This window comes from Dyella lutea (assembly GCF_024158035.1).
Classification (GTDB): domain Bacteria; phylum Pseudomonadota; class Gammaproteobacteria; order Xanthomonadales; family Rhodanobacteraceae; genus Dyella_A; species Dyella_A lutea.
The window spans coordinates 1-111,893 of sequence record NZ_JAMZEK010000003.1 but is presented as its reverse complement, the minus strand read 5'-3'; the positions used below and the strand labels follow the sequence as shown (position 1 = coordinate 111,893).

General features: G+C 68.1%; 106 protein-coding genes and 7 tRNA genes (1 of these 113 running past the window's edge). 68 read left to right on the top strand and 45 right to left on the bottom strand.

Annotation, left to right across the window (positions count from 1 at the left end; all coding sequences use genetic code 11):
* From NC595_RS12680 to NC595_RS12660, 5 genes are all read right to left on the bottom strand, one after another.
* Positions 1-502 carry the 5' portion of a succinate dehydrogenase iron-sulfur subunit gene (locus NC595_RS12680; protein WP_017461215.1) on the bottom strand. Its footprint begins 281 nt before the window's first position, so only the first 502 of its 783 coding nucleotides appear in the window; the start codon lies at positions 500-502; its stop codon lies off the left edge, out of view.
* Between the two features lie 98 nt (positions 503-600).
* On the bottom strand, positions 601-2,388 hold the full coding sequence (gene sdhA / locus NC595_RS12675; protein WP_253567008.1) for a succinate dehydrogenase flavoprotein subunit: 1,788 nt from the start codon (positions 2,386-2,388) through the stop codon (positions 601-603).
* Position 2,389: 1 nt separating this feature from the next.
* Complete coding sequence (gene sdhD, locus NC595_RS12670; protein WP_253567006.1) at positions 2,390-2,779, bottom strand: succinate dehydrogenase, hydrophobic membrane anchor protein; 390 nt, start codon at positions 2,777-2,779, stop codon at positions 2,390-2,392.
* Positions 2,776-3,171 (bottom strand): succinate dehydrogenase, cytochrome b556 subunit, encoded by a 396-nt coding sequence (gene sdhC / locus NC595_RS12665; RefSeq protein ID WP_253567004.1) that lies wholly within the window; start codon positions 3,169-3,171, stop codon positions 2,776-2,778. Before sdhC ends, sdhD begins: the two co-directional genes overlap by 4 nt.
* A gap of 70 nt (positions 3,172-3,241) precedes the next feature.
* Entirely contained in the window at positions 3,242-3,409 is a 168-nt protein-coding gene (locus tag NC595_RS12660) for a DUF1674 domain-containing protein (RefSeq protein ID WP_253567002.1), read from the bottom strand.
* Between the two features lie 103 nt (positions 3,410-3,512).
* Between NC595_RS12660 and ygfZ the strand changes: the two genes are divergently transcribed.
* Positions 3,513-4,325, top strand: coding sequence for a CAF17-like 4Fe-4S cluster assembly/insertion protein YgfZ (gene ygfZ / locus NC595_RS12655; RefSeq protein WP_253567001.1), 813 nt, complete (start codon positions 3,513-3,515; stop codon positions 4,323-4,325).
* Between the two features lie 438 nt (positions 4,326-4,763).
* The gene (locus NC595_RS12650) at positions 4,764-5,198 is read left to right on the top strand and encodes a cell wall hydrolase (protein ID WP_017461220.1); all 435 of its coding nucleotides are present in this window, start codon (positions 4,764-4,766) and stop codon (positions 5,196-5,198) included.
* Between the two features lie 77 nt (positions 5,199-5,275).
* Here the strand turns inward: NC595_RS12650 and NC595_RS12645 are convergent, their stop codons facing one another.
* Together NC595_RS12645 and NC595_RS12640 are read right to left on the bottom strand one after the other, a co-directional pair.
* Entirely contained in the window at positions 5,276-5,755 is a 480-nt protein-coding gene (locus tag NC595_RS12645; protein ID WP_253566999.1) for an outer membrane lipoprotein, read from the bottom strand.
* A gap of 29 nt (positions 5,756-5,784) precedes the next feature.
* Entirely contained in the window at positions 5,785-6,354 is a 570-nt protein-coding gene (locus NC595_RS12640) for a glycine zipper 2TM domain-containing protein (RefSeq protein ID WP_253566997.1), read from the bottom strand.
* A gap of 180 nt (positions 6,355-6,534) precedes the next feature.
* Here NC595_RS12640 and NC595_RS12635 point away from each other — a divergent pair, with 180 nt between their 5' ends.
* From NC595_RS12635 to NC595_RS12535, 21 genes are all read left to right on the top strand, one after another.
* The gene (locus NC595_RS12635; protein WP_253566995.1) at positions 6,535-7,314 is read left to right on the top strand and encodes a TatD family hydrolase; all 780 of its coding nucleotides are present in this window, start codon (positions 6,535-6,537) and stop codon (positions 7,312-7,314) included.
* An 83-nt stretch (positions 7,315-7,397) separates the two neighbouring features.
* Entirely contained in the window at positions 7,398-7,922 is a 525-nt protein-coding gene (locus NC595_RS12630) for a MarR family winged helix-turn-helix transcriptional regulator (RefSeq protein WP_253566994.1), read from the top strand.
* A gap of 26 nt (positions 7,923-7,948) precedes the next feature.
* A complete protein-coding gene (locus tag NC595_RS12625) occupies positions 7,949-9,430 on the top strand; it encodes an efflux transporter outer membrane subunit (protein WP_253566993.1) in 1,482 nt (493 codons plus the stop codon).
* A complete protein-coding gene (locus NC595_RS12620) occupies positions 9,427-10,632 on the top strand; it encodes an HlyD/EmrA/EmrK family protein (protein WP_253566992.1) in 1,206 nt (401 codons plus the stop codon). The genes NC595_RS12625 and NC595_RS12620 overlap by 4 nt, the downstream gene beginning before the upstream one ends.
* Positions 10,633-10,640: 8 nt before the next feature.
* The gene (locus NC595_RS12615; RefSeq protein ID WP_253566991.1) at positions 10,641-12,194 is read left to right on the top strand and encodes a DHA2 family efflux MFS transporter permease subunit; all 1,554 of its coding nucleotides are present in this window, start codon (positions 10,641-10,643) and stop codon (positions 12,192-12,194) included.
* Positions 12,195-12,283: 89 nt separating this feature from the next.
* Positions 12,284-12,793, top strand: coding sequence for a polyhydroxyalkanoate synthesis repressor PhaR (gene phaR / locus NC595_RS12610; protein ID WP_017461228.1), 510 nt, complete (start codon positions 12,284-12,286; stop codon positions 12,791-12,793).
* A gap of 100 nt (positions 12,794-12,893) precedes the next feature.
* Entirely contained in the window at positions 12,894-13,640 is a 747-nt protein-coding gene (phbB, locus tag NC595_RS12605) for an acetoacetyl-CoA reductase (protein ID WP_253566989.1), read from the top strand.
* A 60-nt stretch (positions 13,641-13,700) separates the two neighbouring features.
* Positions 13,701-15,080, top strand: coding sequence for an FAD-dependent oxidoreductase (locus tag NC595_RS12600; RefSeq protein WP_253566988.1), 1,380 nt, complete (start codon positions 13,701-13,703; stop codon positions 15,078-15,080).
* Positions 15,073-15,510: a DUF3293 domain-containing protein gene (locus NC595_RS12595; RefSeq protein WP_253566986.1), complete on the top strand. Its 438-nt coding sequence runs from the start codon at positions 15,073-15,075 to the stop codon at positions 15,508-15,510. The genes NC595_RS12600 and NC595_RS12595 overlap by 8 nt, the downstream gene beginning before the upstream one ends.
* Before the next feature lie 42 nt (positions 15,511-15,552).
* Entirely contained in the window at positions 15,553-16,182 is a 630-nt protein-coding gene (ccmA, locus tag NC595_RS12590; protein WP_253566985.1) for a cytochrome c biogenesis heme-transporting ATPase CcmA, read from the top strand.
* On the top strand, positions 16,179-16,865 hold the full coding sequence (gene ccmB / locus NC595_RS12585; protein ID WP_253566983.1) for a heme exporter protein CcmB: 687 nt from the start codon (positions 16,179-16,181) through the stop codon (positions 16,863-16,865). The genes ccmA and ccmB overlap by 4 nt, the downstream gene beginning before the upstream one ends.
* A 4-nt stretch (positions 16,866-16,869) precedes the next feature.
* Entirely contained in the window at positions 16,870-17,628 is a 759-nt protein-coding gene (locus NC595_RS12580; RefSeq protein ID WP_253566981.1) for a heme ABC transporter permease, read from the top strand.
* Positions 17,625-17,819 carry a heme exporter protein CcmD gene (ccmD, locus tag NC595_RS12575; protein ID WP_253566980.1) on the top strand — a complete coding sequence of 65 codons (195 nt, stop codon included), beginning with the start codon at positions 17,625-17,627 and terminating at the stop codon, positions 17,817-17,819. Before NC595_RS12580 ends, ccmD begins: the two co-directional genes overlap by 4 nt.
* An 18-nt stretch (positions 17,820-17,837) precedes the next feature.
* Positions 17,838-18,314 (top strand): cytochrome c maturation protein CcmE, encoded by a 477-nt coding sequence (gene ccmE, locus NC595_RS12570; protein WP_253566979.1) that lies wholly within the window; start codon positions 17,838-17,840, stop codon positions 18,312-18,314.
* A 34-nt stretch (positions 18,315-18,348) separates the two neighbouring features.
* Positions 18,349-20,349, top strand: coding sequence for a heme lyase CcmF/NrfE family subunit (locus tag NC595_RS12565; RefSeq protein WP_253566978.1), 2,001 nt, complete (start codon positions 18,349-18,351; stop codon positions 20,347-20,349).
* On the top strand, positions 20,346-20,888 hold the full coding sequence (locus NC595_RS12560) for a DsbE family thiol:disulfide interchange protein (RefSeq protein WP_253566977.1): 543 nt from the start codon (positions 20,346-20,348) through the stop codon (positions 20,886-20,888). Before NC595_RS12565 ends, NC595_RS12560 begins: the two co-directional genes overlap by 4 nt.
* The gene (locus NC595_RS12555; RefSeq protein WP_253566975.1) at positions 20,885-21,325 is read left to right on the top strand and encodes a cytochrome c-type biogenesis protein; all 441 of its coding nucleotides are present in this window, start codon (positions 20,885-20,887) and stop codon (positions 21,323-21,325) included. The genes NC595_RS12560 and NC595_RS12555 overlap by 4 nt, the downstream gene beginning before the upstream one ends.
* Positions 21,322-22,377 (top strand): tetratricopeptide repeat protein, encoded by a 1,056-nt coding sequence (locus tag NC595_RS12550; protein WP_253566973.1) that lies wholly within the window; start codon positions 21,322-21,324, stop codon positions 22,375-22,377. The genes NC595_RS12555 and NC595_RS12550 overlap by 4 nt, the downstream gene beginning before the upstream one ends.
* On the top strand, positions 22,374-23,495 hold the full coding sequence (gene metX / locus NC595_RS12545; protein WP_253566971.1) for a homoserine O-acetyltransferase MetX: 1,122 nt from the start codon (positions 22,374-22,376) through the stop codon (positions 23,493-23,495). The genes NC595_RS12550 and metX overlap by 4 nt, the downstream gene beginning before the upstream one ends.
* Before the next feature lie 70 nt (positions 23,496-23,565).
* Positions 23,566-24,147, top strand: a complete 582-nt coding sequence (locus NC595_RS12540; protein WP_253566969.1) for a cysteine dioxygenase family protein — start codon at positions 23,566-23,568, stop codon at positions 24,145-24,147.
* Positions 24,148-24,175: 28 nt separating this feature from the next.
* Positions 24,176-24,261: transfer RNA gene (locus tag NC595_RS12535), tRNA-Leu, on the top strand.
* A gap of 62 nt (positions 24,262-24,323) precedes the next feature.
* Here the strand turns inward: NC595_RS12535 and NC595_RS12530 are convergent.
* Together NC595_RS12530 and NC595_RS12525 are read right to left on the bottom strand one after the other, a co-directional pair.
* The gene (locus NC595_RS12530) at positions 24,324-24,560 is read right to left on the bottom strand and encodes a hypothetical protein (RefSeq protein WP_063670518.1); all 237 of its coding nucleotides are present in this window, start codon (positions 24,558-24,560) and stop codon (positions 24,324-24,326) included.
* 192 nt (positions 24,561-24,752) lie between these two features.
* Entirely contained in the window at positions 24,753-26,696 is a 1,944-nt protein-coding gene (locus NC595_RS12525) for a formylglycine-generating enzyme family protein (protein WP_253566967.1), read from the bottom strand.
* 118 nt (positions 26,697-26,814) lie between these two features.
* Between NC595_RS12525 and NC595_RS12520 the strand changes: the two genes are divergently transcribed.
* Complete coding sequence (locus NC595_RS12520) at positions 26,815-27,933, top strand: ribonuclease D (protein WP_253566960.1); 1,119 nt, start codon at positions 26,815-26,817, stop codon at positions 27,931-27,933.
* A 17-nt stretch (positions 27,934-27,950) separates the two neighbouring features.
* Here the strand turns inward: NC595_RS12520 and NC595_RS12515 are convergent, their stop codons facing one another.
* Positions 27,951-29,573 (bottom strand): MASE1 domain-containing protein, encoded by a 1,623-nt coding sequence (locus tag NC595_RS12515; RefSeq protein WP_253566958.1) that lies wholly within the window; start codon positions 29,571-29,573, stop codon positions 27,951-27,953.
* 325 nt (positions 29,574-29,898) lie between these two features.
* Between NC595_RS12515 and NC595_RS12510 the strand changes: the two genes are divergently transcribed.
* Positions 29,899-29,974, top strand: a tRNA-Ala gene (locus tag NC595_RS12510).
* Positions 29,975-30,046: 72 nt separating this feature from the next.
* Here NC595_RS12510 and NC595_RS12505 read toward each other — a convergent pair.
* From NC595_RS12505 to NC595_RS12490, 4 genes are read right to left on the bottom strand one after another with little or no spacing between them, the layout of a single operon-like run.
* Complete coding sequence (locus NC595_RS12505) at positions 30,047-30,946, bottom strand: alpha/beta hydrolase (RefSeq protein ID WP_253566957.1); 900 nt, start codon at positions 30,944-30,946, stop codon at positions 30,047-30,049.
* Positions 30,946-31,761, bottom strand: coding sequence for a sterol desaturase family protein (locus NC595_RS12500; RefSeq protein ID WP_253568312.1), 816 nt, complete (start codon positions 31,759-31,761; stop codon positions 30,946-30,948). Before NC595_RS12500 ends, NC595_RS12505 begins: the two co-directional genes overlap by 1 nt.
* The gene (locus NC595_RS12495) at positions 31,761-32,207 is read right to left on the bottom strand and encodes an EF-hand domain-containing protein (RefSeq protein WP_253566956.1); all 447 of its coding nucleotides are present in this window, start codon (positions 32,205-32,207) and stop codon (positions 31,761-31,763) included. Before NC595_RS12495 ends, NC595_RS12500 begins: the two co-directional genes overlap by 1 nt.
* A gap of 26 nt (positions 32,208-32,233) precedes the next feature.
* Positions 32,234-32,848 (bottom strand): hypothetical protein, encoded by a 615-nt coding sequence (locus tag NC595_RS12490; protein ID WP_253566955.1) that lies wholly within the window; start codon positions 32,846-32,848, stop codon positions 32,234-32,236.
* A gap of 203 nt (positions 32,849-33,051) precedes the next feature.
* Between NC595_RS12490 and ompR the strand changes: the two genes are divergently transcribed.
* The 4 genes from ompR to NC595_RS12470 all read left to right on the top strand — a co-directional run bounded on the left by ompR (position 33,052) and on the right by NC595_RS12470 (position 37,249).
* Positions 33,052-33,768, top strand: coding sequence for an osmolarity response regulator transcription factor OmpR (gene ompR / locus NC595_RS12485; RefSeq protein ID WP_253566954.1), 717 nt, complete (start codon positions 33,052-33,054; stop codon positions 33,766-33,768).
* Entirely contained in the window at positions 33,765-35,066 is a 1,302-nt protein-coding gene (locus NC595_RS12480) for an ATP-binding protein (protein WP_253566944.1), read from the top strand. Before ompR ends, NC595_RS12480 begins: the two co-directional genes overlap by 4 nt.
* A complete protein-coding gene (locus NC595_RS12475; RefSeq protein WP_253566942.1) occupies positions 35,063-35,977 on the top strand; it encodes an extracellular catalytic domain type 1 short-chain-length polyhydroxyalkanoate depolymerase in 915 nt (304 codons plus the stop codon). Before NC595_RS12480 ends, NC595_RS12475 begins: the two co-directional genes overlap by 4 nt.
* Before the next feature lie 189 nt (positions 35,978-36,166).
* Positions 36,167-37,249: an acyltransferase family protein gene (locus NC595_RS12470; RefSeq protein ID WP_253566940.1), complete on the top strand. Its 1,083-nt coding sequence runs from the start codon at positions 36,167-36,169 to the stop codon at positions 37,247-37,249.
* Between the two features lie 401 nt (positions 37,250-37,650).
* On the opposite strand, the gene NC595_RS12465 is transcribed toward NC595_RS12470, so the two are convergent.
* A tRNA-Arg gene (locus NC595_RS12465) sits at positions 37,651-37,727 on the bottom strand.
* Positions 37,728-37,864: 137 nt separating this feature from the next.
* Between NC595_RS12465 and amaB the strand changes: the two genes are divergently transcribed.
* From amaB to NC595_RS12400, 13 genes are all read left to right on the top strand, one after another.
* Positions 37,865-39,400, top strand: a complete 1,536-nt coding sequence (gene amaB / locus NC595_RS12460; protein ID WP_253566938.1) for an L-piperidine-6-carboxylate dehydrogenase — start codon at positions 37,865-37,867, stop codon at positions 39,398-39,400.
* A 95-nt stretch (positions 39,401-39,495) separates the two neighbouring features.
* A complete protein-coding gene (locus tag NC595_RS12455) occupies positions 39,496-39,792 on the top strand; it encodes a DUF4190 domain-containing protein (RefSeq protein ID WP_253566936.1) in 297 nt (98 codons plus the stop codon).
* A complete protein-coding gene (locus tag NC595_RS12450) occupies positions 39,789-40,565 on the top strand; it encodes an SDR family NAD(P)-dependent oxidoreductase (RefSeq protein ID WP_253566934.1) in 777 nt (258 codons plus the stop codon). The genes NC595_RS12455 and NC595_RS12450 overlap by 4 nt, the downstream gene beginning before the upstream one ends.
* 5 nt (positions 40,566-40,570) lie before the next feature.
* The gene (locus NC595_RS12445) at positions 40,571-41,338 is read left to right on the top strand and encodes a class I SAM-dependent methyltransferase (protein ID WP_253566932.1); all 768 of its coding nucleotides are present in this window, start codon (positions 40,571-40,573) and stop codon (positions 41,336-41,338) included.
* Positions 41,339-41,342: 4 nt separating this feature from the next.
* The gene (locus NC595_RS12440) at positions 41,343-42,380 is read left to right on the top strand and encodes a quinone-dependent dihydroorotate dehydrogenase (protein ID WP_253566930.1); all 1,038 of its coding nucleotides are present in this window, start codon (positions 41,343-41,345) and stop codon (positions 42,378-42,380) included.
* A gap of 10 nt (positions 42,381-42,390) precedes the next feature.
* On the top strand, positions 42,391-43,416 hold the full coding sequence (gene murB / locus NC595_RS12435) for a UDP-N-acetylmuramate dehydrogenase (RefSeq protein WP_253568310.1): 1,026 nt from the start codon (positions 42,391-42,393) through the stop codon (positions 43,414-43,416).
* 241 nt (positions 43,417-43,657) lie between these two features.
* Positions 43,658-43,750, top strand: coding sequence for a K(+)-transporting ATPase subunit F (gene kdpF, locus NC595_RS12430; RefSeq protein ID WP_253566928.1), 93 nt, complete (start codon positions 43,658-43,660; stop codon positions 43,748-43,750).
* The gene (gene kdpA / locus NC595_RS12425; protein ID WP_253566926.1) at positions 43,747-45,546 is read left to right on the top strand and encodes a potassium-transporting ATPase subunit KdpA; all 1,800 of its coding nucleotides are present in this window, start codon (positions 43,747-43,749) and stop codon (positions 45,544-45,546) included. Before kdpF ends, kdpA begins: the two co-directional genes overlap by 4 nt.
* A gap of 3 nt (positions 45,547-45,549) precedes the next feature.
* Entirely contained in the window at positions 45,550-47,622 is a 2,073-nt protein-coding gene (kdpB, locus tag NC595_RS12420; protein WP_253566924.1) for a potassium-transporting ATPase subunit KdpB, read from the top strand.
* Between the two features lie 37 nt (positions 47,623-47,659).
* The gene (locus NC595_RS12415; RefSeq protein ID WP_253566922.1) at positions 47,660-47,857 is read left to right on the top strand and encodes a hypothetical protein; all 198 of its coding nucleotides are present in this window, start codon (positions 47,660-47,662) and stop codon (positions 47,855-47,857) included.
* 59 nt (positions 47,858-47,916) lie between these two features.
* Positions 47,917-48,720 carry a TorF family putative porin gene (locus tag NC595_RS12410; protein ID WP_253566920.1) on the top strand — a complete coding sequence of 268 codons (804 nt, stop codon included), beginning with the start codon at positions 47,917-47,919 and terminating at the stop codon, positions 48,718-48,720.
* Positions 48,721-48,733: 13 nt separating this feature from the next.
* Positions 48,734-49,309, top strand: coding sequence for a potassium-transporting ATPase subunit KdpC (gene kdpC / locus NC595_RS12405; RefSeq protein ID WP_253566918.1), 576 nt, complete (start codon positions 48,734-48,736; stop codon positions 49,307-49,309).
* 10 nt (positions 49,310-49,319) lie between these two features.
* Positions 49,320-51,989 (top strand): sensor histidine kinase, encoded by a 2,670-nt coding sequence (locus NC595_RS12400; protein WP_253566916.1) that lies wholly within the window; start codon positions 49,320-49,322, stop codon positions 51,987-51,989.
* Here NC595_RS12400 and NC595_RS12395 read toward each other — a convergent pair whose 3' ends face one another.
* Both NC595_RS12395 and NC595_RS12390 read right to left on the bottom strand, forming a co-directional pair.
* Positions 51,990-52,745, bottom strand: a complete 756-nt coding sequence (locus NC595_RS12395; protein WP_253566914.1) for a Bax inhibitor-1/YccA family protein — start codon at positions 52,743-52,745, stop codon at positions 51,990-51,992.
* A gap of 50 nt (positions 52,746-52,795) precedes the next feature.
* Positions 52,796-54,061, bottom strand: coding sequence for an MFS transporter (locus NC595_RS12390; protein ID WP_256489096.1), 1,266 nt, complete (start codon positions 54,059-54,061; stop codon positions 52,796-52,798).
* Between the two features lie 116 nt (positions 54,062-54,177).
* Between NC595_RS12390 and NC595_RS12385 the strand changes: the two genes are divergently transcribed.
* Positions 54,178-55,023 (top strand): helix-turn-helix domain-containing protein, encoded by an 846-nt coding sequence (locus tag NC595_RS12385; RefSeq protein WP_253566913.1) that lies wholly within the window; start codon positions 54,178-54,180, stop codon positions 55,021-55,023.
* Positions 55,024-55,039: 16 nt separating this feature from the next.
* Positions 55,040-57,205: a polyphosphate kinase 1 gene (ppk1, locus tag NC595_RS12380; protein WP_253566911.1), complete on the top strand. Its 2,166-nt coding sequence runs from the start codon at positions 55,040-55,042 to the stop codon at positions 57,203-57,205.
* Between the two features lie 7 nt (positions 57,206-57,212).
* Here the strand turns inward: ppk1 and NC595_RS12375 are convergent, their stop codons facing one another.
* Positions 57,213-57,770, bottom strand: coding sequence for an NADPH-dependent FMN reductase (locus NC595_RS12375; RefSeq protein WP_253566909.1), 558 nt, complete (start codon positions 57,768-57,770; stop codon positions 57,213-57,215).
* 305 nt (positions 57,771-58,075) lie between these two features.
* On the opposite strand from NC595_RS12375, the gene NC595_RS12370 reads away from it, so the two are divergent.
* Positions 58,076-59,755: a sensor domain-containing diguanylate cyclase gene (locus NC595_RS12370; protein ID WP_253566907.1), complete on the top strand. Its 1,680-nt coding sequence runs from the start codon at positions 58,076-58,078 to the stop codon at positions 59,753-59,755.
* 24 nt (positions 59,756-59,779) lie between these two features.
* Here the strand turns inward: NC595_RS12370 and NC595_RS12365 are convergent, their stop codons facing one another.
* The 4 genes from NC595_RS12365 to NC595_RS12350 form a co-directional block, all read right to left on the bottom strand.
* Complete coding sequence (locus tag NC595_RS12365) at positions 59,780-62,047, bottom strand: thiamine pyrophosphate-dependent enzyme (RefSeq protein WP_253566905.1); 2,268 nt, start codon at positions 62,045-62,047, stop codon at positions 59,780-59,782.
* Positions 62,048-62,090: 43 nt separating this feature from the next.
* A complete protein-coding gene (locus tag NC595_RS12360; RefSeq protein WP_343214906.1) occupies positions 62,091-62,615 on the bottom strand; it encodes a hypothetical protein in 525 nt (174 codons plus the stop codon).
* Complete coding sequence (locus NC595_RS12355; RefSeq protein WP_253566903.1) at positions 62,594-63,136, bottom strand: GNAT family N-acetyltransferase; 543 nt, start codon at positions 63,134-63,136, stop codon at positions 62,594-62,596. The genes NC595_RS12360 and NC595_RS12355 overlap by 22 nt, the downstream gene beginning before the upstream one ends.
* Positions 63,137-63,284: 148 nt before the next feature.
* Complete coding sequence (locus NC595_RS12350) at positions 63,285-64,454, bottom strand: acyl-CoA dehydrogenase family protein (protein WP_253566901.1); 1,170 nt, start codon at positions 64,452-64,454, stop codon at positions 63,285-63,287.
* A gap of 165 nt (positions 64,455-64,619) precedes the next feature.
* Between NC595_RS12350 and lexA the strand changes: the two genes are divergently transcribed.
* From lexA to NC595_RS12330, 4 genes are read left to right on the top strand one after another with little or no spacing between them, the layout of a single operon-like run.
* Positions 64,620-65,234, top strand: a complete 615-nt coding sequence (gene lexA, locus NC595_RS12345; RefSeq protein ID WP_253566899.1) for a transcriptional repressor LexA — start codon at positions 64,620-64,622, stop codon at positions 65,232-65,234.
* A 3-nt stretch (positions 65,235-65,237) separates the two neighbouring features.
* Complete coding sequence (gene imuA / locus NC595_RS12340; RefSeq protein WP_253566897.1) at positions 65,238-65,861, top strand: translesion DNA synthesis-associated protein ImuA; 624 nt, start codon at positions 65,238-65,240, stop codon at positions 65,859-65,861.
* Between the two features lie 9 nt (positions 65,862-65,870).
* Entirely contained in the window at positions 65,871-67,304 is a 1,434-nt protein-coding gene (locus NC595_RS12335; RefSeq protein WP_253566895.1) for a Y-family DNA polymerase, read from the top strand.
* Positions 67,292-70,516, top strand: a complete 3,225-nt coding sequence (locus NC595_RS12330) for an error-prone DNA polymerase (protein ID WP_425493128.1) — start codon at positions 67,292-67,294, stop codon at positions 70,514-70,516. Before NC595_RS12335 ends, NC595_RS12330 begins: the two co-directional genes overlap by 13 nt.
* A 41-nt stretch (positions 70,517-70,557) precedes the next feature.
* On the opposite strand, the gene NC595_RS12325 is transcribed toward NC595_RS12330, so the two are convergent.
* The 12 genes from NC595_RS12325 to NC595_RS12270 all read right to left on the bottom strand — a co-directional run bounded on the left by NC595_RS12325 (position 70,558) and on the right by NC595_RS12270 (position 79,604).
* Positions 70,558-70,641 (bottom strand) — tRNA-Leu (locus NC595_RS12325).
* Positions 70,642-70,781: 140 nt separating this feature from the next.
* A tRNA-Cys gene (locus tag NC595_RS12320) sits at positions 70,782-70,855 on the bottom strand.
* A 48-nt stretch (positions 70,856-70,903) separates the two neighbouring features.
* Positions 70,904-70,979: transfer RNA gene (locus NC595_RS12315), tRNA-Gly, on the bottom strand.
* A gap of 151 nt (positions 70,980-71,130) precedes the next feature.
* Positions 71,131-71,206: transfer RNA gene (locus NC595_RS12310), tRNA-Gly, on the bottom strand.
* 51 nt (positions 71,207-71,257) lie between these two features.
* A complete protein-coding gene (locus NC595_RS12305) occupies positions 71,258-71,899 on the bottom strand; it encodes a CDP-alcohol phosphatidyltransferase family protein (protein WP_017462398.1) in 642 nt (213 codons plus the stop codon).
* Positions 71,900-71,975: 76 nt separating this feature from the next.
* The gene (gene uvrC / locus NC595_RS12300) at positions 71,976-73,802 is read right to left on the bottom strand and encodes an excinuclease ABC subunit UvrC (protein ID WP_253566891.1); all 1,827 of its coding nucleotides are present in this window, start codon (positions 73,800-73,802) and stop codon (positions 71,976-71,978) included.
* Positions 73,803-73,856: 54 nt separating this feature from the next.
* Positions 73,857-74,327 (bottom strand): low molecular weight protein-tyrosine-phosphatase, encoded by a 471-nt coding sequence (locus NC595_RS12295; RefSeq protein ID WP_253566889.1) that lies wholly within the window; start codon positions 74,325-74,327, stop codon positions 73,857-73,859.
* Positions 74,324-75,094 (bottom strand): 3-deoxy-manno-octulosonate cytidylyltransferase, encoded by a 771-nt coding sequence (gene kdsB, locus NC595_RS12290; RefSeq protein WP_253566887.1) that lies wholly within the window; start codon positions 75,092-75,094, stop codon positions 74,324-74,326. The genes NC595_RS12295 and kdsB overlap by 4 nt, the downstream gene beginning before the upstream one ends.
* A 109-nt stretch (positions 75,095-75,203) precedes the next feature.
* Positions 75,204-76,520 (bottom strand): 3-phosphoshikimate 1-carboxyvinyltransferase, encoded by a 1,317-nt coding sequence (gene aroA, locus NC595_RS12285; RefSeq protein ID WP_253566885.1) that lies wholly within the window; start codon positions 76,518-76,520, stop codon positions 75,204-75,206.
* Positions 76,517-77,605: a prephenate dehydratase gene (gene pheA, locus NC595_RS12280; protein WP_253566883.1), complete on the bottom strand. Its 1,089-nt coding sequence runs from the start codon at positions 77,603-77,605 to the stop codon at positions 76,517-76,519. Before pheA ends, aroA begins: the two co-directional genes overlap by 4 nt.
* Before the next feature lie 78 nt (positions 77,606-77,683).
* Entirely contained in the window at positions 77,684-78,769 is a 1,086-nt protein-coding gene (gene serC / locus NC595_RS12275) for a 3-phosphoserine/phosphohydroxythreonine transaminase (protein ID WP_253566881.1), read from the bottom strand.
* Between the two features lie 67 nt (positions 78,770-78,836).
* Complete coding sequence (locus tag NC595_RS12270) at positions 78,837-79,604, bottom strand: FHA domain-containing protein (protein WP_253566879.1); 768 nt, start codon at positions 79,602-79,604, stop codon at positions 78,837-78,839.
* 111 nt (positions 79,605-79,715) lie between these two features.
* On the opposite strand from NC595_RS12270, the gene NC595_RS12265 reads away from it, so the two are divergent.
* Positions 79,716-79,991 (top strand): polyhydroxyalkanoic acid system family protein, encoded by a 276-nt coding sequence (locus NC595_RS12265; RefSeq protein WP_253568305.1) that lies wholly within the window; start codon positions 79,716-79,718, stop codon positions 79,989-79,991.
* An 82-nt stretch (positions 79,992-80,073) separates the two neighbouring features.
* On the top strand, positions 80,074-80,292 hold the full coding sequence (gene infA / locus NC595_RS12260; protein WP_014402653.1) for a translation initiation factor IF-1: 219 nt from the start codon (positions 80,074-80,076) through the stop codon (positions 80,290-80,292).
* A gap of 117 nt (positions 80,293-80,409) precedes the next feature.
* Here infA and clpA read toward each other — a convergent pair whose 3' ends face one another.
* Positions 80,410-82,680, bottom strand: a complete 2,271-nt coding sequence (gene clpA, locus NC595_RS12255) for an ATP-dependent Clp protease ATP-binding subunit ClpA (RefSeq protein ID WP_253566877.1) — start codon at positions 82,678-82,680, stop codon at positions 80,410-80,412.
* 67 nt (positions 82,681-82,747) lie between these two features.
* Complete coding sequence (clpS, locus tag NC595_RS12250) at positions 82,748-83,074, bottom strand: ATP-dependent Clp protease adapter ClpS (RefSeq protein WP_253568303.1); 327 nt, start codon at positions 83,072-83,074, stop codon at positions 82,748-82,750.
* A 123-nt stretch (positions 83,075-83,197) separates the two neighbouring features.
* Between clpS and NC595_RS12245 the strand changes: the two genes are divergently transcribed.
* From NC595_RS12245 to hflD, 3 genes are read left to right on the top strand one after another with little or no spacing between them, the layout of a single operon-like run.
* A complete protein-coding gene (locus NC595_RS12245) occupies positions 83,198-83,683 on the top strand; it encodes an NUDIX hydrolase (RefSeq protein ID WP_253566875.1) in 486 nt (161 codons plus the stop codon).
* Entirely contained in the window at positions 83,680-84,792 is a 1,113-nt protein-coding gene (mnmA, locus tag NC595_RS12240) for a tRNA 2-thiouridine(34) synthase MnmA (protein ID WP_343214905.1), read from the top strand. The genes NC595_RS12245 and mnmA overlap by 4 nt, the downstream gene beginning before the upstream one ends.
* 24 nt (positions 84,793-84,816) lie before the next feature.
* Positions 84,817-85,440, top strand: a complete 624-nt coding sequence (gene hflD / locus NC595_RS12235) for a high frequency lysogenization protein HflD (protein WP_253566873.1) — start codon at positions 84,817-84,819, stop codon at positions 85,438-85,440.
* 16 nt (positions 85,441-85,456) lie between these two features.
* Here the strand turns inward: hflD and NC595_RS12230 are convergent, their stop codons facing one another.
* Positions 85,457-86,362 carry a LysR family transcriptional regulator gene (locus tag NC595_RS12230; protein WP_253566871.1) on the bottom strand — a complete coding sequence of 302 codons (906 nt, stop codon included), beginning with the start codon at positions 86,360-86,362 and terminating at the stop codon, positions 85,457-85,459.
* 117 nt (positions 86,363-86,479) lie between these two features.
* Entirely contained in the window at positions 86,480-89,071 is a 2,592-nt protein-coding gene (acnB, locus tag NC595_RS12225; RefSeq protein ID WP_253566869.1) for a bifunctional aconitate hydratase 2/2-methylisocitrate dehydratase, read from the bottom strand.
* Positions 89,072-89,509: 438 nt separating this feature from the next.
* Between acnB and acnA the strand changes: the two genes are divergently transcribed.
* Positions 89,510-92,260, top strand: coding sequence for an aconitate hydratase AcnA (gene acnA, locus NC595_RS12220; RefSeq protein ID WP_253566867.1), 2,751 nt, complete (start codon positions 89,510-89,512; stop codon positions 92,258-92,260).
* Positions 92,261-92,328: 68 nt separating this feature from the next.
* Here acnA and NC595_RS12215 read toward each other — a convergent pair whose 3' ends face one another.
* Positions 92,329-92,829 carry a nuclear transport factor 2 family protein gene (locus NC595_RS12215; RefSeq protein ID WP_253566865.1) on the bottom strand — a complete coding sequence of 167 codons (501 nt, stop codon included), beginning with the start codon at positions 92,827-92,829 and terminating at the stop codon, positions 92,329-92,331.
* 66 nt (positions 92,830-92,895) lie between these two features.
* Between NC595_RS12215 and NC595_RS12210 the strand changes: the two genes are divergently transcribed.
* Positions 92,896-94,584, top strand: coding sequence for an AMP-binding protein (locus NC595_RS12210; RefSeq protein ID WP_253566863.1), 1,689 nt, complete (start codon positions 92,896-92,898; stop codon positions 94,582-94,584).
* Positions 94,585-94,663: 79 nt separating this feature from the next.
* On the opposite strand, the gene NC595_RS12205 is transcribed toward NC595_RS12210, so the two are convergent.
* On the bottom strand, positions 94,664-95,029 hold the full coding sequence (locus NC595_RS12205) for a PilZ domain-containing protein (RefSeq protein WP_017463169.1): 366 nt from the start codon (positions 95,027-95,029) through the stop codon (positions 94,664-94,666).
* A gap of 733 nt (positions 95,030-95,762) precedes the next feature.
* On the opposite strand from NC595_RS12205, the gene NC595_RS12200 reads away from it, so the two are divergent.
* Genes NC595_RS12200 through NC595_RS12190 form a run of 3 tightly spaced genes read left to right on the top strand, consistent with a single transcriptional unit; the run spans position 95,763 to position 99,087 of the window.
* Entirely contained in the window at positions 95,763-96,689 is a 927-nt protein-coding gene (locus NC595_RS12200; protein ID WP_253566861.1) for a segregation and condensation protein A, read from the top strand.
* Complete coding sequence (gene scpB / locus NC595_RS12195) at positions 96,682-97,677, top strand: SMC-Scp complex subunit ScpB (RefSeq protein WP_253566859.1); 996 nt, start codon at positions 96,682-96,684, stop codon at positions 97,675-97,677. Before NC595_RS12200 ends, scpB begins: the two co-directional genes overlap by 8 nt.
* 12 nt (positions 97,678-97,689) lie before the next feature.
* Complete coding sequence (locus NC595_RS12190; RefSeq protein ID WP_253566857.1) at positions 97,690-99,087, top strand: pseudouridine synthase; 1,398 nt, start codon at positions 97,690-97,692, stop codon at positions 99,085-99,087.
* A gap of 89 nt (positions 99,088-99,176) precedes the next feature.
* Here NC595_RS12190 and NC595_RS12185 read toward each other — a convergent pair whose 3' ends face one another.
* From NC595_RS12185 to NC595_RS12170, 4 genes are all read right to left on the bottom strand, one after another.
* Complete coding sequence (locus NC595_RS12185) at positions 99,177-100,196, bottom strand: peptidoglycan-binding domain-containing protein (protein WP_253566855.1); 1,020 nt, start codon at positions 100,194-100,196, stop codon at positions 99,177-99,179.
* Positions 100,197-100,665: 469 nt separating this feature from the next.
* Positions 100,666-101,475, bottom strand: coding sequence for an amidohydrolase (locus NC595_RS12180; protein ID WP_425493123.1), 810 nt, complete (start codon positions 101,473-101,475; stop codon positions 100,666-100,668).
* Complete coding sequence (locus NC595_RS12175) at positions 101,472-102,617, bottom strand: pyridoxal phosphate-dependent aminotransferase (protein WP_253566853.1); 1,146 nt, start codon at positions 102,615-102,617, stop codon at positions 101,472-101,474. The genes NC595_RS12180 and NC595_RS12175 overlap by 4 nt, the downstream gene beginning before the upstream one ends.
* Positions 102,618-102,667: 50 nt before the next feature.
* Complete coding sequence (locus tag NC595_RS12170; protein ID WP_253566852.1) at positions 102,668-103,639, bottom strand: LysR substrate-binding domain-containing protein; 972 nt, start codon at positions 103,637-103,639, stop codon at positions 102,668-102,670.
* Between the two features lie 120 nt (positions 103,640-103,759).
* Here NC595_RS12170 and NC595_RS12165 point away from each other — a divergent pair, with 120 nt between their 5' ends.
* From NC595_RS12165 to NC595_RS12125, 9 genes are all read left to right on the top strand, one after another.
* On the top strand, positions 103,760-104,344 hold the full coding sequence (locus tag NC595_RS12165) for an FMN-dependent NADH-azoreductase (protein ID WP_253566850.1): 585 nt from the start codon (positions 103,760-103,762) through the stop codon (positions 104,342-104,344).
* 702 nt (positions 104,345-105,046) lie between these two features.
* Positions 105,047-105,373: a hypothetical protein gene (locus tag NC595_RS12160; RefSeq protein ID WP_253566849.1), complete on the top strand. Its 327-nt coding sequence runs from the start codon at positions 105,047-105,049 to the stop codon at positions 105,371-105,373.
* A gap of 4 nt (positions 105,374-105,377) precedes the next feature.
* Positions 105,378-105,752, top strand: a complete 375-nt coding sequence (locus NC595_RS12155) for a GntR family transcriptional regulator (protein WP_253566848.1) — start codon at positions 105,378-105,380, stop codon at positions 105,750-105,752.
* Positions 105,749-106,606: an ABC transporter ATP-binding protein gene (locus tag NC595_RS12150; protein ID WP_253566847.1), complete on the top strand. Its 858-nt coding sequence runs from the start codon at positions 105,749-105,751 to the stop codon at positions 106,604-106,606. Before NC595_RS12155 ends, NC595_RS12150 begins: the two co-directional genes overlap by 4 nt.
* Entirely contained in the window at positions 106,603-107,568 is a 966-nt protein-coding gene (locus tag NC595_RS12145) for a hypothetical protein (protein ID WP_253566846.1), read from the top strand. The genes NC595_RS12150 and NC595_RS12145 overlap by 4 nt, the downstream gene beginning before the upstream one ends.
* Positions 107,569-107,643: 75 nt before the next feature.
* Positions 107,644-108,207, top strand: coding sequence for a DUF2884 family protein (locus tag NC595_RS12140; protein ID WP_253566843.1), 564 nt, complete (start codon positions 107,644-107,646; stop codon positions 108,205-108,207).
* A 58-nt stretch (positions 108,208-108,265) separates the two neighbouring features.
* Positions 108,266-108,970: a YggN family protein gene (locus NC595_RS12135; protein WP_253566841.1), complete on the top strand. Its 705-nt coding sequence runs from the start codon at positions 108,266-108,268 to the stop codon at positions 108,968-108,970.
* Positions 108,971-109,031: 61 nt separating this feature from the next.
* Positions 109,032-109,418, top strand: coding sequence for a PDZ domain-containing protein (locus tag NC595_RS12130; protein WP_253566839.1), 387 nt, complete (start codon positions 109,032-109,034; stop codon positions 109,416-109,418).
* A gap of 427 nt (positions 109,419-109,845) precedes the next feature.
* Positions 109,846-110,277 (top strand): DUF6326 family protein, encoded by a 432-nt coding sequence (locus NC595_RS12125; protein WP_253566837.1) that lies wholly within the window; start codon positions 109,846-109,848, stop codon positions 110,275-110,277.
* Between the two features lie 33 nt (positions 110,278-110,310).
* Here NC595_RS12125 and NC595_RS12120 read toward each other — a convergent pair whose 3' ends face one another.
* Positions 110,311-111,693: a class II fumarate hydratase gene (locus NC595_RS12120; protein ID WP_253566835.1), complete on the bottom strand. Its 1,383-nt coding sequence runs from the start codon at positions 111,691-111,693 to the stop codon at positions 110,311-110,313.
* Positions 111,694-111,893: the final 200 nt, after the last annotated feature.

Sequence of the window (111,893 nt, the reverse complement as noted above, 5' to 3'; positions counted from 1 at the left end):
ACAGGCCGTCGAGGTGCTTGCGGTCTTCCGGCGACTGCAGGCGCTCGCGGTCGGGCGCCGGGCTCTGCGTCCGCAGCCAGGGCTTGATCGAGGCGAACTGCGCATAGAAGTGGGTGAGGTCCGGGACCAGATCCTTGACCACCGGCATGTGTGGCAGCGGGTAGATCTTGACGTCGCCCGAGGCGCACTCCTCGATGGCACGGGTGCAGGCCAGCGTGTTGGTGCCGTCGATGTTCATTGCGCACGAGCCACAGATGCCCTCGCGGCACGAGCGGCGCAGCGTCAGCGTCGGATCGATCTCGTTCTTGATCTTCAGCAGCGCGTCCAGAACCATCGGACCGCACGCGGCCAGGTCGACCTCGTAGGTGTCGATGCGCGGGTTCTGACCGTCATCCGGCGACCAGCGATAGATGCGGAACGTGCGCGGCTTTTTCGCGCCCTGGGCGGGGAAATGCTTGCCCGGCTGGATCTTCGAATTCTTCGGGAGGGTGAACTCTGCCATGTGCGGAACCCTTCAATCTCGTTAGGAGGGCCTGACGGCCCCGACCACCTGCGATGCGCGGGCGGTACCGGCGATACGGATCGCCGGTACCTGCCGAATCAGTAGACGCGCTTCTTCGGCGGCACCACCTCGACCTCGTCGGTCATCGTGTACATGTGCACCGGGCGGAACTCGAAGCTGCTCTTGCCGGCTTCGTCCACCTTGACCAGGGTATGCTTCATCCACTGCTCGTCGTTGCGGTCCGGGAAATCCTCGCGGGCATGCGCGCCGCGACTCTCCGGCCGCTGCTCGGCCGAGTGCATGGTCGCCACCGCCTGCGCCAGCAGGTTGGACAGCTCCAGCGTCTCGATCAGGTCGGAGTTCCAGACCAGCGAGCGGTCGGAAACCCTGACGTCCCTGAACGAGTCGTAGACCTCGGAGATCTTGCGCTTGCCTTCCTTGAGGGTGTCGCCAGTGCGGAACACCGCCGCGTCGCTCTGCATGGTGCGCTGCATTTCCGCGCGGATCTTTGCCGTCGGCGTGCCGCCGTTGGCGTTGCGCAGGCCGTCGAAGCGGGTCAGCGCCTTGTCCAGCGCGCTGGCCGGCAGATCCTTGTGCGCCGCGCCCGGCTTGACCACTTCGGCGCAGCGGTTGGCCACCGCGCGGCCGAACACGACCAGGTCGAGCAGCGAGTTGGAGCCCAGGCGGTTGGCGCCGTGCACCGACACGCAGGCTGCTTCGCCGATGGCGAACAGGCCCGGCACCACCGAATCCGGGTTGCCGTCCTTCAGCTGCACCACTTCGCCGTGGTAGTTGGTCGGAATGCCGCCCATGTTGTAGTGCACGGTCGGCAGTACCGGGATCGGCTCCTTGGTCACGTCCACGCCGGCGAAGATGCGCGCCGACTCGGCGATGCCCGGCAACCGCTCGTGGATCACCTCGGCACCGAGGTGCATCAGGTTCAGGTGGATGTGATCCTTGTGCTCGCCGACGCCGCGACCCTCGCGGATCTCGATCGTCATCGCACGGCTGACCACGTCGCGCGAGGCCAGGTCCTTCGCGTTCGGGGCATAGCGCTCCATGAAGCGCTCGCCCTCGGAGTTGGTGAGGTAACCACCCTCGCCGCGCACGCCCTCGGTGATCAGGCAGCCCGCGCCGTAGATGCCGGTCGGATGGAACTGCACGAACTCCATGTCCTGCAGCGGCAGGCCGGCACGCAGCACCATGCCGCCGCCGTCGCCCGTACAGGTGTGCGCCGAAGTGGCGCTGAAGTAGGCGCGACCGTAGCCGCCGGTCGCCAGCACCACCGCCTGGCCACGGAAGAGGTGCAGCGTTCCCTCGTTCATGTCCAGCGCCAGCACGCCGCGACACACACCTTCCTCGTCGAAGATCAGGTCGATCGCGAAGTACTCGATGAAGAACGAGGCATCGTGCGCCAGCGCCTGCTGGTACAGCGTGTGCAGGATCGCGTGACCGGTGCGGTCGGCCGCGGCGCAGGTGCGCTGGGCGGTGCCCTTGCCGTAGTGCGTGGTCATGCCGCCGAACGGACGCTGGTAGATCTTGCCCTCGGCCGTGCGCGAGAACGGCACGCCGTAGTGCTCCAGCTCGATGATCGCCGGGATCGCCTCGCGGCACATGTACTCGATCGCGTCCTGGTCGCCGAGCCAGTCCGAGCCCTTGATGGTGTCGTAGAAGTGGAAGCGCCAGTCGTCCTCGCCCATGTTGCCGAGCGCGGCGGAAATGCCGCCCTGCGCGGCCACCGTATGCGAGCGGGTCGGGAACACCTTGGTGATGCACGCGGCCTTCAGGCCCTTCTCGGCCAGGCCGAAGGTGGCACGCAGGCCGGCACCGCCGGCGCCCACCACGATCACGTCGTACTTGTGCTGTTGGATCTTGTAGCTTTCCACGTCAGGCTCCCAGGGCGATGCGCAGCACAGCCAGCACGCTTGCCAGCGCGCCCAGCACCGCGAGGAATTTCACCAGCACCAGCAGGGAAACTTCCTTCCAGCGGGTGTGCACGTAATCTTCGATCACCACCTGCAGGCCGAGCACGGCGTGCCAGAACATGGCGATCACGAAAGCGATCAGCAGGACCGCGTTCCACGGGCGGGCCACCACCGCGTGCGCAGTCGCGTAATCGGCGTGCACCAGACGCAGCACCGTCGCCAGGAACCACAGGCCGAGTACGACGAGCGCGGTAGCGGTCACGCGCTGGGTCCACCAGTGTCCGACACCGGACTGGGCCGAGCCCAGGCCACGGGCACGCTTGATCGGATGGCGCAGATCCTTGGCGCTCATGCCGCACCTCCGGAGGTCAGCACGAAGGCCCAGAACAGCAGGGTGATCACGAAGCTGCCGATGATCGACAGCCAGCTCGAGCGGACGAACTGCGCGATGGCATAGCCCGCGCCAGCGTCCTGCACGAGATGACGGATACCGTTGCACAGATGGTAAGCGAACGCCCAGGTCCAGCCGAACATGACCACCATGCCGAGCGGACTGCCGACGCAGCTGGCGAACTGCGCGAATGCCTCGCTGCCGCCAGCCAGGGCCAGCAGCCCCCAGAGGACGATCAGGCTGCCGATGGCAAGCACGATGCCGGTCGCGCGATGCAGGATCGAGGTCAACATCTGCACCTGCCACTTGTAGATCTGCAGGTGCGGTGAGAGCGGTCGTGATGTGTCTGCCATGTTGGCTATCCTGGTGTGGAATCGCTTTAGCCCATGCCGGCCGACTCCGAGCGTCCGCCAGCGCGAAGCGTCAGAAGTCGATGCAGCGCCCATTCTTTTCCCAGTCGCCGTAGCGCGTGGGGTCGGGCGCAGGACGCTCCTCTGCCGAGTCTGGCCGATCGTTTCCGAACGGCAAAACGGCCCCCGCCGCGGGAGCGGCCGGCTGCTTCGATTCGGGAGGGGAGCGTGTGTCGGACATGGTTCTTGTTAGCTGAACAAGCGTAATACTTGTGCCCTGCCGGTACAACCTGAGGAGACCGTGCCCCTTGCCTGAAACGCCTTCGTCCCCAGTAACGAAAACCATGTCCGCAACCGCCCCCACCCTGCCCGCCGAAACCCTCGTCATCGAGGGCCCCGATGCCGCGCAGTTCATGCATGGCCAGTTCACTTCGCGGGTACTCGCGCTGCCCGTGGGATCGTGGCAGTTCAGTACCTGGCTGGATGCGACGGGGCGTGTACGCGCGCTGTTCCATCTTGCACGGCTCGCCGACCAACGCTGGCTGCTGCTGCTGCGTGGAGGACGGGCCGGGGACCTGAAGGACGAACTGTCGCGCTTCGTTTTCCGCGCCCGGGTCGGACTGCTGGCGCAGCCAGCCGGCGTGTTGACCGCAGGACCGGCGATGGCGCTTCACGCGGCTGAAGAAGCCGAAGGAGTCCCGCATCTCGGCTGCGGCGAACACTCGATCGTCGTCGCAGCCGAGGCTCGCGGCGACGATCCGCGTGCGTTGCAGATCCGCGAGGGCTGGCCATGGCTGCACGCCGGAGCGATCGGCCAGTACAACGCCGCGTCGCTCGGCCTTCATCACCTCGGCGCCGTCGCGCTCGACAAGGGGTGCTATCCGGGCCAAGAGATCGTGGCGAGATTGCACTATCGAGGAGGAAACAAGCGCAGGCTCTGCCGCGTCATCCTGTCGCAGGCGGTCGCGCCGGACACGCGGCTGAAACGTGCGGGAGACGGCGCAGAGCTGCATCTGCTCGATGCCGTGGGTGGAGACTCGGGCGTGACGGGACTCGCCGTTGCACACGAGGACTGGCTGGTCGCTTCGCAGGACAGTCATGATGCACTGCTTACGTGCGGCGCACGCGCACGGATCGTCGAATCATGGGGCGAATAGCCGCATGTTGCCATGCCGCAAAAGTGAGTGCCGCGTGAATTCCATGACCATGGCACTTGCCATCCCCGGAGGCCGCCACTAGGCTCCGCGAAAATTTTTGGCCGGCCACTCCTACCGCAGTGGCTCGAGCACGCGACGAACCGGAGGAGTCCGGATCGGCGCGACCCGGCAGAAATGCCGGAGAGAATTGCCGCCATACGAGGCGGAGATGTCGCAGAGGCCCTGGACCATTCGATGGTGGCTGGCTGCGACTCTGGTCAGATCTGGCATAGACGTCGAACTGACTCGCCACAATCCCGTGGCAAGGACATCCGCGATCCCAAAGTTTCGATCCGGTGTCATCAATCCAGGTGGAACGGCCTGCCCGCCCGTCCACCGCAATGGCGCCTGAGAACCGGTTTCCTTCCGGCCATGCGTACAGCACGTTGGAGGCAGACTATGAAACTTTCCGTATTGCTGTGGATGGCCTCGTTGCTGCCCCAGCCGGTGGCCGACCAGACCTGTCTGGCGACGACCGTCTACCTGGAAGCCCGCAGCGAACCGACGATGGGGCAGCTGGCGGTTGCCGAAGTGGCGCTACGGCGTCGCGACCGCGGCCAGTGGGGCGATACCGTGTGCAAGGTCGTGACCGCACCGCACCAGTTCGCCACCACCACCACACCTGGCTCGTTCGACATCACCAACCCGGTCGCCTTCGCCAAAGCCTGGAAAATCGCCGGCGAGTCGATGACGAACTGGGAGCTGCCGCTCGCCGAACGCCATCTGGTCGTTCCGCATGCGGACCATTTCGCTACCGTGGCGATCACTCCAGCCTGGTCGATCAACCGCACCGGCCGCACGATCGGCGAGCATCGTTTCTACGCCGTGAACTGACGAGCCTGTATCGCGAAAAAAGAAAAGCCCTCCTGTCGGAGGGCTTTTCTTTTTGGACGTCCAAATAGCAAAGTGGACTAGCGTGGATAGACGTGATCGCCCTGCACCTGGACGTAATCGCCCTCGCGCACCTGGGGGTCCTCGCGCTGGGTCACGGTAACGTAACGGCCGCCATCCAGTCGTACGGTCACGCGCCAGGCCACGTCGGTCGCACCGTTGGCCGTGGCCACCTTGTTGCCGACCACGCCGCCTGCCACCGCACCGGCGACGGTAGCGGCCTTGCGGCCATCACCCTTGCCCACCGTATTGCCGAGAAGACCGCCGGCGACGGCACCGATCACGGCGCCAAGCGTTCCGTTGCTCTTGCGCTCGACATAAACCTGCTGCACCTCCTTGACCACGCCGCAGTTGTCGCATCGCGCGGGCCGGCTGTCGTAGACCGGCGCGGGCCGGCTATACCCGCCGTTGTTGTAGGGCGTTGTCTCGCAACCCGCGAGTGCAACACTCGCCAGAGCTGCGGCGATCAGCAGTGGGATCCTGCGTGAAGTAGGCGACATAGGCTCCTCCTCGACTGGATGGTGGAAAATCAGCGCGCGTCGGAAACCGCCGTCACGCCCTCCTGGACCTGCACGCGGTCGCCGGGATCGTGGTCCATACGCACGGTGCGCGTGACCCCGTTGTATTCGTAACGGACGTCATAGCCGACGATCTTGGTGGTGCTGTCGTTCACCGTGGTGCACCGACGCTGGACCGAGGACGTGGTGTTCGCGTGCTGGCGGCTCTCTTCGATCTTCTTGCCCGCGTAGCCACCGCCGATCGCACCGGCCACCGTCGCGAGCGTCTTGCCCTTGCCGCCACCCACCTGGTGACCGAGTACGCCACCGACCACGGCGCCGATCGCGGTGCCTGCGATCTGGTGCTGGTCCTTCGGTGGCGTGGTGGTGTTGACCACCTCGTCGTGGCAGACCTCCTTCGGGGTGTTGGAGGTCTTCCGAACCGGATCGACACTCACAACCTTGGCGTACTTCGGACCGTTGGCTGCGGCGCCTGCCGCAACACCGGCATCCGCACTCGCATCGCGATTGCAAGCCGATACACTGGCCGCCAGCGCAGTCGCCACACACACGTGAAGCACGTTGACCATCAACCGTTTCATCAGATCTCTCCTTTTTGGATTCCCCGCGAGAAAACGCGATCTGCGCCCCTCGCGTTTCGCCTGTTCATTGAAACCCTGCACAACTGAATACGACCTAGCTCCGCCCCATCATTTTTCCTTCACGTGACCGAAGGCACGGAACGGAGTCGCATACCCCATCGGAAGTGGCCGCCATCCATCATGACACCTCTCGTCGACAGCCACGTACACCTCGATGACGCCCGATTCGACGTGGATCGCAATCGGGTGCTGGAGCGCGCGCGAGATGCCGGCCTCGGGGCGATGATCGTGCCGGCCATTGCCGCGCTTGATTGGCCGGCCCTCGCAGACCTCGCGGCGAGGCACGGAGACGTCTTTCCCGCATACGGCATGCATCCGATGTTCCTGCCGCGGCACCGCCTCACCGATTGCGACCTGCTCGACCAGTGGCTCGATACGCACCGGGCGGTAGCGGTTGGTGAAATCGGCCTGGACTACTTCGTCGAAGGCCTCGACCGGGACCGGCAGCAAGTCCTGTTCGGCAGGCAACTGTCGGTCGCGGCGAATCACCGCCTACCCGTAATCGTCCACGCCCGCCGAGCCGTCGATGCCGTGATCGCCGCAATCCGTCGCCATCCGGGGACAAGGGGTGTCGTTCACAGCTTTTCCGGAAGCGTCGAACAGGCCGGGCAGCTATTCAAGTTGGGTTTTCTGGTCGGCATCGGTGGGCCTGTGACATATCCCAGGGCGCAGCGGCTCAGGCGTGTCGTCGCCGAACTCCCCGTGGAGCAGTTGCTGCTGGAAAGCGACGCGCCAGACCAGCCCGGCATCGTGCACCGCGGACAGCGCAACGAGCCGTCGTCGATTACCGAAACCCTCGCGGAACTTGCCTCCCTCCGGGGTGAGCACGTCGAACAGCTCGCCGCAGCCACCACCGAAAACGCCCGGCGGCTCTTCGACCTCGACATCCCCGCCCGCTGAGACCCGCGCGCTGGCGGATGCTTGCCGGCAGATACGGATGGCTGCTACCTTTTTAATTCATCAGTGAAATATGAGCCAGTGAAATGGCGAGCCTCGGCAACTGTGTATGCATGATGGACGAGGGCGTCGATCGCCTTAGCGAAGCCCTGCCCGGACTTCCGGCCGACAAGGCCAAGCTCAGCCGGCTCATGTTGATGGTGGGCAGCCGCATGCAGGAAGAACTGGAGCACACGCTCAAACCGTACCGGCTCAACCACAGCGAATTCCTCACGCTGATGATCCTGTACAGCAGTCCCGACGGGAGCTCGACGCCGGGAGAGCTTTGCGACTACACATCCCAGGGCGCGACCAACATGACCCGCATCGGCAATGCGCTGGTCGGACGCGGCCTGGTCGTGCGTGCGGCAAGCGAACAGGATCGTCGACGCGTGCGCATTGGCATCACGCCCAGCGGGCGTCGCTTTGTCCAGAAGATGCTGCCAACCCTGTTTCCCCGCCTCAGCGCGATGTTCGAGGGCTTCGGCGAGAACGACCGCCGCCAGCTCGGAAGGCTGCTGCGCAAGCTGGCGGACAACCTCGACCGGCTGGACGAGGAGATGGACCGTTGAAGGCCCTGCCCGATAAGGATGCCCAGATGAAACACGTCTACCGCGCCATGCGCCCGCTGGCCGTGTCGGCACTAGCGCTCGCACTGGCGGCATGCGCGTTGCCCCCCCGTCGCCTCGACCCGCCCAAGCTCGGCGACAACGTTCCGCTGGCAGGCCTGGACGTCCCCGCCCGCGCGGGTTGGCCTGCGGCCGAGTGGTGGAAGACCTACCACGACGACCAGTTGAACAGGCTTATTGCGATGGCCATGGACCAGGCCCCCGACCTTGCGATCGCTCAGAGCCGCGTGGGCAGCGCTGAACAGTCGATACGGGCGGCTGCGGCGCAGGCCGGACTGAGCATCAACGGCAACGCCCAGATCACCCGGCAAAGACTGAGCGAGCATGGGCTCATCCCGGCTCGCTTCCTGGGATTCACCTGGTACAACCAGGCCGATCTTGGGGTTCAACTGCAATACGACTTCGATTGGTGGGGCAAGACCCGGGCCGCGGTCGAATCCGCGGTCGACCAGGCGCACGCCGCCCAGGCGCAGCGCAGCGCCGCCGCACTCGCCTTGCAGTACGCGGTGGCCGATACCTATTTCGGCTGGCAGGCCGATCAGACCCGACTCGCACTCGCACGGCGGCAGTTGGCGGTCCAGGAGCACCTGACCAGGATCGCCCAACTGCGCGTCGGCCAGGGCGTCGACCTGCCGGACGAAGCCTCGCGCGCGCAGGCCCAGCTCGCCGCGGCGCGGGAGATGAAGATCGCCATCGATCGTTCTGGACAGATCCGACTCGCCGCCCTGGCCTCGCTGGTCGGTGTCGCCCCGGCCGACCTGCCCAAGCTGCAGCCGAGACCTCTGCCGAATGTGTCGCGCGGCCTGCCAGCGAATGCCGGCCTGGACCTCATCGCGCGCCGTCCGGATATCGCGGCCAGCCGCTGGCAGGTCGAGGCCGCGTTGCGCCAGACCGACGTCGCGCGAGCCCAGTTCCTGCCCGACCTGAGCCTAGCCGCCCTGGCCGGGCTGTCCAGCATCGATCTCGGCAAGCTCTTCTCTGCCAGCAGTCGCACCTTCGCCGTGACCCCGGCCCTGCATCTGCCGCTCTTCAACAGCGGCCTGCTGCAGGCAAATTACGGGCTGAGCAAGGCGCAACTGGATGGCGCCATCGCGCAATACCGCAGCGTAGTGCTGCAGGCCGCCCGCGACGTGTCGACCCAGGCGCTCACTGCCGAGATGCTGGCCGACCGCCGCGAGCAGCAGCAAGCGCAGATCGCGGCCGACCGGCAGATCCTCCGCGCCGCGGAAGCCCGCGCGCACCAGGGCGTACGCGATGCCCGCGAGTCGCTGGCGGCGGAGGCCCAACTGCTGCAGCAACAGGACGCAGCAGCCCAGTTGCAGGCCCAGGCCGTTAGCACCGACCTCGCCCTGATCAAAACCCTGGGTGGCGGCTATCGCATGCCCGAAGCGCCTGCTTCGACCACCTCCACGAATTCTGCCAACGCCTCTTCCGGAGCCCACTCACGATGAGCGCCAACGACTCCCAAACGGCCGACACTCCCAGAGAAGCCAACGAAAGCGGCATGGCCGCAAAGGACCCGGCCAAGCGCAGGCGGGCGCTCGCCATCGTCGCAGCGGTGTTCATCCTGGCCGCGCTTGGCTGGTTCCTGCTGTGGCTGCTGGTGCTGTCCAGGCGTGAGAAAACCGACAACGCCTACGTCGGCGGCAACCAGGTGGCGATCTCCGCCCAGGTGCCCGGTACCGTGGTAGCGATCATGGCCGACGATACGCAGAAGGTCGACGCCGGGCAGGTATTGGTGAAACTGGACAGCACCGACGCCGACGTCCGCCTGCAGCAGGCCCGCGCCGCGCTGGCACAGGCTGTCCGGGGGGTACGCCAGCAGACGGAGAGCGTCAGCGGTGCGGATGCCCAGGTGGCGGCGAGAAAGCTTGAGCTGGAAAAGGCCCGGGCCGACCTCAAACGCCGCCTGCCGCTGATCGCGGCCAGGGCCGAGTCCCCCGAAATCATCCAGCATCTGCGCGACGGCGTGGCACAGGCGCAGGCCGCGCTCGATGCCGCCCACGCCCAGGCCGCCGCCGCCCGCGCCGCCGTCGAGGGTACGGACGTGGCGCACAACCCCGCGGTCATGCAGGCGCGAGCCAATTTCCGTGCCGCCTGGATCGCCCGGCAGCGCAACGCGATCTATGCGCCTGTGTCCGGCTACGTGGCTCAGCGCAGCGTCCAGTTGGGCAACAGCGTGCAGCCCGGCCAGCAGCTGATGACCGTCGTGCCGCTGCACAACCTATGGATCGACGCCAACTTCAAGGAGGGCCAGCTGCGGCATATCCGCATCGGCCAGCCGGTGAAGATCGAAGCGGACATCTACGGCGGCAGCGTCGAATACCACGGCAAGGTCGAGGGCATCGGCGCGGGCACCGGCAGCGTGTTCTCGCTGCTGCCTGCCCAGAACGCGACCGGCAACTGGATCAAGGTCGTGCAGCGCGTACCGGTACGGATCAGCCTGGACAACGCCGAACTCGACAAGCATCCGCTGCGCATTGGTCTTTCCACCGATGTGACCGTGGACATCAGCGACGATCACGGCAAGGTGCTGGCCCAGGCGCCGGTATCCCAACCGGTGGCAAGCACCGATGTGTACGACCGGATGGGGGCGCAGGCCGATGCCGAGGCCGACCGCATCATCCAGGCCAATCTCCCCGTCCACCGCTGAGTCGAGCCATGGCCGCTACGTCCGACGCCGCCGCGCCGCTAAAGCCACTGCACGGCGGCGCACTGGTACTTCTCACCGCCGCCGTCGCGTTGAGCACCTTCATGGAGGTGCTGGACATGACCATCGTGAACGTCGCGGTACCGCACATCGCGGGCAGTCTCGGCGTGAGCCCCAGCGAAGGCACCTGGACGATCAGCTCGTACGCCCTGGCCAGCGCGATTATGCAGCCGCTGACCGGATGGCTCGCAAAACGCTTCGGCGAAGTACGCACCTTCGTCGCCTCGGTGCTGCTGTTCGTCGTTTTCTCGATGATGTGCGGTTTGGCGACTTCCATGCCGATGCTGGTGATCGCCCGCCTGATGCAGGGTGCAGGCTCCGGCCCGATGGTGGCGTTGTCGATGACACTGCTGTTGTCGAGCTATCCGAAGGAACGGCAGGGCATCGCGCTGGCGCTGTGGGCCATGACTGTGGTGGTGGCGCCCATCTTCGGACCGATCCTCGGCGGATACCTCACCGACAACTTCTCCTGGCCGTGGATCTTCTACATCAACCTGCCGGTGGGTCTGGCGGCCGCGATAATCACCTGGGCGCTGCTGCACAGGCGGGAGACGAAGACCTTCAGCATGCCGATCGATGTGATCGGCCTTGTGTTGCTGGTGGTCGGCGTCGGAGCGTTGCAGTTCATGCTCGACAACGGCAACGACCACGACTGGTTCTCCTCGCCGATGATCACCACGCTCGGCATCATCGCGCTGGTGTGCCTGACCTTCCTGGTCGTCTGGGAACTGCATGCCAAACACCCGGTGGTGGACCTGTCGCTGTTCCGCCAGCGCAATTTCACGGTCGGAGTCACCGGGCTGTCGCTCGGCATGATGGCCTTCTTCGGCATCAACGTGGTCTTCCCGCTATGGCTGCAGACCACGCTGGGCTATACCGCCACCTGGGCCGGGCTGGCCACCGCGCCGGTCGGCATCCTGGCGTTCCTGGTCGCCCCGATCCTCGGGCGCAACCTGCATCGGCTGGATTTGCGTGCCGTGGTGACCTTCGCCTTCGTGATGTTCGCCACCACCTCGTACTGGTTTTCCACCTTCGACAGCGGGGCGTCGTTCTCCGAACTGGTGCTACCCCGGTTCGTGATGGGCATCGCCATCCCCTGCTTCTTCATCCCGCTGAACCAGGTCTACCTGTCCGGGCTGCCCGCCTCCGAGATCGCCAGTGCCTCCGGGCTGGCCAATTTCTGCCGCACGCTGGGCTCGAGCGTGTCGACCGCGGTCAGCGTGACGCTTTGGCAGCATCGCGGGGAGTTCCATCACGCCACGCTGACCGAATCGATCACGCCTGACCATCCGGCTGCAACGCATTTCCTGGGGCAGCTTTCCCATGCCGGTTTCGCACACAACGAGGGGCTCGGACTGGTGGACCGGATCCTCACGCGCGAGGCGCTGACCCTGGCGGTGAATGACGTGTTCCTCGCCTGCGCGGTGTTGTTCGTGCTGCTGATCCCGGTGCTGTGGCTGGCCAGGCCGCCATTCGGGAGCGCTGGCGGTGCCGTAGGCCATTGATCGGCCAGCCCATTAGCAGATTTCTGCTCCACTCCGAAGTGCAGCAAGGTGACTGGTGCGGCGCAATACCTTCTGTTAGCGTTCGCCGCATGGCACAAACAATCCGCATCATCAAGAAGTATCCGAACCGTCGGCTCTACGACACGGAGATCTCCAGCTACATCACGCTGGAAGAGATCCGTCAGCTGGTGCTGGACGGCGAAACCTTTGAAGTGCGCGACGCCAAGTCGGGTGAAGACCTCACCCGTTCGGTGCTGCTGCAGATCATCTCCGAGCACGAGGAGAAGGGGCAGCCCATGCTTTCTCCGCAGCTGCTGAGCCAGATCATCCGGTTCTACGGAGATTCGCTGCAGGGCTTCATGGGCCCTTATCTGGAGCGCAGCCTGCAGGTCTTCCTGGACCAGCAGCAGCAATTCCGCAACCAGCTCAACAACCTGATGGGCCAGACGCCCTGGTCGATGCTCAACGAGCTGACCGAGCGCAACATGGACGCTTGGAAGTCCATGCAGCGAGGCTTCCTCGACGCCGCCTCCCAGTCGCGCCCCGCCGCCAGCCCCGCTGGCACCAGCGGCACAGGCCGCGGCGGCAAGAAGTCCTGACCCATCCCGCCCGGGGCAGCCTCAAGCTGCCCCGTTCGCTTTCAGCCTTTGGCCGCTGCAGCACAGCACGTGTTGCCGTGCGGCAATATGAGTAGCACGCATGAACAAGCGACTGGCCGTCGTCACCGGCGGCATCGGTGGCCTCGGCACCGAGATCTGCCGCCACCTCGCCCGTGACGGACGTCAGGTCATCGCCATCGACCTCCCGACTCGGCAGGAGCGCATCGAAGCCTTCCGCGGAGAGGTAGCCAGCTTCGATGGCGCGATCGACTTCACGCCCGCCGACGTCAGCGATTTCGACAACTGCCGCGCACTGATCGAAGGCATCGAAGCGGAGCACGGCCCCGTCGATGTCCTGGTCAATGCCGCCGGCATCACCCGCGACACCAGTCTGCGCAAGATGACGCCGGAGCAATGGCACCAGCTGATGCGGGTGAACCTCGACGGCGTCTTCAATACCTGCCGCCAGGTCGTCGAGGGCATGTGCGAGCGCGGCTTCGGTCGCATCGTCAACCTCAGCTCGGTCAACGGCCAGACCGGGCAATTCGGCCAGACCAACTACTCCGCCGCCAAGGCCGGCGTGCATGGCTTCACCATGGCGCTTGCCCGCGAGACCGCGCGCAAGGGGGTGACGGTGAACACTGTCTCCCCCGGCTACTGCGATACACCGATGGTGGCCGCGGTGGCGCCGTCGGTGCGCGAGCAGATCATTGCCGGAATTCCGGTGGGCCGCCTCGGCTCGCCGGCCGACATCGCACGCGCCGTGGCATTCCTGGCAGCCGACGACGCCGGTTACATCACCGGTGCCAACCTGCCGGTGAACGGCGGATACTTCATGAGCTTCTGACCGACGCATACGCGACCAGGCGGTCGCGTACCCGTCGATCCCGCACCACCGGAACCGGCCTTGCCCCTGCCCAACATCACCCTCGCCGGCGGCGGTCCGGTCGGCGCCCTGCTCGCGCACCTGCTCGCCCTGCGCGGCTTCGCGGTGGACGTGTTCGAAAAGCGACCGGACCCCCGCACCGCCGGCTACGAAGCCGGACGCTCGATCAACCTGGCGCTGGCCGAACGCGGCCTGCATGCCCTGCGCACCGCCGGCCTGTCCGAACGCGTGCTGTCGCTAGCGGTGATGATGCGCGGCCGGATGGTGCATGCCGGCTCGGCATCCCCGGTATTGCAGCGTTATGGCGTCGATGATCGCGAGGTGATCTGGTCGGTCTCGCGGGGTGAACTGAACAAGCTCATGCTCGACGCGGCCGAAGCAGCCGGCGTGCGCTTCCACTTCGGCCAGATGGTCGAGCGCGTCGACTTCGATGCCCGACGGCTGTACCTGCGCGACGCCGCTGGCGTACAGCGAGAACATCGCTTTGAGCTGATGCTGGGCGCCGATGGTGCCGGCTCGGCCGTGCGAGCGGCGATGCACCACGTGGATCCGCTCGGCGAACGGGTCGAGGCGCTGGGCCACGCCTACAAGGAGCTGGAGATCCCGCCCCGCCCCGGGAGCGGTCAGGCACGCTTCGCCATCGAGCCGCATGCCCTGCACATCTGGCCGCGAGGCGGTTACATGTGCATCGCGCTACCGAATCCGGAAGGCAGCTTCACGGTCACCTTGTTCCTGCCGGGTGTGGGCCCCTACCCCAGCTTCGCCACCCTGCCGGACGCGGAGCACGCGGCAGATTTCTTCGATACCCAGTTCCCGGACCTGCTGCCGTTGATGCCGCGCTTCGCGGAAGATTTCCAGGCGCATCCGGCACCGAGCCTGTACACGCTCTATCTCGATCGCTGGCACCTGGACGGTCGCGCCGTGCTGCTTGGTGACGCCGCGCACGCCATGGTGCCGTTCCACGGCCAGGGCATGAACTGCGGGCTGGAGGATGCGGTGGAACTGGCTGCACTGCTCGCGGGCGATCCGGCTGACCCGGCCGGCGTGTTCACGGAATTCCAGCGCCGGCGCAAGCCGAACGCCGATGCGATCGCCGCGATGGCGCTGGAGAACTACGTGGAGATGCGCGACTCGGTCGCCGACCCGCGTTACCTGGCCAAGCGGGCGCTCGGCCTGCGACTGGCCGAGGCCGTGCCGTCGCACTTCATGGCGCGCTACCGCATGGTCACCTTCACCCGCCTGCCCTATGCCTTCGCGTACCAGCGCGGCAAGGCGCAGGATGCCCTGCTCGACGAACTGCTCGCCACGACCGGCGGCGACCCGCAGGCGGTGGCGCTGGACGAAGCTGTCGCCCTGTTCCGCAACCGGCTGGAGCCACTACCCGACCTGCCGCATGGATGAGCGCCTGCTCGTTACCTACCGGCGTACCGACTACCGGGTGCGCCTTCCGGGCGGCAGTACGGCCAGTCTGCGCGTCGACGCACCGGTGCCGGCCGGACTGCATGCACTGGTCGGCACCTCGCCATGGGGCTTCATCACCGCGTGGCACCCCGGCTCGCGTCGCGCACCGCGGGACGCCAACCGCCAGGCACAGCGGCGGCTGCTCGCCGAGCTGCTCGCGGATCCGACCACCCGGACGATCCTCGCCGCCGTCGGCGTGGGCGCGGATGGCTGGCGCGAACCCAGCCTGTTCGCGATCGGCACGCCACACGCCGTGCTGGAGCGGCTGGCCGCGGCGTTCGGCCAACGAGCGTTTCTCGCCGGCAGCGGGCAAGGCTTGGCGCGGCTGATCTGGACGCCGCAGCTGACCTGGGTCAACGGCGACAGCTGACCACATGGACAAGCCCCGCGGGCATTGCGGACAATCCCGGGGATGACCGTCGCAACCCCGCCCCTGCTCGCGGCCTCCGCCCTGAGCTTCTACCGCCAGGACGAGCCCGTGTTCGGCCCGCTGCAGTTCGAGCTGCATCCCGGCCAGCTCGCGCTGGTGGAAGGGGACAACGGCAGCGGCAAGACCACGCTGCTGCGCGTGCTCGCCGGCCTGCTGCACGTGGGCGAGGGCGAGTTGTTCTGGCGCGGCGAGCCGCTGCGGCGCGATCACTGTGCTGCCGAGATCGTCTTTCTCGGCCACCAGCTCGGGCTCAAGGGCGACCTCAGTCCGCGCGAGAACCTGCACATCGCCGCCGGTCTTCATGGCGCACGCGATGGCATGGATCCGGCCCGCGCGCTGCTCGACGTCGGACTGGCCGGCTACGAGGACGAGCCGGTGCGGCGGCTATCCGCCGGGCAGAAGAAGCGGGCGGCGCTGGCACGCCTGCTGATGATCCCGGCCGCGCTGTGGCTATTGGACGAGCCTTACGCCAATCTCGACCGCCACGGCATCGCGCTGGTCAACCGCCTGCTCGAGGGCCACGTCGCCGCGGGCGGTGCCGCGCTGGTCACCAGCCATGGCGCCGTAAGTTTCCACGGCGGCGAGCCTCAGCGCATCCGGATGCATGCATGAACCAGGCTCCGCTCGGACGCGCCTGCGCCGCCGTCCTCCGACGTGATCTCACCCTCGCCTGGCGCCGCCGCGGCGACATCGCCATGCCGGTGCTCTATGCGCTGATCGTCACCACCCTGTTTCCCTTCGCACTTGGCCCGGAAAACGCGCTGCTGCAGCGGATCGCCGGCGGCGCCGTGCTGGTCACCGTGCTGCTGGCGATGCTGCTGGCGCTGGACGGCATGTTCCGTAGCGACATCGAGGACGGTTCGCTGGAGCAACTGGTGCTGGCGCCGCAACCTCTTGCGCTGATGCTGGGCATGAAGATCCTCGCCCACTGGCTCACTACCGCGCTGCCGCTGATCGTGATCGCGCCGATGCTGGCCAGCATGCTGCAGTTACCGGCGGCCGTGATGCCGGTCATGCTGCTGGCGTTGGCCTTGGCCACCCCGATGCTGAGCCTGCTCGGCGCGGTCCTGGTGGCGCTGACGGCCGGCACGCGACGCTCTGGTATGCTGCTCGCCCTGATGTTGTTGCCGCTGTGCGTACCCGTGGTGATCTTCGCCGCTGGTGCGTTGGCCGCAGCCCAACAGGGCCTGCCGTGGATTGCCCCGATCGCATGGCTGGGCGCCGCCCTGGCGCTGGCCCTGGTGCTGGCCCCACTGGCCTGCGCCGCAGCCCTCCGCATTGCCTTGGACGCCTGACCCCATGTCCAGCTGGATTCCGCTCTGGTTGCACAAGCTCGGCTCGCCGCCGACCTTCTACCGCTTCGCCGGCAAGCTGCGTCCCTGGATGCTCGCCCTGGCCATCGTGCTGGGACTCGTCGCGCTTTACGGTGGCCTGGTGCTTGCCCCGCCGGATTACCAGCAGGGTGACGACTACCGCATCATCTTCGTGCATGTACCCAGCGCCTGGATGGGGCTGTTCATCTACGGCGTGATGGCCGTCTCGGCGTTCATCGCACTGGTCTGGCGGATCAAGCTGGCCGAGGTAGTGGCGATGGAATCCGCGCCGATCGGCGCAGCATTCACCCTCATCACCCTGATCACCGGCTCGCTGTGGGGTGTGCGCATGTGGGGGACGTGGTGGACCTGGGACGCCCGGCTCACCTCCGAGCTGGTGCTGTTGTTCCTGTACCTCGGCGTGATCGGCCTCTATCACGCCTTCGAAGACCGCCGCCAGGGCGCGCGTGCCGCCGCCTTCCTTGCCCTGATCGGCATCATCAATGTGCCGATCGTGCATTTCTCGGTGAACTGGTGGAACACGCTGCACCAAGGCGCGACCATCCGCCTGTTCGGCCCATCCACCATGAGTGGCTCGATGATCTGGCCGCTGCTGACGATGATGGTCGCGACCAAGTGCTACTACGTGTTCAGCCTGTGCTCGCGCGTGCGCGCCGACCTGCTGGCGCTGGAAAGCGGCAAGGACTGGGTCCGCCAGATCGCCGCGGGGGAAACCGCCCGATGACCCAGTTCCTCGCCATGGGCGGTTACGCCGTCTATGTGTGGCCGGCGTACGCGATCTTCCTCGTCGTGCTGCTTGCCGATGCACTGGCGCCGGTATTGCGCCGACGCCGCGTGCTGCGCGAACTGCGCGGCCGCCTCGCGCGACAGGCGGCGCGCCAGCAGCGCCACGCCGACACCGCCACCGACGCCTGATCGCCACGGAATCCCCGCATGAACCCCACCCGCAAGCGCCGGCTCATCATCGTCGTCATGGTCCTGATCGCCGCGGCGATCGCCGGCGGCCTGACCGTGTTCGCCCTGCAGCAGAACATGAACTACCTGTTCACTCCCAGCCAGGTGCAGGAAGGCCAGGCCCGCGGCTACAAGACCTTCCGCCTCGGTGGCATGGTCAAGGAGGGCTCGATCCAACGTTCGAGCGACTCGCTGAAGGTGACCTTCACCGTGGTCGATGCCGACGGTGCCATGCCGGTGGAATACACCGGCATCCTCCCCGACCTGTTCCGCGACAACCAGTCGGTGATCACCACCGGCCACATGGAAAACGGTCACTTCGTGGCGACCGAGGTCCTGGCCAAGCACGACGAAACCTACATGCCGAAGGAACTCAAGGACGCCATGGCCAAGGCGCACAAGGGTCGCAAGGTCGTCGAGACCGGCGACGAACCCGCTGCCGCGACCCAACCCTGAGCGACCCAACGCGCCCGCCACGACGGAACCCGCCATGACTCCTGAACTCGGCCAGCTCGCCCTCATCCTCGCCCTGCTGCTGGCGCTGGCGCAAAGCATCCTCCCGCTGATCGGCGCCTGGCGCGGCAACCGCGCGCTGATTGCCATCGCGCGTCCGGCCGCCGCCGGCCAGGCGGCGTTCGTGATCGTCGCCTTCGCGCTGCTGGTCTGGGCGTTCCTGCACTTCGACTTCTCTGTCGCCTACGTGGCGGACAACTCCAACCTGGCGCTGCCCTGGTACTACCGCATCGCCGCGGTGTGGGGCGCGCACGAGGGCTCGATGCTGCTATGGGTGCTGATCCTCAACCTGTGGACGCTCGCCGTCGCCGCCTTCAGCCGCAACCTGCCGGATGATTTCGTGGCGCGCGTGCTGGGCGTGCTCGGACTGGTCTCGGTAGGCTTCCTCACCTTCATCCTGTTTACCTCCAACCCGTTCGCCCGCCTGCTACCGATGCCCGCCGACGGCGGTGACCTGAACCCGGTGCTGCAGGACCCGGGCATGACCTTTCACCCGCCCGTGATCTACATGGGCTACGTCGGCTTCTCGGTGGCGTTCGCCTTCTCCATCGCCGCCCTGCTCGGCGGCGGGATGGAACAGGCATGGGTGCGCTGGGCGCGCTCTTGGACCAACGTGGCCTGGGCCTTCCTCACCGCCGGCATCGTGGCCGGCAGCTGGTGGGCCTACGCCGAGCTGGGCTGGGGCGGCTGGTGGTTCTGGGATCCGGTGGAGAACGCCAGCTTCATGCCCTGGCTGGTCGGCACCGCGCTGATCCACGCGCAAGCGGTCACGGAAAAGCGCGGTTCACTGCGCGCCTGGACCATCCTGCTGTCGATCTTCGCGTTCTCGCTGTCGCTGCTCGGCACCTTCCTGGTGCGCTCGGGCGTGCTGACCTCGGTGCATGCCTTCGCTTCCGATCCGCGCCGCGGCCTGTTCATCCTGGCCTTCCTGGCAGTGGTCGTGGGCGGCTCGCTGCTGCTGTACGCCCTGCGCGCGCCGAAGGTTGCAGGCGGCAAGTCGTTCGCTGTGGTCTCGCGCGAGACGGCGGTGCTGGTCGGCAACCTGATGTTCACCGTGGCCGCGGCGATGGTGCTGCTGGGCACGCTGTTCCCGTTGATCGGCGATGCGTTCAATCTGGGCAGGATCTCGGTGGGCCCACCCTACTTCGGCTTCCTGTTCCCGCTGCTGATGGCGCCGGTGGTGCTGCTGCTGCCGTTCGGACCGTTTCTGCGCTGGGGCCGCGGCGAACCGGGGGTGATCGGCTCGATCGCGCTGCGCGCCGGCATCGCCGCGCTGGCCTGCGCGATCGTGGCGGCGTTCTTCGTCCACGGACGCGCCCGTGCCCTGGTCGGCGTGGCGTCCGCCGTGTGGTGCGTGGTCGGCACCCTGCTCTACGTCTACAAGCGCTACCGCGAGGTGCCTGCTGGCCGGCGCTATCCGGCGGAGATGGCCGGCATGCTGCTGGCGCACTTCGGCGTCGGCATCTTCCTGGCCGGCGTGCTGCTGTCCGAGTCGCTCAGCGTCACGCGCGACGTGCGCATGGCGCCGGGCGATACCCAGACCATAGGCAGCTACAGCTTCCGCTTCGACGGCGTGAAGCAGACCAGCGGTCCGAACTGGACGGGCAGCCAGGGCGCGATCACCGTGTCCAGGGACGGCTCGGTGGTCGGCGTGATGCACCCCCAGAAGCGCACCTACACCCGCGAGCAGGTGCAGACCGAGTCAGCGATCGACCCTGGCGTCACCCGCGACCTTTACGTGGCGCTGGGCGAGCCGATGAACCCGAACGACCTCGGCGGCGCGTGGGCCATGCGCCTGTACGTGAAGCCGTTCATCCGCTGGCTGTGGGCCGGCGGCCTGTTCATGATGCTGGGCGGCTTCGTCGCCGCGGGCGACCGCCGCTTCCGCACGCGCCGCGTGGCCGATAGCGAGCGCACCATGCCCGCGGCAACCAACGCCGGCGAACGCCTGGCCGCGGCGCGGGAGTCGCACGCATGAGCCGTCTGCTCCCGTTCTTCGCCTTCCTCGCCCTGTGCGGCCTGTTCGGCTTCGGCATCTGGTGGAACAGCCACCACGACCAGACCGCGATCCCCTCCCCGCTGATCAACAAGCCGGTGCCGGATTTCGCCCTGCCCGAGCTTTACGACCCGGCCAAGGTGGTCACCAGGAAGGACCTGCTGGGCCAGCCCTACCTGCTCAACGTGTTCGCCAGCTGGTGCATCGAGTGCGCGGTGGAACACCCGCTGCTGAAGACCGCGATCCCGGCGCTGGGGATCAAGCTGGTCGGCTACAACTACAAGGACCAGCCGGGCGACGCCAAGGCGTGGCTGGCCAGGCACGGCAACCCCTACCAGGTCCTGGTGGCCGACGTCACCGGGCAGACCGCGATCGACTTCGGCGTCTATGCGGCACCGGAGACGTTCCTCATCGATGCCAAGGGCGTGATCCGCTACAAGCGCATCGGGCCATTCACCCCCGAGGTGATCGAGAAGGAACTCAAGCCGGCGATCGCCGCGCTGGCGAAGGAGTCGCAATGAAGCGCCTGGCTGTGCTCCTGGCCGTCGTCCTCGCGCTGTTCGCCGAACTCGCCGGCGCGCAGGCGATCGAGCCGCTGCCGTTCAAGGACCACGCGCAGGAGCTGCGCTTCCAGCACCTCACCGCGCAGCTGCGCTGCCCGATGTGCCAGAACGAGACGCTGGCCGACTCCAACGCGCCGATCGCCCGCGACCTGCGGCATGAAGTGTTCCGCCTGATGCAGGCAGGCCGCACCGACGACCAGATCAAGCAGTATCTGGTCGCCCGCTATTCCGACTACGTGCTGTACGACCCTCCGGTGAACCCCACCACCTGGGTCCTCTGGTTCGGGCCGCTGCTGATCCTGCTGGCCGGCGCCGCCGTGGTGGTGGTGACCATCCGCAAACGCTCTCGCTCCGGCGCGCCGCCGCCGGCCATCGACCACGGGGACGACTGGTGAAGATCCTGTTCTACATCATCGCCGCGATCATGATCGCGGCGAGCCTGCTGCTGCTGCTCTGGCCGCTGATGCGTCACGGCCGCGCCCAGGGACGTCCGCGGGGAATCTTCGTCCTCGCGCTGGGCATCGCCTTCGCCCTGCCGCTCGCCGCGGCCGGCCTGTACCTCACGGTCGGCACGCCGCAGGCGCTCGACGGCGTGGCCAAGCAGGCCCCGGCCATGGACGTGAACCAGGCACTGGCCCAACTGCGCGCCCACCTCAAGGAAGCGCCGGACGACAGCCAGGGCTGGATGCTGCTGGCGCAGACCACCGCGACGCTGGGCCAGAATGCCGAGGCGCGCGACGCCTACGGCCAGCTGCTGCGACTGCTGCCGAACGACCCGCTGCCGATGGTCGGCTGGGCCGAGGCCGACTCCATGGCGCGGCCGGACCACCGCATCGAAGGTCGCGCGCGCGAACTGCTGCAGCAGGCGGTGAAGCTCGCCCCGGACAACCAGCGCGCGCTGTGGCTGCTCGGCATCAGCGACTTCCAGCTCGCGCATTACGCCGAGGCCGCCGCCACCTGGCGCCAGCTGCAGCCGCTGCTCACCCCGGGGTCCAGCGTGGCCAAGGCGGTGGCCCAGCAGATCGCCGTGGCCGATGCGCGCGCCGGCGGTGCGCCCGCCCCCGCGGCGAGCAGCACCGCACCGGCGGCCAAGACCGACGCACCGAAGCTGACCGTGCAGGTGAGCCTGGCTCCGGCGCTGCGCGACAAGCTGCGCCGCGGCGACACCCTGTTCGTCTATGCCCGCGCCGAGCAGGGCCCGCCGATGCCGCTGGCGGTGGCCCGACTCGACGCCGGCAAGCTGCCGACGACGGTGGAGCTCACCGACGCCATGGCGATGGCGCCGTCGGTGGACCTGTCCTCGGCGTCGTCCGTGGTCGTCGGTGCACGCATTAGCCACAGCGGCCAGGCGATTGGCCGGGCCGGCGACCTGGAGGGCAGTGCCGGCGTGGTTCCCACGGCGCGGAAGGAGCCCATCGCCGTGGTGATCGACAAGGTGCATCCGTGAGCGACGCGCGTCGCTACGCCGACCTGCCCTCGCCGTTCCCGATGAAGCGCGGCGGCGCTCTGGTGGGTGCCCGCGTCGCCTACGAAACCTGGGGCACGCTCGCGCCGACGCGGGACAACGCGCTGCTGATCCTCACCGGCCTGTCGCCCAGCGCCCATGCCGCATCCAGCCCCGACGACCCCTCGCCGGGCTGGTGGGAAGCGATGATCGGCCCCGGCAGGGCGATCGACACCGACCGCTGGTTCGTCATCTGCGTCAACTCGCTGGGCAGCGACAAGGGTTCCACCTGCCCGGCCTCCACCAACCCCGCCACCGGCGAGCCGTACCGGCTGGATTTCCCCGAGCTGTCGCTGGAAGACGTGGCCAACGCCGCCCACGCCGCGGTGGGCCAGCTCGGCATCGACCAGCTGGCCTGCCTCATAGGCTGCTCGATGGGCGGCATGAGTGCGCTCGCCTACATGCTGCTGCACCCGGGTTCAGTGCGCGCCCACATCAGCGTCGACACGGCACCGCAGGCCCAGCCCTTTGCCATTGCGATCCGCTCGCTGCAGCGCGAGGCGATCCGGCTCGATCCAGGCTGGGCCAGGGGTGGATACGACCTGCACCCGGGCGACCGCGCCGACACCACCTATCCGGACGCCGGCATGAGCATCGCCCGCAAGCTGGGCGTGATCACCTACCGCTCGGCAATGGAGTGGAACGGGCGCTTCGCCCGTATCCGGCTGGACTCTGACCAGCGCGAGGAGCACCCGTTCGGCGTCGAGTTCCAGGTCGAGTCCTACCTGCAGGCGCACGCCGAGCGCTTCGTGCGCACCTTCGACCCGAACAGCTACCTCTACCTGTCGCGCGCCAGCGACTGGTTCGACGTGGCCGAATACGGCCACGGCTCGGTGCGCGAGGGCCTGCGCCGGATCTGCATCGAACAGGCCCTGGTGATCGGCGTCAGCACCGACATCCTGTTCCCGCTGGAGCAGCAGGAGCAGATCGCCGAAGGGCTGCGCGAGGCCGGCGCAAGTGTCGAGTTCGTGGCGCTGGATTCGCCGCAGGGCCACGATGCCTTCCTGGTCGACATCGAGAACTACAGCCGCGCCATCGGTGGCTTCCTGGGCCGGCTCTGAGCTCCCATCCGCTGTCGCCACCCGATGGCGCTGCTAAGATGGGGCAGTTCCGCGCCGTACCGAGACCGCCATGCTTGCCCAGGAATTTCCCGGCTGTCGCCAGCTGATCGATGCCATCGATGAAGCCGTCAGCCAACCGTCCACCCAGGCCATCACCGATTCGCTGCGGCACAGCCTCTGCCGGCTGATCCGCGCCCGCGAAGTGCAGCTCCCCGATTGCGTTTACGAGACGGCCGAGGGGCGCTATGCCCGTCGCGAGCTCTACTGCAGCGAGGAACACGGCTATTGCGTGGTCGCGATGACCTGGGGCCCGGGTCAGGGCACGCCGATCCACGACCACTGCGGCATGTGGTGCGTCGAAGGCGTCTGGAGCGGTGAGCTGGAAGTCACCCAGTACGAGCGCCTGGCCGACGACCAGGGCCAATGCCGGTTCCAGCCGGTCGGCTCGATCCAGGCCGGGCCCGGCTCCGCCGGCAGCCTGATCCCGCCGCACGAGTACCACACCATCCGCAATCCCAGCGAGGACGTGGTCGCGGTCAGCCTGCACATCTACTCGGGCCAGATGACCCATTGCGCGGTCTTCCAGCCCGCCGCCGAGGCGCAGTGTTACGAGCGCCACGACCGTCAGCTGGGACTCGACCCCCTGCACTGAAGCCGGCATAATCGCGTCCTTGTCTTAAGCCGGTGTGGCGGAATGGTAGACGCGGCGGACTCAAAATCCGCTGGCAGCGATGTCGTGTAGGTTCGAGTCCTATCACCGGTACCAGACATGAAAAACCCCGCCTCGGCGGGGTTTTCCTTTTTGCGCGTCCGTCATCGACGGCCGGCTCAGCCGAACAGCGGCTCCTCGTCTTCCACGTCGTGCCAGCTGCCATCGCATTCCTGCACCTGCACCGGCGGGTGCGATACGCCCCAGGCGCGCGCGAGCTTGGCGCGCATGGCCATCGCGGCCCGCACGGCATCGGCACGGCTGCCAAAGGTTCCGACGCGCGCGACCTCGCCGCGCACGATCCAGGGGGTATCGTCGGTGTAGGGGACAAACAGGCGGACCGGTTGCGGTTCCATGGCGTGCTCCTCGACGTGAGGTGGAGGTGGCCAAGGGCCCGGGGCCTCCCAACGCGCCAGAGGCATCCCGAAATAAGCACTAACGGAGCGTTTGCCGCAGGGCGTTGCCGAGAGCTGCAGCGCCGCAGTGGTCAAGATAGCGCGATCACCCGGGGGGTGCGCAAGAATCCGTCGATGGCAGTCAGGACCCGCTCAGAGTTCCCGGGCCACCCGAAACCCGACCCGGGCACTGCGCACGCCGGCATCGACGCCCTGCCGGTAGGCCGAACGGTCCTGATCCGGCGCGCTGCCCCAGGAGCCGCCGCGGACCACGTGGGCGCTGCAGCCAGGATTGATCCAGGCGCTGCCGTCGCGGGGCGCACGCAGGTAACTGTCGTGCCAGCAATCGGCGACCCACTCGGACACGTTGCCGTTGATGTCATACAGGCCGAAAGGATTCGGCAGGAAGCTCATCACCGGCGCCGGGCCCCAGTAACCATCGCGATAACCGCGGAACGCATTGCTCCAGCGCCGGCCGTTGCGCGATCGGTCCAGCGCTCCGGTGAGGTTTTCCACCCGCTTGTCGGGCGTGCCGTCGCCCCACCAGTAACGGGTGGTGGTGCCGCCGCGCAGTGCGTACTCGAACTCGGCTTCGCTGGGCAGGCGGTAGGACTTGCCGGTGTGCTTGGCCAGCCAGCCCACGTACGCCTTGGCATCGTTCCAGGAGACGTTGACCACCGGCATGTCGTCGGCGGCGGGATGCCCGGCGTAATCGTCCTCCCAGGTTGCCTGGGGATCGTCGCGCACCACGCCGCCCCGCTCGTCGTAAATGCTGGAGCCGCCCTTGGTCACCGAATCCGGCTGGTAGCCGCTGGCACGGACGAATTCACGAAACTGCCCCACCGTCACCTCGGTCCGCCCGATCGCCACGCCGCTGGCAATGGTCACTTTGTGCTGCGGTGTCTCGGTATCGCTGTGCCCCGGCTCGGCATCGGCGGCGCCCATCATGAAGCTGCCGGTGGGAATCACCACCATCGACGGCGCCTTGCCCGGCAGATCGACATAGCTGTCGGTGAAGACCTGACCCGGCCGATAGTTGGCGTACAGGCGCGCGTTGACCAGCCGCTCGTGGAATTCGTCCAGCCCGGCCAGGTCCGGTTTCACCGCGGCTGCCTGTGCGGCGAACTTCTGCGCCAGCGCGAGGTTGCCCGCGTCAAGCGCGGTGCGGGCCTGGGCCAGCAGGCCGCTGGCGCGCTGGTCGCGCATGCCGGCCACACGCGCAGTCGCGTCCCGCATGGCCGGGGAATCCGGCTGAATGGCCTGGGCCTCGCCGAGCGCCTTGTCCGCCGCGTCGAAGTCGTTCTGCGCCACCGCCGCCAGTGCCCGGTCGAGCACCGCGCGCTGCACCTGCAGCAGCCCCTGCTGCGCCACCGCGTTCTGCGGATCGATGGCCAATACCTGCCGATAGCCGGCCAGCGCGTTGTCCTCGCCCGGGCCATCGACCTTGCCCGCACCAAGCAGCGCGGCGGCCTTGGCCAGCATCGGGCGCACCTTCAACAGGGTGCCGAGGCTGGTATCGAGTGCCTTCACGTCGGCCTCGCTGCCCGGAAGCGTGCGCAGCGACTCGATCAGGTCGCCGGCCGCGTCGGCGTCGCCCAGTGCGATGTCCTGGCCGATGGCCGCCACCAGCCGTGCACGCGCCTCGTCGAGCCCCTGCAGGGCGCGGTGGCTGTCCGGAGTGATCTTGAGCGCTTGCTGGTAGAGCGAAGCGGCACTGTCGGGTGCGCCCGCCACCTGCCCGGCATGCAGGGCCTTGTCCGCGCGATCCAGCAGTGCCACCACTTCCGGCGGGTCCTCCCCCCTCTGCGCGGGCAAGGCGGCATCGGCGCGATGCGTCCGCGCGGCGATCACCGCGGCCGGTGCCAGCGTCAGCGGCGGGCCGGCATCGATCTCACCGCGGTCCACCACCATCGGTGCGCTGGCCGTTCGCGCCGGCTGCGCCACGCCGAGCGACATCGAACGGCGCGGCACCACGTCCTCGGGATTGACATGGAATACCCTCGGAAAGAAGTGGTAAGTCAGCGCAAAGCCCAGCACGACCACGCCGAGCGCGCCACCAAGCGCTCGCTGTCGGTCGATGTTCGGTCCTTTGGGCATCTTGGGGCGTCCTCGTGGGGGCTGCTATCGTGCCATGCCGACCGCAGGCAATCGACCTTCCTGCGCTCCCCTGCGCGGCCTCCAGGAGCCGCCGTTCACGACCCGAGGATCCCTCCGCATGCCGTTGCCCGCCCTGCCCTCCGACGCTGTCTGGATCGATCGGCGCGACGCGCTCGACCGATGGCTCGCCGACCTGCCCGTCGACGCGCGGGTGGGACTGGATACGGAGTTCATGCGGCGCAACACCTTCCACCCGCAGCTGGCGCTGCTGCAACTGGGCTGGAATGGCCGCTACGCACTGGTCGATCCGCTGGCGTTCGATATCGGCGATGCGCTCAAGCCGCGGCTGCATGCCAGCGAGTCCGTCACTGTCATGCACAGCGCCGGCGAGGACCTGGAGACCCTGGCCCCGTTCGTGCCGGGTGGACCACGCGCGCTGTTCGACACCCAGATCGCCGCCGCCTTCGTGGGCATGGGCCTGGGGATCAGCTATCGCGCTCTGGTGGCCGAGTTGTGCCAGGTGGAGCTGGACAAGGGCGAGACACGTTCGGACTGGATGCAGCGACCGCTGACCGACTCGCAGCGGCTCTACGCGGCGCTTGACGTGGTCTACCTGGAGAGCATCCACGACCAGTTGGCCAGCCGCCTCGAACAGCGCGGCCGCGCGAACTGGCATGCGGAAGACTGCGAACGCCTGAAGCATCGCGCTGCCGCCGCCGAGGGCGACCCGCAGCCCCAGCGCGGCATGCGCGGTGCCGCCGATTGGCCGCGCGCGAAGCAGGCTCTTCTGCGCCGCCTGCTGCGCTGGCGCGATCGCACCGCGCGCGCACTGGACAAGCCCCGTCCGTGGCTGCTCGAAGATGCCCTGGCGATGAGTCTGGTGCTGCAGCCGCCATCCACCCAGGCCGAGCTGGACCAGCGCAGCCGCGGCCAGCGTGCACTGCGCAGCCCGCAACGCGGGGAACTGTTCGATCTGCTGCGCGATCCCGTCGACGAGGCGGAGATCGCGGCCACCGCACCGGTGGCTCATCCGCTTCAGGGCGAGGCGAAGAAGGCCCTCGGCGCAATGAAGGATTGCGTCGATGCCCTCGCCACCGAACTCGATCTGCCCAGCGGCCTGCTGTGTCCCCGCAAGGTGCTGGAGGAATACGTGAGCTCCGGCGAGTGGCCGGATTTCCTCGACGGCTGGCGCGGCGAACTGCTGGGCGGCCCACTGCCGGCCCTGCTTCCCGGTTGAGACCGCCGCGGCGCGACTCAGGCCTGGCGAAGCTTTGAGGCGTGGTCGTCGAGGTCGCCGGCAAGCAGCGAAGCCGACTGCAGCAGCCCCACGGTGACCCGATGGCCATGGGGTGTCGGGCGTTCGCGTACGGCTCCCTCGAACAGGGCGGCCTGGTCCTCGATCGCCCGGCGACCGAGCCCGCTGGCGCGAAGCTGCAGCCGGGGCACCAGCCGCCCCCAGTCGACCCGGGCGGCGCGCTCGGGGTCGCATTGGATATCGATCACCGCAACCGTCCAGGATCGCCGCTGCTCGCCACAGCGCAGGCGGATCCGCACGGCAGCCACGTCCCGTCGCGAACAGGCGTCGGCCAGGGCTTCCAGCACGATGCGATAGAGCGCGAGACTGGTCCCGTGTCGCAGCAGGCTGACCGGGCCGCGCAGGTCCCAGGCATAGTCCACTCCCGCATCCTGCAGCAGCCGGGCAAGCCCCTCCTTGCCCAGTACACCCGGCAGTCCCGACCGCGCCAGCATGGACGGGTGCAGCGGATCGACCGTCGACTCCGGCAGCGCTGCCGGCAGGCTGTCCCGCAACGCGCTCCGCTGCAGGGCCCGAACGTCAGCGGCGCCACCGGCCCGCCCCAGCATCTGGTGCAGCACACCCTGGAACGACTCCCGGAACTCCTCCAGCGCACGGGCCATGACGCGCAGCTCCGCCTCGTCCTCGACGATCTGCCGCTGGGTCTGGTTCAACACCGCACGCATCTGCGACTGCTCGCGCTCGGCGCGCCCATTCAGGTAGGTGATGCGTGCACCGATCACCAGCATGGCGGCCATCGCGACGGCCATCATCGCCTCCGCATGCAGGGTGGTCGCGTCGTCGTGCACCGGCATCAGGGTCATGACCCCGCCCGTCGCCAGCATCCCCCCGATCGCGGCGCCCCGCCAACCGTGCCGCATGGCCAGGATCACCAGCGGTACGAACATGGCCAGCTGGATGACGTCGCGCATCTCGCCATGGCGTCCTCCCAGCCAGCACAGGGCACCGATGAACGGCACCACGGCAAAGCCCGATTCGATGGCCAGCCGGCTCTCGGTGCACTGGCGCATCCAGCTGAGCCAGCGCCAGCCGGTCGCCGCCAGGCCCTGCTGCCACACCAGCAGCACGGGTGTCACCGTGAGGACGCCCAGAAGGTTGCCGAGCACCAGCCGCGGAAGGGTCTCGTCGTAGTGCAGCGAGCTGCCCGTCGGCAGCGGCACCACCTGCAACTGGCCGATCGCGATCAGTGTGGCGATGCCGGACACGGCCACCGCGCAGACCATCAGCGTCGGCATGTGGGTGGAACCGCGGGCCGGGTCGAGCCCCCAGTGCTCGCGGAACATCAGCACCAGCGGGGCGTACCAGGCGATGGGAGGGATCAGGTTGACCAACGCCCACAGCGTGCCGAGCTGCGCGTAGGAAGTGAGGCTGAGATAACCCAGCCATGCCACGTCGCCGGCGAACAGCGCCGGCCAGTAGCGGTAGTCCACCAGCAGCAGGGCCCCCAGGTGCAAGCCGGTCAGCACGATCCAGTGCGACATGGACAGGTGGTCGAGCAGTGCCACCGATGCGCAATAGACCACCGCCACGCCGACCTGGCGCGACAGGGCACTGCTTCGCACGATGGGCTTCAGGCGCTCCACGAGCGCTGCAACCGACGCCAGTCCATATCCGAGACTACCTTGGGCACCCGCTGGCCTCGCCGACCCTGCGGGTCGACCGGAGTGATTCCACCCTGGGGGTACCAAGGAAATGCGCGTTTCCGCCAGCCGGAAACACCAGCGCCATTGCGGCATGCCGCATGGCTCGATCGCTCCCCCGTCTCTGGCCGATGGTATCGCTTCGCGCGAAGCGCGGGCAACGTCGGATGCCCCCGGCCGCCTGCCCGCCGGCGCGCCCCGGGTATTGGCGAGCCGCCCGGCCGCTGCTAGCATGCTCAGCTCACGTGGGGCGGTAGCTCAGCTGGGAGAGCGTCGCGTTCGCAATGCGAAGGTCGGGAGTTCGATCCTCCTCCGCTCCACCACGATTCACGAAGGCCGGGACGCAAGCGTCCCGGCCTTCGCTTTTTCAGGCGCCAGGGATGCCCTGGCGAAGCTCAGAACACCGAGCGCAGGAACGCATCCACCTGGGTGGTGTAGTCCGATGGTGCGCCCAGATCCTTGTTGATCTCGCTGTGCGAGAGATCCTCTTCCAGCACCTCGCCACGCCCGCCGAGCGAGCGGACCTGGCCGACGAAGGCGTGCGCCTGCGGGCAGGAGTCCTGGCGGCGACTCGAGCACACCGCCAGGAACGGCGCCGGCGCGGCATGCATCTGCTGCAGCGGCGAGGCGGCGAGCCAGTCGGCCGGGTTGCTGCCGAAGGCCTCGTCGTAGAGGCGGAAATGGCGGCCGTTCATGGTCTGCACCACGTCGAGGCTGGCGCTGTCGAGCGAGACGGTGCCGCGCCAAGGGCGGGCGCCCTGCTCCCGGGCCAGCTGCGGCTCCGCCGTCAGCAGGCTGACCATGTGCGCACCGGCGGAATGCCCCATCAGCACGAAGCGGTCCGGATCGCCGCCCCAGTCCGACACGCGTCGCTGCGCCACTGCAAGCGCCCGGGCCACATCCTGCGCCTGCTCCAGTGGGTGCGTGTCCGGCAACATCCGGTAGTTGGTGGAAATCACCACTACGCCGCGCGGCACCCAGTAGGCCACCTTGTTGGCCACCACGTTCGACATGGCCTTGTCGCCGCGCCGCCAGCCGCCTCCATGCACCATGAAGATGACCGGTGCGTCGTGTGCCTGGGCCGGCGCATAGACATCGAAGCGCTGGTTCGGATTGCTACCGTAGGCGATGTCGCGGATCACCCGAGTACCGGCCGGCAGCGGCGCGGCGGGGGTGGCGTCGGCCTGGCGCTCGCGCCAGCGCTCGAGCAGCCCGCCGCGCATCTGCGCACACGCGCTACCGGCCATCGTCAGCACGCATACCCCCAGCCACAAAATGACGATCCTGCGGTTCATCACGGTCTCCCCAGTGCCACTCGCAATGCGCCGCCGAGGCTGCCGGCGGCGCGCATGTCGGACATCAGCCTCAGCCACGGCAGGAACACCAGCTTGAGCGGGTTCTGCGTGCCCAGCGGGTGAGCCAGGCCGTAGCGTACGGGTTCATCGGCGCGTTCGGTGCGCAGCGTGCCGAACAGGCGGTCGAACACGATCAGCACGCCGCCGTAGTTGCAGTCCAGGTAGGCCGCGTTCGAGCCGTGGTGAACGCGATGGTGCGATGGCGTGTTCAGCACCCACTCCAGCGGCCCCAGCCGCCCCACCGCCTCGGTGTGCAGGAAGAACTGGTAGTGCAGATTGAAGGCCAGCAGGGCGAATACCATGCGCGGGTCGAAGCCGGCCAGCACCAGCGGCAGGTAACAGACCCAGCCGAACGACAGCAGGTTGGTCCAGCCCAGGCGGATCGACGAGAGCAGGGTCATCTCCTCCGGCGTGTGGTGCACCGCATGGGTGGTCCACAACCAGCGCACCTCGTGGCTGACCCGGTGGAACGCGTAGTACGCCAGTTCCACCGCGAAGAAAGCGACCAACCACGTGCGCCAGTCGCGCAGCGGCCAGTGCACCGGCGCCCAGCGCGCGGCCGAAGCGAACAGGCCGCCGAGCACCAGCGCCGGCAGCGCGCCGGACACCAGATGCCCTGCCCCGACCGCCAGGGACGCCAGCGCCCCCCGACTGTCGTAGCCGACACCGGCCGAGCGACGGCGCCAGAGCCACTCGGCCAGCACCAGTGCCACCATCACCAGCGCAAGCAGTGGCGAGCGGGCGGCGTGTCGCATCACGGCGCGCTCCGCTGTGCCGCGAGCGACTGCATGCGCTGGGCGATCTGCTTCATCTCGCTGGCATCCACCACACCGTCATGGTTGGCATCGGCCAGCGCGAACAGGTGATTGCCAGCGGCATCGAACTCCTCGCGGGTCACCCGGCCATCGCCGTTCGTGTCAGCGGCCTGTTGCAGTGCATGGATCTTCGCCAGCATCGCCGGATTGTTGCGCGCAAAGCGCGGCAGGTCGTCGTCGCTGAGCACGCCGTCGCCGTTGCGGTCGGCCCTGGCGAAGCGCGCGGCGCGAGCCGCCCGGAACTCGGCCAGGCTGACCTGGCCGTCGTGGTTGGTGTCCGCCTCGGCAAAGCGCTGGGCGGGATCGGGACGGCCCATCTGGGCCCGGGCGCCGGGCGCCGTGATGGCCAGCGTTCCCAGCACGAACAGGCAGATCAGGTTTCGCATGATCGGACTCCAGGTTGTCGCAGAGGTCAGTGGCCGCAGGCGATCACGTTGCCGGAGGCGTCGGTGCAACTGCCGCTGTGCGAGAAGCCCTGCCCCTTGGTGTAGGTGGTCTGGCCGTTGTAGCTGTCGCCCGCGGCGTTGGTCGCCGAGGTGGTGTGCTGGGTCACCCCATTGGCGGTGGTAGTGCCGGCGTCGTAGCTGCCGCGCGGACCGTTCGCGCTGGTCTGCGAGCTGCCGCTGACGCTGCCGTCGGCGCCGCGCGAATAGGCACCACTGGTGCTTACCGTACCGCCGGCGGCGGTAGTGCCCGAACCGCTGTGCCAGCGGCTGGCCGAGCCGTCGGCATTGCGCGTGTATCCGTTGCTGCCGGTGTAACTGCCGCCGTTGGCACCCTGGACGGCGCGACCTGCGCGGTGCTGCACGCTGCCGTCGGCGCCGGTGGCGGTATAGCCGCCGCGGACCACCGAACCGCGGGCACCGGAAGCCGCCGTGCCGCGCACGTGGGTGATGCCGCCCTGGCCGTTGGCGAAGGTGCCGCGGGCAAGGAAGCGGCCGGTGCGCTGGGCGTCGACCGGGGAGGCGAAGGCGGCTGCCGCCGCGCAGGCCAGCGCCAGGGAAGCGATGCGGAGGGAGGTGGACATGCTCATGACAGGCTCCAGTCGGGAAGAGGTCGACCGCGTTGCCGCTGCGGTGGGGCCACTCTCACGCCGACGCCGGTGCGCAGGTGTGTCCGAAATCCGTCGGATGTGAGCGGATGTTGCCGCCTCTCCGGCCCGAAACATTTGCTTGCAATTGACCTCGCCGGGCGCTTGTGGGGCCCCCGGGCGCACGACATAGTCGCCCCATGGACACCCCCCACATCCTCGTCGTCGACGACGACCTCCGCCTGCGCGACCTGCTCGAGCGCTACCTCGACCAGCAGGGTTTCCGCGTCCGCGGCGCCGCCCACGCCGCCGGCATGCGCCGCGAGCTGGCCGCGCACCACGTCGACCTGATCGTGCTCGACCTGATGCTCCCCGACGCCGATGGCCTGCAGCTGTGCCGTGAGCTGCGCGCCGAGGGCGTGCAGACACCGATCATCATGCTCACCGCGAAGGGCGACGACGTGGACCGCATCGTCGGCCTGGAGATCGGTGCGGACGACTACCTGGGCAAACCCTGCAACCCGCGCGAACTGGTCGCCCGCATCCGCGCCGTGCTGCGCCGGCAGCCGAAGGCCGTGGTGGGCGCGCCGCAGACCGAGCAGGCCAGCGTGCGCTTCGGCCGCTTCACCTTCGACCCGGCCACGCGCCAGCTGCTGGACGAGGACACGCCGCTCAAGCTCACCAGTGGCGAGTTTGCGGTGCTGGCCGCGCTGGTAGCCCATCCGTTCGAGACCCTGAGCCGCGAGCGGTTGATTGCGCTGGCCCGCGGCCGCGAGCACGACGCCTTCGACCGCAGCATCGACGTGATGATCTCGCGCCTGCGCCGCTGCATCGAGGAGGACCCGCGCCAGCCGCGCTGGCTGCAGACGGTATGGGGCGAAGGCTACGTGTTCGTACCGCAGGGAGACAGCGCATGAAGCGCGGACCGACCACCTTCTCGCTGGTGTTGGCGCTGCTGGTCGCCGCGCTGGTGCTGGCGCTCACCCTGGGTGGGTTCCTCTCCACCCGGGCCGGTCTGCGCGCCCTGGGCGACTCGTATGGACGGCTGGTGGTGGCCACCGCCACCTCGGTCGATGCGTTGGCCAGCCGTGACGACCCGGCCGCCCGGGCTACCCTCGCCAGACTGCAGCAGAGCGGCATCCGCATCACCACCGAACCGCCCCCACCGACCCTGCGGCGGGTGGTGCCGGTGGTGGAGGAAGTCGGCCACGTCGCCGGCGAGCTGCTCGGCGACCCGTCCCGCGTGGTGGTCGTGCAGCGGCCCGAAGCGCAGATCTGGGTGCGCAGCGAGAGCCTGCCCGGGCATTGGATCGTGATGCAGGCGGTGAGCTTCCGCCGCCAGGTCATCCGCTCGATGCTGCTGGTGATGCTGTTTGCCGGGCTGGTCGCAGCGGCCGTGGCGGCACTGGCCGCGCGCCTGCTGACGCGACCGCTGGAGCGCCTGGCCGCACACGCGCCGGCGCTGCTCGGCGGGCAGTCGATCCAGCAACACCTGCGCGGTAGCCCGCGCGAAGTGCGCGACCTCGCCGACGCCCTCGGCGCGGCCGGCGAAGAGCTGCGCCAGAGCGCCCGCGAGCGTGAGCTGATGCTGGCCGGCATCTCGCACGACCTGCGCACGCCACTGGCCCGCCTGCGGCTGGCGCTGGAACTGGGCGATGCGAACGACCCCGGCCGGCGCGACGCGATGGTCAACGACCTGGACGAGCTGGACAAGGCGCTGGCGCAGTGTCTGGCCTATGTCCGCGACGGCAGCGACGAGGCCGTGCGCGCGATCGACGTTCCCACCCTGCTCGGCCAGTTGATGGCGCTGCGCCACGCGCCGGACGACTGGCACTACGAGGGTCACGACGACACCGTCCTGCATGCACGGCCGAGCCTGCTTCGAAGGGCGCTGGGCAACCTGATGGACAACGCCGAACACTATGGCGCCGCACCGTTCCGCGTCCGCCTGCAACGCGCCGGAGACGAACTGTCGATCAGCGTGGAAGACCACGGCCCCGGTGTTCCGGAAGACCTGCTCGCACGGCTCGGACAGCCCTTCCTGCGCGGCAACGCCGCACGCACCGGGGCCTGCGGCACCGGCCTGGGCCTGAGCATCGTCAAGCGGGCGGCCGAGATCAGCGGCGGTCGCCTGCAACTGGCCAACCGCAGCGGCGGCGGCTTCAGCGCCACGCTGGTGCTGCCGCTGGCCGTCCGTGAACGGAGTTCGGCATGAATCTCGTGAGTCGCCTCATGCTCGGCCTTGGCCTCGTCGCCGGCGCATGCCCGCTGCTGGCGCACGACCGCACCGAAACCCTCTCCATCGACGGCCAGGCACGTCACTTCGTGGTCCACCTACCGCCGGGCGAGGACGGCACGCCACGCCCCCTGCTGCTGACCCTGCATGGCGGCGGTGGTCGAGCCGAAGGTATGGACCGGCTAACCTCGCTGGATGCCCAGGCCGACCGGGCCAGCGTGATCGTGGTCTATCCGCAGGGCCTGGACCGGCACTGGAACGACGGCCGCGCCACCATCAAGCGCAAGGTGGACGATGTGGCCTTCATCCGTGCCGTGCTGGACCGGGTCGAACACGAATGGCCGGTGGACCCGCAGCGGGTCGGCGTCACCGGCATCTCCAACGGCGGCATCTTCGCCGAGCGGCTGGGCTGCGACCTGGCCGACCGCTTCAGCCTGATCGCCCCGGTGGCCGGCACGCTGGCACGGGACTACCAGCCCGACTGCCACCCTGCCCGCCCGCTCGCCGTGCTGCAATTCGACGGCACGGACGATCCGATCGTGCCCTACGCTGGAGGCTCCGTGGCCGGTTTCGGCGGGCTCGGCGAAGGCGGCGTGGTGATGTCGGTGGATGACACCACCGCGTTCTGGGCCCGAGTCGACGGGTGCCGCACGAGCGGCCCGGAGCAGCCGCTGCCGTCGACCACCGACGACGGTACGCAGGTAAGCCGGAAGGACTGGATCGACTGCCGCTCCGGCGGCACCGTGGTGCGCTACCGCATCGACGGCGGTGGCCACACCTGGCCGGGTGGCTGGCAGTACCTGCCGAAGCATTTCATCGGTCTGACGACCCACCAGATCGACGCCAGCGCGATCGTGGTGGACTGGCTGGCCGCGCACCCGCGCCCTTGAGCACCACACAAAGAAAAAGCCGGCAGGGCAGGCCTCTGGTGCAGGGAATTTCCATGCAGTGCTCGAGACCGAATTCAGCTCGGCGAGCTTGTGCAATGTTCCCTCTGCGCCCGATCCAGCACCCGGCAGAGGATGCAACCCCAGCGACGGCTGGCGTCGTGCAGGGGCGAATCGGGCAATAATGCAGCCATGGACGCCAAGCAACGAGTCGCCTCGGCAAGGACCGCACATTTCAGCAATGCCGAAGGCATTCGAGGGCTGGCCTGCCTGATCGTTCTGTCGGGTCATGGCATCGCCATGTTCTTCCCGGCGGCAGGCCACTCACTCCTGGGTGTCGGGCGTTTCGGCGTCTGGCTCTTTTTCGTGCTGAGTGCCTTCCTTCTGACCAATCACCTTCTGCTCGACCGCATCACTGGGGCCAGGCTGATCGACTATGCAGTGGGCCGAGTGCTTCGGATCATGCCGCTGTATCTTCTGGCCATTGTCGTCTACTGGTGGCTGGGAACGACCGGCATCCATACGTGGCGTGATGTTTTCCGCGCAGCGACGCTGAGCGCCGGATATGCCCATCTGTGGACGATCCCGGTCGAGATGAAGTTCTACGTCTTGCTGGGGACGCTGATCGCGCCGATCGCCTGGATCCGGCAGCGGCTGGGCTTGGGGTTGGCCGTGGCTTTGGCGATCGGGATCGGCCTGCTGGCCATCCCGTTGTTCCCGCCATCGCTTGCCTACACCAGGATCACTAGCCTGGGCTGGTACGTGCCATGCTTCATGGCCGGTGTTGCGTTGTCACTGGCCTATCCGTCGTTGCCGCGCCCTCGTTCATGGATCGCTGCGTCCGTGAGTGCCGCGATCCTCGCCGGGATGGTGGCGATCACCAATTCGGTGCGCGTGCTCTACGGAGGCGACCCGAGCCCATACTGGCCTTTCGACAAATTCGTCTGGATCTCGGTCGCATGGACGGTCCTTGTCTCGCTGAATGTGGATCGGCGGGGCCTGATCAGCCGGTTCTGGCAGACTGCCCCGCTACGCCTGGTGGGACGCTGGAGCTACCCGATCTACCTGTTCCACTGGCTGGTGCTGATGAAGTTCGCACACGGGTACCCGGGAAGTGCGTCTGCACTGGCTATCGCAGTCACGATCACGATCGTTTTCGCTGCGGTCTGTCACAAGCTCGTCGAGAGGCCGACGATGAAGCTGCGACCGCGGATATCCCGCCTCCTGGAAAGGATGGCGATTCCTCAATCATTGCCTCAGCGGCAGGCCCAGTAGGAAAGAGCCCGGCGGACACCTTCAGGCGGGTCAGTTCCCTGGGCAAGCACTTGCGGCGGGAGGCCATGTCCCGCGCGCAGTGATGCATGGCCACGGCGAAGTTGCAGTCGGGTGACTTGGATCCCCGGAGCTCCGCCTCGCGCTCGAGCGCCCACGCAGAAGCCTCCTGCTTGGTGCGGAGAGACTTGGAACCGCGCCGCACCCTCGTAGATCTGGACCCGCCGCTTGGAACCGGATCGCTGGATGCTCGCCATGGGAAATAGCTTGTGGGGAATTTCGGCGGAGCGTACCCGGGCGACTGCGGGTAAATGCGGCAATTCCGCATCCTTGCCGATCCCGCCACGTGCTGCGTCACGGACGTTCGAGGGCAGATCAGGGCAGGCACCCGGAGAAAGGTGGGGTGGTGCCCTCGAGACGATTCGAACGTCCGACCTGCCCCTTAGGAGGGGGCCGCTCTATCCAACTGAGCTACGAGGGCAACGGCGGGATTTTGGCATGGATCGGCACTCCGGGGCGACGGGGCGGGGTCGGCCCGCAGGCATCGGCCTGCTAGACTTGCGGTTTTGACCGCTACGCCACATCTCGGTGGCGCAGTCAGCCATCGAAGGAGTCCGCATGTCCCACGAAATCCTCAAGGCGCTTGGCCTTTCCGCCGAGCTGTCCGGCACGTATCTCGGCCAGGGCGAATGGTCCACGACCTCCGATGCGGGCACGCTGCAGCCGGTGAACCCGGCGACCGGCGAGGTGATCGCCCGCGTGCACGCTTCCAGCCAGGCCGACTACGAAACCATCGTTTCCCGCGCCCAGGCCGCGTTCAAGGTGTGGCGCACCACCCCGGCGCCGCAGCGCGGCGAAGCCGTGCGCCTGTGCGGTGAGGCGCTGCGCAAGCACAAGGACGCGCTGGGTTCGCTGGTCGCGCTGGAGATGGGCAAGATCAAGCCCGAGGGCGACGGCGAAGTGCAGGAGATGATCGACATCGCCGATTTCGCGGTGGGCCAGAGCCGCATGCTCTACGGCTACACCATGCATTCGGAGCGCCCCGGCCACCGCATGTACGAGCAGTACCAGCCGCTGGGCCTGGTCGGCATCATCTCGGCATTCAACTTCCCGGTCGCGGTGTGGGCGTGGAACGCCATGCTGGCCGCCATTGCCGGCGACATCTGCATCTGGAAGCCCTCGCCGAAGGTGCCGCTGTCGGCGATCGCCACGATGAAGATCTGCAACGAGGCGCTGAAGGACGCGGGCTATCCCGACCTGTTCTTCCTGTTCAACGATGGCGGCACCGAGCTGGCGCAGAAGTTCGTCGACGACAAGCGCATCCCGCTGATCAGCTTCACCGGCTCGACCAAGGTCGGCCGCATGGTCGGCGAGCGCGTGGCGCACCGCATGGGTCGCTCGCTGCTCGAGCTGGGCGGCAACAACGCGATCATCCTGGACCAGAGCGCCGACCTGAAGCTGGCGATCCCGGGCATCGTGTTCGGCGCCGTCGGCACCGCCGGCCAGCGCTGCACCACCACCCGCCGCCTGTTCGTGCACACCTCGATCTACGACACCGTGCTGGAGACCCTGGTCAAGGCGTACAAGCAGGTCGAGGGCAAGATCGGCGATCCGACCCTGTCGACCACCCTGATGGGCCCGCTGAACAGCCCGGAGAGCGTGCAGGCCTACCTGGCGGCCGTCGAGAGGGCCAAGGCCTCGGGCGGCACCATCGCCACCGGCGGCGCCGCGCTGACCGACCGCAAGGGCAACTTCGTGCTGCCGACCATCGTCACCGGGCTGAAGAACTCCGACGAAGTGGTGCAGTCGGAAACCTTCGCGCCGATCCTCTACGTGATGCCGTTCGACAGCATCGACGAGGCGATCGAGATGCAGAACGACGTGCCGCAGGGCCTGTCCTCGGCGATCTTCACGCAGAACCTGAAGGTGGCCGAGCAGTTCCTGTCGGCGGCCGGCAGCGACTGCGGCATCGCCAACGTCAACATCGGCACCTCCGGTGCGGAGATCGGCGGCGCCTTCGGTGGCGAGAAGGAAACCGGCGGCGGTCGCGAGTCCGGTTCGGACGCGTGGAAGGTCTACATGCGCCGCCAGACCAACACCATCAACTACTCCGACGCGCTGCCGCTGGCCCAGGGCATCAAGTTCCACGTGTAAGCCGTCGGTTCGGCACGCACGGGCCCCGGCCCGCGCGTGTCTCCGGGCGGGAGGCCACATGGCTTTCCCGCCCGCCTTCCAAGGGGATTTCCGAGATGAGCACGACGTCCGCCCCCCGCTCCACCTGTACGCTGGCCGTGGTCAGCCTGTGCTTCGGCATCGCGGCCTGGACCGTGCTGCCCTTCATCGGCGCCATCGTCGCCGTGATCTGCGGTCACATGGCGCGCCGCGATATCCGCCAGACGATTTCCGAGCCGCTCGACGGCGACGGCATGGCCGTGACCGGCCTGGTGCTGGGCTATGCGCAGCTTGCCCTGTCCCTGCTTACCGCTATCGCCCTGCTGGTGTTCGGCTCGGTGCTGCTTGGCTTCCTGGTGCACGCCTGGTCATGAATGTATCGCCGCCCGATGCCCCGTTCCACCTGGAGGGCTACCGCGTCGTGGTGGCCGGCGGCAGCCGCGGCATCGGGCGCGCAATAGCGCTGGCCTTCGCGCGATCCGGTGCGGCCGTGTCGGTGTGTGCGCGCGGCGAAGCGGCGCTGGCGGAGGTCCGCGGCACGATCCACGCCGAGGGTGGCAAGGCGCACGTGCAGTCCTGCGACCTCGCCGACCCGCAGGCGATCTCGCGTTACATCGACGCGGCAGCCGAAGCACTGGGCGGCATCGACGTGCTGGTGAACAACGCCACCGGCTACGGTTTCGCCGAGGACGACGAGGGCTGGACCGCCAACTTCCAGATCGACCTGATGGCCGCCGTGCGCGCCTCGCGCTGCGCCCTGCCTCATCTCAGGCGCAGCGGTCGCGCCAGCATCCTGCACACCAGCTCGATCGCCGCGCTGCGGCCACGTGCCGGTGGTGCGCCCTATGCCGCGATCAAGGCCGCGCTCAGCCACTACACCGGCTCCCAGGCACTGGCGCTCGCGCTGGACCGCATCCGCGTGAACGCCATTGCCCCCGGCTCGATCAGCTTCCCCGATGGCCTGTGGGAACGCCGGCGCGTGGAGGAGCCCGCGCTGCATGCGGCGACGCTGGCGAAGATCCCGTTCGGTCGTTTCGGCACACCCGAGGACGTGGCCCATGTCGCCCTGTTCCTCGCCTCCCCCTGGGCTGGATGGATCACCGGTCAGACTCTCGCCGTGGACGGCGGCCAGATGCTCAACGGCTGAATCCCATGTCCGACCTGCGCAGCACCGAGCGCTTCAGCGACCGCGTCGCCGACTACGTGCGCTATCGCCCCGACTATCCGGTCGCGCTGGTCGACTGGTTGCGTCGCGAACACGGCGTGGACGCGTCCTGGGACGTGGCCGATATCGGCGCAGGCACCGGCATTTCGGCAAGGCTGTTCCTCGATGCAGGCCACCACGTCACCGCGGTGGAACCGAACGCGCCAATGCGCATGGCAGCCGAGCGTTGGCTGGGCGACAACCCGCGCTTCAACGCCGTGGATGGCCGTGCCGACGCCACCGGCCTGCCCGATGGCAGCGTCGCGCTGGTCGTGGTGGCGCAGGCCTTCCACTGGTTCGACGAAGCGGCGGCCCGTCGCGAGTTCGCGCGCATCCTGCGCCCAGGCGGCCTGGCGGCGATCGTGTGGAACTCGCGTCGCCTCACCGGCACGCCGTTCCTGGAAGGCTACGAGGCGCTGCTCCAGCATTACGGCACCGACTACACCAGCGTGGCCGAGCGCTACGCCGACGAATCGCGCATGCGCGCGTGGTTCGGCAGCGGCTTCCGCAGCGCGGGGCGCTTCGACCACGGCCAGAAGCTGGATTTCGACGCGCTCGAGGGCCGCCTGATGTCCTCCTCCTACGCGCCGCAGGCGGGCCATCGTCAGCACGCACCGATGCTTGATGCCCTGCGTAAGCTGTTCGACGCCACCGCGGTCGACGGCCGCATTGACTTCACCTACGACACCCGCGTCTACGTGGGCACCCTGAGCTGACCGCATGTATCGAACCCTGCGCCCCCTGCTGTTCGCGCTTGCTCCCGAAACCGCCCACGGGCTGACCCTGTACGGGCTCGATGTCGCGCATCGCAGCGAGCTTTTGCGCTTCGTCGCCACGCCGCCGGCAGACTTCCCGGTCGACGCCCTCGGCATCCGCTTCCCCAACCCGGTCGGCCTGGCGGCCGGCCTGGACAAGAACGCCGATCACCTGGACGCACTCGGCGCGCTGGGCTTCGGCTTCGTCGAGGTCGGTACCACCACGCCGCGCCCGCAGCCGGGCAACCCGAAGCCGCGGATGTTCCGCCTGGCTGCGCACGAGGCGATCATCAACCGCCTCGGGTTCAACAACGACGGCGTCGACGCGCTGGTGCGCAATGCCGAGCAGTCATCGTATGCCGGCGTCCTCGGCATCAACATCGGCAAGAACAAGGACACGCCGAACGAGAAGGCGGTCGACGACTACCTGTTCTGCCTCGAGCGCGTCTACGCGCGTGCCAGCTACGTCACGGTGAACATCTCCTCGCCCAACACCCAGGGCCTGCGCGACCTGCAGGAAGAGGAGACCCTGCGCCGCTTCATCGGCACCCTGCGCGAGGCGCAGGAGCGGCTGGGCGCACAGCACGGCGCGCGCAAGCCGATGCTGCTGAAGATCGCGCCGGACCTGTCCGAAACCGAGCTCGACGCCATCGCCGAGGTGCTGCTGGCCAGCGGCGTGGACGGCGTGATCTGCACCAACACCACGATCGACCACAGCGCCGTGGCTTCCGACCCGCAAGGGCAGGAAACCGGCGGCCTGTCCGGCCGGCCGCTGATGGCGCGCGCCACCGCGGTGCAGCGCGGCATGGCCGAACGGCTGCAGGGCAAGGTCGGCATCGTCGGCGTCGGCGGCATCCTCGATGGCGGCGACGCGGTCGCCAAGCTCGACGCCGGCGCGTCGCTGTTGCAGGTCTATTCCGGCCTGATCTACCGCGGCCCGGCACTGATCGCCGAGTGCGTCGACGAGATCCGCCGCCAGCGCGGAGGCGCCGATGGCCGCTGAGCGCATCGACATGGGCGGCTATACGCTGATCGAGAACGCCCCGCTGGCCCGCCGCAACACGCTGCGCGTGGCGGCGAAGGCACGACTGCTGGCGGAGATCCGCGACGCCAGCAAGCTGCCCGAGCTACTCGACTTCCCCGCCGTGCATCAGGGTCCGCTGCTGGTGCTCGGCGAAGGCAGCAATGTGCTGTTCGCCGGCGACTTCGACGGCACCGTGCTGGCGATGGCCACCCAGGGCGTGCAGGTGGAGGATGACGGCCGCATCGTGCGGCTGGCGGTGGCCGCCGGCGAGCGCTGGGACGATTTCGTGCGCTGGACCCTGGGCCAGGGCATCGCCGGGCTGGAGAACCTGATCCTGATCCCCGGCACGGTCGGCGCCGCACCGATCCAGAACATCGGCGCCTACGGTACCGAAGTGGCCGAGTTCATCGACAGCGTGGAAGCGTGGGATACCCGCGAGCGCCAGGTGGTGACGCTGGACCACGCCGCCTGCGCCTTCGGCTATCGCGACTCGCTGTTCAAGCGCGAGCCCGGCCGCTACGTGGTCACCGCCGTGCGCTTCGCGTTGCCGCGCACCCGCGAGCTGCGCCTGGACTACGCCGGCATCCGCGAGGAGCTGGCACGCATGGGCGTGGACAAGCCGGCGCCGTTCCACGTGGCGGAGGCGATCATCCACCTGCGCACGCGCAAGCTGCCCGACCCGGCGGTGATCGGCAATGCCGGCAGCTTCTTCAAGAATCCGATCGTCGACGCCGCCACTGGCGAGGCGCTGAAACGCGAACACCCCGAGCTGGTCGCCTGGCCCACCGCCGACGGCCGCTGCAAGCTGTCCGCCGCCTGGCTGATCGAGGCGGCCGGGCTGAAGGGTTATCGCGAAGGCGATGCCGGCATTTCCTCGCGCCACGCGCTGGTGCTGGTCAACCACGGCCAGGCCACCGGCCGCGAACTGTGGGCGCTCGCCAGCCAGGTGATCGCCAGCGTGGAAGCCACCTTCGGCGTGAAGCTGGAGCCCGAGCCGCTGGTCATCGGTGCCTGAGCGCGCGCGGCCGCCCGGCCGCGTGACTTTTTACGCGATCTATATGGGGTAGCGATTTTTCGCTACCCCTTTCTTATGCGCCGGTTTCGAGAATGCGCGCCGTCACCTCGACGGAGCCTTCTCCCTTGGATATCCCCTACCTCTTGCTGATCGCCGCCCTGGCCGCCCTCACCGGCGGCCTGGTGCGCCTGTGCGACCGGCTCGGCCGCCGCTGAGCGGCCGCGCCCCGAAGGAACCTGCCATGACCGTTCTCTACATCCTCGCCGCCGTGCTCGCGGTGGCCGTCACCGGCTACCTGTGCGTGGCCCTGCTCAAGCCGGAGTGGTTCGAATGACCGCCAACGACTATCTGCAGATGGGTCTGTTCCTGGGCCTGCTTTTGCTGCTGGCGATCCCGCTGGGCAGCTACATGGCGCGCGTGTTCGCCGACACGCCCAACCGCGTCACCCGCTTCGGCGGTGGCATCGAGCGCGCGATCTATCGCCTGTGCGGCATCCGTGCCGACGAAGACATGGGCTGGAAGCGCTACACGCTGGCCATGCTCGTGTTCAACCTGGTCGGCCTGCTCGTGGTCTACGCGCTGCAGCGCTGCCAGGCATGGCTGCCGCTCAACCCGGCGCACCTGCCGGCGGTGTCTGCCGACTCGTCGATGAACACCGCCATCAGCTTCGCCACCAACACCAACTGGCAGGGCTACGGCGGCGAGTCGACGATGAGCTACCTGACCCAGATGCTTGGCCTGGCGGTGCAGAACTTCCTCTCCGCGGCCACCGGCATCGCCGTGTTGGTGGCGGTGATCCGCGGCTTCGTCCGCAGAAGCGCACAGGGCCTGGGCAACTTCTGGGTCGACCTCACCCGCAGCACGTTGTACGTGCTGTTGCCGCTGTCGCTGCTGCTCGCGCTGGCGCTGGTCTCGCAGGGTGTGGTGCAGAACTTCCACCCCTACGCCGAGGCCACGCTGGTCCAGCCCAGCCACATCACCGAGACGGTCAAGGACGCTGCCGGCCATCCGATGAAGGATGCCCAGGGCCACGACCAGACCCGCGACGTGCCGGTGACCACGCAGACCCTGCCGATGGGACCGGCCGCCTCGCAGATCGCGATCAAGCAGTTGGGTACCAACGGCGGCGGCTTCTTCAACGTCAACTCGGCGCATCCGTACGAGAACCCGACGCCGCTGAGCAACCTGTTGGAGGTGCTGTCGATCCTGCTGATTCCGGCGGCGCTGTGCCTGACCTTCGGCCGCATGGTCGGCGACCGTCGTCAGGGCTGGGCGTTGCTGGCGACGATGCTGGCGATCTTCGTGCCGCTGCTGATCGCCTGCACCGCCGCCGAACAGGCCGGCACGCCGATGCTGGCGCACCTGGGCGTGGACCAGCATGCCAGCGCACTGCAGGCGGGCGGCAACATGGAGGGCAAGGAGACGCGCTTCGGCATCGTCGACTCGACGGTGTGGGCCACCGCCACCACCGCCGCCTCCAACGGCTCGGTGAACGCGATGCACGACTCGTTCACCCCGCTCGGCGGCCTGGTGCCGATGTGGCTGATCCAGCTCGGCGAGGTGATCTTCGGTGGCGTCGGCTCCGGCCTGTACGGCCTGCTCGCCTTCGCCGTGGTCGCGGTGTTCATCGCCGGCCTGATGGTCGGACGCACGCCCGAGTACCTCGGCAAGAAGATCGAGGCGCACGAGATGAAGATGGCCTCGATCGCCGTGCTGATTCCCTGCGCGCTGGTGGTGATCGGCACCGCCATCGCGGTGATGGCGCCGGCGGGTGTCGCCGGACTGGCCAACCCGGGCGCGCACGGCTTCAGCGAGATCCTCTACGCGGTCAGCTCGGCCTCCAACAACAACGGCAGCGCGTTCGCCGGCCTCTCCGCCAACACGCCGTTCTGGAACGTGCTGCTCGGCATCTGCATGTTCCTGGCGCGCTATCCGCTGATCGTGGCGATGCTCGCCATGGCCGGCTCGCTGGCCGCCAAGCGCCACGTGCCGCCGTCGGCCGGCACCCTGCCCACCCACACGCCGCTGTTCGTCGCGCTGCTGGCCTGCGTGGTGATCGTGGTGGGCGCACTCACCTTCCTGCCCGCGCTCGCGCTCGGGCCGATCGTCGAATCTCTTTCGGGGCACTGATCCATGACTTCGCATACCCAGGCTAGCGTGCGTTTCGACCGCGAGCTGGTGCTCGCCGCCGTCGTCGACGCCTTCCGCAAACTGTCGCCGCGGCTGCAGTTCCGCAATCCGGTGATGTTCGTGGTGTTCCTGTGCAGCGCGCTGACCACCGGGCTGTGGGTGCAGGCACTGACCGGCCACGGCGAAGCGCCGACCGGCTTCATCTTCTGGGTGAGCCTGTGGCTGTGGTTCACCCTGCTGTTTGCCAACTTCGCCGAGGCGCTGGCCGAAGGACGCGGCAAGGCGCAGGCCAACGCGCTGCGCAGCACGCGCCGCGCGGTGCCGGCGAAGAAGCTCGCCGCAGCACGCCGCGAGGCCCCAGTGACGGTGATGTCCTCGGCCGACCTGCGCGCCGGCGACGTGGTGCTGGTGGAAGCCGGTGACATCCTGCCGGGCGACGGCGAGGCGATCATCGGCGCCGCCAGCGTCAACGAGGCGGCGATCACCGGCGAATCCGCGCCGGTGATCCGCGAGGCCGGCGGCGACCGCAGCGCGGTCACCGGCGGCACCCAGCTGCTGTCGGACTGGCTGGTGGTGCGCATTACCCGCAACCCGGGCGAGAGCTTCCTCGACCGCATGATCGCGATGGTGGAAGGCGCCGCGCGGCGCAAGACGCCGAACGAGATCGCGCTGACCATCCTGCTGGCCAAGTTCACGCTGATCTTCCTGCTCGCCTGCGCGACCCTGCTGCCGTACTCCATCTACAGCGTGCAGGCCGCCGGCAGCGGCAACCCGATCACCCTCACCGTGCTGGTGGCGCTGCTGGTGTGCCTGATCCCGACCACGATCGGCGCGCTGCTGTCGGCGATCGGCATCGCCGGCATGGACCGGATGATCCGCGCCAACGTCATCGCCACCTCCGGCCGTGCGGTGGAAGCGGCCGGCGACGTCGACGTGCTGCTGCTGGACAAGACCGGCACGATCACCCTGGGCAACCGCCAGGCGGTCGCCTTCCTGCCCGCGCCGGGCATCGACGAACGCGTACTGGCCGAAGCGGCGCAATTGGCTTCGCTGGCCGACGAGACGCCCGAGGGCCGCAGCGTGGTGATGCTGGCGCGTGAGCGCCATGGCCTGGCGGCGCCCGAGCGCGACGAAGCCATCGGCGAGTTCGTGCCGTTCACCGCGCAGACCCGCATGAGCGGCGTCGACCTGCCCGGCCGCGCGATCCGCAAGGGTGCCGTCGATGCGGTGGAGCGCCATCTGGACGGCCTCGGCAGCCACCTGCCGCCGGCGGTCAAGCGCGTTGCCGAAGACATCGCCCGGCGCGGCGCCACGCCGCTGATCGTGGCCGAGAACGCGCGCGCACTTGGTGTGATCGAGCTGAAGGACATCGTCAAGGGCGGCATCAAGGAGCGCTTCGCCGAGATGCGCGCCATGGGCATCAAGACGGTGATGATCACCGGCGACAACCCGCTCACCGCCGCCGCGATCGCCGCCGAGGCGGGCGTGGACGACTTCCTCGCCGAAGCCACGCCGGAGGCCAAGCTCGCCCTGATCCGCGAGATCCAGTCCGAGAACCGGCTGGTTGCGATGTGCGGCGACGGTACCAACGATGCGCCCGCGCTGGCGCAGGCCGACGTCGCGGTGGCGATGAACAGCGGCACGCAGGCGGCGAAAGAGGCCGGCAACATGGTCGACCTCGATTCCAACCCGACCAAGCTGATCGAGATCGTGGCGATCGGCAAGCAGATGCTGATCACCCGCGGCGCGCTGACCACGTTCTCGATCGCCAACGACATCGCCAAGTACTTCGCGATCATCCCGGCCGCCTTCGCCAGCACCTATCCGGCGCTCAACGCGCTCAACGTGATGCACCTGGCCACGCCGCGCAGCGCGATCCTGTCGGCGGTGATCTTCAACGCGCTGATCATCGTGTTCCTGATTCCGCTGGCGCTGAAAGGCGTGGCCTACCGCGCGCTCGGCGCGGGCGCGCTGCTGCGGCGGAACCTGCTGGTGTACGGGCTGGGCGGCATCGTCGTGCCCTTCCTCGGCATCAAGCTGATCGACCTGCTGCTCGTCGCGCTGGGCCTCGCCTGAGGCCACCGGCGCCATCTCCCCACGACGGACACCGACCATGCAGACCCTGAAAGTCTCCGTTTCCCTTCCCGATCACACCCACGATGACGTGCAACTGCATCTGTCGGCCGACGACAGCGACTGCGCTGTCGTCATCGCGCTGCCGGCGCGTGCCGCCCGTACGGCCGAGGCGCCCCTGCCGCCGGCCATGTCGGACGACGACGCCTACGTGCTTGGCGGCTACGCCGGCATCTGACACCGGCCTCTTCCTCACCCGAGCGTCTGCGCCATAGCGCCCGACGCGGAGCAACATCGATGAAACCGCACTACCTGACCATGCTTCCCTTCCTGCTCGCCGGTACCACGGCCATCGCCGACGATGCGCCGGCCAGCCCGGTCACCGGCAACCTCGCCGTGACCTCCGACTACATGTTCCGCGGCCTGACCCAGACCTGGGGCCGTCCGGCCATCCAGGGCGGCGCCGACTACGCCAACCCGAACGGCTTCGCCGCCGGCTTCTGGGGTTCCAGCATCAGCGAACGCAGCTATCCCGGCGGCGCGATGGAGCTGGATCTCTACGCCAGCTATGGCCGGGCGATCACCCCTGACTGGTCCTGGCGCGTGGGCCTGTACGGCTACGTGTACCCCGGCGCCAACCTCGACCAGGCCGGCCTGCCACGGCGCTCGCTCAATACCGCCGAGTTCAACGCGGCGCTGGGCTGGAAGCAGTTCACGCTGAAGTACAACCGTGCGCTCACCGACTATTTCGGCGTCGATACCGAGCAGGGCTATACCGGCGACTCCAAGGGCACCAGCTACCTGCAGTTGGATGCCACGTTGCCGTTGACCGATGCCTGGAGCCTGGCCCTGCACGCCGGTCATACGCACGTCACCACCGCACTCGCCGTGCCGCTGGCGAACGGCGCGCGCGATCCCGGCTACAGCGACGTCGGTGCCACGCTCAAGTTCCAGCTCGATCCGCACTGGTCGCTCAGCGGCGGCATCACCCACGCCACCAATGCGGCGTTCTATCGCCATACCGCCAGCTTTCTCGACGCCAGCGACACCCGCAACGTGGGCGGCACGCGCGGCTTCGTGATGCTGCAGGGCACGTTCTGACCGGAGGTCTCCCATGTTCAAGCTGCTGCGCGCTTCCCTGCTCATGCTGCTGGTGATGACCGTCATCACCGGCGTGCTCTATCCCCTCGCCGTCACCGGCGTGGCCCACGTGGCGTTTCCGCATCAGGCCGACGGCAGCCTGATCTTGCGCGACGGGCACGTCGTCGGTTCGCGGCTGATCGGCCAGCCGTTCGACGATCCGCGCTACTTCTGGGGTCGTCCTTCGGCCACCTCGCCGCAGCCTTACAACGGCGCAGCGTCGGCCGGCTCCAACCTCGGCCCGACCAACCCCGCGCTGGCCGATGCGGTGCGCCAGCGCATCGCGGCGCTGCACGCGGCCGATCCCGGCAACACGCAGCCGGTGCCGGTGGACCTGGTCACCGCGTCGGCCAGCGGCCTGGACCCGGAGATCAGCCCGGCCGCAGCTCAGTACCAGCTGGCGCGTGTGGCGCGGGCCCGTCACCTCGACGTAGCGCGGGTACGGCAACTGGTTGCGGCGCACACGCAGGGCCGCTGGCTGGGCCTGTTCGGCGAGCCGCGGGTGAACGTACTGGCACTGAACCTGGCGCTGGACGCGCCCTCGCACTGAGCCCACGACCATGACCGACGCCCCCCGCAACGCCCGTGCCGACGCCCTGCTGCAGGCCGTGCAGGAGGATGCGCGCGAAGCCGGATTGAAGATCTTCCTCGGCGCCGCCCCCGGCGTCGGCAAGACCTTCGCCATGCTCTCGGCCGCACGCGAGCTGCGGCGCCAGGGTGTCGACGTGGTGGTGGGACTGGTGGAAACCCACGGCCGTGCGGAAACCGCCGCCCTGCTGGATGGCCTGGAAACGCTGCCACGGCGGCCGGGCGAGCAGCGCGGCGGCCACGCGATGGAGGAATTCGACCTCGACGCCGCGCTCACCCGACGCCCCGCCGTGCTGCTGGTCGACGAGCTCGCTCATACCAACCTGGCCGGCGGGCGGCACGCCAAGCGCTGGCAGGATGTGGCCGAGCTGCTCGACGCCGGCATCGCCGTCTACACCACGCTCAACGTGCAGCACCTGGAGAGCCGCAACGACCAGGTGCGGCGGATCACCGGCGTCGCCGTGCGCGAGACGGTGCCGGATGCCTTCCTCGACCGCGCACGCGACATCGTGCTGGTCGACCTGCCGCCGCGCGAGCTGATCGGCCGGCTCAAGCAGGGCAAGGTCTACGTGCCGGAGACCGCCGCCGCCGCGCTCAATGCGTTCTTCTCGCCGGGCAACCTGGCCGCGTTGCGCGAGCTGGCGCTGGAAACCATCGCCCATCACGTCGACAGCGACCTGCGCGACCAGATGCTGGCGCGCGGCAGTGCGATGACCGTGCGACGGCGGGTCATGGCGGCGATCGACGGTCACGGCCAAAGCGAATACCTGGTACGCGTGACGCGGCGTATCGCAGAGCGACGCGGCGCGCCGTGGAGCGTAGTGTTCGTCGATACCGGCGCACCGCTGGACCCGACGCGCCGCGAGCGGCTGGACGCTGCCATGCGGCTGGCCCAGCGGCTCGGCGGCGAGCCGGTGACGCTGCGCGGGCAGGCCATCGCCGACGAACTGCTTGCGCATGCCGACCGCGAGGGGGTCGGCCAGATCCTGATCGGCCGGACCCGCGAACGTCCGCTCGCACGGCTGCTCGGCATCTCGCTGACCCAGCGCCTGATGCGCCGCGGCGCGCACATGGAACTGACCATCATCGCCACGCCGGCCGAGCGGGTGCAGGCGCGGCGACGGGCACGGCAGCCGGTCCGGACCGCCTCGGGCAGCGCCTATGGATACGCCACCGCGGTGATCGCGATCGCCTTCGTGCTCGCCTTCGTCGCCAACACCTGGCTGGGCGTCGCCAACCTGTCGCTGATCTTCCTCACTGCGGTACTGGTGGTCGCGGTGCGCTCGCGCATGGCGGTGGCCGTGTATGCCGCGTTGCTGTGCTTCCTCGGCGACAACTTCTTCTTCACCGAACCGCGCTACACGCTGCGCATCAGCCACCCGGACGACGTGCTGGCGGTGGGATTGTTCCTGCTTGCGGCACTGGTCTGCAGCCGGCTGGCAACGCGCCTGGCGACCCAGGTCCGCTCGCTGCGTATCGCGCAGGTGCATGCGCGTGCCCTGCTGGGCCTGGGCCAGCAGCTGACGGCCAGCGCCGATGCCGACGGTGCGCGCCAGGCCGGAGCACGCGCCATGGCCACCGCGCTGGACGCCGAAGTAGCCATCCTGGCGCGCGGTGCCGACGGGCAGCTGCAGGTCGCCCACGCGGCGCCCCGCGCCGTCCACCTGTCGGCGCAGGACACCGCGGCGGCGGACTGGTGCGATCGCCACCACGAACCGGCCGGACGCTTCACCGACACGCTGCACGGTGCCAGCGGCTGGGCGCTGCCGCTGGCGGTGGACGAGCACCGGCTCGGCGTCGCCTTCGTACGCCTGCCGACGGACGCGACGCTGGATGCGGAGCGCCGGCGCCTGGCGCTGGCGATGGCGCAGGATCTGGCCCGCGCGCTCGAGCGCGCCCGGCTCGCCGACGAGCTGGAGGGCGCCCGCGTGCAGGGCGAGACCGAACGCCTGCGCAATGCCCTGCTGTCCTCTGTCTCGCACGACCTGCGCTCGCCGCTGGCGGCGATGATCGGCGCCGCCGGCACGCTGGTGTCCTATCGCCACCAGTTGCCAGAGCGCGAGCTCGACCAGTTGCTGCAGTCGATCCTCGGCGAGGGACAGCGGCTGGACCGCTACATCCAGAACCTGCTCGACATGACCCGGCTGGGCCACGGCACGCTGACCTTGAATCGCGACTGGATCGCCGCCGACGACATCGTCGCCTCGGCCAGCGCGCGCGTGCGCAAGCTGTTCCCCGAGCTGCGCCTGCAGGTGCACGGCACGCCGGAGCCGGTGCTGCTGCACGTGCATCCGGCGCTGATCGAACAGGCCCTGTTCAACATCCTGGAGAACGCCGCGCGGTTCTCGCCGAGCGGGGAGGCGGTGCGCGTGGACGCCCGCCTGGTCGAGGGGAAATTGACGATCGACGTCGCCGACCGCGGCCCCGGCATCCCCGAGGAGGAACGCGCGCGGATCTTCGACATGTTCTATTCCGTGGCGCGCGGCGACCGCGCTCCGCAGAGCACCGGCATGGGCCTGGCGATCTGCCGCGGCATGATCGGCGCCCATGGCGGCAGCGTCGAGGCGCTGCCCGGCGACGGCCGCGGCACCACCATCCGGATCACCCTGCCGGTGCCGCCGGCACCGCCGGCGGACGGTTGATCAGCGCCGCGCCTTGGACAGCAGGCGCAGGATCTCCAGGTACAGCCATACCAGCGTGACCATCAGCGCGAACGCGCCGTACCACTCCATGTACTTCGGGGCGCCCTGTGTGGCCCCGCGGTCGATCAGGTCGAAATCCAGCGTCAGGTTGAGCGCGGCCAGCCCCACCACCAGCAGGCTGAAACCGATGCCCAGCGCGCCGGACTCGTGGATGAAGGGAATCTGGATGTGGGTGAAGGCCCGCAGGCCGATGTCCACCAGATAGAGCAGCGCGATGCCGCCGGTGGCCGCCACCACGCCGGTGCGGAAGCGGTCGGTGACCTTGATGATGCCGGTGCGGTAGAGCGTCAGCATCACCGCCAGCACGGCCAGGGTGAGCATCACCGCCTGCAGCACGGTGCCGGCGTAGCGCAGCTCCATCATCGCCGACAGCCCGCCCAGGGCGAAGCCTTCGGCGATGGCGTACAGCGGCGCGGTGATACCCGCCCAACGTGGGGCGAACGCAGTGACCATCGCCAGCACGAAGCCGGCGATGAGCCCACCCCACAGGAACGGCGACACGGCGGCCACAGCCTGGGCGAGGTTGCCGCCGGCCGCGGCATCGAGGAAACGGTGCCAGGTGAAGCTGCCGGTGACCACGATCAACAGCAGCAGCAGGCCGCTCTTGGCGATCGTGCCGTTCATGGTCATCCGCTCGCCCTCGGCGAACAGCCCCTGGAACGTCTTTTCCTGCAATACCGGGTTGCCCGTGCGCATCTGTGGATCTCCTGAGGGATGCCACGGCCCGCGTGGCGATACCCGCGATCCTAGCGCACCATCCGGTCGCTTCGCCCGCGATCCTGGCCGGCCCGACCACCGGGATCGGGCAGGAACACCGTGATCAGACCCATCAGCGGCAACCACGCGCACAGGTGGTAGACGTAGTCGATGCCGTGGGTGTCGGCCAGCCGCCCCAGCACCGCGGCGCCGATACCGCCCATGCCGAAGGCCAGTCCGAAGAACAGGCCCGAGACCATCCCCACGCGGCCGGGAATCAGTTCCTGCGCGTAGACCAGGATCGCGGAGAACGCCGAGGACAGCACCAGGCCGATCGCCACGCTGAGTACGCCGGTCCAGAACAGGCTGGCATGCGGCAACAGCAGGGTGAACGGCGCCACGCCGAGGATCGACACCCAGATCACCCGCTTGCGGCCGATGCGGTCGCCCACCGGCCCGCCGATCAGCGAGCCGGCCGCCACCGCGAACAGGAACACGAACAGGTGGGTCTGCGCGTTCTGCACCGACACGCCGAACGTGTGGATCAGGTAGAAGGTGTAGTAGCTGCTGATGCTGGCCAGGTAGAAGTACTTGGAGAACACCAGCAGCACCAGCACCGCGATCGCCCCGGCCACCTTGCCCCGCGGCAGCCCCACGACCGGCGCAACCGCGAGCGCGCGGCGCGTGATCTGGTGATCGCGATACCAGCGCCCCACCCGCACCAGCACCGCCAGCGCCAGCAGGGCCGCAAGCGCGAACCAGGCGACGCTGCCGCGCCCATGCGGAACGATGATCCACGCGGCCAGCAACGGTCCCAGCGAGGCACCAGCGTTGCCGCCCACCTGGAACAGCGACTGCGCCAGGCCGAGCCGCCCGCCGGAGGCAGCGCGCGCCACCCGCGAGGACTCCGGATGGAATACCGAGGAGCCGGTGCCCACCAGGGCCGCGGCCAGCAACAGCGTGGAGAACGCCGACGCATCGGCGAGCAGCAGCAGGCCGCATAGCGTGAAGCCCATGCCGACGGGTAGCGAATACGGCATCGGACGGCGATCCGCCGCCATCCCCACCATCGGCTGCAGCAGCGACGCGGTCAGCTGGTAGGTCAGGGTGATCAGGCCGATCTGACCGAAACTCAGGCCGAACCCGCTCTTGAGCAACGGGTAGATGGCCAGGATCAGCGACTGGATCATGTCGTTGAGCAGGTGCGCGAAGCTGATCGCGCCGAGTACGGCGAACACCGGCCGGGACGGATCGGGAACGGCCACCGGAGGCGCAGCGGAGGCCACCTCGGCGGCAGGGACGACGCGGGTATCCATGGGGGTGCGGGAGGGGCGACAGTGGGGGAAGGCGGCCACTCTAGTGATGCGGGCGGCGGCCCGTGTACGCTTTCGGGTCATCTGCTGTCGAATCCGGGCCAGACCAGGGGTCAGCCATGCGCAACACCCGCGTCACCGCCTACGAAGACACGCCTCGCGACGTCGTCGCCACCGGCAACGACTACCTGCCGCATCGGGTCCTGCCCAGCCATTCGCACAAGCGCGGCCAGCTGCTGTACGCCGCCACCGGCGTGCTCACCGTGATCACCCAGGCGGGCGGCTGGATGGTCCCGCCGCATCGTGCGTTGTGGATCCCCCCGGGCGTTGAGCACGAGGTGCGCATGAGCGGTGGCGTGTCCACCCGCAGCGCCTATGTGCACCGCGATGCGGTGCAGCGGCTGGGCCTGCCCGACCGCTGCCGGGTCATCCACGTCTCGCCCCTGCTGCACGCGCTGCTGATGGAGGCCGTGGATCTGCCGGCCGAATACGCGCTGGACGGCCGCGACGGCCGGGTCATGGCGCTGCTGCTCGATGAGGTGGCGGCAGCACCCGAGCTGCCGCTCACCACGCCGCTCCCCGGCGACCCGCGGCTGGCCCGCCTGTGCCGCGCCCTGCTCGAAGCCCCTGCGCTGGAAGTCGACATCGACGCCATGGCGTACAAGGCCGGCATGAGCCGACGCAGCTTCACCCGGCTGTTCCGCGCGCAAACCGGCATGAGCTTTGCGCTCTGGCGACAGCAGGCCTGCCTGCTCGCCGCCCTGGCGCTGCTCGGGCAGGGCTTGCCGGTCACCCGGGTCGCCACCGAAATCGGCTATGCCAGCGCGAGCGCCTTCACCGCGGCGTTTCGCCGGGTACTCGGCGCGCCACCCAGCCGCTACCTTCAGCCGGATGGGCCGATGGACGCCGAAACCGCTACCGTCATGGCCCTGTCAATCAATCGCAGCAACATGTCCGGACGATGACGATGCAGGTACGACCATGACCCGACGCGACGCCCCCAAGCCCCGCCAGAAAGCGGCCTCCGCCGCGGCTGCGGAGGTCGCGCCGGCGACATCGGCGACGACGACGGACCTGTCCGATCCGTCGCTGTACATCCATCGCGAGCTGTCGCAGCTGCAGTTCAACATCCGCGTGCTGGAACAGGCGCTGGACGAGCAGACCCCGCTGCAGGAACGGTTGAAGTTCCTGCTGATCTTTTCCAGCAACATGGACGAGTTCTTCGAGATCCGCGTCGCCGGCCTGATGGACCAGGTCGCGTTCGAGCACGAACGGGTCGGGCCGGACGGCATCGCACCGCAACAGGCGCTGGCGATGATCAGCGCCACCGCGCACCAGCAAATCGAGCGGCAGTACGCGATCCTCAACGAGCGCATTCTGCCGGCGCTGGCCGAGGCCGGTATCCGCATCGTGCGCCGGCACGAGTGGACCACCCGGCAGAAGGCCTGGGTGCGCCGGTACTTCCGGCATGAAGTCGCCCCACTGGTCACGCCGATCGGCCTGGACCCGACCCACCCGTTTCCGCTGCTGGTCAACAAGAGCCTGAACTTCATCGTGCAGCTGGAGGGCGTGGACGCGTTCGGCCGCGACTCGGGCCTGGCGATCGTGCCGGCACCACGCGTGCTGCCGCGGCTGATCCGCCTGCCGGACGACATCTGCGAGGGCGGCGAGAACCAGGTGATGCTGTCGTCGGTGATCCACGCCCATGTGGACGAATTGTTCCCCGGCATGCAGCTGCACGGCTGCTACCAGTTCCGGTTGACCCGCAACGCCGACCTGGACATCGACGCCGAAGATGTCGACGACCTCGCCCGCGCCCTGCGCGGCGGGTTGTATACCCGGCGCTTCGGCGACGCCGTACGGCTGGAGGTGGCGGACAACTGCCCGCGGACCCTGGTCGAGTACCTGCTCAAGCAGTTCGGGCTGGCCGAGCAGGACGTGTACGAGGTGAACGGCCCGGTCAACCTGTCGCGGCTGTTCAGCGTGGCCAGCCAGCCCGGGTTCCCGCAGCTGCAATACCGCCCGTTCACCCCGGCTATCCCGAAGGCGCTGAAGAAGTCCGAGGACATCTTCGTCACCGTGGCCAGGCAGGATGTGCTGCTGCTGCACCCATACGAGTCGTTCACCCCGGTGGTGGACATGCTGCGCCAGGCGGCGAAAGACCCGGCCGTGCTGGCGATCAAGCAGACGCTGTACCGCAGCGGCGCCACGTCGGAGATCGTCGACGCGCTGGTCGATGCGGCGCGCGCCGGCAAGGAAGTCACCGCGGTGATCGAGCTGCGCGCGCGCTTCGACGAGGAATCCAACCTCACTCTCGCCGCGCGCCTGCAGCAGGCCGGCGCGGTGGTGATCTACGGCGTGGTCGGCGTGAAGACCCACGCCAAGCTGATGCTGATCCAGCGTCGCGAAGGCAGCGAGCTGGTGCGCTACGCCCACCTGGGCACGGGCAACTACCACACCGGCAACGCACGCATCTACACCGACTACAGCCTGCTCACCTCCGACCCGGCACTGTGCGAGGACGTGCACAAGCTGTTTGGCCAGCTCACCGGCATGGGCAAGGTGCAGGCGATGAAGAAGCTGCTGCATGCACCGTTCACGCTGAAGAAGACCCTGCTCGACCTGATCGCCCGCGAGACCGCCCACGCCGAGGCCGGCCAGCCGGCGCAGATCATCATCAAGGTCAACGCGGTGACCGACGCGAAGGTGATCCGCGCGCTGTACAAAGCCAGCATGGCCGGCGTGAAGATCGACCTGATCGTGCGCGGCATGTGCTGCCTGCGCCCCGGCGTGCCGGGCGTGTCGCACAACATCCGGGTGCGCTCGATCATCGGCCGCTTCCTCGAGCACAGCCGGGTGTACTGGTTCGCCAACGGTGGCGACGAAGTGCTCTACCTGGCCAGCGCCGACCTGATGGAGCGCAATCTCGACCACCGCGTCGAGACCGGTTTTCCGATCGAGAGCAAGAAGCTGGTGCACCGGGTGCGCCGCGAGCTGGACCTGTACCTCGCGGACAACTGCAGCGCCTCGCTGCTGCAGGCCGACGGCGGCTACCTGCGCGCCCAGCCCGCCAATGGCCAAGCCCCGCGCAACGTGCAGCAACTGCTGCTGGAAAAGCTCTGCGGCACCGGGGCCGCGGCAGGCTGATCGACGCTCAGCGGACGTGCCGCGCCACCCATTCCGCATAGCGGTCGACGAACTGCTGCAGGAACTTCCGCGTGTCCTCGCTGGCGATGCGTCCCTCGTCGTCGATCAGGTCGTCGCTGCGAAACTGCACGAACACTTCCGGCTGCGCCAGCACCGGCACATCCAGGTAGGCCAGCACGTTGCGCAGATGCTGCTGGGCCAGCGCACTGCCGGTGCTGCCGATCGAGGCGCCGATCACCGCGGCGGGCTTGCCGGCGAACGAATTGGTGCCCCACGGGCGCGAGGCAATATCGATGGCATTCTTCAGCACGCCCGGGGTCGAGCGGTTGTACTCCGGTGTGACAAACAGCAGTGCGTCGGCCTGCTCGACCTGCTTCTTCAACGCCTGGCATGCGGCCGGATAGCCGTCGTCGAAGTCCTGGTTGTAGAGCGGCAGGCCGTCGATCGGCACGAAGACGAAGCGCATGCCCTCCGGCGCCAGCCGCTGCACGGCCAGCGCCAGTCGGCGGTTGATGGACGCTTTGCGGAGGCTGCCGACGAACACGGCGATCGAATGGTTGGTCATGGGGCGACTCCCGGTCTCTGTCTGGGGAACGAGCAACCCCTCAAGCATCCTGCTTGCGCGGCAAAGGCCGCGTGACGGCGGATCGCCCGCCGAAGCCAGCCCCGCGACCGCAAAAAATGTGACGCATGGCACGTTCCGTGCTTTTCCTGTCCCGCGTCAGCTTTTCGGGTCAGTCATCGCGACGACCGGCAAAGGACTGACACAGCCGCCGTCGCGCCATCTCCTGGCGCGGGGCAGACCGTTGGGACAGCGACATGCAGCGCACGCAGGCCAAATCCGGGCTCCACGGCCGCCGACAGCGGCTGATGGCGCTCGTCCTTTGCCTGATCGGCCTGCTGCTTGCCGGGAGCGCCTCGGCGGCATCGTCGCTGACCGGCAGCTGGCGGGACGTGCGCGAGGGCGACACGCCGGCCAAGCTGCTGGCCGAATACCATGATGGCGAGCTGCAGCGATTCGACCCCAACCTGCTGTTCCGTCTGCCAAAAGGCCCCCTGGGCACCTGGGTGGTCCTGAATCCGGGAACCTCCCCGGCGAAGGAGCAGCAAGTGCTCAGCATCTACCCGCCCCCTCTGGGCATGGTGACCCTCTACGACCAGAACGGACACAACGTTTCACTGACGATGGATGATTTCGGCCAGGGGCCGCACGGACACGGACGCCTGGCCTTCGTGCTCGGGCGCGATGTCCCGATCGCCGCGCCGCTGCTGCTGAAATTCGAACCCTCGGCACGGATCGCCGCCCCGGTGAGCTTCCGCCTGCAGGACTGGAACCACTACCTCGGCGACGATGCGCACTGGCTGGTGTTCGCCAGTTCCTCCCTGGCGGTGATGCTGGCAATGGCGCTGATGGCGCTGTGCTTCGGCCTGATCCTGCGCGACCTGACCTTCGTGTGGTACGCGGCCTACCTGGTCTGCTATGCGGCGATCCAGGGCATCCAGACCGGCTTCGTCTACCACCCGATGGGCATGGACTGGCTGGCCGGGTTGTCGATCACCGTCGGTTCGGCTGCGGTGGCGCTGTCGGTGGCCTTCGCTTCGCTGTTCATGACCCGCTTCTGCGAGCTGCAGCGGTTCGCGCCGCTGCTGCGCATGCCGGTGCTGTCACTGGCCGTGGGCATGGTCGCCGTGGTGCTGATGCGCTGCAGCCAGATCCCGTCACTGGAAGGCATCGGACAGCTGCTGGTCAATCCGCTGCTCACGCTGGGCGCAGCGCTGCTGCTGCTTGCCTCGGTGATCGCTGCCGTGCGCGGTTCGCGCCATGCCTGGTTCTTCCTCGCCGGCTGGACCCCGCTGCTGGTGCTCACCGCGATGACCAGTGCGCAGGTCAACGGCGCCCTGCCCGCCCTGCCCTGGCTCAACGACGCCGGTCTGGCGGCGGGCGCCTTCGAAGCCATCGTGCTGTCGTTCGGTCTGGCCGACCGGGCGCTGCTGATCCGCCGCGACCGCGACCAGGTCCGCGTGCTGGCCGATCGGGACTCGCTGACCCAGTTGCTCAACCGGCGCGCCTGGCACGAAGCGGCGATCGTGGCGATGAGCGATCTGGGCGGGAGACCTCAGGCCCTGCTGTTCCTGGACCTGGATCACTTCAAGAAGCTCAACGACAAGCGCGGCCATGCCGCCGGCGACGAAGCACTGGCCGCGGTGGCCGAGGCGCTGCGCCAGGAACTGCGCCCGGGCGACCTGCTCGGCCGCTACGGCGGTGAGGAATTCGTCGCGCTGATCGATGGCGCGAATGCCGAGGAGGCCCTGTTGGTCGCCACCCGCATGTGCCGCCGCGTGCACCGGCTGGAGATCCCGGTCGACGGCGATCAGCTCGCCCTCACGGTGAGCATCGGCGTCGCCATCCGTCGCGCCACCGACTCGATCGACAGCCTGGTGGCGCGTGCCGACCAGGCGATGTACGACGCCAAGATGGCCGGTCGCAACCGCGCCTGCCTGCAGCGACGGCCGGAAGAGCCGAACGTGCCACGCCGGATGGCCGGCTGAACCGGACCATCCGGCGGACCGGCCTCAGGCCAGCGTGCGTGCCGCCGCCACCACGTCCGCTTCGCCCGGCAGCACCAGGAAAGCCGCGCCGGCCAGCGGCGTGAAGGTGTCGGCACCGACCACGCGCCGGAGCGGCGTCGCGCCGAACCCCGCCTCGACGATGGCGGTGATCACGCCTTCACCCACACCCGCGCTCTTGCGGCCCTCGTCCAGCACCACGATGCGCTTGGCGCTCTTCGCCTGCGCGGCAATGAAGGCATCGTTGAGCGGCACCAGCCAGCGCAGGTCGACCACCCGCACCTTCCACTTCAGCTCCGCTTCGATGGTGCGCGCGGCACGCAGCGCCATCGGCACGCCGTTGCCGAAGGTAAACACCACCAGGTCGTCCGCGTCCTCGTGGTACACGCGTCCTTCGCCCAGCGTCATCGCCTCGCCCGGCGCCGGGTACGCGAACTGCCACTGGCCGTCGCCGGCCTCGTACAGATCCTTGGTCATGTACAGCGCGATCGGTTCGAGGAAGGCGCAGACGCGGCCGTCTACCCGGGCCAGCGCGGTGAGCGTGCGCAGCATCATCGCCGCATCGTCGCCCCGGCTGGGGCAGCCCACGACGAGGCCGGGAATGTCACGCAGCGCGGTGATCGAGTTGTCGTTGTGGAAGTGGCCGCCGAAGCCGCGCTGGTAACCCAGCGAGGCGATGCGCATCACCATCGGGTTGCGGTACTGGTCGTTGGAGAAGAACTGCAGGCTCGACGCCTCGCCGCGGATCTGGTCGCCGGCGTTGTGGAAATAGGCCAGATACTGGATCTCGGGGATCGGCAGCATGCCCATGTTGGCGTAGCCCTGCGCCAGGCCGAGGATGATCGTCTCATCCAGCAGCGTGTTGAACACGCGGGTGTTCTTGAACGTTTTGTGCAGGCCCTTGGTGACCGTGTACACGCCGCCCTTCTGCGCCACGTCCTCGCCGAACAGCAGCGACTCGGGGTACTTGGCCATGATGTCGTGCAGCGCCTGGCCGATCTGGATCGCCAGATGCCGCGGCGGCTGGTTCTCCGGCAACTTGGCCTCGCCACCGAACACGGCCAGGCGCTTGTCGCCGTAATCCGCGCGCTCGGCTTCGGCCTTTACCTTGGCCGGCGAGTACGGCGCCAGCGGCGCCATCACGTCGTCCAGGCGTTCCAGCTTGGGCCGGCGATCGGCCTCGTCGGCCGCCGCGAAGCAGCGCTTGCGGGTCGCCTCGTAGAGGTTGAGCAGGTCGTCCTTCGAGTACAGGCCGGACTCCAGCGCGATCGCCGCCGAGCGCAGCAACGGGTCGGTGGATTCCACCGCCACCAGCTCCTCGATCGAGCGCCACTCGATCTCGAAATCGGTGCCGGCGTGCCCCATCACGCGGGTGGTCTTCAGGTGCAGGAAGGTCGGACGGCGCGTGCGGCGGCAGTGCTCCACCGCGCGCTGCACCTGCGCATAGCCTTCGGCCAGGTCCAGGCCGTCGGCGAAGAAGTAATCGAGGTCCGCGCGCGCCTGGTAGTTGCGGGCGACCCAGCCGGTGGGCGTCTTCACCGAGATGCCAATGCCGTTGTCCTCGCACACGAACAGCACCGGCGCGGGCAACTTCTGATAGGCCGTCCAGCCGGCTGCGTTGAACGCGGTCTGCGCGGTGGCGTGGTTGCTCGACGCATCACCGAACGAGCAGATCGCGATGGAGTCGTCAGGAATCGGCAACGTGTGGCCGATGCGGCGGGCGTGATCGATGGCGACCGCCGTACCCAGCGCCTTGGGCAGGTGCGAGGCGATGGTCGAGGTCTGCGGCAGCACCCAGAGCGGCTTGGAACCCCACACCTTGTGCCGGCCGCCGGAGGCTGGGTCGTCCTTGCTGGCGGCGAACGACAGCGCCGAATCCATCACCGGATCCATCCCCGGCAGCTTGCGGAAGCGCTCGGCCATGAAGCCGCCGGAGCGGTAGTGCAGGAACGCCGGGTCGGTGTGGCGGGTGAGCCGCGCCACCATCGCGTTGCCTTCGTGGCCGGACGAGCCGATCGTGTAGAACACCTTGTTCTGCACGCGCAGCACGCGCGCCATCAGGTCGAGGTGGCGGCTGATCAGTTGCGATTCGAACAGCTCGCGGAAACCGCGCGCATCGAGCGCGCTGCCCGGCAGCACCGCTTCATCGTCATGCGGCGCGCGACGCACCTCGCCCTGCCACAGCTGCACGAACTCGGTGAAGTTCTGGTCGACGATCTCGGCGCGGTTGAAGCCCTTGTGGCGGGCGGTGATGGCGAACGGAATGGCGGTCATGGCGTGATTCGTCTGGGAGGCGGAAAGCGGCGGCAGGCAGCCGTCAGGAAGAAGAAACGATCGGCAGTACGGAAGCTGGCTGGCGCAGCGCGCGCAAAGCCGCGGCACGCACACGGTCCTTGTCGCGGCCGAAGGATTCGAAGATGCGGATCTGCTCGTCCAGCGCCGGCACCGGCACCGCCAGGCCCTGCAGTCCAACCAGCACCAGCTTGCCCGGCGACACCGGCTGCCAGCCCGCGTCGTCGTGAAGTTCCAGGCCGCCCATCACTTCCACCGGCATTCCGGGAAAACGGAAACGGGCGAAATGCGAGCGGAAGCGGTCGCCGTCGGCGGGGGCATGGATGGTATCGCTCCGGTCGGCCCAGCGCGCGATCAGCGTGGCGGCGTCGGCACGCGACACCAGCACGTCGACATCGGCCACGTCCACCTCGGCACCGAGCATCCGCGCGCCGGCGCTGCCGATCACGCACCACGGCTCGGCGCAGTGCACGTACAGCTCGGGCACCAGTTCGGTGAGTGCGACAAACAGCGCGGGCGGCACGTGACTCATGCGCGACGACGCAGCCACGCTTCGCGGCTCTGGCCCCAGACCTCGACCACGATATCCTGGAACGGCTCGGGCAAACGCCCCGGCCCCTGCAGGCTGGAGCCCAGCCGCCGCGCGACCTCCTGCGAGGCGAGGTTGTCCGGCGCGATGGTGTGGATCACCTCGCTCCAGCCCAGGTGCTCGAACGCCCAGTCGATCGCGGCGACCGAACCCTCGGTGGCGTAACCCTTGCCCCAGGCCTCGCGCAGCAGCCCCCAGCCGACCTCGGTGCCGGGCCAGCCCTCGGGGCACCAGGGACCGAGCCGGCCGATCCAGCGGCCGCTGGCCTTCTCGATCACCGAGAACATGCCGTAGCCCTGGATCGCCCACGCCCCGGCCATCGTGAGGAAGCCGCGCCAGGCGACCGCCCGCGGCTGCGGACCGCCGATGTGGCGCGAGTTCTCCTCGTCGCCCATCAGTTGCACCCAGCCTTCGAAATCCTCCGGCCGGGTCGGGCGCAGGATCAGGCGATCGGTTTCGATGCGGAGGTCTTGCCAGCTCATGCTAGGGACACTCTGGCCTGGGATATCTGTTCGCCCTCACCATCATTCCGGCGAAAGCCGGAATCCAGCGTCTCTCTGCCGTGACGGCAAAGGCACTGGATCCCAGCCTGCGCTGGGATGACGGCGAGGGTGTTCCTTGCACCAACCGTCAGAACGCGTTGATGCCCGTCAGCTCGCGGCCCACCACCAGCTGGTGCACCGTCTCGGTGCCCTCGTAGGTGATCACCGACTCCAGGTTCAGCGCGTGGCGGATCGCCGTATGCTCGGTGGTGATGCCGGCACCGCCGAGGATGTCGCGGCACTCGCGCGCGATGTCGATGGCCATGCGGCAGTTGTTCCACTTGGCCAACGACACCTGGGTCGGCTGCATCTTGCCGGCATCCTTCAGGCGGCCGAGCTGCAGCGACAGCAGCTGCGCCATCGTGATGCGGCGGGCCATCCCGGCCATCTTGATCTGCACCGCCTGGTTGGCGGCCAGCGGACGGCCGAACAGCACGCGCTCGGCGGTGTAGTCGAGCACTTCCTTGAGGCAGGCCTGGGCCGCGCCGATCGGGCCCCAGGTGATGCCGTAGCGCGCCTGGGTGAGGCAGCCCAGCGGGCCCTTCAGGCCCTTCACGTTGGGCAGGCGGTTGGCTTCGGGCACGCGCACGTTGTCGAAGAACAGCGCGCTGGTGACCGAGGCGCGCAGGCTCATCTTCTTATGCACTTCCTGCGCGGTGAAGCCCTTGCTGTCGGTCGGCACGATGAAGCCCTGGATGCCGTCCTCGGTCTGCGCCCAGACGATCGCGATGTTCGCCAGGTTGCCGTTGGTGATCCACATCTTGGCGCCGTTGATGACCCAGTCGCCGCCGTCCTTCTTGGCGTGGGTCTTCATGTTGGCCGGGTCGGAACCGCCGTGCGGTTCGGTGAGGCCGAAGCAGCCGATGATCTCGCCCGCCGCCATCTTCGGCAGGTACTGCATCTTCTGCTCTTCGGTGCCGTAGGCGTAGATCGGGTACATGCACAGCGAGCTCTGCACCGAGGCGAAGCTGCGCAGGCCGGAATCGCCGCGCTCCAGCTCCTGACAGATCAGGCCGTAGCTGACACCGTTCATGCCGGCGCAGCCGTACTGCTCCGGAATGGTCGCGCCGAGCAGGCCCAGCGAGGCGATCTCCGGGATCAGTTCCTTCGGGAAGCGGCCCTGGTCGAAGCAGTCGCCGATGATCGGCAGCACCTTCTCGTCGACGAAGCGGCCCACTGCATCCTGCACCATGCGCTCCTCGTCGGTGAGCAGCGAACGAACGTCGTACAGGTCGAGCGGGTCAAGACGGGCAGCCATGCAGCCTCCAGCGGGTCGAATGATCCGGCCATTCTAGCCTGCACCGCCGGCTTCCGGCGATGACGCGCCGCCGCATGACGGCACGTCGCAGGCGCTGAGAAAGCCCCCGGTTCCACTGCACGGCACGGCTTGGCAAGCCGCCCAACAGGTGGAATGATTTACACCATGACACTCACCCCCCGCCAGGCCGAAATCCTCGCCATCCTGCACCGCCACGCGGCCGCCGAAGGCATGCCGCCGACGCTGCAGGAGATCGCCGCGGCGGTCGGCATCGAGCACGTCAACGCGGTGGCCAAGCACCTGCGCGCGCTGGAAGCCAAGGGCCGCATCGCCCTGCTGCCGAACCGTGCCCGCGGCATCCGCCTGCTGGATGCACCCGCGCCGGCACCGGTCGACGACCTGCTCGCCCTGCCCCTGCTCGGCCGTGTCGCCGCCGGCCGGCCAATCGACTCGAGTGCGGAGGCCGAACGCGTGCTGCGGCTGGACCCGGCCCTGTTCCGGCTGCGTCCGGACTACCTGCTGCGCGTGCAGGGCGACTCGATGCGCGACGACGGCATCCTCGACGGCGACCTGATCGGCGTGCATGCCACGCCCGAGGCACGGCACGGCCAGACCGTGGTAGCGCGCGTCGGCGACGGCTTCACGGTGAAGCGGCTGCACCGCCGGGGCAGCCAGCTGCGCCTGCTGCCGCGCAGTGCCGGGCATGCGCCGATCGATCCCGATCCCCGCGAGGACTTCGCCATCGAAGGCCTGTTCGCCGGCCTGATCCGGCAGGGCTGAGCCATGGCCGAGCTGTTGTCATTGACGCCGTTGCTGGAGAGCCGCCAGGTCTGGCACGGGCACGCGCGGCCGGCGCCCGCCGACGGCATTCCCAGCGGCTGGCCGATGCTGGACGACGCCCTGCCGCAGGGCGGCTGGCCGGCCCACGCATTGAGCGAACTGCTGCTGCCGGCCGACGGCGTGGGCGAGCTGCAACTGGTGCTGCCGGCGCTGGGCCGGCTGGCCACGCGCGAGCGCCCCGTGCTGGTAGTGGCGCCGCCCTACCTGCCCGGCGTCGCCGGCTGGTCGGCCCGCGGCGTGGACATGTGCCACGTGCTGGTGGTCCGCGCTGTCGGCAGCGAAATTCTGTGGGCGATGGAACAGGGTCTGCGCAGTGCCGCCTGCGGCGCCGTGCTGGGCTGGCCCGGCGAGGCCGACGACCGCGCGCTGCGCCGCCTGCAGGTCGCCGCCGATACCGGTCGTACGCCGGCCTTCCTGTTCCGCGACCACCGCCACGTCCAGCATGCCTCACCGGCCGCCTTGCGCATCGAACTGGAAACCCGCCCGCAGCCGCAGTGGCGGGTGCGCAAATGCCGCGGCGGCCAGCCGCCGGCGCAGGCGTTTCCACTGACGCGCGCAGGCGCATGAGGTCGCGCCATGCTGTGGGCCTGCATCGTGCTGCCGCACCTGGCGCTGGACACGCTCCTCCGCCGTCGACCGCCGGACGCCGACGCGCCGCCGCTGGTGCTGATCGACGGCCGATTGCAGGCACGCCACGTCCTCGACGCCGATGAGGCCGCCCGCGCGGCCGGCATCGCTCCCGGACAGCCGCTGACCACCGCCCACGCCCTGCTCGCCCGTTTCGATGCGGTGGCCCACGACGTGGCGCTCACGATGCGCCAGCACGACCTGCTTGCCGCCTGGGCCTACCGCTACAGCGCCGAGGTACTGCGCCTGTCCGGCGACGCCATTGCGCTGGAGGTGCAGCGCAGCCAGCGCCTGTTCGGCGACTGGCCCGGCTTCGAAAAGAAGCTGCGCGACGACCTGGCCGCGATGGGGTTCCGCCACCGCCTCGCGCTGGCGCCGACACCGCTGGCCGCGCGGGCACTGGCCGATGCCGCCGATGGTGCCGCGCTGACCGATCCGACCCGGCTGCGCGCGCAACTGGCGAAACTGCCGCTGCTCCACGCCCACCTGCCCGGTGACCTGCACGAGGCCTTCGCCCGCATGGGCGTGCATCGCCTCGGCGCCCTGCTCGCCTTGCCGCGCGCCGGCCTGCGCCGGCGCTTCGGTGCGGCCCTGCTGGAGCATCTGGACGACCTGCTCGGCGAACGCCCAGTCCCGCGCCCACGCTACCTGCCGCCGGACCGTTTCGACGCGCGCATCGCCTTCAACTTCGACGTGGAAAACCTCGCCGCACTGGCCTTCCCGCTGCGCCGCCTCACCGGTGATCTGGCCGCGTTCCTCGCCGGCCGCGACGGCGGCGTGCAGCGCTTCGTGCTCAGCCTGGGCCATCGCGGCCAGGCACCGACGCGGGTGGTGGTCGGCCTGCTGCAACCCGAGCGTGAGGCCAGTGCCCTGTTCGAATCGGCACGCAGCCGGCTGGAGCGCCTCGTGCTCGAGCGCCCGGTGGAATGGTTGCGCCTGCGCGCCGACGAGCTGCCGCCGTTCGTGCCCGGTGGCCGCGACCTGTTCGACCCGCGTCCCGAACACGCCCTGCCGCTGGCGCAATTGCAGGAGCGGCTGCGCGCCCGGCTGGGCGACGACGCCGTGTACCGGCTGGAAGCCACCCCCGATCCGCGCCCGGAACACGCCCAGCGCATCGCCGACGACGCCCGCCGGCCGGCCACACCGAGCACGCTGCCGCGTCCGACCTGGCTGCTGCCGCAACCGGTGCCGCTGCGCTCGCACGGCCTGCGCGTGCTGGCCGGTCCCGAGCGCATCGAGAGCGGCTGGTGGGACGGCGGCGACCTGCGTCGCGACTACTACGTGCTGGAAACCGCCGAAGGCCAGCGCGCCTGGGCGTTCTGCCCGGCCGGCGAGCGACCGGAGACGCTGGCCGGCTGGATGCTGCACGGATGGTTCGCATGAGCCGGGGCGCGCGGCCACGGCTGCGCGTCGTCGCGGGCAACGATCCCGCCGACGCGCCCCCGTGCCCCTCGACGCCACCTGCCCCTGAACCGCCCGGCTACGCCGAGCTGCACTGCCTGTCGCCCTACTCTTTCCAGCGCGGCGCCTCGCACGCGGAGGAACTGTTCGCCCGCGCGCAGGGGCTCGGCTACACCGCGCTGGCGATCACCGACGAATGCTCGATGGCCGGCATCGTCCAGGCACTGCGCGCGCAGGACGCCACCCGCCCGGCCGAGGGCGAGCCGCCGGCCGTGCGGCTGATCGTCGGCGCCGAGTTCCAGCTCGCCGACGGCCCGAAGCTGGTGCTGCTGTGCGAGGACCACGCCGGCTATACCCGGCTGTGCCGGCTGATCACCCTGGGCCGGCGCCGCACCGGCAAGGGCGCGTACCACCTCGTGCGCGAGGACCTCGCCGACGGTCTGCCTGGCACCCTCGCACTGTGGCTGCCAGCGGCCACGCCCGAGGCCGAGTACGGCCAATGGATGGCGAAGACCTTTGCCGGCCGCTGCTGGCTGGCGGTCGAACTGCACCACGGCCCGGACGATGCTGGGCGCCTGCAGACGCTCACTGAACTGGCCGCCACGCTGGGCCTGCCGCTGGTCGCCAGCGGCGACGTGCACATGCACGTGCGCGGCCGCCGTGCGCTGCAGGACATGCTCACTGCGATTCGTCACCGTGCCAGCGTGGCCGCCATCGGCGACAGGCTGTTCCCCAACGGCGAACGCCACCTGCGCCGGCGCGAGGTGCTGGCGGCGAACTACCCGGCCGCGCTGATGGAAGAGAGCCTGCATATCGCCGCGCGCTGCAGCTTCGACCTACGCAGCATCCACTACCGCTACCCGAAGGAGCTGGTACCCGACGGTCACACCGCCGCCTCATGGCTGCGCCAGCTTACCGAGGAAGGCATCCGCTGGCGCTGGCCGGAAGGCGAGACGCCCGCAGTACGTGCCCGCATCGAGCACGAGTTGAAGTTGATCCGCCAGCTCGACTACGAGGCCTACTTCCTCACCGTATCCGACATCGTCCGCTTCGCCCGCAGCCGCGACATCCTCTGCCAGGGCCGCGGCTCGGCGGCCAACTCGGCGGTGTGCTTCGCGCTCGGCGTCACCGAGGTCAACCCCGACAAGATCGACCTGCTGACCGAGCGCTTCATCTCGATCGAGCGCCGCGAGCCACCCGACATCGACGTCGACTTCGAGCACGAACGCCGCGAGGAGGTGATCCAGTACATCTATCGCAAATACGGCCGCGAACGCGCCGCGCTGGCCGCCACGGTGATCCGCTACCGCGGCAAGAGCGCGGTGCGCGACGTGGCCCGTGCGCTGGGTTTGCCGATGGACCAGGTCAACGCGCTCAGCCGGATCTTCGGTCGCGGCCTCGGCGACACGCCGCTGCCGGTGCTGCTGCACGAAGGCGGCTTCGACCCGGACAGCCCGCTGATCCGCCGCGTGCTGCACCTGACCCGCCTGCTGGTCGACTTCCCACGGCACCTCTCGCAGCACGTCGGCGGCTTCGTCATCAGCGACACCGCGCTGGACAGCCTGGTGCCGGTGGAGAACGCCGCCATGGCCAACCGCACTGTGATCCAGTGGGAGAAGGACGACCTCGAGTACATGCGCATGCTCAAGGTCGACTGCCTCGCGCTGGGCATGCTCACCTGCCTGCACAAGTGCCTGAACCTGCTGCGCGCGCATCGCAACCAGCGCGGCGACCGCGATTTCCCCACCCTCGCCTCGCTGCCGCAGGAGGACGAGGCCACGTATGAAATGATCCGCCGCGCCGAGACCGTCGGCGTGTTCCAAATCGAGAGCCGCGCGCAGATGGCGATGCTGCCGCGCTTGCGGCCAAAGACCTTCTACGACCTGGTGATCCAGGTGGCGATCGTCCGACCCGGGCCGATCCAGGGCAACATGGTGCACCCCTACCTGGAACGCCGGCATGGCCGCGGCCCGAAGATGCCGCACCACCCGAGCGTGGCGTCGATCTTCACCAAGACCGAAGGCGTGCCGCTGTTCCAGGAGCAGGTGATGAAGCTGGCCATCGTCGCGGCCGACTACACGCCGGGCGAGGCCGACCAGCTGCGCCGCTCGATGGCCGCCTGGAAACGCCACGGCGGCATGGAACCGCACCGCCTGCGCATCACCGCCGGCCTGCTCCGACTCGGCTACACGGATGAATTCGCCGCGCAGCTGTTCGAGCAGATCAAGGGCTTCGGCTCCTACGGCTTTCCCGAATCGCACGCAGCCAGCTTCGCCAACCTGGTCTACGTGAGCTGCTGGCTGAAGTGCCACGAGCCGGCCGCCTTCGCCTGCGCCCTGCTCAACGCGCAGCCGATGGGCTTCTACGGACCCAGCCAGATCGTGCAGGAGCTGCGCCGCGTTGGCCGGGTCACCGTGCATCCGGTCGACGTGCGCCACAGCGACTGGGACTGCACGCTGGAGGATGATCCGCGCAACGCCCGCGGCCAACCGGCGCTGCGGCTGGGCCTGCGCATGGTTGCCGGGCTCGGCGAGGAAGCCGCGCAGCGGCTGGTGACCAGCCGTGGACAGCAGCCCTTCCGCGATGCCGAAGACCTGTGCCTGCGCGCCGATCTCAGCCGCCCGCAACGCGAAGCCCTTGCCGAAGCCGGCGCACTGCGCGGGCTGGCCGGGCATCGTCACCGCGCGCGCTGGGCGGTCACCGGCATCCAGGCCCAGCTGCCGCTGTTCGAAGGCCAGGCCAGCAGAGAGGACGCCATCGTGTTGCCGCCCCCCACCCGCGCCGAGGACACCGCAGCCGACTACGCCCGCACCGGCCTCACCCTCGGCGACCATCCGCTGCGCCAGCTGCGTGCGCAACTCAGGGCACGACGCTGCCGCGATTCGCGCGAACTGGAACACGCCCGCCACGGCATCGCCGTACGCACCGCCGGCCTGGTCACCACGCGGCAACAACCGGGCACCGCCAGCGGGGTCATCTTCGTCACCATGGAAGACGAGCACGGGCCGATCAACGTCATCGTCTGGCGACACATCGCGGAACAGCAACGCCGCGCCCTGATCGGTTCGCGCCTGCTGATGGTCGATGGCCAGTGGCAGCACGTCGACGGCGTCCGCCACCTGCTCGCCCACCGCCTCACCGACCTCAGCGAGCTGCTGGGTGCACTGGCAACAAGCTCGCGCGACTTCCACTGACGGTCGGCGGCACGACCGGGAAAAGCTCGCCGAATGAGGTGTGCCCGGAGCGGGGATCGAACCCGCATGGCCTTTCGGCCGAGGGATTTTAAGTCCCTTGCGTATACCAGTTTCGCCATCCGGGCCCGGAGGCTGGCATCGCGACGGCGCGCGATGCGGCCGGATCGTAGCATGCGGATTCCGGCCGGCCCGGCTTGATGGCCGGGCACAAAAAAGCCCGCACTGGGCGGGCCCGGCGGGACAGCGGATCGTCCCGAAAAAACGATGGAGGCCTGGGTCGGAATCGAACCGGCGTACGCGGATTTGCAGTCCGCTGCATGACCACTCTGCCACCAGGCCATCGCTTCAAAAAAACAAAACCCCGGAAGCCCGAGGTTTTGCCGAAGATGGAGCGGGAAACGAGACTCGAACTCGCGACCCCGACCTTGGCAAGGTCGTGCTCTACCAACTGAGCTATTCCCGCGTCTGAGCCCGAAATGATAGCAGAAGGATGACAGATGGGAAGAGGTTTCTTTACGGCGTTCGCCACATCCCGGCGGACACCGTCGCTTCCATCCGCCAGGTCCGGAAACGGCGAAGCCCCGGTCGGGACCGGGGCTTCGCACGATGCAATCTGGAGCGGGAAACGAGACTCGAACTCGCGACCCCGACCTTGGCAAGGTCGTGCTCTACCAACTGAGCTATTCCCGCATCGGAGTCGCGCATTCTAGCGTGAGATCGCGACCCGTCAACCCCTCTTCTTCACGAATCGTCGCCGGACGACGGTGGGCGCGACAGGTCGCCGCTCAGCGCCGGCCAGGCGGCGCGCACGTAGTACAGGCCCGACCAGATGGTGAGCACGCCTGCGGCCACCAGCAGGAATTCGCCCACGTGGTACAGGCGCAACGTCTCGGCGTCGTGCTGCACGATCAGCACGGTGAGCGCGACCATCTGCATTACCGTCTTGAGCTTGCCGATGAAGGCCACCTTCACCGCCGCGCGCATGCCGATCTCGGCCATCCACTCGCGCAGCGCGGAGATGCTGATCTCGCGCCCGACGATGATCGCCGCGGTCACCGCCATCACCACGCCGAACCAGTCGTGGTTGGGGACCGCCGCACCGTAGTGCGATTCCACCACGCGATGATGCGACTCCACCAGCAGGAACAGCGTGATCGCCACCATCAGCTTGTCCGCCACCGGGTCGAGGAAGGCGCCGAAGGCGGAAGTCATGTTCAGGCGGCGCGCCAGGTAACCGTCCAGCCAGTCGGTCACTGCCGCGAGCAGGAACACGACCGCCGCCACGATGTTGTGGCCACGGAACGGCAGGTAAAACGCAACCACCATCACCGGCAACAGCGCGACACGGAACAGGGTGAGCCAGGTGGGCAAGTTGATACGCATCAGGTACTCGGTTCCTCGGATGTAGCTTCGTCAAGTGTCGCACGTTGCCGGGTGGCGGCGCCCGGCCGATCGATGCTCAGGGATGCATGGCCGCGTAGATGCGCTCGGCCAGGCCTCGATCGATACCCTTGATCCGCATCAATTCCTCGACACCGGCGGCCTCGACGCCGGCGAGCCCGCCGAAGGCCTTGAGCAACGCACTGCGTCGACGCGCGCCCACCCCCGGCACGTCCTCCAGGACACTGCGCTCGCGCGCCTTCTCGCGCCGCTTGCGGTGACCGCTGATGGCAAAGCGATGGGCCTCGTCGCGCACGGCGGCGACCAGATGCAACGCCGGCGAAGCCGCACCCGGATGGATTTCCCGCCCCTGGTCGGCCAGCACCAGGGTTTCCTCGCCCGCGCGCCGGCCCGGCCCCTTGGCCACGCCGACCACGGTGATCCCGGCGACGCCCAACTCGTGCAGCACGTCCAGCGCCTGCGCCACCTGCCCGCCACCGCCGTCGATCAGCAGCACGTCCGGTTTCGCCCCCTCGCCCTCGGCCACCTTGCGGAAGCGCCGGGTCAGCGCCTGGTGCATGGCGGCGTAGTCGTCGCCCGGAGTGATCCCGGTGATGTTGAAACGGCGGTAATGCGACTTGTCCGGCCCCTCCGGCCCGAACACCACGCACGACGCCACGGTCAACTCGCCACGCGTGTGGCTGATGTCGAAGCACTCGATGCGCTTCGGCGGTTCGGCCAGTTCCAGCAGTTTCTGCAGGTCGTCGAAGCGCGTGCCCAGGGTCTGCCGGCTGGCCAGCCGCTGGGTCAACGAAGCCTGTGCGTTGCGTTGGGCCAGCTGCAGGAACTGGGCGCGGTCGCCGCGCACGCGATGCTTGATCTCCACCGCATGCCCGCTCTGTTCGGCCAGCACCTCGGCCAGCACCTCCTGGTCGGGCATTTCCTCGCCGACAATCAACTCGCGCGGCACCGGACGGTCCAGGTAGTACTGCGCCACGAACTGCGCCAGCAGGTCGCCGGGCTCGGCATCCAGCGGCAGGCGCGGGAAGAAGTCGCGCGTGCCGAGGCTGATGCCATTGCGGAAGAACAGCACGCTGACGCAGGCCAGACCGGACTCGATGCGGCAGGCGATCACGTCCATGTCCGCACTGGCGCCGTGCACGTGATGCTGGGCCTGCAGCTTGCGCAGTGCAGCCACCTGGTCGCGCAGAGTCGCCGCGCGCTCGAAGTCGAGCGCGGCGCTGGCCTGCTCCATCGACGCGGCAAGCTCGTCGATCACCGCGCTGGAGCGGCCCTCGAGGAACATCTCGGCATGACGCACGTCGGTGCGATAGTCCTCGACACTGATCAGCCCGACGCACGGCGCCGTGCAGCGGCCGATCTGGTGCTGCAGGCAGGGTCGCGACCGATTGCGGAAATAGCTGTCCTCGCACTGCCGTACCTGGAACAGCTTCTGCATCAGGCTGAGGCTCTCGCGCACAGCGAACGCGCTGGGATACGGCCCGAAGAAGCGCCCCGGCAGGTTGCGCGCGCCACGATGGAAGGCCAGCCGCGGGTAGTCCTCGCTACCCGACAGGTAGACGTACGGGTAACTCTTGTCGTCGCGCAACATGATGTTGTAGCGCGGCTTGAGCGACTTGATCAGCTGCGATTCCAGCAGCAGCGCCTCGCCCGCGGTACGGGTCACCGTGGTCTCGCAACGGGCGATCTGCGAGATCATCGAGGCGATCCGCGGCTCCATCCGCGGCTTGAGGAAATAGCTGCCGACCCGCTTCTTCAGGTTGGCCGCCTTGCCGACGTAGAGCAGCTCGCCATCCGCGTCGAAATAGCGATAGACGCCGGGCGAAGTGGAAAGGGTGCGGACGAAGGCCTTGCCGTCGAAGGCCGGCTCGGAAGCGGGAGACATGGGACGGGATTGTAGCGGCAGGCGGGTGAATTGCCGCCGCCCGGCACCAGCGTATCAGCCGCCCAGCCGGGCCAACAGGCCGTCAGCGCCGCGCTCGGCCAGCGAGACCACGTAGCGGAAGTCTTCCGGCCCGCCGTAGTAGGGATCGGGCACCTCGACCACACCCTCGACCCCGGCGGTGGGCAGGAACAGGCCCAGCTTGTCGCGCAACGCTGGTGGGCAGCGCGCGGCGAGGTCGCGCAGGTTGGCCAGGTCCATCCCCAGCACACGGTCGAAGCGCTGGAAGTCGACCGCCTCGATCTGCCGCGCGCGGTGGCCGGACAGGTCGTAGCCTGCTTCGTGCGCCGCCTCGCGCATGCGCGCGTCGGCGCGGTGCCCCACATGCCAGCCGCCGGTACCGCAGGATTCGACCACCAACGTTTGACCGGCCGCGGCAAACCGATGGCGCACCACCTCGGCGACCACCGGCGAGCGGCAGATATTGCCGAGGCAGACGATCAGCAGGCCGCCACGGTCGCCGCTCACGCCTGCCCCGCCAGCCAGCGCTCGGCGCGCTCCAGATCGGCCTCGGTATCGATCCCGGGCGGGAACGGCTCGGGCGTCAGGCGTACCGCGATCGCATGGCCGTGTTCGAGCACACGCAACTGCTCCAATGACTCGGCCTGTTCGAGCGGCGTGCGGGAGAAGCCTGTGTACGCGTGCAGGAAACTCGCGCGATAGGCATAGATGCCGATATGGCGAAGGAACGGCACGTCGGCAGGCAGGGCGTCCCGACTCGCCGCGAAGGCGTCGCGCGCCCAAGGCAACGGTGCCCGACTGAAATACAGGGCGCGCCCGCGCGCGTCGCGCACCAGCTTCACCACGTTGGGGTCGAACAGCTCGTGCGGCTCGACGATCGGCGTGGCCAGTGTAGCCACCGGCGCCTCGTCCTCCGCCAAGGCCCGCGCCACCTCCCGGATACCGGCCGCTGGCGCGAACGGTTCGTCGCCCTGCAGATTCACCACGATGGCGTCGTCGCTCCAGCCGCAACGCTCGGCACACTCGGCCAACCGGTCGCTTCCCGAGGCATGGTCGGCGCGGGTCATGCACACCTCCACACCAAGCCCCTGCAGCGCCGAGGCAATGCGCTCGTCATCCACGGCCACCACCACCTGGTGGGCCCCGGCCTGCAGGGCGCGCTGCGCCACACGCACCACCATCGGCACGCCGGCGATGGCGCGCAACGGCTTGGCCGGCAGGCGGGTGGAGCCGTAGCGGGCCGGAATGGCGACGATGAAATCAGGACAGGACATGGCGACCTCGATCACGGGCCCGCAAGCCTAACCCGCAGGCCGCGCCCGTGTGTAGGAGCGCACCCTGTACGCGATGCTTTTGTCACGTTGTCGCGCACAGGGTGCGCTCCTACGGGGCCACGCCAAGGTCGAAGCCGCAGCCATTGGCCAGATCCATGAAACCGGGAAACGAGGTGGCCACGTTGGCGCAGTCACCGATGCGGATCGGGCCACTGGCGATCAGGCCGGCGACCGCGAAACTCATCGCGATGCGGTGGTCGCCGTGACTGTCGATACTGCCGCCACCGATCGGGCCGCCGTGGATGGTGGCGCCGTCCGGCCGCTCGTCGATCCGCACACCCAGCGCCTGCAGGCCGGCCGCCATGCTGGCCAGGCGATCGGACTCCTTGACCCGCAGCTCGGCGGCGCCGCGGACCACGGTCGTGCCCTCGGCCGCGGCGGCCGCCACGAACAGCGCGGGAAATTCATCGATCATGTCCGGCACCAGCGCCTCGGGCAGATCGATGCCGTGCAGCGGCGCGTGACGCACGACCAGGTCACCGACCGGCTCGCCACCGCTCTCGCTCTCGTTCTCGACGCGGATGTCGGCGCCCATCAGGCGCAGCGCCTGCAGCAGGCCGGTGCGCCGCGGGTTCAGGCCCACCGCCGGCAGCCGCAACTCGGCGCCGGGCACGATACTGCCGGCAACCAGGAAGAACGCCGCCGAGGAGAAATCGGCCGGCACGCGCACGTCGGTGGCGCGCAGGGCATGACCACCCGTCAACTTCGCACGGCCCGGCGAGAACTCGATCGGCCAGCCGAACGCCGCGAGCATGCGCTCGGTGTAGTCGCGGGTCGGGTGCGGCTCGATCACCTCGGTCTCGCCTTCGGCATACAGGCCGGCCAGCAGCAGCGCCGACTTCACCTGTGCGCTGGCCACCGGCAAGGTGTAGCGGATGCCGCGTAGCGCCTGGCCACCATGCACATGCAGCGGCGGCAGCCCGTCCTGGCTGTCGATCCGGGCCCCCATCTTCGCCAGCGGATCGGTGACCCGGCGCATCGGCCGCCTGGAGAGCGATTCGTCGCCGACCAGGGTGCTGTCGAAGGCCTGGCCGGCCAGCAAGCCGGTGAGCAGGCGCATGCCGGTTCCGGCGTTGCCGCAGTCCAGCACAGCGGTAGCGGCACGCAGACCGTGCAGGCCCACGCCATGCACCACCCGCTCGCCGTCGGCCAGCGCGTCGATGCGCACGCCGAGCCGCTGCATCACCGCGGCCGTGGCGCGGGTGTCCTCGCCTTCGAGGAAGCCATGGATATGCGATACGCCCTCGGCCAGGGCGCCGAGCATCATCGCGCGGTGCGACACCGACTTGTCGCCGGGCACGCGCACGACACCGTTCAGCGGACCGGCCGGGCGGCTGGTCCAGTCCACACGCTGGCCCCCGCTCATGGCAGGGCGACCGGGTAGGAACCGAGCACCCGCAGGCTGGCCACACTCGGGCGGATCTCCGCCACGGCCACCTTCAGGTTGCCCTCGTCGATATGGCCGGACACGTCGATGAAGAACGCGTACTGCCACTTGCCGGTATGGGCCGGGCGCGACTCAATGCGGTTGAGGCTCACACCATGCTTGGCGAACGGACTCAACACGTCGTACAAGGCACCCGGCTTGTCGTTCACCGTGACCAGCAGCGAAGTGCGGTCGTTGCCCGAGGGCGGAAACAGCGAGCGGCCAATCACCAGAAAGCGCGTGGTGTTGTCGGCCCGGTCCTCGATCGCCTTGGCGACGGTCTTCAACCCGTAGATCTTGCCGGCACTCTCGCCGGCGATGGCCGCCGCCTGATCGTCGGCACGCGCCATTCTTGCGGCTTCGGCATTGCTGCTGACCGCGGTGCACTCCACGCCCGGCAGGTTCAGCCGCAACCAGGTCTTGCACTGCTGCAGCGACTGCGCATGCGCATAGACATGACGGACGTCGGCCAGACTGCCGCCGAGCGAGTGCAGGCACTGGTGCACGCGCAGCTCCACTTCGCCGCAGATCGTCGCCTCGGAGGTGAGGAACATATCCAGGGTGACCTGGATCATGCCCTGCCCCGAGTTCTCCACCGGCACCACGCCGAAATCGGCGTGACCGGCAGCCACCTCCTGAAACACCTCCTCGATGCTGCCCAGCGGCAGCGCATACGCGGCATGGCCGAAGTGCTTGCGCACGGCCTGCTCGCTGAAGGTGCCCTCGGGACCGAGGAAGCCGATCTTCAGCGGGTCCTCCTGCGCCAGGCAGGAGGACATGATCTCGCGGAACAGCCGCACCATCTCGGTGTCCGATAGCGGCCCGTTGTTGCGGTCCACCACCATGCGCAGGACGTGCGCCTCGCGTTCGGGGCGGTAGTAGTCGATTGCCGACAGGCCTTCGCCCTTCACCCTGGCCACCTCGCGGGCGCGCTCGGCACGCTCGGCGATCAGTTCCTGAATCTGTCGGTCGATGCTGTCGATGCGCTCGCGCACCTCGCTCAGCGGGTTCTTCGAATCAGCCATGCAACACAACCTGGATGGATAGACGTCCAAACATCGGGACCGCCATGGTGCCTGAAAGTGCGCCGGAGCGCCTTGGTTTCATCCGTGACGATCGGCGAAGTCGCTCATGAAGGAAACCAGCGCCCGTACCGCCTCCAGCGGCACCGCGTTGTACAGCGAGGCGCGCATGCCGCCGACCGCCTTGTGGCCCTTCAGCGCGATCAGCCCCGCGGCCTCCGACTCCTTGAGGAATTCGGCGTCCAGCGCGCTGTCGTGCAGGGTGAACGGCACGTTCATGCGCGAGCGGGCGGCCGGATCGATCGGGTTGGCGTAGAAGCCGCCCGAGCCATCGATCGCCTGGTAAAGCAGGCCGGCCTTGGCCCGGTTCTGTTCGGCCATCTCGGCGACACCGCCCCGCGCCTTGAGCCACTTGAAGGTGAGCCCGGCCAGATACCAGCCCCAGGTGTTGGGCGTGTTGAGCATCGAGTCCTGCGCCGCATGCTCGGCATAGCGCAGGATCTTGGCCATCGGCCGGCCCGGCCGCGCCAGCAGGTCGCGGCGCACGATCACCACTACCAGACCCGACGGCCCGATGTTCTTCTGCGCGCCGGCATAGATCAGGCCGAAGCGCGAGACGTCGAGCGGTGCCGAGAGGATGTTCGAGGACATGTCCGCCACCAGCGGCACCTCGCCCACCTCCGGCACATCGGTGAACTCGACGCCATGGATGGTCTCGTTCGGCGTGTAGTGCACATAGGCCGCTCGCGGGTCGAGCCGCCAAGTTTCCCGCGACGGCAGGCTGCGGAAATCGTCGCCCGCACCGGTAGCGGCGATGTTCACCGTCACATAGGGCATCGCCTCGCGCACGGCCTTCTCGCCCCAGTGGCCGGTGACCACGTAGTCGGCTCGATCGTCCGGGCCGGCCAGGTTCATCGGAATCTGCGCGAAGTGCTGGGTCGCTCCGCCCTGCATGAAAAGCACGGCATAGTCGTCGGGGACAGCCATCAACCCGCGCAGGTCGGCCTCGGCCTCCGCAGCCAGGGCAATGAAGCGCTTGCCGCGATGGGATTGCTCCATCACCGACATGCCCGAACCGTTCCAGTCCAGCAGCTCGCGCTGCGCCTGCTCGAGCACTTCGCGCGGCAACGCCGCGGGCCCCGCGCTGAAATTCCACACCTTGCTCACTGACCGCTCTCTCCCGATGGACCACCGCATTATGGCGCGGCGCAACAAGCTGGCGTCAATGCACGGGTTACAGGCGGACCAACAGCACCAGAGCGATACCGAGCGCGAGCACCGCAGCCGTGACGATCAGCCACCAGACCTCGCCGCGCGGGCCGGCCTGTTCTTCCGGCAGGAGCTCGCGAGGCCCGCCCGCCAAGGGCAATTCAGGCTCGGGCTGCATCCCCGGGGCATCGACGACGAAGCGGTGCGTCGCCAGTCCGAGCTGGTCGCCGGGCTGAAGTGCGAGCCCAGTCGTCTCGACCCCGTTGACGCGCAGCGGGTAGCGCGCCGAGCGCTGCTCCAACTGGAGTCGCAGCATGCCATCGGCCCAAGACAGGCTGACCGCGGCGGACTCCCCCTGGGGCAACTCCAGGGGTGGAACCGACATCGGCCCCAGTTCCAGGCGATTGCGCAGGGGTAAAACACGTCCGGACAACGGCCCCGCGACGGCGCGCAAGGCGACCGGACAGCGGCTGGACTCGGGAACGCGCAGCGGTTCGCGCGAGGCCGGATCGCCGTTTTCCCGGATCAGCATCCGGCAGTCGCCCACACTGAGCACGTCGCCAGCACGAAGCATCGCCCGTTCACGCACCGGTCGGGCGTTGAGATAGATGCGGCTGGCCCCTGGCAGGACGTGCAGCAGGCAGCCGCGCTCGTCCCTGCGCAATTCCAGGTGATGAGGCGCGGCCTGGTGCGCGCCCAGTACAACCGTATTGTCAGGCGCGCTGCCGACCGTGAGGACAGGGGCCTCCCATGGGATGTCTTCGCGGGCCGCGTGGGGGAACTCGATGCGCATCTGTGAACCAGTCGACGAACGCCGGGACTCTAGCAGAAGCCGGAGCGCCCACCGCAGCGCCACCAGCACGTGATGCGTGACAGCACCTGCCCCCTGCCCGACAATGTCCCGATGCCCTCCATCGACTTGCGCCAGCCCCACCAGCTCCCCATCGCCGAAGCCCGCGCCCGGGTCGACCGGGTCGCCGCCCGCATGAGGGAAAAATTCGACATGGACAGCCGTTGGGACGGCGACACCCTGCGCTTCTCGCGTTCGGGGGTGAAAGGCAGCATCGCGGTGGCCGCCAGCGAGGTGACGGTGCATGCCGAACTCGGGCTGATGCTGTCCCCGCTCAAGGGGATGGTCGAAGACGAGATCCGGCGCAAGCTGGCCGAACATCTCGCCTGACGAATCTTTAACCAGGATCGCCGACGTGGCATACTCGTCGGCTTACGCGGCCACAACGGTCCGCGATCGAACGACGGAAAGCATGGCCAAAGACGACGTCATCGAGATGGAAGGCACGGTCCAGGAGACCCTGCCCAACACCATGTTCCGGGTGCAGCTGGAGAACGGGCATGTGATCATCGCCCACATCTCCGGCCGCATGCGAAAGCATTACATCCGCATCCTCACCGGCGACAAGGTGAAGGTGGAGATGACCCCGTACGACCTGACCAAGGGTCGCATCACCTACCGCATGAAGTAAGCGGAACGTCTGTCCGCGGCCGCCTTCGCGCCGCACCGGGCGAAAAAAGGCGACGCCGCGGCGTCGCCTTTTTTCGTGTCCGACGCCCGGGCGGGCGCAGGCCGCCCGGGCGCCATCTCACTCGACCACGGCAGGCAGCTTCTCGGCCGATTCGGTATCCACCGTGAGCTCCCCGTCGCGCACACCCAGGCGCACCTTGCCACCCTCGGCCAGCTTGCCGAAAAGCAGCTCGTCGGCCAGCGCCCGTTTCACCTTCTCCTGGATGACGCGAGCCATCGGGCGGGCACCCATCTGCGGGTCGAAGCCGTGCTCGGCCAGCCAGCGTCGGGCGTCGGCGTCGACGTCCAGCGCCACGTGCTTCTCGGTCAACTGCGACTCCAGTTCGATCAGGAACTTGTCCACCACCCGCAGGATGTGGTCGAAGTCCAGCGAGTTGAACTGGATGATCGCGTCCAGGCGGTTGCGGAACTCCGGCGTGAACATGCGGCGGATCACCTCCATCGCGTCGGTGGTGTGGTTCTGCTTGACGAAGCCGATGCCGCGACGCGACGCCTGCTGCGCACCGGCATTGGTGGTCATCACCACGATGACGTTCTTGAAGTTCGCCTCGCGCCCGTTGGTGTCGGTGAGCACGCCGCGGTCCATCACCTGCAGCAGGATGTTGAACACATCCGGGTGCGCCTTCTCGATCTCGTCCAGCAGCAGCACACAATGCGGGTGCTTGGTGACCGCCTCGGTCAGCAGGCCGCCCTGGTCGAAGCCGACGTAGCCCGGAGGGGCACCGACCAGCCGCGACACCGAATGCGCCTCCATGTACTCGGACATGTCGAAGCGGATCATCTCGATGCCCAGCTGCATGCCGAGCTGACGGGTGACCTCGGTCTTGCCCACGCCAGTGGGGCCGGCCAGCAGGAAGCTGCCGATCGGCTTGGACGGGTCGGCCAGGCCGGAGCGGGCCATCTTGATCGACGCGGTCAGCGCCTCGATTGCCTGGTCCTGTCCGAACACCACCATCTTCAGGTTGCGCTCGAGGTTCTTCAGCACGTCGCGGTCCGACGCCGACACCTGCTTGGCCGGGATGCGCGCCATCTTGGCCACGATGTATTCCACCTCGGTCACGTCGATGGTGGCCTTGCGCTGCTCTTCCGGCAGCAGACGCTGGCGGGCACCGGCCTCGTCGATCACGTCGATCGCCTTGTCCGGCAGCAAACGGTCCGGGATGTGCTTGACCGACAGGTCCACCGCGGCCTTGAGCGCCTCGTTGGTGTAGGCCACCGCATGGTGCTCCTCGAAGCGCGAGCGCAGGCCCTTGAGGATCTCGATGGAGTCGGCCACGGTGGGCTCGACCACGTCGATCTTCTGGAATCGGCGGGCCAGCGCGCGGTCCTTTTCGAAGATCCCGCGGAATTCCTGGAAGGTGGTCGAGCCGATGCAGCGCAGCTCGCCCGAAGCCAGCATCGGCTTGATCAGGTTCGACGCGTCCATCGTGCCGCCCGAGGCCGAGCCGGCGCCGATGATGGTGTGGATCTCGTCGATGAAGAGGATCGCACCGGGCTGCTTCTTGAGCTGGCCGATCACCGCCTTCAACCGCTTCTCGAAGTCGCCGCGGTACTTGGTGCCCGCCACCAGCGCGCCGAGGTCGAGCGACCAGATCGTGGCGCTTTCCAGCACCTCCGGCACCTCGCCGTCGACGATGCGCTTGGCCAGGCCCTCGGCCAGCGCGGTCTTGCCCACGCCGGCCTCGCCGACGTAGAGCGGGTTGTTCTTGCGACGTCGGCACAGTACCTGGATGGTGCGTTCGATCTCGTCGGCCCGGCCGATCAGCGGATCGATCTTGCCCTCGAGCGCAAGCTCGTTGAGGTTGCTGGCGTACTCGGCCAGGGGATTGCCCTTGCCCTCGCCGCCTTCCTCGCCCTCGCGCTCGCTGCCGGCGGGGCCGGCCGACGGCTCTTCGCCGATCTTCGCGATGCCGTGCGAGATGTAGTTGACCACGTCCAGACGGGTGATCTCCTGCTGGTGCAGGAAATAGACCGCGTGGGAATCCTTCTCGCCGAAGATCGCCACCAGTACGTTGGCACCGGTGACCTCTTTCCGACCGGAGGACTGCACGTGGTAGACCGCCCGCTGCAGCACACGCTGGAAGCCCAGCGTCGGCTGGGTGTCGCGCTCGTCACCGTGCGGCAGCACGGGAACGGTCTCGGCAATGATCTTTTCGAGCTCGCTGGTAAGCCGCGGAATGTCGGCACCGCAGGCACGCAAGGCGCCGGACGCTGACTGGTTGTCGGTAAGGGCAAGCAGCAGGTGCTCCACCGTCATGAATTCATGACGCTGTTCGCGCGCCTGCTTGTAGCACTGGCCGATGGTGACTTCGAGATCCTTGCTGAACATCCGGACCGTCTCCCGGTTATATGGCTGCGGCCTTAAGGATGCCGCGATATCGCCAAAGTGGGGTCGCCTACAGCTTTTCCATAGTGCACAACAGCGGGTGCTGGTGGGCACGTGAATATTCGTTCACCTGGGTGACTTTCGTCTCGGCCACCTCGCGGGTAAACACCCCGCACACACCCCGTCCGCGGGTGTGCACGTGGAGCATCACCTGCACCGCCTTCTCCTGGTCCATGGCGAAGAAACCGCGGAGCACCTCCACCACGAAGTCCATGGGAGTGAAATCGTCATTCATGAGCAGAACTTGATACAGCGGCGGCCTCGCCACCTCCGGGCGGGCGGGTTCCAGCGCCAGCCCGTGTCCGGGGCCCTGCTCGTGTTCGGGTTGGTTTGCCATCAGGAAAAATTGGGTCGCTTGCCGGTTGATACGCATTCTACGCCGCCGGGGATGCAGCTTTGGCGACGCGGACAGAGGTGATGGCACAATGAACGCTTTTCCAGTGCCGCAAGGCAAGCCGACATGCCCGCTTCGCCATCCTCGTCCGTGTGGTGCCCGCACGTCACCGTCGCCTGCGTGGTGGCGGACGGCGACCGCTACCTGATGGTGGAAGAGGAAGTCGGCGGCCGGCTGGCCTACAACCAGCCGGCTGGCCACCTCGACGACCACGAGAGCCTGCTCACTGCCGCGGCCCGCGAGACGCTGGAGGAGACCGGCTGGACGGTCGAGCTGCAGCACCTGATCGGCGTCCACCAGTGGCGCAGCACCGAGCACGGCGATGGCGTGGTGCGATTCAGCTTCGCTGCGCGCCCGATCGGTCACGATCCGGCACGTCCGCTGGACACAGGCATCCGGCGCGCCTTGTGGCTGACCCGCGAGGAGATCGCAGCCTTCGGCGACCGCCTGCGCAGCCCGCTGGTGTTGATGAGTATCGACGCCTGGCTGGCCGGTCAGCGCCTGCCGCTGGCGACGGTCACCAGCCTGCTCGACGGGGATCGTTACCCGTGAAGGTGATGCTGGGTATGTCGGGCGGCGTCGACTCGTCAGTCGCCGCCCTGGTGCTGCAGCGGGCCGGCTACGAAGTCGAAGGCCTGTTCATGCAGAACTGGGAGGAAGACGAACGGGCCGGCCCCTGCACCGCCGATGCCGATCGCAAGGACGCCTTGGGCGTGTGTGGCCGACTGGGGATCCCGTTCCACTCACGCAACTTCGCCGCCGAGTACTGGGATGGCGTGTTCGAACACTTCCTGGCCGAATATCGCGCCGGTCGCACGCCGAATCCGGACGTGTTGTGCAACCGCGAGATCAAGTTCAAGACCTTTCTCGACGAAGCTCGCGCACTGGGCGCGGAGAAGATCGCCACCGGCCACTACGCACAAGTCGATCAGCGCGACGGCCGATACCGCCTGCTCCGCGCAGCGGACCGCTCCAAGGACCAGACCTACTTTCTGCATGCGATCGGCCAGTCCCAGCTCGCTGCCACGCTGTTTCCCATCGGCCACCTGCCGAAGGAACAGGTGCGTGCCATGGCACGCGAGGCTGCCCTGCCGACCCACGCCAAGAAGGACTCCACCGGCATCTGCTTCATCGGCGAACGCGATTTCCGCGAGTTCCTCGGCCAGTACATCCCGGCCCGGCCCGGCGCCATGCGCACCCCCGACGGAGGCGAGGTTGGGGAACACCAGGGAGTGATGTACTACACCCTCGGCCAGCGCCAGGGCCTGGGGATCGGCGGGCGCCACGGCGCCAGCGGCGAGGCCTGGTACGTGGTCGGCAAGGACGTGCCGGCGAACATCCTGTACGTTGCCCAGGGCGGCGAGAACCACTGGCTGCAGTCCAACCGGCTGGTGGCCGACACCCCCCACTGGATCGCGGGCGAAGCGCCTGCCAGCCGCTTCCGCTGCACGGCCAAAACGCGCTATCGCCAGACCGACCAGGCCTGCGAGGTGCTGCTGCGGGACGAACGGCTGGAAGTGCGTTTCGACGAGCCCCAGCGCGCCGTCACGGCGGGGCAGTCGGTGGTTTTCTATGACGGCGAGGCCTGCCTGGGTGGTGCGGTGATTGCCGTTACCGACGCCCCGTTTGGCGGCTTGCCCCCTGTTTCATCGGAGTCGTGAGAAGTGGTACCCACCCTGTTTGCCATGAACGAAGAGCGCGTGCTCGCCCTAGCCGGACTATTCCAGGCCACCTCGCTCGCCCAGCAGCTGGCGAACCAGGGGCGCTGCGACGAGGCGGCATTCGAGACCAGCGTGGACAGCGTCTTCCGCATCGATGCCGATTCGGTCGTGGGCGTCTACGGTCGCACCTCGGCACTGCGGCTGGGGCTGCGCACCCTGATCGCACAGCTGGAGGACAGCTCCAGCGACATGGCGGTGACCCGCATGGCAATTACCGTGATGCGGCTGGAGCGCACCCTCGCCCGCCACGGCCATCTGCGCAACGACCTGCAGCAGGGCCTGCTGGCCGCGCAGCGACAGATCGACCACTTCGGCAGGTATTCGCCGCAGGTGATCGGCCGGCTGGCCGCGCTCTACGTATCCACGCTGTCCACGCTGAAGCCGCGCGTGATGGTCACCGGCAATCCCCAGATGCTGCGCCAGGAAACCATCGTCGAGCGGGTGCGCACCAGCCTGCTGGCGGCCGTCCGCTCGGCAGTGCTGTGGCGGCAGGTCGGTGGCCGGCAGTGGCAGTTGCTACTGCACCGCAAGCAGTGCGCCATGCTCGCCCGCGGCCTGCTTACCGGCTCCACCCTGGACAACGGCTGAGACCCGCTCCGACCGGTCAGTCCAACAGGCGCAGCCCAGGCCGGTGCCGGGCGATCTGCCGCAGCAACTCGGCGAACGCGACCAGGTCCTCGCCCCACGGCGAAGCCTCGCGTGAGTAAAGGGAGATATCCCGACCGGGCGCCGGCCCACGGATCTTGGCCAGGGTCACGGCAGCAATCGACGACAACCGGTCGCGCGCCAGCGCCGGTACCAGCGCATAGCCGCCGCGCAGCTCGACCAGTGCGGCAAGACTCTCCAGGCTCACGTCCTGTACCTGGCCGGCCTCGGCGACGCCGTCCTGGTGGTACTCGGCCATTACCGTGGCCTCGGCGGCATCCAGTTGGTTGAGCGCCAGCGTCGATTTTCCGGCCAGCGGGTGGTCGGCCCGCAACATCACCTCCCAGGGCTCGAAGAACAGCGGGCGACTGGCGATGCCTGCCGGCGACACCGCTGGCGGCGGCCCCAACACGGCGTCCAACTCGCCCTCGTGCAGGCGCCGCAGCAACCCCTTCGGCTTGCCTTCGGACAGGCTAAGCCGGGTGCCGGGGAAATGCTGGGGAAACGGCGCGATCAGGTGCGGCAGCAGGTAGGGACCGAGCGAGGCCGGCACCCCCAGACGCAGCTCGCCGCCGAAGGCCACTTCACCGGCACGGGCCGCCTGCTGCAGGTGCTCGGCTGCTGCCAGCACCGCATCGATCTGCTCCAGCAGGCGGCGACCGCCCGCTGTAGGCACGATGCGCCGCCCCCCTCGTTCGAAGAGTGGCGCCCCCAGCGCCTGCTCGACCTTCTGCACCTGGTGCGACAACCCCGACGGACTGATGTGCATGGCGCGTGCCGCGCTGTTGAAGCTGCCGTGGCGGCTGACCGCCTGGACCAAGGAGAGATCGCGCAACGAGACGACCGACAAGAGGCTGGAAATCATCCGGGTTCAGGGTTCCTCAGCGCCCGGGAGCAGGGCCTACCCCCCTTTGCGTGGCGGGAAGCATAACGACAAAGCCCGGCGCGGGGCCGGGCTTTGTCGTACTCATCGCTGGCAGGTTCAGTCGGCGACGGTATCGGCGACTTCCTTGAAATCCTCGATCTGGTCGAAGTTCATGTACTTGTAGATCGCCTTGCCGCTGGCGTTGATCACGCCCATGGCTTCCATGTACTCGTCCTTGCCCGGGATCCGGCCCAGCCGCGAGCACACCGCGGCCAGCTCGGCCGAGCCCAAGTAGACGTTGGAGTTCTTGCCGAGGCGGTTGGGGAAGTTGCGGGTCGAGGTGGAGAACACCGTCGCGCCCTCCTTCACCTGCGCCTGGTTGCCCATGCACAGCGAGCAGCCGGGCATCTCCATACGCGCGCCGGCGGTGCCGAAGGTGCCGTAGTGGCCTTCCTTGGTCAGCTCCTGCGCATCCATCTTCGTCGGCGGGGCCACCCACAGCTTGGTCGGGATGTCGCGTTTGCCTTCCAGCAGCTTCGACGCGGCGCGGAAGTGGCCGATGTTGGTCATGCATGAACCGATGAACACCTCGTCGATGGTGGCGCCGGCCACGTCGGACAGGGTCTTCACGTCGTCCGGGTCGTTCGGGCAGGCCACGATCGGCTCGTGCACGTCGGCCAGGTCGATCTCGATGACCGCGGCGTACTCGGCGTCGGCATCCGGCTCGAGCAGCTGCGGGTTGGCCAGCCACTCCTCCATCTTGGCGATGCGGCGCTGCAGGCTGCGAGCATCCTTGTAACCCTGCGCGATCATCACCTTCAGCAACGTGATGTTGCTGTTGAGGTACTCGATGATCGGCTCCTTGTTGAGGCGCACCGTGCAGCCGGCGGCCGAACGCTCGGCCGAGGCGTCGGACAGCTCGAACGCCTGCTCCACCTTCAGGTCCGGCAGGCCCTCGATCTCCAGGATGCGGCCGGAGAAGATGTTCTTCTTGCCCTGCTTGGCGACCGTGAGCAGGCCCTGCTTGATCGCGTAGTACGGGATCGCGTTGACCAGGTCACGCAGGGTGACGCCCGGCTGCAGCTCGCCCTTGAAGCGCACCAGTACCGATTCGGGCATGTCCAGCGGCATCACGCCGGTGGCCGCGGCGAACGCAACCAGGCCCGAGCCGGCCGGGAACGAAATGCCAATCGGGAAGCGGGTGTGGCTGTCACCGCCGGTGCCGACGGTGTCCGGCAGCAGCATGCGGTTGAGCCAGCTGTGGATCACGCCGTCGCCCGGCCGCAGCGAGATGCCGCCGCGGGTGGAGATGAATTCCGGCAGGGTGTGGTGGGTCTTCACGTCCACCGGCTTCGGGTAGGCGGCGGTGTGGCAGAACGACTGCATCACCAGGTCGGCCGAAAAGCCCAGGCAGGCCAGGTCCTTCAGCTCGTCGCGGGTCATCGGGCCGGTGGTGTCCTGCGAACCGACCGAGGTCATCTTCGGTTCGCAGTAGGTGCCCGGACGCACGCCCTGGCCTTCCGGTAGGCCGCAGGCGCGGCCGACCATCTTCTGCGCCAGCGAGTAGCCCTTGCCGGTGTCGGCCGGTTGCTGCGGCTGGCGGAACAGGGTCGAGACCGGCAGGCCCAGCGCCTCGCGCGCCTTGGCGGTGAGGCCACGGCCGATGATCAGCGGGATGCGGCCGCCGGCGCGCACCTCGTCGAACAGTACGTCCGACTTCACCTGGAACTCGGCGATCACCTCGCCGTTCTTCAGTGCCTTGCCTTCGTACGGGCGCAGCTCGACGACGTCGCCCATCTCCATCTTCGACACGTCCAGCTCGATCGGCAGCGCGCCGGCGTCTTCCATGGTGTTGTAGAAGATCGGGGCGATCTTGCTACCCAGGCAGACGCCGCCGAAGCGCTTGTTCGGGATGAACGGAATGTCCTCGCCGGTCCACCACAGCACCGAGTTGGTGGCGCTCTTGCGGCTGGAGCCGGTGCCGACCACGTCGCCAACGTAGGCGACCATGTGGCCCTTGGTCTTCAGGTCGGCGATCAACTGGATCGGGCCGCGCTTGCCGTCCTCCTCCGGCTGGAACGGTGCACCGTCGCGCTTGTTCTTCAGCATCGCCAGCGCGTGCAGCGGGATGTCCGGGCGGGTGGTGGCGTCCGGCGCCGGCGACAGGTCGTCGGTGTTGGTTTCGCCCGGCACCTTGAACACGGTGATGGTCAGCGACTCGGGCACCTCGGGGCGCGAGGTGAACCACTCGGCCTCGGCCCAGCTCCTAAGCACAGCCTGCGCGTTGGCGTTGCCGGCGTCGGCCTTTTCCTTCACGTCGTGGAAGGAGTCGAACATCAGCAGGGTCTTCTTCAGCGCGTCGGCGGCGATGCCGCCCAATTGCGCATCGTCCAGCAGCTGGATCAGCGGATGGATGTTGTAGCCACCCAGCATGGTGCCGAGCAGCTCGGTTGCCTTCTCGCGGCTGATCAGCGGGCAGACTTCGGTGCCAAGGGCCACGGCGGCGAGATACGAGGCCTTGACCTTGGCCGCGTCGTCCACACCGGCCGGCACGCGCTCGCTCAGCAGCTCGACCAGGAAGGCTTCCTCGCCGGCCGGCGGCTGCTTCAGCAACTCGATCAGTTCGGCCGTCTGCTGCGCGGTGAGCGGCAACGGCGGGACGCCGAGGGCCTGGCGTTCGGCGGCGTGTTGGCGATAAGCGGTGAGCATGATTTTGAGTCCCTTGGGGTGGGTGCGCGCGGGTACCGGGTGGCCCTGCCCGTCGCCGTTCAACGGTGGATGCCACTCCGGGAAAAGCTCTCCGGAAAGCGACCATCGACCAGCGTGAAAGCAAGGCCCGACGCCGCCTCACGGCGGCATTTAGCCTGCGTATTTTGCCAGCCGCGCCAATCCAGCCGCAACGCAAGACACCGTTTCCGGGAGCGTTCGAAATCGTGCAAGAGGTGGCCCCACCACCGCGCTTGTCGTCACCGGCCGGCGACCCGACATCACGGTGCGCACGATTCGACACGATCGCGTCCCGATGGGCCGGGAAGATCCGTGATGGCACGCCGCCATCGCATCGCAACGTCGCCTTGACCACGACGCGCGTACCATGACGCTATTACGCCCCGCGTCCGCCAGCCTCAAGCAATAAAGGAGTTAGCCATGCTGGACACCTACGCCACCCGCGACACCCTCACGGCCAACGGCACCACCTACCGGTTCGCCAGCCTGGCCAAACTGGGCCAGCGGTTCGACCTCAAGCGCCTGCCCTACTCGCTGAAGATCCTGCTGGAGAACCTGCTGCGCCACGAGGACGGCGTGACCGTGACCGCCAGGGAGATCGAGGCGGTGGCCACGTGGAAGGCCAAGGCCGAGCCGGACACCGAGATCGCCTTCATGCCCGCGCGCGTGGTGCTGCAGGACTTCACCGGCGTGCCCTGCGTGGTCGACCTCGCCGCGATGCGCGATGCCGTGGTCAAGCTCGGCGGCGACGCCACCCAGATCAACCCGCTGGCGCCGGCCGAACTGGTCATCGACCACTCGGTGCAGGTGGACACCTATGGCTCCGAGTCGGCGCTGGAAAAGAATGTCGAGATCGAGTTCGAGCGCAACCAGGAGCGCTACGCGTTTCTGCGCTGGGGCCAGAAGGCCTTCAACAACTTCAAGGTGGTGCCGCCGCGTACCGGCATCGTGCACCAGGTGAACCTGGAGCACCTGGCCCGTGTGGTGTTTGCCGGCGAGGTCGACGGCGAGCGCTGGGCCTACCCGGACACAGTGTTCGGCACCGATTCCCACACCACCATGATCAACGGCCTCGGCGTGCTGGGCTGGGGCGTCGGCGGCATCGAGGCCGAGGCGGCCATGCTGGGCCAGCCTTCGTCGATGCTTATTCCGCAGGTGGTGGGCTTCAAGCTCACCGGCAAACTGGCCGAGGGGGTGACTGCCACCGACCTGGTGCTGACGGTCACGCAGATGCTGCGCAAGCTCGGCGTGGTGGGCAAGTTCGTCGAATTCTTCGGCCCGGGCCTGAAGCACCTGGCGCTGGCCGACCGCGCCACCATCGCCAACATGGCGCCGGAGTACGGCGCCACCTGCGGCATTTTTCCGGTCGACCAGGAAGCGCTGAACTACCTGCACCTGTCCGGCCGAAGCGACGAGCAGATCGCCCTGGTCGAGGCCTACGCCAAGGCCCAGGGCATGTGGCACGACGAGCACGCGGTGGAGCCGGAGTTCACCACCACGCTGGAACTGGACTTGGCCGACGTGAAGCCCTCGCTGGCCGGCCCCAAGCGTCCGCAGGACCGCGTGCTGCTGGAAGGCGTGCAGAAAAGCTTCCACGACGCGGTCGGCGGACTCACTGCCAATCGCAGGAAAAAGAACGGCGACGCCGCAGGCTTCCAGAACGAGGGCGGCTCGGCGGCCATCGGCAACGAGGCCAACAGCCTGGGCGAAGGCAGCGTGCGCGTGAGCAAGGGCGGTGACACCTTCGACCTGAAGGACGGCTCGGTGGTGATCGCCGCGATCACCTCGTGCACAAACACCTCCAACCCGGCCGTGATGCTCGGCGCCGGGCTGGTCGCGAAAAAAGCCGCCGCCAGGGGCCTGAAGGCCAAGCCCTGGGTGAAGACATCGATCGGCCCGGGATCCAAGGTGGTCACCGACTACCTGGAGAAGACCGGCCTGCTGAAGGAGCTGGAAAAGGTCGGCTTCTACATCGTCGGCTACGGCTGCACCACCTGCATCGGCAACTCCGGCCCGCTGCCGGCGGAGATCAGCAAAGGCATCGGCGAGGGCGACCTGGCCGTCGCCTCGGTGCTGTCGGGTAACCGCAACTTCGAAGGCCGCGTGCATCCGGAGGTGAAGATGAACTACCTGGCCTCGCCGCCGCTGGTGGTTGCCTACTCGCTGGCCGGCACGCTCGACATCGACCTGACACGCCAGCCGATCGGCCAGGATCGTGACGGCAAGGATGTGTTCCTCAAGGACATCTGGCCGAGCAACCAGGAGATCTCCGACACCATCGCGGGCGCGATCAACCCGGCCATGTTCGAGAAGAATTACGCCGACGTGTTCAAGGGCGACAGCCGCTGGAACCAGATCGCCTCGCCTGACGGGGCGGTCTACCAGTGGAACGATTCCACCTACATCAAGAACCCGCCGTACTTCGACGGCATGACGATGGAACTCGATGCAATCGAGGACATCCACGGCGCACGCGCGCTGGGCCTGTTCGGGGATTCGATCACCACCGACCACATCTCGCCGGCCGGTTCGATCAAGAAGGACAGCCCGGCGGGCCGCTTCCTCATCTCGAAGGGCGTCGACCCGAAGGACTTCAACTCCTACGGCTCCCGTCGCGGCAACGACGACGTGATGGTGCGCGGCACCTTCGCCAACATCCGCATCAAGAACCTGATGCTGGACGGGGTCGAGGGCGGCTACACCCTGCACGTGCCGTCGGGCGAGCAGATGGCGATCTACGACGCGGCGATGAAGTACAAGGAAGAGAAGACCCCGCTGATCGTGCTGGCCGGCAAGGAATATGGCACCGGCTCGTCGCGCGACTGGGCCGCCAAGGGCACCCTGCTGCTGGGCGTGAAGGTGGTGATCGCCGAGAGTTTCGAGCGCATCCATCGCTCCAACCTGGTCGGCATGGGCGTGCTGCCGTGCACCTTCAAGGCGGGTGAGAACGCGCAGTCACTGGGCCTTACCGGCAAGGAGTCGTTCGAGATCACCGGCCTGGGCGGCGGCGAGTCGAAGGAAGCCAAGGTGGTGGCCACCGCCGCCGACGGCAGCAAGAAGGAGTTCACCGTGAACGTGATGCTGCTGACGCCGAAGGAGCGCGAGTTCTTCCGCCATGGCGGCATCCTGCAGTATGTGCTGCGCCAGCTGGCCAGCAGAAAGTCGGCCTGAGCACCCGGGCTGTCCGCCCCGGCAAAACGCCGCCTCCGGGCGGCGTTTTTCTTTCTTCCGGCTCAGCGCTACCGCGGTCGCGACCAGGTGGCCGCGTAACAGACCCAGTCACCACCTTCCCGGCGCCATGCGCTCTCGACCCGGTAGATACCCATATCGGAAGGCAGCAGACGGCCGCCACTGGAGAGCGTCACGGTGAATGTCACCAGGAAACGATCGCCACGCGGCTCGACCGACATCGGCCCCATCAGCACATGGATGGTCTCGCCCCGCAGCCGCGCCAGGCGCAGCAGATCGACCAGTTGCCGGCGATCGAACTGTCCCCGGTTGCCGGTGAAATCCTCACTCAGCCGATCCCGGAAAGCCCCCGCGTCGACCGCCTCGGCGGCATGCTCCGCCGACGTCACCGCATGCCGCACCGCTTCCTCGGCGGGGACTCGATGACACCCGCCGAGCACCCCGGAAACGACCGCGACAAACAGCAGGAAAAGGCATCGGTGCAGGCGCATGCGGAAGGCTTCCGGGTCGTTGCGGCGCGGCTTGCCGCTATACGCGAGCGTATGCTCCAATGCCGCGTCATGTCGATGACCGGCCGCGGCAGGCGGTTGTCCGTTTCCAGGAGCGCAAGGATCACCATGAGCAAAGAGCGTCCGTGGCTTGACCACTATCCGGAGGGCGTCCCCGCCGAGATCGACCTGGGTGCCTACGCATCCGTCGTCGCGGTGCTCGAGGAGGCCTTCGGCAAGTTCAAGGAGCGGCCGGCTTTCGCCAGCTTCGGCAAGCAGCTCAGTTACGGCGAGATCGACGCGATGAGCGCGAAGTTCGCCGGTTATCTCTCCGGCGAGCTCAAGCTGTCCAAGGGCGACCGCATCGCGATCATGATGCCCAACGTGCTGCAGTATCCGGTGGCCCTGTTCGGCGCGCTGCGTGCGGGGTTGGTGGTGGTCAACACCAACCCGCTCTATACCGCCCGCGAGCTCAGGCACCAACTGGAGGACTCCGGCGCCAAGGCGATCGTGGTGCTGGACAATTTCGCCTCGACGGTCCAGCAGGTGGTCGCCGAGACCCATGTCGAGCACATCGTCACCACGGGCGTGGGCGACCTGCTCGGCGGCCTCAAGGGCATGCTGGTCAACACGGTGGCCAAGCACCTGAAGAAAATGGTGCCGGATTACCACCTGCCACAGGCCGTGCGCTTCAAAGAAGCCCTGGCGCGCGGGGCTCACCATCCGCTGCCGAAAGTCGCGCTCGGCCACGATGACCTGGCTTTCCTGCAATACACCGGCGGCACCACCGGCGTGGCCAAGGGCGCCATGCTCAGCCACGGCAACATGGTCGCCAACATGCTGCAGGCCGGCAGCTGGATCGGCCGGAATGCGAAGGAGGGTGAGGAGGTCATCATCACCGCCCTGCCGCTCTATCACATCTTCTCGCTGACGGCGAACGGCCTGGTGTTCATGCGCCTGGGCGGCATGAACTGGCTGATCACCAATCCGCGCGACATGCCCGGGTTCGTCAAGGAGCTGCAGAAGTCGCGCTTCACCGCGCTCACCGGCGTCAATACGCTGTTCAACGGCCTGCTCAACACGCCCGGCTTCGCCGAGGTGGATTTCTCGCGCCTGCACCTGACGCTGGGCGGTGGCATGGCGGTGCAGCGCGCCGTGGCCGAACGCTGGAAGAAGGTCACCGGCTGCACCCTGGCCGAAGCCTATGGCCTCACCGAGACATCGCCAGCCGCCTGCATCAACCCGCTCGACCTGAAGGAATACAACGGCTCGATCGGCCTGCCGATCCCGTCCACCAACGTGGCGATCTGGTCGGAAGAGAACCAGCCGCTGCCGGTCGGTGAAGTGGGGGAACTGATGGTGCAGGGCCCGCAGGTGATGAAGGGCTACTGGCAGCGCCCCGAGGAGACCGCCAAGGTGCTCGACAAGGATGGCTGGCTGCACACCGGTGATATCGCCCGGATGGACGAGAACGGTTACTTCTACATCGTCGACCGCAAGAAGGACATGATCCTGGTGTCCGGCTTCAACGTGTATCCGAACGAGGTCGAAGACACGGTGATGCAGCACCCTGGCGTGTCGGAAGTCGCGGCCGTGGGCGTCCCGGACGAACACTCGGGCGAGGTGGTGAAGCTGTTCGTGGTGCGCAAGGACCCGAACCTCACCGCGGAGGCCCTCAAGGAGTTCTGCCGCGAGAACCTCACCGGCTACAAGCGGCCGAAACTCATCGAGTTCCGCGACGACCTGCCCAAGAGCAACGTCGGCAAGATCCTCAGGCGTGAGCTGCGAGACGACAAGAAGCCGGCCCCCGCGCACTAGACCGGCCAGGCGCCGTTGGATGCAAGAACGCCCGCGTGACGCGGGCGTTTTCCTGTGCAGCGCCGCGAACCGGTTCCGCTCAGTTGTTCCACTGCTCCAGGATGTCGGCGTAACCACCGAGCAGATTCCACAGCGGCACCTGCTTGTCCTCGGGAATCCGGGAATACGCATAACCGACATGATGGTCGGAAATCCGCGCCACCGTCGCCTCCAGGTGGATGTGCAGGTCGCTGCCGAAGATCATGTCCAGCACCCACGGCTCCCCCAGCTCGCCGGACCAGCCCAGAGGGCGCCGCACCAGCAGGCCAGTGGCCGAAATATCCACCAGTTCGCTCGGATGCGACTGGTCTCCACGACTCATCAGCACCGTCGTCTCGATGCGCATCCTGGCCGGGCGCAGATGTTCCTCGCCGAAGCCCGTCGCATTCTTGTCTACTGCCATCATGCTCCCTCGCTTGCCCCGTCCCCCGGAGGCCTGATTCCCTCGCACCGAAAGGCCCGGGAGGACCTGCCGGTGAAGAATGTTCCCGACGCGCGCGGGCCCCGATCCGGCAGGATCGTATTGGGGCACGAAGTCCACGCAGGGACAAGCGGGTGAAGCAAACGATGTGCCAGAACCGAAATCAGATCCGCTATTCGCGCCAAATGGCCATCGAGGCAGCACCGGCGACCATGACAAGCCGGGCCCCAGTGCCAAGGATGGACGATCAGCGGCACATTGCGCCCAGATGACGCGATGGCCGCCCGGCTGCTGGACTTGCGGCAAACCAGCCATTACCCTGTGGGCCATTCGTGGGATTAATACAGGGCGCCATCCTGCCGGCGAGGCAGTGGAGAGCGCCCCGAGAGCCACGTTCGATGCTCTCCGCCGACCGACTGACATGCCTGTAGCGTTTCCGACGCCCAACGGCACGTGCGCCTCGACCGTGGCTCATATCCCGGACCGGACGCCCAGCGGTTGGTCGCGACCCGTCCGATGATTCCCCAGGGGTATCGCCGGGCATTCGCGACCAAGGCAACAGCCAGGCCGGGCATCTGCAGCAGGAGCGTTTCCACACAGCGCGGCTACGTCGGCGCGTGCAAGCCCCGTATCCCTCGGCGCGAGCCGGATGGACGGGTCCGGTTCCAATCGTGTGCAATCCCCGTCCTTTCGGGCGGTGGCCCAACGACATGCATTGATGAGCACTGAGCCAAGCGAGCCTCAGACAACCAGTCAAGCGGACGTGTTCGCGTCGATGCCGCAGCAGCAGGAGATGCCGCTGGCGATCGTGCGCGGCGAGCCGATCCTGCAGATGCCGCAGGACCTGTACATTCCGCCGGACGCGCTGGAAGTCATCCTGGAGGCGTTCGAGGGCCCGCTGGACCTGCTGCTTTACCTGATCCGCCGGCAAAACCTGGACATCCTGGACATCCCGGTCGCCGAGATCACCCGCCAGTACATGGCCTACATCGAGCTGATGCGCGATGTGATGCGGCTGGAGCTGGCGGCCGAATACCTGCTGATGGCCGCGATCCTGGCCGAGATCAAGTCGCGGCTGCTGCTGCCGCGGCCGCCGGCCGAGGAAGGGCTGGAGGAAGACCCCCGCGCCGACCTGGTGCGCAGACTGCAGGAGTACGAGCGGTTCAAGAAAGCCGCCGAGGACATCGACGCCCTGCCCCGCGTGGAGCGCGACACGATGCCAGTGCAGGTGGACGCGGGCGAGCGCACGGTGATCCGCCTGCCGCCCCCGCTGGACCTCAAGGAAATGCTGCTGGCGCTCAAGGACGTGATGCACCGCGCCGAACTGTTCGGCCATCACGCCATCAAGCGCGAAGCGCTGAGCGTGCGCCAGCGCATGGGCGAGCTGCTGGGCAAGCTGGAAAGCATCAGTTTCCAGCGCTTCGAGACGCTGTTCGATCCGACCGAGGGCCGGCTCGGCGTGGTGGTGACCTTCCTGGCCATGCTCGAACTGGCCAAGGAAATGCTGATCGAGATCGTGCAGGAAGCGCCGCTGGCGCCGATCTACCTCCGGGCCAAGGCCGACGCGGGCGACTACCAGGACGCCACCGACGACGACGCCCCGCCCAACGATGAATCCGCCGGAGAAGCCTCCGCCTATGAGTGACAACCAGGAACTCGCCAGCCCTGTCCGCGACGAACCGGTCCGCCAGGAGCCACTCGGCATCGAACAGCTCAAGCCGATCGTCGAAGCCGCCCTGCTCGCCTCCAGCAACCCGCTGACGATGGCGCAGCTGGTCGAGTTGTTCGGCGAAGAACACGAAGTAACCCGCGAGCTGGTCGCGCGCACGCTCGAGGCGCTGGCTGGCGACTGCGAGGGGCGCGGCGTGGAGCTGAAGGAGATCGCATCCGGTTTCCGCTACCAGGTGAAGCAGGCCGTGCACCCCTGGCTGTCTCGGATGTGGACCGAGCGGCCCAGCCGCTACTCCCGCGCCCTGCTGGAAACCTTGGCACTGATCGCCTACCGCCAGCCGATCACCCGCCCGGAGATCGAGCAGATCCGAGGCGTGGTGGTGTCCTCCAACATCATCAAGACGCTGGAGGAGCGCGACTGGATCCGCGTGGTCGGCCACCGCGACGTGCCGGGCCGACCGGCGCTGTTCGGCACCACCCGTGCATTCCTGGACTACTTCAACCTGAAATCGCTGGACCAGCTCCCGCCGCTGTCCGAGATCCGCGACATGGAAGACCCGCAGCTGCGCTTCGAGCCCGAGCCGCTGCCGGCACGTGTGGTGAAGGACCTGCCGATCGATCCCGAGGCCGAAGCGCAGGCCACCACCAGCGTCGAGGATGCCGATCCGGCGCAACCGGCCGATGCCACCGCAGCCAGGGACGACATCGACCCGGCCGCGGATTTCGACGTTCACGATCTCGCCGAAGCCGCCAACCCGACGGGCATGGAAGAGGCCGCAAACGATGACACCGAGAACGTCGCCACGGCCCCCGATGGCGCCGAAGAAGAACCTGTGTCCGCCGCGGACCTGCGCGACGGCACTCCGCCAGCCCCCGACGGGCTGTCCACCGAACCGACCACTGCCGACGAGGCAGCGATCCCCGCGGACGCCGGCGACGGCGACACCGACAAGCATTCCTGAGGAGTCACGCGCATGACTGCGCCGCAGAAATCCCTACTTACCCTCAAGCGCCCCGCACGGGCCGAAAACGAACCCGCACTGGAAGAGCGCCTGCACAAGGTGCTCGCGAACGCCGGCCTCGGCTCGCGGCGCATGCTCGAGCAGCGCATCCATGCGGGCGAAGTCGAGCTCAACGGCCAGCCGGCCGCCATCGGCGCCAGCGTGCATGCCGGCGACCGCGTGGTCATCGACGGCAAGCAGTTCGTCGTCGCCACCGACAACCGCGACGAAACCGAGGTGCTGGTCTACCACAAGCCGGAAGGCGTGATGACCACCCGGGACGATCCGGAAGGTCGCCCCACCGTGTTCGAGGAGCTGCCCCGCCTGAAGGGCGCGCGCTGGGTCGCCGTCGGCCGGTTGGACATCAATACCACCGGCCTGCTGCTGCTCACCACCGACGGCGAGCTGGCCAACGCGCTGATGCATCCCAAGAGCGGTCTGGAGCGCGAGTACCTGTGCCGTGTCCATGGCGAAGTACCCGACGAGATCATCGAGAAGCTCAAGTCCGGCGTCGAGCTGGAGGACGGTCCCGCCCGCTTCGACGACATCGCGGTGATCAGCCGCGGCGGCAGCCACAGCTGGTTCCGCGTGGTGATCCGCGAGGGTCGCAACCGCGAGGTGCGTCGCCTGTGGGATTCGCAGGGCTTCCTGGTCAGTCGCCTCAAGCGCATCCGCTACGGCAACGTGCAGTTGCCGCGCGCCCTGCGCCGGGGCGACTGCGAATCGCTGGGCGAGGACGCCGTGAAGGAGCTGCGCAAGCTCACCGGCCTGGGCGCGCCCCAGCCGGTCTTGACGCTCAGCCCGGTGCTGCACCAGCGCCGCGCCCCGCGCCACGTCACCGAATACCGCCCGGAGCGCGGTGCCGCCACCGCGTGGAGCAGCGCCGCCGCAGACGAAGCACGTGAACTGCGTGCGTTCGACCGCATCCGCGACGAGCCGGCCCGCGGCAAGGGGCGTCGCCCCGGGCGCGAGGTGAACGGCAACGTCGCCCGCCCGGAACGCCCGGGCCAGCCCCGCAAGAGCCGCAACAAGCGCGGCGTGGCGCCCGGCCAGGAATTGCCCTCGGTGCGCACCTGGTTCGCCGGTGAGACCCGTGACGGCCAGCCGGCCAGCGGTGGCCAGGGCAAGCCCGGTGGCGCCAAGCGCCGTCGCGGCGGCGGTGGCGTGGGTGCTGCCGGCACGGCGGCTCCCTACAGCGGCTTCGGCGGCGAAAAGCGCGGCCCCGGCGGCAACCGTGGCAACAACGCGGGTAGCCGTAGCAATGCAGGCAATCGCGGCAATGCCGGCAACCGTGGCCCCCGGCCGGGTGGCAACAGTGGCGGCGGTCGCGGCGGCAAGCGCCCCGGCGGCAACCGCGGCGGCAATCGCTGACGGATCCGAGTCGTCCGCGGCTACAGACGAAAAAGCCGCCCGAATGGGCGACTTTTTCATGATGGCGTCTAAACCGTGCCGCGCGAACGCTACTGCTGCAGTGCCTTGGCCGTGGCCGGATCGAGCTTGCCGGTCACGTCCAGCCCCCGAATGCGCTGGAAGCTGCTCAGCGCGGACGACGTGCCCGGGCCCGGACGGCCGTCGATGCGACTCTTGTAGAGACCGAGCGACGCCAGCTTGCGCTGCGCATCCCGGAGCGAGAGGCCCGCCACATCACCTTCGCCCGACGGAGACTCGCCATCCACGGAAAGGGCGCCCCCGGTTCCCAGTCCACCGGACACGTGCTGCGGCGCATATTCGCGCACTGCCTTGACCATCTGGTTGTAGGAGTCGAGGAAAGCCGCCGCGATCACCTTGCCCTGTGGCGTCTTGGCGTACGCACCGGCCGCGCCGACGGCACCCGCCCCACCGAACAGCCCCCCGAACCCGAAGTCCGTGTTCTTCGCGCTGCCCTGCGCGATCGCCACCTGCACGCCCGACCGGGTATCGGTGAGCATGAGCGTGGTGGACGCTTCGCTGGTCTTCATCGAGCCGACCACCGCCCCGACCAGCGCACCGTAAGGCACCAGCCCGGCCAGACCTGCCGCCCCGCCGCCCGTACCCTGCGAGAACTGGATGTTCGGCGTCACCACGTAGTCGGCGGCCACCATCTGGTGCGGCCGCAGGTTGCTGCTCGAACGCAATTCACCGGAAGCGGCCAGGTCGCGCTCGCGCATCATGGAGGTCATGCCGCGACCGCGATCGACCACGACGAAGCAGTTGCTCTGCTGGATCATCAAGCGGATCAGCGGCGTGGTCGACGGCAGGTGGTACTGCTGGGTCAGCATGGCGTACCAAGGCTCGCCCTCATCCTCCTCCACGGCCAGCGTCCCCAGCGGCTTCGGGCAATGCTCGAGGGTCGGATTGGCGTTCTTGCTGTTGGCGCCGCCGGCCGACCCGGCGACCGGGTTCTTGCCACCGCCGGTCTGCAGGGTCGAGCAGCCGGCTAGGCCCGTGAAGGCAACGATCGCAAGGGCAAGAGCGCCCTGCTTGAGAGAGTCAATTCTCATGATTACTCCATGATGGAAACGAGTGGGAGGAACGGAGGGAGCGTCGAACCACCGAACCCCTCCGCGCGGGCCAAGACCATCCGTCCCCGTCGCGCGGGGAGCCATGTACGGAAGGTTCGGGATAGCCGCAACGCGGACCGGTCCGGCCCTGGCGGCGGCGACCTAGCGTGCCGGTCCGCCGTCGGGCGGCATCGGCGGAACGTCGACGACGTGGTACGTGATGGGCGCGCGCGACGGCGCCCGCATGAACTCGTCCTTGAGCATTGGTTTGCATCCCCTGGCTTTGCGCCGGCGGCCAAAGCGCACTTGCCGTGCCCCGGTTCCGCCAGACGCCGCGCAAGGCTACGGGCCGGAGATGCGGCGGATCAAGCGCAAAAGGTGGAGGAAATCACCTTTTTCCGCGCCTCGCTCATCGTCGCGCGATGACCCGACAGGCGTGCCGAGAAATCCCCTACACGCCCATCATCCTTCACGACAGCAGTTGGAACGCGTCGGCATCCATCCAGGCGGGAAAGCGCTCGCGATGGGCGAGCAGTGGCGCCGGATCGATGCGCACGGTCGCCACCTGCTCCTGCGCACCCAGCTCGATCAGCGGCTCTCCCACCGGATCCAGCACGGCGCTGTCGCCCGCATACGGAAGATCGTTGCCGTCCATGCCCACGCGGTTCACGCCGATGACGTAGCTGAGGTTCTCGATCGCGCGGGCGCGCAGCAGCGTGCGCCACGGCTGCCGGCGCGGCGCCGGCCAGTTGGCCACGAACAGCGCCAGGTCGTAGTCCATGCCACCGGTTGCCTGTTCGTTGCGGCCATTGCGCAGCCACACCGGGAAACGGAGGTCGTAGCAGACCTGCGGCAGGATCCTCCAGCCCTTCAGCTCGACGATCAGCCGCTCGCGGCCGCCGCCGTAGCGAGTGTGCTCGCCGGCCATGCGGAACAGGTGGCGCTTGTCGTACTGCTGCAGGTCTTCCTGCGGGGTCGCCCACAGCAGCCGGTTGTAGACCGTGTCGCCTTCGCGGATCGCCAGGCTGCCGGTGATCGTCGCGCCGACCTCGGTGGCCAGCGTGCGCAGCCACGCCACGCCCGGGCCGTCCATGGTCTCGGCGCTGACGCGGGTATCGTTGCTGAAGCCGGACAGGAAGGTTTCCGGCAGCACGAACAGGTCGGTCGTACCTGCATGCGCGCGCACCAGCCCGCCGTAGTACTCGCGGTTCGCCTCGGCGTCGTGCCAACGCGTGGCGCCCTGCACCAGCGTGACGGTGAGCGGCTGCAGCGCGCTCACAGTCGCACCAGGCGTTCGACCGCCTGCTCCAGCGTGGCATCGCTCTTGGCGAAGCACAGCCGCGCGAGCCGGGTGCCCGGCGGCGTGGCGCAGAACGGCGTCAGCGGGATCGCCGCCACGCCACCCTCGCGCACCAGCCAGTGGCAGAACGCGAGGTCGTCCTCGTCGCGGATCGCCGAGTAGTCGACCAGCTGGAAGTAGCCGCCCGGCACGTCGAGCAGCTTGAAGCGCGACGGCGCCAGCAGCGCGCGGAACCGGTCGCGCTTGGCCTGGTAGAACGCCGGCAGCTCCAGGTAGTGCTCCGGGTGACTCTCCAGGAATTCGGCGAAGGCGACCTGCGCCGGATGGAAGGTGCAGAAGGTGACGTACTGGTGCACCTTGCGGAATTCGTGGCTCAGCGCGGCCGGCGCCACCGCGTAGCCGACCTTCCAGCCGGTGCAGTGATAGGTCTTGCCGAAGCTGGACACCACCACGCTGCGCGCGGCCAGTTCGGGATGGCGCAGCACGCTCTGGTGGGCGACGCCGTCGAAGACGATGTGTTCGTAGACCTCGTCGGACAGCACGATGATCCCGGTGTCACGCAGCAGGTCGGCCAGCTGGTCCAGGTCGTCGGCCGACAGCACGGCGCCGGACGGATTGTGCGGCGAGTTCACCAGGATCATCCGCGTGCGCGGCGTGATCGCGTCGCGCACGCGCTGCCAGTCGATCGAAAAGCTGGGCGGGGTCAGCGGGATGTGCACCGCCCGCGCACCCTGCAGGTCGATCGCTGGCTCGTAGCAGTCGTAGGCCGGATCGAACACGATCACCTCGTCGCCCTGGCGCACCAATGCCGCGATCGCCGAGAAGATCGCCTCGGTGGCGCCGGAGGTCACCGTGACCTCGGTGTCGGGGTTCACCGCATGGCCGTACAGGCGCTCGGTCTTGCGGGCGATCGCCTCGCGCAGCGGCGCCAGGCCGATGCCCGGCGCGTACTGGTTGCGCCCCTCGGCCATCGCCCGGGCGACCGCCTCGCGCAGCGCCTGCGGCGGTTCATAGTCGGGGAAGCCCTGCCCCAGGTTCACCGCCTTGTGCTCCGCCGCCAGTTGGCTCATCACGCTGAAGATGGTGGTGCCGACGGCGGGAAGCTTGCTGGTTATCTGCATGTGTCTGGTGTCTGTGCGTTTGGATGGCTAAACGTCGATGCTAGCACGCGTCACACGGCCGGCGCCTTCGGCTGGTGGCCCGTGCAGATGTCGCTCTCGCGCCGCGCCGCGGCCGGCAGGCGCTCGGCAAGGAACTCCACCAACGCGCGCACGCCCGGCAGCTGTCCGCGCCGGCTCGGGTAGACGAAGTGCATCATGCCTTCCGGCGCACTCCACTCAGGCAGCAACACCTCCAGTTCACCGCGCGACACCGCCGGGGCGCAGACGAACTCCGGCAGCATGGCCACGCCCGCGCCGCGCTGGGCCGCCGAGAGCAGCATGGCGAAATCGCCGCAGACCAGTCGTGGCTGGATGTCCACCACCACCCGCTCGCCGGCCGCGTCGATCAGCTCCCAGCTCTGCGCGCCGTCGTGTTCCTGCATCGACAGCGCCGGCAGCGCGGACAGTTCCTGCGGCGTGGACGGGCGCCCTTGCTCGTCCAGCAACCGGGGACTTGCCACCGGCAACACGCGGGACTGACCGAAGGTACGCGCCACGAGGGTCGCGTCGGTGTCCAGCTTGCTACGCACGCGGATGGCCACGTCGACCCCTTCGCTGATCACGTCCACCCGCCGGTTCGACGCCATCACGCGCACCTGCACTTTCGGATACTGCAGCAGGAAGTCCGGCAGGACGTCCGCCAGCATGGTCTGGGTCAACGATACCGGGCAGCTCAGCCGCACCATGCCGCGCGGCTCGGCACGCAGCTCGTCCACGGCGTCCTGGGCCGCCTGCGCCTCTTCCAGCACGGCCCGGCAATGACCGTAGAAGCGCTCGCCCACCTCGGTCACCACGAAGCGCCGCGTGGTCCGCTGCAGCAGGCGCACACCCAGGCGCTCCTCCAACTGCGCGATGCGCTTGCTCAGGCGCGACTTGGGAATGCCCAGCGCCCGCCCTGCAGCCGAAAAGCCCTTGTGTTCGACCACGGCAGCGAAGAAGTAGAGATCGTTGAGGTCCTGCAGAGTACCGGTCAATGGATACATCATCGTTTCCCTTTTGAGACTATTCGTCCCGAAATACCCATCTTATTCATTAATTGTTTCCAATCTATCGTTACATCCAGCGCCGGAACGCCCGGCAGTGGCATGAAAACGAGGATTCCCATGAACGTCCTGCATCTCGATACCAGCGCCCTCGGCGGCCATTCCGTCTCGCGCCAGCTCACCGCCTCGATCGTCGCCCAGCTCCGGCGCGACGGTGTGGCCAGCACCGTTGCCTATCGCGACCTTGCCGCCGAGCCGCTGCCGCACTGGCAACCGCACGCCGACGCCAGCAGCGAGGCTGCCCAGAAGGACGAAGCCGTACTGCAGCAGTTCCTGGCCGCCGACATCGTGGTGCTCGGCGCGCCGATGTACAACTTTTCCATTACCAGCACGCTGAAGGCATGGCTGGACCGCGTCATGGTGGCCGGCCGCACCTTCCGTTACGGCCCCAATGGCCCCGAGGGGCTGGCTGGTGGCAAGCGCGTGGTGATCGCCTCGTCGCGCGGCGGGATCTACAGCCAGGGTCCGGCCGCGGCCATGGACTTCCAGGAAAACTATCTGCGCACCGCGCTGGGCTTCATCGGCATCACCGACCTGGAGTTTGTCCGTGCCGAGGGCGTGGCGATGGGCGACGAGGCCCGTCAGAAGGCGCTCGAGCAGGCCCACGCGAGTATCGGCCAGTTGATCCTCCGCAAGGCGGCCTGACCCCCCGCTGTGTACTCCCGTCGGCGCCGCGGACAAGGCGTCGCCGACGGCTGGCGGGCCGCATCCGGACGTGCCCGTCCCGGCGGATCGCCAGCCCGTCGATGCAACCGGCACGAGCCTCGATCCTCCAATCCCAACGCGCATTCACCAGATCCCCGCACCGGTCGGCAGCCCGCTGACCGCTGGTGCTGCCAGATCCGCCGCGCCCGCATGGACGACCCGGGCGCCTGGGCACCCCGCCCACGCACCGTAACGGTATGGCGCCGCGATCCGCGCCCGCAGTCCCACGCCCGCCCCCTTTCGAGACAACGGCACCGACGCTTCACGCCCGGGCTTCTCCCGTGTGGCCCGGGCCATCGCACCGTCCAGGCGCCAAACCGGGGGCAACGGCATGAGACCCCGTTTGTCCCGGGCTCCCTGACGCCCGCAATCCTGCCGCGCCGTCCATCAACGCCTTGCTCGCCCCCGGACCGACCCACCGGGACCTCCCCGGCCAGCCGAAGAACCGGGAATCCCGCCCCTGGCACCGAACGCGAGAGGCCGACCGCAACGGCTCCCGCGGGTGAAACGGCGCAGGCTCGCGGTTTTCGGCATAGGCCATCAGTCATGTTGTGAATTTCGATGCGATCTATTGACGGTTCGAAATATGGTGTTATAGTTCACTACAACACCGGTCCACGAGATCACTAAAGGAGACTCGTCATGAAAGCACCGAACCTGCTCGCGCTGTCCGCCGCCGTCCTGATCACCGCCGCCAGCCTCGCCGCCGTCAACCACAGCATCACCGTCGTTCCGGTGGCCGAGATCAACGGCGTCAAGGTAATCGACCTGGCCCCCGTCAACGTCACCCCATCGGCCGAGGAAATGCGTGCCGCCGCGCTGACCGCCGTCACCGAGATGACCGGCCAGCCAGCTCCGGGCGGCCTGGGCGTCCGCGCCGAAGCCGACCTGCCGCTGATCGGGGCGCCGATGGCCATGCCCTACTATTCGTTCGGCAACAAGCTCGGCCGCATCAGCACCAAGGAATAACTTCATGACCATCACCTGGAACGACAGCGTCCCGATCTACCGCCAGCTGCGCGAACGCGTGGTGGCGATGATCCTGGACGGCGCCTTGAACGAGGGCGACCCGCTGCCGTCGGTACGCCAGGTGGCAGCGGATTTCCAGATCAATCCGCTGACCGTCTCCAAGGCCTATCAGGAGCTGGTCGACGATCAACTGGTTGAAAAAAGGAGGGGGTTGGGCATGTTCGTCAACGATGGAGCGCGCGAGGCACTGCTCAAGTCCGAGCGCGAGCGCTTCCTGCGCGAGGAGTGGCCGACCCTCTTTGCCCGGTTGCAGCGGCTCGGGCTCGACCTGAAAACCCTGTTGCGAGAAGCCGGCGACGGCACGGAGAAACCCGTATGAACGCCGTGATCACCGCGCGCGGCCTGCGCAAGCATTACAAGAACACGATCGCCCTGGACGACGCGAGCTTCACCATCCCGGCCGGTCGCATCGTGGGCCTGATCGGCCCGAACGGCGCCGGCAAGACCACCGCGCTGAAGGCCATCCTCGGGCTGACCCCGTTCGAAGGCGAGCTGCACGTGCTGGGGCTGGACCCGCGCACCCAGCGCAACAAGCTGATGGAGCAGGTCTGCTTCATCGCCGACGTGGCCGTGCTGCCGCGCTGGATGAAGGTGCACGACGCGATCGACTTCGTCGAGGCGATCCACCCACGCTTCGACCGCGCCAAGTGCGAGGCCCTGCTCAAGCGCACCAAGCTCACCCCCAACCAGCGGGTGAAGCAGATGTCCAAGGGCATGATCGTGCAGCTGCACCTGGCCCTGGTGATGGCGATCGACGCCCGCCTGCTGGTGCTGGACGAGCCGACGCTGGGCCTGGACATCCTCTACCGCAAGGAGTTCTACCAGCGCCTGCTGGAGGACTACTTCGACGAGGACAAGACCATCATCGTCACCACCCACCAGGTGGAGGAGATCGAGCACATCCTCACCGACCTGATGTTCATCCGCGACGGCAAGATCGTGCTGGACACCGACATGGACGCCATGGGCGACCGCTTCGTCGAAGTGATGGTGAGCGCCGACCGCGCCGAAGCCGCGCGCGCCCTGCGTCCGATCGACGAGCGTACCGTGTTCGGCAAGAGCATTTTCCTGTTCGACGGCGCTGACCGGGCCGTGCTGGAGGGTCTGGGCGAAACCCGCCGGCCGTCCGTCAGCGACCTGTTCGTCGCCACCATGAAGGGGACTTACCAATGAAAACCTTCCTCTGGCTCGTCAAGCGCGAGTTCTGGGAGCACCGCGGCGGCTTCCTGTGGGCGCCGGTGATCACCGGCGGCGTGTTCCTGCTGCTGAACCTGATGGGGATCATCACCGCCGAGGTGATCGGCGCCCGCCACGGCATCAATTTCGGCGCCAGCGGTGAATTGCACAAAGTGATGTCGCAGATGGATGCCGGCGACATGAGCAAGGTCGGCATGGCGCTGGACGTCGCCATGTACTCCTCGATGGCGATCATCACCGTGGTGCTGGGCTTCGTGGTGTTTTTCTACTGCCTGGGCGCCCTGTACGACGACCGTCGTGACCGCAGCATCCTGTTCTGGAAGTCGCTGCCGATCTCAGATACGAGCACGGTGCTGTCGAAGCTGGTCAGTGCCACCGTGCTGGCCCCGGTCATCGCGGTACTGGCTGGCATCGTCGCGGGCTTCGCCCAGTTGGTGATCGTGGCGATCACGCTGTCCTTCCACGGCGTCAACGTGTGGCAGTTGCTCACCCTGGCCCACCCGTTCCGAGTCATGGGCAACCTGCTCGGCTACATCCCGGTCTACGTGCTGTGGGCCCTGCCCTCTGCCGGCTGGCTGCTGCTGTGCTCGGCCTGGGCGCGGACCAAGCCCTTCCTCTGGGCGGTGGTGCTGCCGGTGGCTTCGGGCCTGCTGATCAGCTGGTTCGGCATCATGGGCCTGTTCAACCTGCCGACCAGTTGGTTCTGGAAGGAAATCGTGGTCCGCGGCCTGTTCAGCGTGTTCCCCGGCGGCAGCTTCACTGCCTACAACGGCAGCCCGCATGCGCTGACCATCAACGGCGAGAGCGGCCTGGACATCATGAACCTCAGCCGCAGCTGGGCCGCGATCGGAACGCCCAACCTGTGGATTGGTGTGGTGGTCGGCGCGGGCCTGATCGCCGGTGCCATCTGGTTCCGCCGCTGGCGCGACGACAGCTGACGCAAGTTCTCCCCGTTGTGGCGGCCGCGAGGCCGCCGCGTTTTCTCTCCCGGCAACGGACCTCCGGAGTACCCCATGAATCCCGTGCGACTCGTTCCCCTGGCCCTGGCCGCGCTACTGCTGATCGGCTGCGATGGACAGGGTGACCACTTCACCCTGGTATCCGCCGGCAACACCAGCATCGAGAACGGCGCCATCCGCGTTGCCCACGAACGGGTCACGCTGCGTGCGGACGGCGCCCCCCGGGCAACCATCCACGCCAACGGCGACTTCGCGGTGGACGGCAAGCCGATCAATCTGACGCCCGCGCAGCGCGCCTTGCTGGTGCAGTACTACGCGGACGCCTCCGCCGTACGCGAACACGGCCTGGCGACCGGCAAGGCCGGTGCGGCGGTCGCCGGCGAAGCGCTCAAGGGTGCCGTGTCCAGCATCGCTGGTGGAGACGGCAAGGCCGTCGAGGACCGCGTGCAGGCGCAGGCCGACAAGGTCAAGCAGTCGGCCATGAAGATCTGCGACGACATGGCCGGCATCCGTGCCGTGCAGGGCCAACTGGCCGACCAGCTACCGGCCTTCAAGCCCTACGGCAACCTGATCACCGCAGCCAGCGTGGACGAGTGCCGCAAGGACGACAACGACTGACCCACCCGCCGACCGCACGATTGCGGTCGCCGCTCCATCACGAACAGGGAGGCTTTCCATGAAACGCAATGCAGTCACCGCAGGCCTGCTGGCCCTGGCACTCACCCTGCCCCTCGCGGCGTGCGGCCACACCGACCAGACCGACTCCGCCGCTTCCAGTGCCTCCAGCGGCCTGGCCGACGCGGCGAAAGAGGTCCAGCAGAAGACCTCGCCCTCGTTCATCGCCGAACAGGTGCAGAAGGGCATCGACCAGGCCAAGCGCGAACTGGTCACGCAGGACATCGACATCAGCGACGTCCACGTCAACGTCGGCGACGACCACGACGAGCCCCACGACCAGGGCAACCGGCCCAAGGCGGTGATCACCCCGCAGGGCGACCTGGTGATCGCCGGCAAGACCGTGTCGGCCACGCCGGAACAGCACACCATGCTGCTGGACTATCGCCAGCAGATCATCGGTGTCGCCGAGGCCGGCATGGACATCGGCGCCAGCGGCGCCGCCATCGGTACGCAGGCCGCCAAGGAAGCCATCTGGGGCGCACTGACCGGAAAGAGCGACAAGGACATCGAAGCGCGGATCAAGCCACAGACCGAGCAGATCAAGGCAGCTGCGCTAAAGCTGTGCGGACGCATGCCCGAGCTGCTCACCTCGCAACAGAAGCTGGCCGCGTCGATGCCGGAGTTCCGCCCCTACGCCACCATGACGCAGAAGGACGTGGACGACTGCGGCAAGAATATCCACGACGACAGCGACAACGACTGACCAACCTGCCGCAGGAAGCACCCCGGCCACGGGGGCATGGCCACTTCATGGAGAGATCCACATGCGTCATATCGCGCTGACCGCCGCATTCGCCCTGGCCACTGCACTGGCCGCCCCCGCCCATGCCGGCTGGTACGTCAGCATGCACGGCACCGCCGAGAGCCTGACCTGGAAGGGAGCAAACGGCCAGGCCCTCGACCTGTCCTCGAAGGACGGCAAGGGCGTCGTGGTCGACCGGATCGCACCCGACGGGCGCGATGGCCTGCACGCGGGCGACCGCATCACCACCGTCGACGGCCAGTCCGTCGCTCATGTGAAGGACCTGGTGACCTATGCCAACGCACACATGCAGGATCCGGCGAAGCTCTCGGTCCGGCGGGGAGGGCACACGATGGATGTCGCGCTCGCCGCCGGCGAACTGGGCGCGCTGGTGCACCCGCACCCCTGAGCGGGTTCGCCGGCCCGCTCGGAGTTCCGTCCAGTCGCCTCTCGATGCAACGGGGGCACGCATGAATCGAAACCGTCGCCGGACACGACTGGTCGGCCTGTTTTCCCGGCGAGTGACGGTGGTCGCATCGCTTCGGTCGAGCCAGTTACCCAGAAGCTCATTCGGTCGCAGCAGTACCGTCGCGAGCATCGCCGGCCGGGCGACGCTGTCCCAGCTCAGGTTTTCGCCGACACGGCATGCAGCGAATTGCCTGCCTCCATGGCACTCGCGAAGCTTCCCACTACCCACGCGCCAAGGCTCGCCGGAGCGCCGTTGATGACTTCACTGTTGCCACGCACGCGGCGGCGGCCGGCAAGCGCCTGCCAGGTACATCTCGTCGCCAACCAGGGCGTGAGCTGCTTCCTTTTCCAACTATCGGAGATTCACCATGGATGGCACCACCAGGCAGTCACTGGAACATTGGCGCGCTCCCGTTCAACTGAAGCTGGCCGCACTGTGGACGTCGGTGATGTTCTGCTACATCTACGGCGACTACTTCGGTCTGTTCGTGCCGGGCACGCTGAAGGCCATGTTCAACGGCCAGATGGGTTCACTGGGTCCGACCACCCAGGGCGTATTGCTCGGCACGGCGGCACTGGTCACCTTTCCCGCGCTAATGGTGTTCCTCTCGCTTGCACTCAGGCCCGCAATCAACCGGCCTCTCAACATCCTGCTCGGGCTGGCCTACACCGTCATCGTGATCCTGTTCATGCCGGGCGGGTGGCTGTTCTACGAGGTCATGGCAGTCGTCGAGATCATCCTGCAGCTGCTGGTGGTCTGGTATGCGTGGCACTGGCCGCGCGGCACGATGAGCAGTTGAGCCAAGGCGTAGCGGGTATCACCCGTAGCAGGCTCACTCGCCGTGTATGCCGCCCCGGGTCAGGGCCAGGGGATCGAGCAGCTTCTGCAATTCGGCCTTCGACAAGCCGGTGGTTTCCAGCGCCACGTCAATGATCGGGCGCTTCTGCCGGTAGGCCTGCTTGGCGGTCGCAGCGCCCTTCTCGTAACCGATCACCGGGTTCAGCGCGGTGACCAGGATCGGGTTCATCGCCAGCGCCTCGTCCACCCGCACCTTGTTCACCTTGAAGCCGTCGACCGCCTTGTCCGCCAGCAGGCGCGACACGTTGGCCAGCAGGCCGATCGACTGCAGCAGGTTGTACGCGATCACCGGCAGCATCACGTTGAGCTGGAAGTTGCCGGACTGCCCGGCGATGGTGATGGTGGCGTCGTTGCCAATCACCTGCGCGGCCACCATCGCCGTCGCCTCCGGAATCACCGGGTTCACCTTGCCCGGCATGATCGATGAGCCCGGCTGCAGCGCCGGCAGTTCGATCTCGCCCAGCCCTGCCAAAGGACCTGAATTCATCCAGCGCAGGTCGTTGGCGATCTTCATCAGCGCCACCGCCAGCGTCTTCAGCGCGCCGGAGAGCTCCACCGCCGCGTCCTGCCCCGCCATGCCCTCGAAGCAGTTGTCGGCGGACTCGAACTTCACCCCGCCGAGCTTCTTCAGCTCCTTCGCCACGGCCGCGCCGAACTTCGGATCGGCATTGATGCCGGTGCCCACCGCCGTGCCGCCCTGCGGCAGCCGGCGCATGCGCTTCAACGCATCTTCAACGCGCTCGATCGCCGCACCAATCTGAGCCGCCCAGCCGGAGAGCTCCTGACCGAAGGTGATCGGCATCGCGTCCATCAGATGGGTGCGGCCGGTCTTGGCCACGTTCTTCAACTCGCGTGCGCGGCGCTCGATGGTCTTCTTCAGGTGCTTCAGCGCCGGCAGCAGGTCTTCTGTCGTCATCAGCGTGGCGCTGACGTGGATCGCGGTGGGGATCACGTCGTTGGAGCTTTGCCCGTAGTTCACGTGGTCGTTGGGGTGCACTTTGCTGCCGGCCTTGGCGGCCAGATGCGCGATCACCTCGTTGGCATTCATGTTGGTGCTGGTGCCCGAGCCGGTCTGGAACACGTCGATCGGGAACTGGTCGTCGAACTGTCCGTCCGCCACCGCCAGCGCGGCCTTGCGGATCGCCGCCGCCTGGCCCTTCTTCAGATGCCCCAGCGCGAGATTCGCCTCCGCCGCCGCGGCCTTGATCAGCCCCAGCGCGCGAATGAAGCCGCGCGGCAGGGTCAACCCGGACACCGGGAAATTCTCGATCGCCCGCTGCGTCTGCGCGCCGTACAGCGCGTCGGCGGGCACCCGCAGCTCGCCCATGCTGTCGTGTTCGATGCGGAATCCGCTCATGGCAACACTCCCTGAAAAGACCGCTGCACTATAAGCGCCTGCCCGTAAGCACGGCGAAAACATCCCGCCGGACGACCCCGTAGATACCGTCTTACTTACCCCCCGACAAGGGCACGATTGGGATCGAACGGCAGGCCGGAACGCACCACTCCCCAAGCGATATGCAGCAGCTTGCGCATGGCTGCGCCCAAGGCCAGCTT

Bases quoted from the DNA above. Each gene is read 5' to 3' on its own strand.
- sdhD (WP_253567006.1), bottom strand. From the start codon at position 2,779: ATGAGCGCCAAGGATCTGCGCCATCCGATCAAGCGTGCCCGTGGCCTG.
- sdhC (WP_253567004.1), bottom strand. From the start codon at position 3,171: ATGGCAGACACATCACGACCGCTCTCACCGCACCTGCAGATCTACAAG.
- NC595_RS12660 (WP_253567002.1), bottom strand. From the start codon at position 3,409: ATGTCCGACACACGCTCCCCTCCCGAATCGAAGCAGCCGGCCGCTCCC.
- ygfZ (WP_253567001.1), top strand. From the start codon at position 3,513: ATGTCCGCAACCGCCCCCACCCTGCCCGCCGAAACCCTCGTCATCGAG.
- NC595_RS12650 (WP_017461220.1), top strand. From the start codon at position 4,764: ATGAAACTTTCCGTATTGCTGTGGATGGCCTCGTTGCTGCCCCAGCCG.
- NC595_RS12645 (WP_253566999.1), bottom strand. From the start codon at position 5,755: ATGTCGCCTACTTCACGCAGGATCCCACTGCTGATCGCCGCAGCTCTG.
- NC595_RS12640 (WP_253566997.1), bottom strand. From the start codon at position 6,354: ATGAAACGGTTGATGGTCAACGTGCTTCACGTGTGTGTGGCGACTGCG.
- NC595_RS12635 (WP_253566995.1), top strand. From the start codon at position 6,535: ATGACACCTCTCGTCGACAGCCACGTACACCTCGATGACGCCCGATTC.
- NC595_RS12630 (WP_253566994.1), top strand. From the start codon at position 7,398: ATGGCGAGCCTCGGCAACTGTGTATGCATGATGGACGAGGGCGTCGAT.
- NC595_RS12625 (WP_253566993.1), top strand. From the start codon at position 7,949: ATGAAACACGTCTACCGCGCCATGCGCCCGCTGGCCGTGTCGGCACTA.
- NC595_RS12620 (WP_253566992.1), top strand. From the start codon at position 9,427: ATGAGCGCCAACGACTCCCAAACGGCCGACACTCCCAGAGAAGCCAAC.
- NC595_RS12615 (WP_253566991.1), top strand. From the start codon at position 10,641: ATGGCCGCTACGTCCGACGCCGCCGCGCCGCTAAAGCCACTGCACGGC.
- phaR (WP_017461228.1), top strand. From the start codon at position 12,284: ATGGCACAAACAATCCGCATCATCAAGAAGTATCCGAACCGTCGGCTC.
- phbB (WP_253566989.1), top strand. From the start codon at position 12,894: ATGAACAAGCGACTGGCCGTCGTCACCGGCGGCATCGGTGGCCTCGGC.
- NC595_RS12595 (WP_253566986.1), top strand. From the start codon at position 15,073: ATGGATGAGCGCCTGCTCGTTACCTACCGGCGTACCGACTACCGGGTG.
- ccmA (WP_253566985.1), top strand. From the start codon at position 15,553: ATGACCGTCGCAACCCCGCCCCTGCTCGCGGCCTCCGCCCTGAGCTTC.
- ccmB (WP_253566983.1), top strand. From the start codon at position 16,179: ATGAACCAGGCTCCGCTCGGACGCGCCTGCGCCGCCGTCCTCCGACGT.
- NC595_RS12580 (WP_253566981.1), top strand. From the start codon at position 16,870: ATGTCCAGCTGGATTCCGCTCTGGTTGCACAAGCTCGGCTCGCCGCCG.
- ccmD (WP_253566980.1), top strand. From the start codon at position 17,625: ATGACCCAGTTCCTCGCCATGGGCGGTTACGCCGTCTATGTGTGGCCG.
- ccmE (WP_253566979.1), top strand. From the start codon at position 17,838: ATGAACCCCACCCGCAAGCGCCGGCTCATCATCGTCGTCATGGTCCTG.
- NC595_RS12565 (WP_253566978.1), top strand. From the start codon at position 18,349: ATGACTCCTGAACTCGGCCAGCTCGCCCTCATCCTCGCCCTGCTGCTG.
- NC595_RS12560 (WP_253566977.1), top strand. From the start codon at position 20,346: ATGAGCCGTCTGCTCCCGTTCTTCGCCTTCCTCGCCCTGTGCGGCCTG.
- NC595_RS12555 (WP_253566975.1), top strand. From the start codon at position 20,885: ATGAAGCGCCTGGCTGTGCTCCTGGCCGTCGTCCTCGCGCTGTTCGCC.
- NC595_RS12540 (WP_253566969.1), top strand. From the start codon at position 23,566: ATGCTTGCCCAGGAATTTCCCGGCTGTCGCCAGCTGATCGATGCCATC.
- NC595_RS12530 (WP_063670518.1), bottom strand. From the start codon at position 24,560: ATGGAACCGCAACCGGTCCGCCTGTTTGTCCCCTACACCGACGATACC.
- NC595_RS12525 (WP_253566967.1), bottom strand. From the start codon at position 26,696: ATGCCCAAAGGACCGAACATCGACCGACAGCGAGCGCTTGGTGGCGCG.
- NC595_RS12520 (WP_253566960.1), top strand. From the start codon at position 26,815: ATGCCGTTGCCCGCCCTGCCCTCCGACGCTGTCTGGATCGATCGGCGC.
- NC595_RS12505 (WP_253566957.1), bottom strand. From the start codon at position 30,946: ATGAACCGCAGGATCGTCATTTTGTGGCTGGGGGTATGCGTGCTGACG.
- NC595_RS12500 (WP_253568312.1), bottom strand. From the start codon at position 31,761: ATGCGACACGCCGCCCGCTCGCCACTGCTTGCGCTGGTGATGGTGGCA.
- NC595_RS12495 (WP_253566956.1), bottom strand. From the start codon at position 32,207: ATGCGAAACCTGATCTGCCTGTTCGTGCTGGGAACGCTGGCCATCACG.
- NC595_RS12490 (WP_253566955.1), bottom strand. From the start codon at position 32,848: ATGTCCACCTCCCTCCGCATCGCTTCCCTGGCGCTGGCCTGCGCGGCG.
- ompR (WP_253566954.1), top strand. From the start codon at position 33,052: ATGGACACCCCCCACATCCTCGTCGTCGACGACGACCTCCGCCTGCGC.
- NC595_RS12480 (WP_253566944.1), top strand. From the start codon at position 33,765: ATGAAGCGCGGACCGACCACCTTCTCGCTGGTGTTGGCGCTGCTGGTC.
- NC595_RS12475 (WP_253566942.1), top strand. From the start codon at position 35,063: ATGAATCTCGTGAGTCGCCTCATGCTCGGCCTTGGCCTCGTCGCCGGC.
- NC595_RS12470 (WP_253566940.1), top strand. From the start codon at position 36,167: ATGGACGCCAAGCAACGAGTCGCCTCGGCAAGGACCGCACATTTCAGC.
- amaB (WP_253566938.1), top strand. From the start codon at position 37,865: ATGTCCCACGAAATCCTCAAGGCGCTTGGCCTTTCCGCCGAGCTGTCC.
- NC595_RS12455 (WP_253566936.1), top strand. From the start codon at position 39,496: ATGAGCACGACGTCCGCCCCCCGCTCCACCTGTACGCTGGCCGTGGTC.
- NC595_RS12450 (WP_253566934.1), top strand. From the start codon at position 39,789: ATGAATGTATCGCCGCCCGATGCCCCGTTCCACCTGGAGGGCTACCGC.
- NC595_RS12445 (WP_253566932.1), top strand. From the start codon at position 40,571: ATGTCCGACCTGCGCAGCACCGAGCGCTTCAGCGACCGCGTCGCCGAC.
- NC595_RS12440 (WP_253566930.1), top strand. From the start codon at position 41,343: ATGTATCGAACCCTGCGCCCCCTGCTGTTCGCGCTTGCTCCCGAAACC.
- murB (WP_253568310.1), top strand. From the start codon at position 42,391: ATGGGCGGCTATACGCTGATCGAGAACGCCCCGCTGGCCCGCCGCAAC.
- kdpF (WP_253566928.1), top strand. From the start codon at position 43,658: ATGACCGTTCTCTACATCCTCGCCGCCGTGCTCGCGGTGGCCGTCACC.
- kdpA (WP_253566926.1), top strand. From the start codon at position 43,747: ATGACCGCCAACGACTATCTGCAGATGGGTCTGTTCCTGGGCCTGCTT.
- kdpB (WP_253566924.1), top strand. From the start codon at position 45,550: ATGACTTCGCATACCCAGGCTAGCGTGCGTTTCGACCGCGAGCTGGTG.
- NC595_RS12415 (WP_253566922.1), top strand. From the start codon at position 47,660: ATGCAGACCCTGAAAGTCTCCGTTTCCCTTCCCGATCACACCCACGAT.
- NC595_RS12410 (WP_253566920.1), top strand. From the start codon at position 47,917: ATGAAACCGCACTACCTGACCATGCTTCCCTTCCTGCTCGCCGGTACC.
- kdpC (WP_253566918.1), top strand. From the start codon at position 48,734: ATGTTCAAGCTGCTGCGCGCTTCCCTGCTCATGCTGCTGGTGATGACC.
- NC595_RS12400 (WP_253566916.1), top strand. From the start codon at position 49,320: ATGACCGACGCCCCCCGCAACGCCCGTGCCGACGCCCTGCTGCAGGCC.
- NC595_RS12395 (WP_253566914.1), bottom strand. From the start codon at position 52,745: ATGCGCACGGGCAACCCGGTATTGCAGGAAAAGACGTTCCAGGGGCTG.
- NC595_RS12390 (WP_256489096.1), bottom strand. From the start codon at position 54,061: ATGGATACCCGCGTCGTCCCTGCCGCCGAGGTGGCCTCCGCTGCGCCT.
- NC595_RS12385 (WP_253566913.1), top strand. From the start codon at position 54,178: ATGCGCAACACCCGCGTCACCGCCTACGAAGACACGCCTCGCGACGTC.
- ppk1 (WP_253566911.1), top strand. From the start codon at position 55,040: ATGACCCGACGCGACGCCCCCAAGCCCCGCCAGAAAGCGGCCTCCGCC.
- NC595_RS12375 (WP_253566909.1), bottom strand. From the start codon at position 57,770: ATGACCAACCATTCGATCGCCGTGTTCGTCGGCAGCCTCCGCAAAGCG.
- NC595_RS12370 (WP_253566907.1), top strand. From the start codon at position 58,076: ATGGCGCTCGTCCTTTGCCTGATCGGCCTGCTGCTTGCCGGGAGCGCC.
- NC595_RS12365 (WP_253566905.1), bottom strand. From the start codon at position 62,047: ATGACCGCCATTCCGTTCGCCATCACCGCCCGCCACAAGGGCTTCAAC.
- NC595_RS12355 (WP_253566903.1), bottom strand. From the start codon at position 63,136: ATGAGCTGGCAAGACCTCCGCATCGAAACCGATCGCCTGATCCTGCGC.
- NC595_RS12350 (WP_253566901.1), bottom strand. From the start codon at position 64,454: ATGGCTGCCCGTCTTGACCCGCTCGACCTGTACGACGTTCGTTCGCTG.
- lexA (WP_253566899.1), top strand. From the start codon at position 64,620: ATGACACTCACCCCCCGCCAGGCCGAAATCCTCGCCATCCTGCACCGC.
- imuA (WP_253566897.1), top strand. From the start codon at position 65,238: ATGGCCGAGCTGTTGTCATTGACGCCGTTGCTGGAGAGCCGCCAGGTC.
- NC595_RS12335 (WP_253566895.1), top strand. From the start codon at position 65,871: ATGCTGTGGGCCTGCATCGTGCTGCCGCACCTGGCGCTGGACACGCTC.
- NC595_RS12330 (WP_425493128.1), top strand. From the start codon at position 67,292: ATGGTTCGCATGAGCCGGGGCGCGCGGCCACGGCTGCGCGTCGTCGCG.
- NC595_RS12305 (WP_017462398.1), bottom strand. From the start codon at position 71,899: ATGCGTATCAACTTGCCCACCTGGCTCACCCTGTTCCGTGTCGCGCTG.
- uvrC (WP_253566891.1), bottom strand. From the start codon at position 73,802: ATGTCTCCCGCTTCCGAGCCGGCCTTCGACGGCAAGGCCTTCGTCCGC.
- kdsB (WP_253566887.1), bottom strand. From the start codon at position 75,094: ATGTCCTGTCCTGATTTCATCGTCGCCATTCCGGCCCGCTACGGCTCC.
- aroA (WP_253566885.1), bottom strand. From the start codon at position 76,520: ATGAGCGGGGGCCAGCGTGTGGACTGGACCAGCCGCCCGGCCGGTCCG.
- pheA (WP_253566883.1), bottom strand. From the start codon at position 77,605: ATGGCTGATTCGAAGAACCCGCTGAGCGAGGTGCGCGAGCGCATCGAC.
- NC595_RS12270 (WP_253566879.1), bottom strand. From the start codon at position 79,604: ATGCGCATCGAGTTCCCCCACGCGGCCCGCGAAGACATCCCATGGGAG.
- NC595_RS12265 (WP_253568305.1), top strand. From the start codon at position 79,716: ATGCCCTCCATCGACTTGCGCCAGCCCCACCAGCTCCCCATCGCCGAA.
- infA (WP_014402653.1), top strand. From the start codon at position 80,074: ATGGCCAAAGACGACGTCATCGAGATGGAAGGCACGGTCCAGGAGACC.
- clpA (WP_253566877.1), bottom strand. From the start codon at position 82,680: ATGTTCAGCAAGGATCTCGAAGTCACCATCGGCCAGTGCTACAAGCAG.
- clpS (WP_253568303.1), bottom strand. From the start codon at position 83,074: ATGGCAAACCAACCCGAACACGAGCAGGGCCCCGGACACGGGCTGGCG.
- NC595_RS12245 (WP_253566875.1), top strand. From the start codon at position 83,198: ATGCCCGCTTCGCCATCCTCGTCCGTGTGGTGCCCGCACGTCACCGTC.
- hflD (WP_253566873.1), top strand. From the start codon at position 84,817: ATGAACGAAGAGCGCGTGCTCGCCCTAGCCGGACTATTCCAGGCCACC.
- NC595_RS12230 (WP_253566871.1), bottom strand. From the start codon at position 86,362: ATGATTTCCAGCCTCTTGTCGGTCGTCTCGTTGCGCGATCTCTCCTTG.
- acnB (WP_253566869.1), bottom strand. From the start codon at position 89,071: ATGCTCACCGCTTATCGCCAACACGCCGCCGAACGCCAGGCCCTCGGC.
- acnA (WP_253566867.1), top strand. From the start codon at position 89,510: ATGCTGGACACCTACGCCACCCGCGACACCCTCACGGCCAACGGCACC.
- NC595_RS12210 (WP_253566863.1), top strand. From the start codon at position 92,896: ATGAGCAAAGAGCGTCCGTGGCTTGACCACTATCCGGAGGGCGTCCCC.
- NC595_RS12205 (WP_017463169.1), bottom strand. From the start codon at position 95,029: ATGATGGCAGTAGACAAGAATGCGACGGGCTTCGGCGAGGAACATCTG.
- NC595_RS12200 (WP_253566861.1), top strand. From the start codon at position 95,763: ATGAGCACTGAGCCAAGCGAGCCTCAGACAACCAGTCAAGCGGACGTG.
- scpB (WP_253566859.1), top strand. From the start codon at position 96,682: ATGAGTGACAACCAGGAACTCGCCAGCCCTGTCCGCGACGAACCGGTC.
- NC595_RS12190 (WP_253566857.1), top strand. From the start codon at position 97,690: ATGACTGCGCCGCAGAAATCCCTACTTACCCTCAAGCGCCCCGCACGG.
- NC595_RS12185 (WP_253566855.1), bottom strand. From the start codon at position 100,196: ATGAGAATTGACTCTCTCAAGCAGGGCGCTCTTGCCCTTGCGATCGTT.
- NC595_RS12175 (WP_253566853.1), bottom strand. From the start codon at position 102,617: ATGCAGATAACCAGCAAGCTTCCCGCCGTCGGCACCACCATCTTCAGC.
- NC595_RS12170 (WP_253566852.1), bottom strand. From the start codon at position 103,639: ATGTATCCATTGACCGGTACTCTGCAGGACCTCAACGATCTCTACTTC.
- NC595_RS12165 (WP_253566850.1), top strand. From the start codon at position 103,760: ATGAACGTCCTGCATCTCGATACCAGCGCCCTCGGCGGCCATTCCGTC.
- NC595_RS12160 (WP_253566849.1), top strand. From the start codon at position 105,047: ATGAAAGCACCGAACCTGCTCGCGCTGTCCGCCGCCGTCCTGATCACC.
- NC595_RS12155 (WP_253566848.1), top strand. From the start codon at position 105,378: ATGACCATCACCTGGAACGACAGCGTCCCGATCTACCGCCAGCTGCGC.
- NC595_RS12150 (WP_253566847.1), top strand. From the start codon at position 105,749: ATGAACGCCGTGATCACCGCGCGCGGCCTGCGCAAGCATTACAAGAAC.
- NC595_RS12145 (WP_253566846.1), top strand. From the start codon at position 106,603: ATGAAAACCTTCCTCTGGCTCGTCAAGCGCGAGTTCTGGGAGCACCGC.
- NC595_RS12140 (WP_253566843.1), top strand. From the start codon at position 107,644: ATGAATCCCGTGCGACTCGTTCCCCTGGCCCTGGCCGCGCTACTGCTG.
- NC595_RS12135 (WP_253566841.1), top strand. From the start codon at position 108,266: ATGAAACGCAATGCAGTCACCGCAGGCCTGCTGGCCCTGGCACTCACC.
- NC595_RS12130 (WP_253566839.1), top strand. From the start codon at position 109,032: ATGCGTCATATCGCGCTGACCGCCGCATTCGCCCTGGCCACTGCACTG.
- NC595_RS12125 (WP_253566837.1), top strand. From the start codon at position 109,846: ATGGATGGCACCACCAGGCAGTCACTGGAACATTGGCGCGCTCCCGTT.
- NC595_RS12120 (WP_253566835.1), bottom strand. From the start codon at position 111,693: ATGAGCGGATTCCGCATCGAACACGACAGCATGGGCGAGCTGCGGGTG.